Source organism: Rhizobium sp. RM (genome assembly GCF_013390595.1).
Lineage (GTDB): Bacteria > Pseudomonadota > Alphaproteobacteria > Rhizobiales > Rhizobiaceae > Agrobacterium.
In genome coordinates this window covers 282,933-397,579 of record NZ_JACAWV010000002.1, presented here as the reverse complement: position 1 = coordinate 397,579, position 114,647 = coordinate 282,933, and the positions used below count along the sequence as shown (strand labels likewise).

Here is a 114,647-nt window from a genome sequence, read left to right as displayed (position 1 = left end):
ACCGACCAGCGGCGAGGTCTCCATCGCTTCCGCCTCGATCACCTCGCCGGAGCCGCGCTGTACCGCATAGACCGAGCGGATGCGGCCCTTGCGGACATGCTGCAGCACGCGTGAAATCGTCACCGCCCTGGGGTTGATATAGGCATCGAGACCGAGTGACCGCGACACATCATGGAACGAGGTGCTGTTGAGCAGCGCCAGATTCGACTTGCAGCCCAACTGCTTGGCAATGACCGAGGCCAGGATGTTGGTCTGGTCGTTGTTGGTCAACGTAACGATCAGGTCGGCATCCTGAATATCGGCCTGCTGCAAGATTTTCTGATCCAGCGCCGAGCCGTGCATGACAATCGTGCTGCTCAACTGTTCGGACGCGGCGATTGCCTTGTCGCGGTCGGCCTCGATGATCTTGACCCTGGTTTTCGGCTGCAGTTCCTCGATCTTGTGGGCGACATACTGGCCGATATTGCCGGCGCCCGCGATGACGATACGCTGCGCTTCCTGTTCCTCATGGCCAAACAGGCTGAGGGTGCGGCGCGCATGCTGGCGCTGGCAGATGACATAAGCAAGATCGCCGACCCGCAACTGTTCGGAGGAATTGACGACCTTGAGGATGCCGTTGCGATAGATCGCCACCACCGTGGCAATCAGATCGGGAAAGAGGCTGGAAAGTTGCTGCAGCGGCGTGTTGATGACGGGGCAATCTTCCATGCATTCAATCGCCAGCATGGAGATGTTGTCATCGGCAAAACGCACGACATCGGTGGCGCCTGGAAAGGCGATGCGTCTCAGCACCATCTTGCCGACTTCGATTTCCGGCGAAATCGTCACGTCGATCGACATGTTCTCGCGGCTGAAGAGATCGGCATATTCCGGCTTCAGATAACTCTGGTCGCGGATACGGGCGATCTTGGTGGGCACGCTGAACAGCGCATGCGCCACCTCGCAGGCAACGATGTTGATTTCGTCATGCAGCGTCACCGCAATGATCATGTCGGCCTGATCGGCGCCTGCCTTGGCCAGCATGTCGGGATGCGCGCCGTGGCCGACATAACCGCGAACGTCGAGCGTCTCGGTAATCGCGGTAATCAGCGATGCGGCGGTATCGATGACCGAGACTTCATTGTCCTCGCGCGACAATTGCTCGGCAATGCCGTAGCCCACCTGTCCTGCACCGCAAATAATGACCTTCATGACGTCTCTCTGACCGGAAAATGGGGCGTGCGGCGCGATTCACCCGGCGTTTACACGCCGAGCGATTTCAGTTTTCGGTGCAGTGCGGAGCGCTCCATGCCGACAAATTCGGCTGTACGGGAAATATTGCCGCCAAAGCGGTTGATCTGCGCCACCAGATAGTCGCGCTCGAACATTTCGCGCGCTTCACGCAACGGCAGGGTCATGATGTGCTGGTCGCCCTGGGCTGCGATCTTCGGCAGCATGTCGCCGATATCGGCGGGCAGCATGTCGGCCGAGATTGCCGCATCGCCGCCTTCCGGACGGGCGAGGATCATCAGACGTTCGATATTGTTGCGAAGCTGGCGAATGTTGCCCGGCCAGTCATGCGTCTGCAAGACGGCCATCGCGTCGTCGGCGATCTTGCGCGGACGGATACCCGCCTGCTCGGAAATCTGCCGCATGAACATGTCGACCAGGAAAGGAATGTCCTCACGACGTTCCGACAGCGCCGGCACCTTGACCGGTACGACGGCCAGACGGTGATAGAGGTCTTCGCGGAACTGGCCCTCGGCAATCAGGCTTTCGAGATGGTGGGCGGTGGACGAGATGATGCGAACATCGACCTTGACGCGCTTGCCTCCGCCAACGCGATCAAACTGCTGATCGACCAGCACGCGCAGGATCTTGTTCTGCGTTTCACGCGGCATGTCGCCGACTTCATCGAGATAGAGAACGCCGCGATGGGCCTCTTCCAGCGCGCCGACCTTGCGCGGCTGACCCGGCAGGCCTTCGGTGCCGAACAGGGCAATTTCCATGCGATCCGGCGTGATCGTCGCGGCATTCAGGGCCACGAAAGGACCCGTCGCACGCGACGACTTCTTGTGGATCATGCGCGCCACCAGCTCCTTGCCGGAGCCGGATGGTCCAAGAATCATGATGCGGCTGTTGGTGGGGGCGACACGATCGACTGTCTGGCGAAGCTGCGACACGGCAAGCGACGCACCGATCAGCTCACTCGCATCGCCCGTCCGCTTTTTCAGCTCCTGCACCTCGCGCTTCAGCTTAGAGTTTTCGAGCGCGCGTTCGGCGATCAGGATCAGGCGGTCGGCCTTGAACGGCTTTTCAATGAAGTCGAAGGCGCCGCGCTTGATGGCGTTTACGGCCGTTTCGATGTTGCCGTGACCTGAAATCATCACCACGGGAATGTCGGGGTGGCGGCTCTTGATTTCGTCGAGCAGAGCCAGACCATCGAGCTTGGAGCCCTGCATCCAGATATCGAGGAAAATCAGGCGCGGTACGCGCTCGGAAATCGCTGCCAGAGCGCTATCGCTGTCATAGGCCATGCGGGTTTCATGACCTTCGTCAGAGAGAATACCCGCCACGATTTCGCGAATGTCCGCCTCGTCGTCCACGACCAGAATATCAGACGCCATATGCTGCTTCCTTGTTATTTTCGCTGCCGGCCGCCTCAACATAGGGCAGCAGCACTCTGATCATGGCGCCGTGGCCATGATCGAAATCCGACGGGGCATCGTGCAATTCCAGATACCCGCCATGTTCCTCAATGATCTTCTTGACGATGGCCAGACCAAGGCCGGTGCCCTTGTCGCGCATCGTCATATAGGGCTCGAGAATGCGGTGACGGTTTTCGACCGGCAGACCACGACCGTTGTCGATGATATCGGCCACGAAACGCGAATTGGCTTCATCGAAGGAGGCGCGCACCAGAATCTTGCCCGGTCGCTTATCACCCTCGATCGCCTCGATGGCTTCCGTCGCATTCTTGATGAGATTGCCGAAGGCTTGTCCCAGCATGCGGGCATCGAACATGCCCTCCAGCGGCAGATCGCCGAGTTCTGTGGTGAACTTCGTATCGGCGGCGCTGATTTCCCGCAGGAAGGCGGCATCCTTCAGGATGGCACGCAGGTCCGAACGTTCCTTGGTCGGCTTCGGCATACGCGCAAAGGCCGAGAACTCGTCGACCATGCGGCCGATATCGCCGACCTGGCGCACGATGGTGTCCGTACACTGATCGAAGATGGCGCGGTCATTCTCGTCGATCTGCTTGCCAAAGCGGCGCTTGATGCGCTCGGCGGACAGCTGGATCGGCGTCAGCGGGTTCTTGATTTCATGCGCAATGCGACGTGCCACATCCGACCATGCGGTCGAGCGCTGGGCGATGACGAGATCGGTGATGTCATCCAGCGTGATGACGTAGGAATCACCGGAGTCACGCGCATCCTCACGCGTCACCTGCACATTCAGCGTGCGCTCCTTGCCGCGCCGCATGATGTTGATCTGCTTGCGGAAGTCGCCGCGCGACCAGACGCGTGCCTCGGTCACCACCTGCTCGACCTCGGGGGCGATCTCGGAGAGTTGCGCCCCGATCAGCTTGTCGGCTTCCAGCGCCAGGAACTCCTCGGCAGACGGATTGACGATGGTGATATTGCGGTTCTCGTCAACGCCGATGACGGCAGCAGTGACACCCGACAGCACTGCCTCGATAAAGCGGCGGCGGTTGTCGATATCGTCCTTCGCCTCGATGATCTGGCCCTGCTGGCTGCGCAGCTCCGACACCATCTTGTTGAAGGTCCGCGACAGGCGGCCAACGTCGCCGTCGATGGCGCGAACCGGCACCAGCACCTGCATGTTACCAGAGGCAACGCTGTCGGCGGCGCCGATCAACAGGCGGATCGGGCGGACGATACGGTCGGCCACGGCAATGGCCGTCCAGATCGCCGCCAGAAGCACGATCAGCGCAAAGCCGAGATAAAGGATGGCGAAGGCAATCTGCAGCGGTGCGCGGCCCGCTTCCATCGCCTTGTATTCGGCACGGTTTTCTTCCATCAGCCGCATCGCCTGCATGACCTTCGGGTCAACGGCGCGCACGGTGTAAAGGAAGGTGCCGCTGATGCCCTCAAGCTTGATGATGGCGCCAACGAGGTTGGTTATACCCGGCGGAATGAGCGTCGGCTGACCGGCCGCGGCCTTCTGCAGCGCATCCTGCGGGATGGCGGGAAGCGGCTTTTCGGTCTTGATATCGGCCTGGGCAACGGCATCGCCATCATCCTGAACGAGAAACGCGCCAAGCAGGCCACGCCCCTTGGCCTGACGGGTCATCATATCCACGAAGCCGGTGCGGTCGAGATAGAAGAGCGCCCGGTTGCTGTCGAGAACGGTCGCCATCTGCAGGGTCTGGCCCTGAAGATAACCGGCATTCTCCATCATGTAGGCTTCAGCGATGTTGCTGGAGGAATCGACGATCGACTGCGTGCGCAGCGCAAACCAGCGGTCGAGGCCGACATTCAGTGTCAGACTGGCAAAAATCGCCACGAGTACGGCAGGCGTGATCGCCACAATCGAAAACAGAACGACGATGCGCACGTGGAGGCGGGCAGCGGCCCTGCCCTTCTTGCGCGCTTTCAGCAGCCGGTTGATTTCGCGGCCGATGAGATACATCAGGCCGATGACGAACAGCGCGTTGATGATGCCCGATGCGACGACGACATTCGAGGTCGGCGCAATCGGTGTCAGGCCGAGGAGGACGAACAGCGTCAGCGTCGCACAGATCAGCGCAATGCCGGCAAGAACCAAACCCGGCAAGGCAAACGACATTCTGCGATCGGCGACCACCATTCCCGTTGCATCTTCGGCAACGGTTTTTTCCGCGGCGGTTTTCCGCATTCACGTCTCCCAGTTGCCGGCGAAGCCAGCGTCCCATTTCATTGTCTTTGAAAACATCCGTGGGGCGGAGCGAATCTCTCCAGGCCCCCTAGTGTTTTCCAAGCAACATAATGTGGCGAAAATGCAACGGCAATCCTGAGGTTGTCAATATTGTCAGGCAGGACGCGAACTGCGGTAAACCGAAACGCCAAGCTCGCGAATTTTCTTGCGCAGGGTGTTGCGGTTGAGGCCGAGAAGATCGGCTGCCTTGATCTGGTTGCCGCGCGTTGCCGTCAGGGCAGCGAGAATCAGCGGATACTCCATTTCCCGCAGAACACGGTCGTAAAGACCGGGTGGCGGCAGGTTGTCGCCGAAACCGGCGAAATAATCGCGCATGTTTTCTTCGACCGCCTGCGAGATGGTCAGCGAACCGGTGCGAACCGCCATCTTGTCGAGCGGGCTGTCAGGCACATCCGACTGCAATTCCTGCTCGATGATCTCGCGGGTGATGACTTCCTGCGGATAAAGCGCCATCAGGCGGCGGATCAGGTTTTCCAGCTCGCGCACGTTGCCCGGCCAGGCATAGGCCTTCATCACTTCCAGCGCTTCGTTTTCGAAACGCTTGCCTTCCAGGCCTTCCTTTTCACCCTGCTGGATGAAATGGCGGACGAGATCCGGAATGTCTTCGGCACGGTCACGCAGCGGCGGCAGGCGCAGCGGCACGACGTTCAGGCGATAATAAAGGTCTTCACGGAACAGGCCCTGATTAATGGACTGCTTCAGATCCTTGTTGGTGGCGGCAACGATGCGGACATCGGTGCGGATCGGCGTGCGGCCGCCGACGGTGGTGTATTCACCCTGCTGCAGCACGCGCAGCAGTCGGGTCTGCGCATCCATCGGCATATCGCCGATTTCGTCGAGGAACAGCGTGCCGCCCTCGGCCTGCTCGAAGCGGCCGGTCGAACGGTTCTGCGCGCCGGTAAAGGCGCCCTTCTCGTGGCCGAACAGTTCCGACTCGATCAGGTCACGCGGAATGGCCGCCATGTTGATGGCCACGAAGGGGCCGTTGCGGCGCTTGCCGTAATCATGCAGGGCGCGCGCCACCAGCTCCTTGCCGGTACCGGATTCACCTGTGATCATCAGCGTCAGGTCGGTCTGCATCAGACGCGCCAGAACGCGGTAGATTTCCTGCATGGCCGCCGAACGGCCAACCAGCGGCATGCCATCCTGCATGTCGTCGTCCAGCTTGGCAGGCTTGCGCTTCGGTTCAGACAGGGCGCGGCCGATGATGGCGATCAGCTCGGTCAGGTCGAAGGGCTTCGGCAGGTAATCGTAAGCACCCTTTTCCGATGCCTTGATGGCGGTCATGAAGGTGTTCTGGGCGCTCATGACCAGAACCGGAAGCTCCGGACGGGCCTTCTTGATGCGCGGCAGAAGATCGAACGCATTCTCATCCGGCATGACGACATCGGTAATGACGAGATCGCCCTCGCCCGCGGAAACCCAGCGCCAGAGCGTGGCCGCATTGGAGGTGATACGCACATCGTAACCGGCACGGCTAAGCGCCTGGTTCAGCACGGTACGGATGGCCGCATCATCATCGGCGACGAGAATCGTTGCTGTCATGGGTTATTTCCTGTCGTGTTCGGCAAGATGTTGTCGTCCAGCGCCACTTCCGGCGAGACGGGCATCAATACGCGGAAAGTCGTTCTGTGGTTCTGGCTGTCGCATTCGACAATGCCGCCATGCGCGCCGATCAGCTTGGCGACAAGCGCAAGGCCAAGCCCGGAACCATTGGTTTTGGTGGTGATGAAGGGATCGAAGAGGTGCGGCAGCAGGTCAGCCGGAACGCCGGGACCATTGTCATGCACGCAGAATTCGAGCGGCAGAGAAATGCGTTCACGGCTGCCTGCCACCGACAGGCGCATACCGGGACGATACGCGGTGGTCAGCACGATTTCGCCATCCGGCTGGTTGCTCACGGCTTCGGCGGCGTTCTTCACCAGATTGAGGAAGACCTGCACAAGCTGGTCGCGATTGGCATAGACCGGCGGCAGCGACGGATCGTAATTTTCCGAAATCTTGATGTTGCGGGCAAAACCGGCCTTGGCGATGGCTTTGACGTGATCCAGCACCGAATGGATGTTTATCGGCATGCGATCCACGGGACGCTCGTCGGAGAACACCTCCATACGGTCGACCAGCGAGACGATGCGGTCCGTCTCGTCGCAGATCAGCCGTGTCAGGGCGCGATCTTCATCTTCAACCGAGGTTTCCAGAAGCTGGGCTGCGCCGCGAATACCGGACAGCGGGTTCTTGATTTCATGCGCAAGCATGGATGCAAGACCGGTGACGGAGCGGGCTGCGGCGCGATGGGTCAACTGGCGGTCGATCTTGTCGGCCATCGACCGTTCCTGGAAGACGACGACGACAGAGCCCGGCTCGCTGACGACAGGGGCAACATAAAGGTCGACCAGCTTCTCCTGGCCGAGACGCGGCGAACTCAGATCGACGCGATATTCATTGACCGGCGCGCGGCGTTCGCGCACCTGATCGATCAGCGCCAGAAGCGGGCTGCCGAAGGGAATGAAGGTCGAAACGCGATAGCGGGCCAGGTGCGATGCGCTTGCACCGAAAAAGGCTTCCGCCTCCCAGTTGGCGAAAGCGATGAAGCCTTCGGCATCCACCAGGATAACCGGGTTCTGCACCGCGTTAAGAACGGCCATGGCCAGCGCGTTCGTATCGACCGGTGTTGATTTGTCAGCGCTCATGCCGCCTTCCTTGCGGCATTGCTGGCCGCGTCTTCGCAAAGCGCGGCGCGGAGGAGATCCGTCACCTGCGCCGTATCACCCGATGTCATGATCGTAGCCTTGTCCTTGGCGGCAGTCCCGGGCGCGCAGCGATCGAGATACCAGCCCAAATGTTTGCGGGCATGCCGGAAACCGGCTTCCCTTCCGTAGAATTCCAGCATCATGCCGTAATGTTCGACAACGATGTCTGCGATGTCACTGCGCTCTGGCGCCGCATGTCCCGCAAGAACCGCAGGCAGCCAGGGCTGGCCCTGCGCACCGCGCCCGACCATGACAGCATCCGCGCCGGAGCGGGCCAGAATTTCGCGGGCATCTTCCGCCGTTTCCACGTCGCCATTGGCAATCAGCGGAACCGAAATGACGTCGCGAACGGCGCGGATCGCATCCCAATCGGCGCGGCCTTCGTAAAACTGCATGCGGGTGCGGCCGTGGATCGTCACGAGCTGAACGCCCGCCTCTTCGGCACGCCTGGCAATATCAGGTGCATTGAGAGAGTTCTCGTCCCAGCCGAGACGCATCTTCAAGGTGACCGGCACATCCACCGCCCTGACGGTGGCCTCAATGAGCGACAGGGCGTGATCCGGATCACGCATCAAGGCGGAACCGGAATAACCACCGGTGACCTTCTTGGCCGGACAGCCCATGTTGATATCGACGATGCCAGCGCCATTGTCGGCAGCGATTTTTGCCGCTTCCGCCATGAAATGCGCCTCGCGGCCGGCAAGCTGCACCACATGGGGAACCATGCCTGCGTTTTTCAGTCGCGCCCAGGACTCACCCTTGTTGGCGACCAGCTCGCGACTTGCGACCATTTCCGTGACGACGAGGCCGGCGCCGTAACGCCAGGCAAGCTGCCGGAACGGCAAATCCGTGACACCCGACATGGGTGCCAGCACAGCGCGGTTGCGGATTGCAACGGAGCCGATGCTAAACGGGTCTGACAACTCCGGAAGGGGCAATTGATGATCTTTCATGCAGAATGATTGCGTGCATTATTTTTAGCCAGTGTTTATGCTCTTGCCAAGCATTTTTACTGGCCTGCACGTTTTATTTGCCATTGCTTGCCCGCCTCTTTTGCGGACGATGGCAATTTGTGCAAATTGTTGGCGAGGGAAACGTTCCCTCTGGAAACAACATGCGTCCTGTGCGCATGTGGCCGGGCTGGTCTTTCGGGTTTTGGAGCGCTAAAGCCTGACTGTCAACCATCGAGAGTTGCACCAGCAGCATATGTCCAATGCAGGAACGCATGATGAATATCGGTATTGTCATTGTCGCCGCCGGACGCGGTGAAAGAGCAGGCTCGCCAGAGGAAGGGCCAAAGCAATATCGCCCGATTGGCGGCAGACCGGTAATCGAACACACGCTTTCCACCTTTCTCGCCTGGGATCAGTCCGCACCGATTGCCGTTGTCATTCACCCTGACGACGAAGCGCTGTTTGCGCCGATACCCGCAAGGCTCGCCGCCGGTGACCGAATCATCACCCTGCACGGCGGCGCCACACGGCAGCAGTCCGTGCTGGCCGGGCTGGAAGCGCTTGGCGCGACCGGCATTACGCATGTGATGATCCATGATGCGGTACGCCCGTTCATTTCGACCGATATTCTCGATCGCACCGTCACGCTTTTCGAAAACGGCGCGATAAGCGTCCTGCCGGCGCTTGCCGTCACCGACACGCTGAAGCGCGGTGCGCAAGGTCAAGTTGTCGAGACTGTCTCCAGGCAGGGACTTTACGCCGCACAGACACCGCAAAGCTTCCGCTATAGAGATATTGTCGAAGCGCACCGGGCAGCCGCAGCCTCCAACCGCACGGATTTTACCGACGACGCCTCGATTGCCGAATGGGCAGGCCTTCAGGTCACGCTCACCGAAGGGTCAGTCGACAACGTCAAACTTACACTGAAACGGGATATTGCCATGGCCGACGAAAAGCTCTCACACGGTTTGCCGGATGTGCGCACCGGCAATGGGTATGACGTTCACCAGCTCGAAGCCGGCGACGGCGTCACGCTGTGCGGCGTCTTCATCGAGCATGACCAGAGGCTGAAAGGCCATTCGGATGCGGATGTCGCCCTGCATGCGCTGACGGATGCTCTTCTTGCCACCTGCGGCGCCGGCGATATCGGCGACCACTTCCCGCCTTCCGACCCGCAGTGGAAGGGTGCTGCCTCCAGCATCTTTCTCGAGCACGCCGCAAAGGTTGTGCGCGGCAATGGCGGAACGATCATGAACGCGGATGTGTCGCTGATTGCCGAGGCACCTCGGATTGGCCCGCACCGCCAGGCGATGCGCGAAAAGCTCTCTGAAATTCTCGGCATTGCGCTGGAACGCTGCTCGGTGAAGGCCACCACCAACGAGACAATCGGTTTTGTTGGTCGCCGAGAAGGCATTGCCGCCATTGCCACGGCAACCGTCGTTTATACGGGCCGCCCGGCATGAGCCTGTTTCCGGCCGAGATCGAGGCGCTGGCGCGTGAGATCATCGCGGAATTTTCGGCACGGGGTCACATGGTGTCCACCGCCGAAAGCTGCACCGGCGGGCTGATTGCCGGTGCGCTGACCGAGATCGCCGGGTCGTCGGCGGTCGTGGATCGCGGCTTTGTCACCTACACCAATGAGGCCAAGGCAGACATGCTGGGCGTCAGCGGCCAGACGCTTTCCACCTTCGGTGCTGTTTCCAGGGAGACGGCGCTGCAGATGGCGCATGGGGCGCTGTTCCGCTCACGCGCCGAATTTGCCGTCGCCGTGACCGGCATCGCCGGACCGGGCGGCGGCTCGGCGCAAAAGCCGGTTGGTCTCGTGCATCTCGCCGCCAGATGCCGCGACGGCGCAATCCTGCATCGGGAGATGCGTTACGGCGATATCGGCCGAACCGAAATTCGCCTCGCGACCATCAAGACCGCATTGGAAATGCTGATTCTTCTGTCTCAGGCCGGCGCTGAATAGATCTTGTCGGCGCGGGCTTCGAAGGCTTCCGTGAACATGCGGAAGGCACGATCAAACATAGTCCCCATCAACGCACCCAGAATGCGGCTCTTGAATTCGTAATCGATGAAGAAGTGGACGGAGCATCCGCCATCTTCCGAGGGCTCGAAACGCCAGCGATTTTCGAGATAACGGAACGGGCCGTCGATATATTTCACGTCGATGGCGCGCTCGGCAGGGTTGAGAAGCACCTGCGTGGTGAAGGTCTCGCGAATGGCCTTGTAGCCCACCGTCATATCCGCCACCAGAAGCGTCTTGCCATCGCGCTCCTTGCGGGACCGAACCGTCAGCGCCTCACACAAGGGCAGAAACTGCGGATAGCTCTCGATATCGGCGACAAGGGCATACATCCTGTCTGGCGAGTGTTTTACATGGCGATGCGTTTCGAACTGAGGCATGGGCCGCAGTTAATCCTCGATGCGCAGAAGATCAAGAAGCTGGCGGGTCTGTTTTCGACTTTTGATCTGGAATACCGGTACTTGCGGGCCATGAACACCGAAGTTCTGTTCAAAAATCGGCGCGTGCCGCTTTTCGAAATTCCAGATGTACTTGAGAAAATCGAGGTCCAGCCTCTCCGGGCAGCCCTCCGCCATTTCGGGACGCGCCTTGCCATATCCTTTGACGGCGCGGCTGACGGCGCCCCACAGGCAGATCCAACGCGGCATTCTTACCCAAAGCACGATATGTGTGCGTGGCAAGCGCATGTCGAAAGACGATGGATTGCTGCCATCCATCAGCCATGTCTCGTCTGAGATAATGCTCGCTATGATCTGCCGCTGCTCTGGGCGCGAACGCATCTGCCACCCAGGCAACCAGAAGATCTCCTTGTCCATGGAGATGTAGCGCAGGCCGAATGTGCGGGCGAGCTTTTGCGACAAAGTGGATTTACCACCACCCGAACAGCCAACCACCATGATGCGTCTGGCCTGAGAAACGATGGCGGCGGCCTCTTCCACATGCTGGAGATAGTTTGGCATAGCTTGTTTCCTCCCGCAGTTCGGGAGTGCTCGCCTCCCCCATTAAACCCATGCATGCCGTGGAAGCATGGCAGTCTCGGAAAATTGACTATTGCAACGTGCATACAGGGATTGCTATTTAGTCGCGAACGAGACTACACCCATGAGGTGCAAACGCGCCGGAAACACCCGATTTCCACGCCCGTATTCACCTTAAAGTCACAACAAGACATACATGCTTTGAGCTACCGAGTGAGCCGATGGACGACTTTTCCAATATCATCAATCTTCTCGAATCCGCCAAGCAGCTTGCGTCGATGAACGGCATGCCGGTTCTGGCATATCTGATCGACGTCGCCAAGTGCGAAGCGCGTGAGAACAAGCCGGTGTTGCGCAAGCGCAAACGCGGCGAATCGACGGTCAAAAGTGAAGGTTGAACCTTTTTACTTCGCACGCTGGCTCTGTCGGCCAGCGTGTGCGACAATAGCAAAATGAAAATGGCCGCGTCATCATGCGGCCATTTGCTTTTGCACCGGGATATCGGTTCGATGAAAACGCCTGCCGTCGATTTGAGGACCTACACGAAGGAAAGGCCGAGCGAACGCCACGGCTTCGTCCAGATCGTGTTGCCGGTTTTCGGTCAATTGCGCATGGATGTTGCCGGGCGGGAAAACGAACTGTCCTCGGCACGCGGCGTCCTCATTGAAAGCGGCAGGCTGCACACGCAGGAAGCAACCGCCATCAACCGCTCGCTGGTCGTCGATATCGATCAGAGCACCGTCAGCGATAAAATTCTCGAGCGGTTTGCCGCGTCCCCCTATTTCGAGGTTGGTGCGACGACAAGGCAGCTTGTCGGCTGGATGCGCCACAGCATGACAACCGACGGGCTTGAAAGCGAGACCGCCGGCCTGTGGGCGCCGCTTCTGATCGACAGCCTCGTACACGACAAGCCCGCGATCCGGTCCCGCCTCGATGCGCTGCGCGCGATTGTCTCGGTCGATCCGTTCCATCCCTGGACGGTGGAGACGATGGCAAAACATGTCGACATCAGCGACAGCCGCCTGCATGCGCTGTTCATCGAGGAATTCAAGACTTCGCCGCATCAATGGCTCGCCAGCCTGCGTCTGGAAAAGGTCTGCCACCTTTTGCGGGACAGTGCGATGCCGATTGCCGAAATCGCCTTCAAGGCCGGGTTTTCCGACCAGACGGCGCTGACGCGGGCGATGCGCAACACGATGGGGCAGACACCGGCCGCCTATCGCCGCGCCCATCTGAAAGACATGCACTGACGACTTGTACGGCGTGCGTCGCAGGAGTTTTTGTCAAGACAGCCGCCCCGTATCCATGTCAAACCGCCGCAATCTTGAATGCGGAATTGAAATGACATGAACAACAAGACCGGTCTCGGCGTATTTTACGGCATGCTTGCGGGCGCGCTTTGGGGCGGCATCTTCCTCGCCCCGAAACTCATCCCGTCAGGATTTACGCCGCTCCAGCTTTCCACGGCGCGCTACCTCACCTATGGCCTGATCGCTCTCGTTCTGATCGGCCCGAAAATCCGTCGTGTCGCCTCGCGCTTCGGCAAGCAGGAATGGATTGCGCTTGCCTGGCTCAGCCTGATCGGCAACATCGTCTATTACGTCTTCATCTCCACGGCCGTGCAACTGAGCGGCGTCGCCTTTACCTCGATCATCATCGGCTTCCTGCCGGTCGCTGTAACGATCATCGGCAGCCGCGATCATGGGGCGGTGTCGCTGAGGCGCCTGTGGCCTTCGCTGCTCCTCGGCGTCATCGGCATTGTCGGCATCTCCTGGCAATCGCTGAGCGAAGGCCAGGGTCCGCTCGACATCAACAGGATCATCGGCCTCGCCTGCGCGCTTGGCGCGCTGGTGTCCTGGACAGCCTTTGCGGTCGGCAATGCCCGCTGGCTGACGCGCCTGCATGATGTGAGTGCCGACGAATGGAACCTGATGACCGGCGTGGTCACCGGCGCGCTGGCGCTGGTACTGGCCGTTCCCGCCTTCGGTTTTGGCGATACGGCGGCGCACAGCAGTAGTGACTGGCTGCAATTCACTTCCGTCGCCATCGGCCTCGGCATCTCCGCCTCGATCCTCGGCAACGCCTTCTGGAACCGCATGAGCCGCCTTCTGCCGCTGACGATGGTGGGACAGATGATCCTGTTCGAAACCCTGTTCGCCCTGCTCTACGGTTTCCTGTGGGAACAGCGCGGCCCGACACTGGTCGAGACCGCAGCCATCGTTTCCGTGGTGTTGAGCGTGCTGCTCTGCATGCAGGCGCATCGACCGGCCAAGGTGCATGGGTGATTCCGGGGGATGTTCTGCGTTCGGCGGCATGGTCCTGAACGCTCTTCCTGCACTCGACGCTAATTGGTGGGGTCCAGGTCGATCCTTGATCGCTGGAGACCTCTTTTGCGTCGACGACGCGGCGCTCTATTCCGGCTCAAGGCCGGAATGAGAGGAAACCGAGGTTGCCAGTTGGGGAATTCGTTTGGCGCGTGCAACCGGATGCAGCTCAAAACAAAATCGCCAGCGTGGAGACGCTGGCGATGTTTGATGCTTACTCGGCGGCTGCCAGAAGCTTCTTTTCGCGGTTGGCCCGCAGGCGCTCGAAATCGTCGCCGGCGTGATGCGAGGAGCGGGTCAGCGGGCTCGACGACACCATCAGGAAGCCCTTGGTGTAGGCAATGGTCTCGTAGGACTTGAATTCGTCCGGCGTGACGAACTTCTCGACCTTGTGGTGCTTGCGGGTCGGCTGCAGGTACTGGCCGATGGTCAGGAAGTCGACGTCGGCGCTGCGCAGATCGTCCATCAACTGCAGCACTTCGTTGCGCTCTTCGCCAAGGCCAACCATGATGCCTGATTTGGTGAACATGGTCGGGTCCAGTTCCTTCACGCGCTGCAACAGGCGGACGGAGTGGAAATAACGCGCACCGGGGCGAACCGTGAGGTAGTTGCCGGGAACCGTTTCCATGTTGTGGTTGAAGACGTCGGGCTTGGCGGCCACAACGCGTTCCAGCGCACCCGGCTTCTTGAGAAAGTCAGGGGTCAGGATTTCAATCGTGGTGTTCGGCGAGGCGGCGCGAATGGCCCAGATGACCTTCTCGAAGTGTTCGGCGCCACCGTCTTCCAGATCGTCGCGGTCAACAGAGGTGATGACGACGTGAGAAAGGCCCATCTGCTTGACGGCCTTTGCGACGTTTTCCGGCTCGGCCATATCCAGCGGGTTCGGCTTACCGGTGGAGACGTTGCAGAAGGCGCAGGCGCGGGTGCAGATTTCACCCATGATCATGAAGGTCGCGTGCTTCTTGTCCCAGCACTCGCCTATGTTCGGACAGCCGGCTTCTTCGCAGACCGTAACCAGCTTGTGGGAGCGCACGAGCTCACGCGTCTCGTGATAGCCCTTGGAGGTCGGCGCCTTGACACGAATCCACTCGGGCTTGCGCTGAACCTCGGTATCGGGGCGATGCGCCTTTTCCGGGTGACGAACGCGCTTTTCGTCCGAGGATGTCCTGTCGAGAATAGTGACCATAAGAAACCTGCTTCTGTCGCTTACTGCGGCCCTTTAGAACAATTCCAGAAAAAGTGTAAGCATTTTCATCTGGAACTGCATGAAATCTGGATTCTACAGCGTTCGGTTATCGAAAACCTGAACGTTTCTGCCCTGAGCTTTCAGCGCCGGACGAGTTTCGCCAGGAACAGCAACAGGCTTGCGCCAATGAAGGACGTGACGAAATAACCGAGACGGCTATCCTGCACGAACACGTCGAAGGTGCGCAGCACTGCGACCGCAACAACCGAACCGACGATGCCGAGAATGATGTTCATGATGATGCCGAAACGCATATCCATGAGCTTGCCGGCGAGCCATCCCGCCAATCCGCCGATGATGATTGCGGCAATCCAGCCTACACTTTCCATTCCCACGCTCCCTGAAAGACATGTCCAGTCAGACATATGGGATACCCGGCATCGTCAGGCAATGCCGGGCACCGTCGTATGGTATCAGGCGTTCAGCACGCGTCCGTAGGCGTCCAGAACACTTTCCTTCATCATTTCGGAAAGGGTCGGATGCGGGAAGATGGTGTGCATCAGCTCTTCTTCGGTCGTCTCAAGGTTCATCGCAACGACAAAGCCCTGGATGAGTTCGGTGACTTCCGCGCCAACCATGTGCGCGCCGAGCAGTTCGCCGGTCTTCTTGTCGAAGATGGTCTTGACCATGCCCTGATCTTCACCGAGCGCAATCGCCTTGCCGTTGGCTGCGAAGGAATAACGGCCAACGCGGATTTCGCGGCCCTGTTCCTTTGCCTTGGCTTCGGTCAGACCGACGGAAGCGACCTGCGGGTTGCAGTAGGTGCAGCCCGGGATCTTGTTCTTGTCCATCGGGTGAACGTTCGGCAGACCTGCAATCTTTTCAACGCAGATGACGCCTTCGTGCTCGGCCTTGTGGGCCAGCATCGGCGGGCCGGCAACGTCGCCGATCGCGTAGAGGCCGGGAACATTGGTCTTGCCGTAACCATCGATGACGATGCAGCCGCGGTCGGTCTTCACGCCAAGCGCTTCCAGACCGAGATTTTCAATGTTGCCCTGAACGCCGACAGCCGAAATCAGGCGATCCGCCGTGATCTGCTGAACCTTGCCATCCTTGGTCTCGACATGGGCCGTAATCGAGTTCGCGCCCTTGTCGACCTTCGAAACCTTCGCTTCGGTGATGATCTTCAGACCACGCTTTTCAAGCTGCTTGCGGGCGAATGCGGAGATTTCCGCGTCTTCGACCGGCATGACATTGGCCATCAGTTCAACAACCGTCACATCCACGCCCATGGAGCGGTAGAAGGAGGCAAATTCGATGCCGATGGCGCCGGAACCCATGACGACGAGAGACTTTGGCAGGAAGTCCGGCTTCATCGCTTCGAAATAGGTCCAGATCAGCTTGCCATCCGGCTCGATGCCCGGCAGGGCGCGCGGACGTGCGCCTGTTGCGACGATGATGTGCTTGGCGGTGTAGGTGCCCTCACCCAGAACGCCCTTGGGAACCGGGTTCTGCGGCTGGACAACAGGCTTGGACGACTTGCCGACGACGATTTCGTTCGGCTTGGTCAGCTTGGCCTCGCCCCAGATGACGTCGATCTTGTTCTTCTTCATCAGGAAGGCAACGCCGCCGTTGAGACGGGCCGAAACGCCGCGCGACCGCGCCACCACTTCCTTGACGTCAGCCGTGATCGTGCCTTCGAGCTTCAGGCCGTAGTTCTTGGCGTGGCTGGCATTGTCGAGGACTTCAGCGGAGCGAAGCAGCGCCTTGGTGGGAATGCAGCCCCAGTTGAGGCAGATGCCGCCCAGGTGCTCACGCTCGACGATGGCTGTCTTCAGACCCAGTTGAGCGGCGCGAATAGCGGTGACATAACCGCCCGGACCCGAACCGATGATGATGACGTCATATGATTGAGCCATTGTGTTTCCTGCCTTTATCTTTTTGACGGCGGCATCGCGCCGCTGCGTCAATCGAATCTATCTTCAAATTCCAAGCAGCATGCGCACCACGGGCTCCAGCCCGCGTCCCAGCGCACGCGTATTTTCGGCATCCAGGTGGACGCCATCGAGTGGCGTCGTCACGGCGACGGATGCCGCATCAAAGAAAGCGCATCCCTTGTCGTCCGCCAGATCGCGATAAAGCGAACCCATCATCAGCGATTGCTCGATGGCACCCGCATACATGGCGGCAAACATTTCGTTGCCCGTCTCGCAGATCTGCGGCGGAGACACGATCAGGATTTCCGGCTGCTCCTGCTCCTCGAAGGACCACGCATGATGCCGGACGAGACTCACCAGCCTGTCGATGCCCTTGACCGCGCCGACTGCGGAACCGGCGCCGATGCCCCGTTTCAGGTCGTTGGTGCCAAGCATGATGATGACGAGATCGAGCGGCGCATGGCTGTGCAGAATGGTCGGCAGCAGCGTCGCACCGTTGCGGTCGCAATCCGCGAGGTGATCGTCGTAAGCCGTCGTGCGGCCGTTCAATCCTTCGGCGATGACGTTGACATTGTCACCAAGCGCCTTCTGCAGCACGCTCGGCCAACGGTCTTCGAAGGCATGACGGCCAAGGTTTTCGGCGTCATATCCCCACGTCAGGCTGTCGCCGTAGCAAAGAACGGTTTTCATCACATCCGTCTCCCGAACGGGAAGAGCCGAAGGCTGGTGACAGCTTTCGGCTCGACCGTTTTTATCAGACCAGCATGCCCATCGGGTTTTCGATGTAACGCTTGAAGGCACCGATCAGCTCGGCTCCCAGCGCGCCATCGACGCAACGGTGGTCGGTGGAGAGCGTGACCGTCATGACGTTGGCGATCTTGATCTCGCCGTTCTTCACAACTGCCCGCTGCTCGCCCGCGCCGACGGCCAGAATGGTGGCGTGCGGCGGGTTGATGACAGCGGAGAAGCTCTTCACGCCCATCATGCCCATGTTGGACACGGCAGTGGTGCCACCCTGGTACTCTTCAGGCTTCAGCTTGCGTTCCTTGGCGCGCTTGCCGTAGTCCTTCATCTCGTTGGAGATGGTGGACAGCGACTTCTGCTCGGCCTTGCGGATGATCGGCGTGATCAGGCCACCCGGAATGGAAACGGCAACGCCGACATCCGAATGCTTGTGCTTGACCATGGCGCTTTCCGTCCAGGAGACGTTGGCGTCCGGAACATCACGCAGCGCCAGAGCCAGCGCCTTGATGACCATGTCGTTGACCGACAGCTTGTAGACCGGCTTGCCGTCCTTTTCCGGTGCGGCAGCATTGAGCTGGGCGCGCAGGGCAAGGAGCGCATCCAGTTCGCAATCGACGGAGACGTAGAAGTGCGGAACGGTCTGCTTGGACTCGACCAGACGCTTGGCAATGACCTTGCGCATGCCGTCGTGCGGAACGAGTTCGTAAGAACCTTCCTCGAACAGCTTGAGGACGGCCTCGTCCGACTGGCCCTTGGCAAGTGCCGGAGCCGGAGCGCCAGCCGATGCTGCAGCCGCCGCCGGAGCAGCCTTTGCACCACCAGAGGCAACAGCCTTTTCAACGTCGGTCTTGATGACGCGGCCATGTGGTCCCGAACCGGTGACATTACCGAGATCGATGCCAGCTTCCTTGGCCAGGCGGCGTGCCAGCGGCGAGGCGAAGATGCGCTCGCCGGACTTGGCAACCAGTGCCGGCGTGGACGGCGCGGCAGCCTGATCGGCAACCGGCGTTTCAGCCTTGGCAGGCGCAGGCTCGGCCTTGGCGGCTTCCGCCTTCGGGGCTTCCTGCTTGGGTGCTTCCGCCTTTGCAGGGGCGGCATCGCCGCCCTTTGCAGCCGCAGCCACGTCTTCGCCTTCACCAGCCAGGATTGCGATCAGGGCGTTGACCTTGACCCCATCCGTACCGGCGGGAACGACGAGCTTTGCAACCGTACCTTCATCAACGGCTTCCACTTCCATGGTCGCCTTGTCGGTTTCGATTTCCGCGATCACGTCGCCCGGTGCAACCTTGTCACCTTCCTTCACCAGCCACTTGGCGAGGTTGCCCTCTTCCATGGTTGGGGAAAGGGCAGGCATGGTAATGTTGATAGGCATCGAAACGCCTCCCCTTACTTGTAGCAGACGGTTTTGACGGCCTGAACGACTTCATCGACGTTCGGCAGAGCCAGCTTCTCGAGATTTGCCGCGTAAGGCATCGGAACATCCTTGCCGGCAACCGTCAGGATCGGCGCGTCGAGGTAGTCGAATGCAGCGCGCTGGACCTGGTTGGAGATGAAGTCACCGACCGATGACTGCGGGAAACCTTCCTCAACGGTGACCAGACGACCGGTCTTCTTGACCGATTCGATAACCGTGGGCAGGTCCATCGGACGGATGGTGCGCAGGTCGATCAGTTCGGCGTCGATGCCGAGCTTTTCGAGTTCTGCAACAGCCTTGATCGCGTAGGTCATGCCGATGCCGAAGGAAACGATCGTCGCGTCCTTGCCCTTGCGGTGAATGCGTGCCTTGCCGATCGGCAGGACGAAATCATCGAGCTTCGGAACTTCGAACTGCTGGCCGTAGAGAATTTCGTTCTCAAGGAAGATGACCGGGTTCGGATCGCGGATAGCAGCCTTCAGAAGACCCTTGGCGTCAGCAGCCGTATACGGCATGACAACCTTGAGGCCCGGAATATGGCTGTACCAGGCGGCATAGCACTGCGAGTGCTGAGCCGCGACGCGTGCCGCCGCGCCCGAAGGGCCACGGAAGACCATCGGTGCGCCCATCTGACCGCCAGACATATAAAGTGTCTTGGCAGCAGAGTTGACGATCTGGTCGATCGCCTGCATCGCGAAGTTGAAGGTCATGAATTCGACGATAGGCTTGAGGCCCGTCATTGCAGCGCCGACGCCGATACCGGCAAAGCCGTGTTCGGTGATTGGCGTGTCGATCACGCGGGCTGCGCCGAATTCCTGCAGAAGACCCTGGGTAACCTTGTAGGCGCCCTGATATTCGGCAACTTCTTCGCCCATGACGAAGACTTTTTCGTCCGAACGCATTTCTTCGGCCATCGCGTCGCGCAGTGCTTCACGCACCGTCTGCGTCACGAATTCGGTGCCTGCCGGAATATCCGGATCGGCAGCGACTTCGATCTTCGGTGCAGCCGGAACCTTGGCGGCTTCGGTTGCGGCAGCCGGCTCGGAAGCAGCGGCAGCAGGCGCTTCAGCCTTCGGCTCTTCCTTCTTGGCAGGAGCCGAAATGTCGTCGGCGCTTTCGCCTTCCTGAATCAGGATTGCAATTGCGGTGTTGACCTTGACGCCTTCGGTGCCTGCATCGATGAGCAGCTTGCCGATAACGCCTTCATCAACAGCTTCCACTTCCATGGTCGCCTTGTCGGTTTCGATCTCGGCAATCACGTCGCCGGACGTTACCTTGTCGCCTTCCTTTTTAAGCCACTTGGAAAGCGTGCCTTCCTCCATGGTCGGGGAAAGGGCGGGCATAAGAATTTCTACTGGCATTGTTTTCCCTTTCCCGATCAGAGCAGAATGTCGGTGTAAAGCTCGGACGCATCCGGCTCTGGATCGTTCTGGGCGAAGTCGGCGCTGTCGGCAACGATGTCACGGACATCCTTGTCGATTGCCTTGAGTTCCTCTTCGCTTGCCCATCCCTGCTCCAGAAGGCGTGCCTTCACCTGCTCGATTGGGTCGTGTTCGGAGCGCATCTTCTGCACTTCGTCCTTGGAACGGTATTTTGCCGGGTCGGACATGGAGTGACCGCGGTAACGGTAGGTCAGCATTTCAAGAATGATCGGCCCCTTGCCGGAACGGCAATGTTCCAGCGCCTGGTCGGCCGCAGCCTTGACGGCGCGAACGTCCATGCCGTCAACCTGGATACCAGGAATGCCGAAGGACTGGCCGCGCAGCGAGTAGTTCGACTGTGCGGTTGCGCGGGCAGTGGAGGTGCCCATGGCGTAACGGTTGTTTTCGACGATATAGATGATCGGCAGTTTCCACAGAGCAGCCATGTTGAAGCTCTCGTAGACCTGGCCCTGGTTTGCAGCGCCGTCGCCGAAGTAGGTCACCGACACATTGTCGTTGCCGCGATACTTGTTGGCGAATGCGAGACCGGTGCCGAGCGAAACCTGCGCACCAACGATACCGTGGCCACCATAGAAATGCTTCTCTTTCGAGAACATGTGCATGGAGCCGCCCTTGCCCTTGGACAGACCGCCCTTGCGGCCGGTCAGCTCGGCCATGACGCCACGGGCGCTCATGCCACAAGCCAGCATATGGCCGTGGTCGCGATACGCGGTAATGACCTGATCGCCTTCCTTCTGCGACATCTGCATGCCGACAACGACAGCTTCCTGGCCGATGTAAAGGTGACAGAAACCGCCGATAAAGCCCATGCCATAAAGCTGGCCGGCCTTTTCTTCAAAACGACGGATCAGGAGCATTTCGCGATATGCGTGAAGCTCTTCATCCTTCGAGAAGTCCGGGCTGTTCTTGCCGGTAAATTCGGTAGCGGCTTTCGCCGTGGTCTTTCGGCCGGATACGGACGCGGATTTTCGCGGCGCCATTCATCCCTCCCTGAGTTGCCATTAGAATGGGTAGATTGGGCCGTACCATATGCAAGAAAACGCCACGCAGCAATGCTTTAAACGCATGGCACGTATTCACGCTAAATAGCTGTGAACAAATCAAAAAAGCTTAATTAACCTGATTTCGGTTAATCAGAAATATCCGTTCATGATGACGATTTCGTCCGAACGGGACATATTGAGCTGATACCGGGAAATCTCATCGATCATGTCGCGCTCCAGCGAACCGTCGCTCAGCAATTCGACCTGCCGCTCCAGCGCAACCCTCGCTTCCGTCAGCTTTGCAAGCTCGGTTGTGCGGGCCAAACGCTGGCGTTCAAGGCGTTCCGTTGCCTGAAGGCCGAAGTCGCCGTGGATGGAATGATATCCGAAATAGGAAAGAAAAGCGATGGTGATTGCCGGAACAACGAGGCGGCCGAATCGTCTCTTTTTATGATGTCTTGTCCACATGCCGGATAGATGCCTTCAAACGCGTAACGTGAGTCTGAGACTACGGCGGATTGTTTAACTATCCGTTGACCTTAAAAATTCACCGGTTGCAAAGCACAAAAAAAGATCGCGGCGGGCAGCAGGAAAGATCAGCCGACGAATCTCAGGCGATCTGGAACTTGATCGCGCCGACACCGGATCGATTCCGGGTTGACGAGCGGGAAGCGGACACCTTCCCAAAAGGAGCGAAGCGGATGCCACTGCCCCAAAACAAAACAGCCCGCCGGAGGGCGGGCTGTTCTTGAACAAATCGAACGCGAATTAGCCGCGCAGGATGGAGCGACCGGCGTAAGCAGCCTGCGGACCCAGCATTTCTTCAATGCGGATGAGCTGGTTGTACTTTGCGAGCCGGTCAGAGCGCGCCAGCGAACCGGTCTTGATCTGACCGCAGTTGGTAGCAACGGCGAGATCCGCAATGGTGGAATCTTCCGTTTCGCCCGAGCGGTGCGACATGACAGCGGTGTAGCCTGCCTTGTGTGCGGTCTCGACGGCGTCCAGAGTCTCGGACAGCGAACCGATCTGGTTGACCTTGACGAGAATGGAGTTGGCCACGCCCATCTTGATACCGTCGCGCAGACGTGCGGAGTTGGTAACGAACAGGTCGTCGCCAACGAGCTGGCACTTCTTGCCGACGAGATCGGTCAGAACCTTCCAGCCTTCCCAGTCGTCTTCAGCCATGCCGTCTTCGATGGAAATGATCGGGTACTTCGCAACGAGATCGGCGAGGTATTCGGCCTGCTCCTGCGGCGAACGGGTCTTGCCTTCGCCTTCGTAGACGTAGTTGCCGCCCTTGAAGAATTCGGTCGAGGCACAGTCGAGGCCGATGAACATGTCGTCGCCCGGACGGTAGCCGGCCTTTTCGATCGACTTCATGATGAAGTCGAGCGCTGCAGGCGCGCTTTCCAGACCCGGTGCGAAACCGCCCTCGTCACCAACGTTGGTGTTGTGGCCCTGTGCCGCCAGTTCCTTCTTGAGGGTGTGGAACACCTCCGAACCCATGCGCACGGCTTCGCGAATGTTTTCCGCGCCGACCGGCAGGATCATGAATTCCTGGAAGTCGATCGGGTTGTCTGCATGTGCGCCACCGTTGATGATGTTCATCATCGGCACCGGCAGAAGATGCGCGTTGGGGCCGCCAACGTAACGGTAAAGCGGCAGACCGGAGGCTTCAGCAGCAGCCTTGGCAACAGCCAGCGAAACGCCGAGGATGGCGTTTGCGCCGATGCGCGACTTGTTCGGCGTACCGTCGAGCGCGATCATCATCTGATCGATCTGGATCTGGTTTTCGGCATCGAAACCGCCGATGGCGTCAAAGATTTCGGTGTTGACGGCTTCAACAGCCTTTTCCACGCCCTTGCCGAGATAACGCTTGCCGCCATCGCGCAGCTCTACCGCTTCATGCGCGCCAGTCGACGCACCCGACGGAACGGCCGCACGGCCCATGGAACCGTCTTCGAGATAAACATCGACTTCGACGGTCGGATTGCCGCGGCTGTCGAGAATTTCGCGCGCAATGATATCGGTAATGGCAGTCATGGTCTCTCCCTTGGGAATGGAACAGATATTTTCAGTCGCCTGTCTTAGACGATGGCGAAGAAATTACAATGACGGTGCGCCAAATCAGCGCACTGCTTTCTCATAAAAATCACATGCGGCAATTCGCAGGATTTCATCAGGCTTTCGCGATGGAATCGAAAGCCAGAAGCTTTTCGAGAAGCTTCGGCATGTCCTTCAGATGAACCATGTTCGGGCCATCGGAAGGCGCATTGTCGGGGTCTTCATGGGTTTCGATGAAGAGACCGGCGACGCCAACGGCAACGGCCGCACGCGCCAGTGTCTCGACGAATTCACGCTGGCCGCCGGAAGAACCGCCCTGCCCGCCCGGCTGCTGAACCGAGTGCGTGGCATCAAACACCACCGGCGCGCCCAGCGACGCCATGATCGGCAGCGAACGCATGTCCGATACCAGCGTGTTGTAACCGAAGGAGGCGCCGCGCTCGCACAGAAGCACGTTCGGATTGCCGCTGTCGTTCAGCTTGGCGAGAACGTTCTTCATGTCCCAGGGCGCCAGGAACTGGCCCTTCTTGACGTTGATGACGCGACCGGTCTTTGCCGCAGCGACCAGAAGGTCTGTCTGACGGCTGAGGAAGGCCGGAATCTGCAGAATATCGACAACCTTCGCCACTTCGGCGCATTGTTCTTCGGTATGGATATCCGACAGAACCGGGAAACCGAATTCCTTCTTCAGATCGGCAAAAACCTCCATAGCCGTATCCAGACCGATGCCGCGCTTGCCCGAAAGCGAGGTGCGGTTTGCCTTGTCGAAGGAAGATTTATAGACGAGGCCAATACCAAGCTTGTCGCACAGTTCCTTCAGAACGCCGGCAATCATGAAGGCATGATCGCGGCTTTCCATCTGGCAGGGACCGGCAATCAGCGAGAAGCGCTCGGTGTTGCAGAAGGACACCTTGGTGGCGCCGTCTCCGGCGGTGACTTTGAGATTGTTGGTAACGCTCATCATTTTTCCTCGAAGGCGAATGCGACGCCTTGACCGGGTGCTGCGGGTACCATCAGACGGGCACCCTCTCTCATATGGGGAACGCCATTAGCAGCAAGCACCGCTTCTGTCACGGCGATATCTGCCGTTGAAAAAACGATGGTTGCGCCGCGCAGCCCGTTCCTTTCGCCAGTTTCGTCCACACCGGATGCCGATGGCGACATCAGGTCCGAGGCAACATATATATCGACGTTGCCGGCCTCGAACAGAACATCACCATCCGGCGACACCTTGCGATCGACCTGGAAGACAGCCTCGACAAGCGGCGCGGCCGCAGAAGGATCATCCGACACCAGCTGGATTTCGCCGAGACCGATGACACCATTGTCATGGCGCACAAGCGCGGAGCGATCCCCCGGCAGGGCCTTGACCCGCTGGCAGGCGAAGAAAAAGAAATCGGACGCGGTGCCCTCCGCCGCAAAAGCCAGCCGGAAAGACGCTTCGCTTTGCGACCCATCCGGCAACGTCACCGGCCGGGAAAAATCGAAAACATCGCCAGCCGAAATACCGGTTTCGACAAAGCGCTGATGATCGGCCAGAGCATCGTCGGTTTTGGCGACCAGCGCGGAAAAGCCATCGCTGCCATGTGCGTTCCGAAAAGCCTGATCCCTGCCGGTAAAGACATCGCCTGTCTCAACCGACGCCCGATACTTATCCGGGTCAGCAATGGCGAGAGGCTCCAGATAGGTGCCGTCTTCGAAAAAGATGCAGGCGTTTTGCGTGCCGAAAGGATGGAGCGCCAGCGGGGCCAGCGTAAAACCGAGACTGGAAAGCCGTCGTGATGCGGTTTCAATGTTGCCAACGGGCAGGACAAGATGGTCGACATCAACAGGCTTTGCCATGACAAGCTCCCTCTCCGGCAAGATCAGCGCCCGTGTCAGACAGCACGCCGAACCATACCAAAGCACATCAGCAACAATGCTGGCAAATCATGGTAGTAACCGGCACCGGCGGCCGGGAGCAGCAAGACCGCCTGACATGCGAAAACCGCATGTCAGGCGGGGAGCGGATGGAGATGACCTGATGGACATCTCCACCCGTCAAACAACGAAGGGCGGACTAAGCCTGCGCCCTTTTTACCGTGTCAGGATTGTCCTTGACGAACTGCACAAACGGTGCGGCCGATCTCACGGCATCGGCAAACTTGCCGCTGCCCTTCAGTCCGTCCACCTCATCCGGCTTGAAGCCCTGCGTCAGCAGGATGCGATAGACGTGCGTGGCGGTTTCGCCCTGAGCGGAGACCCAGGCGGGCAACGTTGCTTCAAGTGCTTTCTTTTCGCGCTGGTTTCTGTCTGCAACAACGGCGAGGCGCACCAGACTGCCGAGCGGGATCGGGATACCGTTGATGCCGACGTCGGGAATGAAGTTGGCGGCGTGCGGTCCGGCGTTGAGATTGTTGTTCTTCAGGATATATGGGCACTGGTTGTCCCGCGTCGGCTCCTTGTTCTGCGCCTTGCGCTTCTGATTAAGCTCCACGATCAATTTGCAATTGGCGACTGTGGAGTTCAAAAGCAGCCGGTCATATTCGGCGCGCTTTAAAGCTTCCGGAGAATTGGGCGACACGGTCTGGCATCCCGTGGCAACCAGCAGGCCCAGAATCAATGCGAATTTCATGCGTTTCATGCGAAATTTTCCCGCTCACGCGCCATATCTCCCGGCGGAGACACTGGCAGCGATCCATCACGATTTCAGAAAAATGCTTTGAGCGGCAAAGAGCCTTCTGTCCCACAAGACGATCCGGTCATGTCCACATGACCCTCGAAAGCAGGGCCGTAGATATCGTGACACAGCCATTTGGCAACCCAGGGACGTAGGAAGCTGAGAAGATCGTAAAAAAGGTGTAAGCGTTTTCATTCGAAGCCTGCGGGTTGCGGCAATCCCCGGAGATTTATCCTTGTGCCTTTTTCCACCGAGACCCGTTGCGTAAAACACAAAGGGCGCTCGATCCGTTTCTGGAGAGCGCCCTTTGCAGACCCGGACAGCATCGCGCGCGGAAAACCACTGCTGCAAGCCATCGATAACGGGTGATGATCCCTAGATGAGGTGGCGCCCCTCGGTTTTCAAGGGGTGTCGTGATCCAGCACCGTCTTGCTGTATGGTCGCCAGACGATTCTTTTTTTCCGAGTGCCGGCATGGAAACCTCCCTCTACCACCCTGTGAAAGCCTTCCTTGAAAAAGCCGGCTATACGATAAAGGGCGAAATCGGCGGCTGCGACCTTGTCGGACTGAGTGACGATGATCCGCCTGTGGTGGTGGTGTGCGAACTGAAACTCGCCTTCAATCTCGAGCTGATCCTTCAGGCGATCGATCGTGCCGCGATATCCGACGAAGTCTGGATCGCGGCAAAAATGTCTGTCAGTGGCCGAGGGCGCGAGACCGACAAGCGTTACCGCGATCTTTGCCGGCGGCTGGGAATTGGCATGCTTGCCGTCTCCGAAGGCGGTCATGTCAGTGTCATCGTCAGTTCGGTATCGCCGATGCCGCGCACCAACCCGAAACGACGCTCGCGGCTGATGCGCGAACACCAGAAACGCAAGGGTGATCCGGTCCTTGGCGGCAGCACACGCATGCCGCAGATGACAGCCTATCGCCAGCAGGCGCTGGGATGTGCAAAAGCGCTCTCCGAAGGGCCGCTCCGGCTTCGTGACGTGAAATTGAACGCCCCCGATGCCGGCAAGATATTGCAATCGAACGTCTATGGCTGGTTCGAACGGCTTGAGCGGGGCGTCTATGGTTTGACGGAAGCTGGCCGCGAAGCCTTGGTGCGCTGGCCGATGTGAGATTGCGTGACGCGCTTTAGGAGCTGGATCAATCTGCCTGAAACGCTGTTTCGGGGGCCTGGAACACACAACCGGAACAAAACGCGTCACTCATCAAAATAACCGATTGCAGTTTCACGAAATTTTAGGGGATTGCAGAACACATATGGAACATATAGTGTTCGTTCTGTATTTGTTTCGCAACTTTCCGATGCGATTCTCAAGGGTGTTTTCCTCATGCTGACGCGCAAACAACAGGAATTGCTTCTCTTCATTCATGAGCGAATGAAAGAATCCGGCGTGCCGCCGTCCTTCGATGAAATGAAGGATGCACTCGATCTTGCTTCCAAATCCGGTATCCACCGGTTGATTACCGCGCTTGAAGAACGCGGTTTTATTCGCCGGCTACCGAACAGGGCGCGCGCGCTTGAAGTCATCAAGCTGCCCGAGGCCTATTCGCCCGGCCTGAAACCGCAACGCGGCTTCTCGCCAAGCGTTATCGAAGGCAGCCTTGGCAAGCCGAAGGCGCCTGAACCAGCCCCTGCCCCATCGCTGAAACCCGCAAGCAATGATTTTGCCGGTGCGGTCAATGTTCCCGTCATGGGCCGTATCGCGGCCGGTGTGCCGATTTCGGCGATCCAGAACAACACGCATGACGTGGCAGTGCCTGTGGACATGCTGGGTTCTGGCGAACACTACGCGCTGGAGGTCAAGGGCGACTCGATGATCGAGGCCGGTATCTTTGATGGCGATACCGTCATCATTCGCGATGGCAGCACGGCCAATCCGGGCGACATCGTTGTGGCACTGGTGGATGACGAAGAGGCAACGCTGAAACGCTTCCGCCGCAAGGGCGCTTCGATTGCGCTCGAGGCTGCAAACCCGGCCTATGAAACCCGTATCTTCGGACCTGACCGGGTTAAAATCCAGGGGAAGCTGGTTGGCCTTATCCGGCGTTATCACTAACGCCGCATCGATCTGTATCGACGCCTCAACCGCTGGCCATTGGCTGGCGGTTTTGTTTTTGGGCGTCACACAATGGATTGTGTCATTTGCGGCGTTTTGCGCTCTGCCCGTAAAAGGCTGAAACACAGGCACGGTGCGGAACCGGTTCTTGAGCATCGGCTTTATCTAGGCAGGGATCTAAACAATCTTCGGCATGATGGCGAGAGATTGGTCGGGTGCTGAATAGTCTTGCCGAATAAATCGTGAGGCTGCGTTCTTGTCTCACGAGACACCGCCTGCCGGAGCGCTCCCGCGAAAAACGTTGGTCGAGCGATGTTGATCCTTCACAACAGAAGCCAAGCCAGTCCGGTCGGCATCTGTTGGCGCGAGAGAACGAAGAGGAAGCGCGTGGATCAGACGATCTGATTTCGCCTGAACTGGCCTGCTTCGCTGGATGACAGCGTGCCGGTCTGATTGCATGATCCGGTGTAACGGCTCATTTCGAACCGACCCATCATTTCGGCTTATGGGAGCCATGGAATATTTTCGATATTCGAAGCGTGTATCCTGGTCGTAAGAAAGCCAGATCATATCGGGGAGCATGCCATGTACGATCTTTATATCGCCAACAAGAACTACTCGTCCTGGTCGCTGCGACCGTGGGTGTTGATGCGCACGCTGGGCATCGACTTCAACGAAAAGCTCGTGCCGTTCGGGCAGGATGTGCCCTTCACCACCTTTTCGCCCACCGGCAAGGTGCCGTGTCTGGTGGATGGCACGACGACGGTGTGGGAATCGCTTTCGATCGTCGAATATCTGGCAGAACGGCATGATGGCGTCTGGGCCGCTGATGCCATCGCCCGCGCATGGTCGCGGTCGGCGGCCAGCGAAATGCATGCCGGCTTTTTCTCGTTGCGCAATTTCTACCCCATGTGCGTCGGCATCCGCGCCACGCCCAATCCGGACAACAAGGGTCTTGCTGCGGATATTGCCCGGATCGATGCACTGTGGAGCGAAGGGCTCTCCCGCTTTGGTGGCCCGTATCTGGCCGGTGCGGAGTTTACCGCTGTCGACGCCTTCTTCTCACCCGTGGCGTTCCGTTTTCAGTCCTTTGGCGCCGACCTTTCACCGGCGGCAAAAGCCTATCTGGAGCGTCTTCTCGCCCTTCCGGCGATGCGCGACTGGTACGACGCCGGCCTGAAGGAAATCTGGCGCGACGAACCGCATGAACAGGAGATACGCGACGTCTCAACCGTGGTTGCCGATCTGCGCAGCCAGGCTTGAAAAATCGTCATTGGTGCGGCGGCCCTTATGGCGTCGCCGCAACCAGTTCCTCGATCGTTTCAGATGTCTCACGGTCAAACGACCGGGTTTTCCAATTATAGGAGCGGTGTTCGCTCCAGGCGCGGTTCGTGCCCGCCATAGCCGTCGCCAACCGTGCAATCGGCCCGCTTTCATTCTCATGAGACAGCGTAATTTCCACGGAACCGATGCGCCGCAGGACATCGCGGCTGAACAGCACCGCGCCCGAACGGCACTGCTGGAATGAGGTTCGTCTGCTGGTGACGATGATATCGGCGATATCGCAGGCTGCCCCGGTAAGCGACGTATCCTCGAGAACGACGATGCGCTGGCCCTTGGCGCTGCGGGCAGCACACCAGAGACTTCTGTGGCAGGTAAAGCCCTGACCCGCTGCGGCCAGCGCCTTGCCGATATCCTCAATCGCCTTCGCCCTTTGCTCATCGGAAAGGCGCCGGCTCTCCCTCGACGGCTGGGCGCTCTGCGGATTGGTCTCCTCCGTCTTTTTCTCGGTCTTGAGAAAGATCGGTGAGACGGTTTTTTCCGGCAGCAGCAAGGCGCGGGACCATTGGTCATATACAAAGCCGGAAGGTCGTGTCTTGGTCGTCGCCACCGCGCTCTCCCCAACCAGCCCGACCAGCGTTCCATCCTCATAGATCAGCAGATCGGGCCTCGGGCCACGATGTTCGGCCACAGAGAGGCCGAAAGCCAGCAACAGCAAGGGAATGCCAGACAGGGCAAGCCGCGTGCGAAACAGCGAGAGCAGCAGGAACCCTGCCGTGGAAAGCGCCAGAAACCAGCCATGCTGGCGGCCGATTGCGGCACTGCCACCCCATGAGGCGACGCCAGTGGCGATTTCAATCACCATGGCCATGCCATAGCCCATGACCTTCAAGAACGGCGCATCCAGCCCGAAGGGCATCAGCAGCATGCCAATCAGGCCGAAGGGCATGACAATCAGCGACATGACAGGCATGGCGGCGAGGTTTGCTGCAAGTCCATAGGTGGTGACACGATGAAAATGTTCGATGGAATAGACAGCCGTCGACAGGCCGCCGATCAACGACGTTACGACCACGCCGCCGACAATGGCGATGGCCGCTTCACTAACCTTCATCCATGCCGGTTTCTGACCGACGAACAGCCGCTCGCGATCCACCCGCCAACGGCTCCAGAAGGCATAGGCCGAAACCAGCGCGATGGTTGCGGCAAAAGACATCTGGAAACTCGGTCCCATGACTTCCGATGGCGAAAAAGCCAGAATGATGAGGGCCGACAAGGCGACATTGCGCATGCTGAGCGCCGGCTTGTCGAACAGCACGGCGATCAGCAGAACCGACATCATCAGCCAGGCGCGCTCCGCCGAAACGGCAAAGCCGGAGATCAGGTAATAGGCAAGCGTCATCAGCAGCGCCAGGAAGGCAGCGATCTTCTTGACGGGCCAGCGCTGCGCGAAGGCCGGGAACAGGCTGAAACCAATCCGCAGGCCAACGAAGAATATGCCCGATGCCAGCGCCATGTTGAGGCCGGATATGGCAACGATGTGAGCGAGGCCCGAGACACGCAACGCCTCCATCGTATCGGCGGATATGGCGCTTCTTTCATCCGTGATGATGGACGCCGCGAAAGCACCGGCATCTCCGCCGATAACGGAGCGGACACGTTCGGCAATGGCACTTCTTAAAAGATAGAGCCAGGTGCCGGCATCTTTCAGCCAGCTCTGCGGTTTCTCACCGGCATCACCGGCAAGCGACACCGCTTTCGGTGCGCTATAAAAGAAGCCCGTGGCGCCGATGCCTCGAAAATAGGAGGCGAAGGCGAAATCGTTCAGTCCGGGCAGAGCCGGGCCCGAGGGCGGCGAAAGCCGTGCCTTGCCCTCGATGATGCCGCCAACGGCAATCGCTTCTCCCTTGCTGCGGGATAGCACCGAGACCTTTTCCGGCGGTCGGGACAAGGTCGGACCCTCGGTTGCCGATACGGCGATCAGGTAACGCCAGTATCCGCGCGCATCGACCTCCCGGCGCTCGACCGTTCCGGTGATGGTCGTGGTAACCGGCGTATCGAGCATGACGGTTGCGGCACGGCGCGTTTCGAGATCCGCAAGCAGCATGCCGAGCAGCGTAAATGCGCCGAATGCACATATCTTCGCCGTCCAGCCGGCGCGGTGACGAAGCAGAAGCGCCAATGCAGCCGCAACAATGAAAAACAGCGCCACGAAAATGGATGACGGGGACTCAGCAGAGGAAAACCATAAAACCGCGCCAGCGCTGATAAAGACAGGAATGAAAAGAAATTCGGTGGCGAAGGCGCGTTCGTGTTCAACGGAAACCGCGAATTTTCTGGTGATTCTGGCCGTGCGGTCGCGGCGACGAAATGCTGTCGTCACGGCCTCAGCGGTGGCGTCTGTCGAGCGCCTTAACGGCGACAAAATCTCCGCCGTGCCGGGAGCTGAACCCTGCATCGTTTCAGCATATCCGAAATGCTGTTTTTCCCCTTGACTGGTCAATCCGTGCTGCCCCCTGCCGGACTGAAAGGGAGTGTGCAGCTCATCGCTAACGATTGCAATCTTTTGCTTTAACGGGTCGTTCAGAGATATTTAATCGGCTCTTCACCCAACTGCACGAAGGCGCGCAACAGGTTTACTGCAATGCACAATTTGACCTTTGAATAGCTTGGCATTGGCGCAAGGATCATATAGCTAATCATCAGACGCTTAACCGCGGGGCGCTTCCCAGCGCCCCCACCCGCATGTTTTCGGAGGATCAGTATGACGGAAAAAAGCGCTACAGTGACACTTGGCGATAAACAGGTCGAACTCCCGGTACGGGAAGGCACGATCGGACCAAACGTCGTCGATATCGGCACGCTGTACAAACACACAGGGTCTTTCACCTACGACCCGGGTTTCACGTCCACGGCCTCCTGTGAATCCAAGATCACCTACATCGACGGCGACGAAGGCGTTCTGCTTCACCGGGGCTATCCGATCGAGCAGCTCGCCGAACAGGGCGACTTCCTCGAGACCTGCTATCTGCTGCTTTACGGCGAACTGCCGACATCCGCACAGAAGAAGGACTTCGACACCCGCGTAACGCGCCACACCATGGTGCATGAGCAGATGAGCCGATTCTTCACCGGCTACCGTCGTGACGCACACCCGATGGCCGTCATGTGCGGTACCGTTGGCGCGCTCTCGGCCTTCTACCACGACTCGACCGACATCACCGATCCGCATCAGCGCATGGTCGCTTCGCTGCGCATGATCGCCAAGATGCCAACGATCGCTGCCATGGCTTACAAGTACCATATCGGTCAGCCCTTCGTTTACCCGAAGAACGATCTGGATTACGCCTCCAACTTCCTGCACATGTGCTTTGCCGTACCGTGCGAAGAATACAAGGTTGATCCGGTTCTGGCCCGCGCCATGGATCGCATCTTCATCCTGCACGCTGATCACGAGCAGAACGCGTCCACCTCGACGGTTCGTCTTGCCGGTTCTTCGGGTGCAAACCCGTTTGCCTGTATCGCGGCTGGCATTGCCTGCCTCTGGGGCCCGGCACATGGTGGCGCGAACGAAGCTGCGCTCAACATGCTCAACGAAATCGGCTCGGTTGACCGTATTCCTGAGTACATTGCCCGCGCCAAGGACAAGAACGATCCGTTCCGCCTGATGGGCTTTGGTCACCGCGTCTACAAGAACTACGACCCGCGCGCCAAGATCATGCAGAAGACGATGTACGAAGTGCTGGAAGCAACCGGCAACTCCGACGATCCGATCATGCAGGTCGCGCTGGAACTGGAAAAGATCGCTCTGTCTGATCCGTACTTCGTCGAAAAGAAGCTCTACCCGAACGTCGACTTCTACTCCGGCATTACGCTGAAGGCTCTCGGCTTCCCCACGACCATGTTCACCGTTCTGTTCGCTCTGGCCCGTACCGTTGGCTGGATCGCGCAGTGGAACGAAATGATCGAAGATCCGCAGCAGCGCATCGGCCGTCCGCGCCAGCTCTACACGGGCGCCGGCAAGCGCGACTACGTTCCGGTTTCCAAGCGCTAAGCGCTGGCAACCGAGCCATCCAAAAGGCCGACGGGGAAACCCGCCGGCCTTTTTCTTTGCAAAGTCTGCAGAAGGTAAGAACCGGGTTACGGCAACGCTTCCGGGACGATCGGACAGCCTGTTCAGAATCGGCAAGCTTCGCCGCAGCAGGATTTGCTCTCTGCGACATCTGTTCAACCGAAATGCTGAAATGTCAGTGTCTGGCGCCGCGTGCGTTCAGAACATCGAGAAGAATGCGGGCGCCGGTTTCGCCCGGCGGCACGTCGGTACGCAGGCGCTCCTGCACCAGCGCATAGCCTTCCAGCATGGCCTGGCGCTGGATCGTGTCGGAAGACAGGCGCTCTGCCCAGCGCAGCATGGAACCGGCGCGCACGACCTCGTTGAAATATTCCGGCACGACCGCGTAATCAGCAATCAGGTTCGGCAAAGCGCCGGTCCAGGTTTTCACGCGCTTGCTGAGCATGGTGAAAATCCAGTCGGTCTTGTAGACGGAAATGGTGGGAACCGTTGCGAGCGCCAGTTCGAGAATGACGGTGCCGGATGCGGCAATGGCCGCATCGGCCTCGGCGAATGCCTTCCACTTGAAATCTGCGCCGACGCCAATTTCAGGCCGGATGTTGTCCGGCCACGTCGCCGCCAGTTCCCGAATGCGGCTTTCCTGACGCGGCACGGTCGGCAGGACGAAGCGGGTGGGGCCATTGCGTTCCACGAAGGCTTTTGCCGCCTCCTGGAACGGCTCCATCAGCCGCGTGGTCTCGGTCGAGCGTGAGCCGGGCAACAGCAGAATGGTTCGGGGTTCGCCCTTCGCCGGCAAGGCACGCCCTGCCCGCTTTTGCCGCACGGCCAGCAAGTCCGCATCAACGCTGAGGCGATGGCCGACGAAGGTGGTTGGCGGGCCGCCCAGCCGTTTCATGGCTTCCGGTTCGAACGGCAGAAGTGCGAGAACATGATCGACGTAAGAGAGCATCGCGGTGGCGCGATACTCCTTCCAGGCCCAGACGCTGGGGCAGACATAGTTGATGACCGGCAGATCCGGCAATGCCTGACGCACCTTTCTGGCGACGCGATGGGTAAAGTCCGGGCTATCGATAATCAGCAACACGTCGGGTTTTGCCGCGACGATGCCCTCGGCCGTCTGCCTGATTCTGGCGATCAGCTTCGGCAGCTTCTTCAAAACCTGCGTGAAACCCATGATCGACAGTTCGGAATAATCGAAAAACGAGGTGAGACCTTCTGCCTCCAGCCCCTCGCCGCCCACGCCGACCAGTTCGATCGGCCCTCTATACTGGGTCTTCAGAGCGCGGATCAGGTCTGCTCCCAAGAGGTCACCGGACACTTCACCCGCGATCACGGCCACCTTCAGGGTTTCAGCCATCACATCATGTCTCCATCCAGTGACGTATCGATGCCGCAGACGAAGATGCCTTGCGCATCGGCGGCCTGCAACATGGCGTCACGATCCAGCACCAGGGCTCTGCCCGATTCAACCGCGATCCCGGCAAGGCCCGCCCTGGCAGCATTCTGGACCGTCTCTACGCCGATTGTCGGCAGATCGGCCCTGATATCCTGCTGCGGCTTGCAAAGCTTGACGAGAACACCTTTGCGACGCGCGGAAATACGGCCCTCCGCACGCAACGCGGCAACCCGCGCCAGCATGGCATCGGTTCCCTCGACACCTTCGAGCGCCACGATACGCCCGCCAACGGAGACAGCGCCCTGCCCGACATCAAGCGTGCCGAGCGCCAGAGCAGCCTGTGCCGCCTTGCGGATATCACGCAGATCGTCTTCCTGCGGCTTGTGGAGGCCAAAGGGACCGGTGGTGGCCAGAAGACCGGGCGCAATCTCATGGGCGCCAATGACCCGCGCACCCAGCGTTTCGATGATCTTGATGACCATCTGCAGCACGGTGTCGTCACCGCCGGACAAAAGCGTGCGGACGATCGACGGCAGGCGCAGCAGTATTTTTGCCGAAGGGCGAATTTCGCGCCACTCCGGGCGGCGTGCTACGGCGCCAGAGAGAACGACACGGTCTATGCCCTTGTCTTTCAGCAACCGGCCGAGGCCCGCGACATCGCCGACACTGATGACGGCGCTGTCGAAGCCTTGCCAATCAAGGCGGGAATCATCGCGCAGACGGACAACAAACGGGTTTTCCCCCATGTCGCGCGCAGCGCCAGCCACGTACAGCGGCAATTGCCCGCTGCCCGCAATAATGGCGAGGCGTCCGCTGCCCTTCACGGCTTATTTGCCCCGGTTCGGCGAAGAAATCGGCCGATCGGTTGCAGCCAGGATGAAATCGAGAACTTCAAGCGCCTGCGGGCAATCGGCGAAATCCGCACGCTCGATGGCCGCCGCGTTACCACGGATCGCACCTTCGCTTTCGAAGACCTGCTTAAAGATACGGCGAACCTTGTGAATGTCTGCCCGCTCGATACCAGCACGCGTCATGCCGACGACGTTCAGGCCACCGAGAATACCGGGATTGCCATTCAGCATGCCGTAGGGAATGACATCGTAATTGACCGCGGCGAGCCCGCCGATAAACGCCTGGCGACCGATACGGGTGAACTGATGGACGGCGCAGCCGCCACCGAGGATGGCGCGATCGCCGACGGTGACGTGACCAGCCAGCATGACGTTATTTGACAGAACGATGTGGCTGCCGAGGATGCAGTCATGCGCGACATGCGAATTGGCCAGGAACAGGTTGTCGTCGCCAACAACGGTCTTGCCGCCGCCATCCGAGCTACCGGCATTCATGGTGACGCCTTCGCGCATCGTGCAGCGTGCGCCGACCTCCAGCGTCGTTTCTGAGCCGTCGTGGCGAATTGCCTGCGGTGGGCCACCGATAACGGCCATGGGGTAGATGACGGAATCTTCGCCTATGACCGTGTTGCCCGTCACGACAGCATGGTTCAACAGCTTTACACCATTGTGCAACGTCACCTTCGGGCCGACATAGCTGAACGGACCGATGGAAACGTTCTCTCCGATCACAGCGCCGTCTTCGACGACCGCTGTCGGATGAATTGTGGCCGAAGCCGCGATCTTGCTCATTGCTGATCCTCAGGGATCATCATCGCGCCGACATCCGCCTCAGCGACCAGCACGCCATCCACCTTCGCTTCGCAGTGGAACTTCCAGACGTTACCGCGCTGGCGCTGCTTTGCAACGTGAATTTCCAGACGGTCGCCAGGAACGACCGGCTTGCGGAAACGGGCGTTGTCGATGGTCATGAAATAAACGAGGTAACCGCCATCACCCTGGTTGCGCGCACAGATCGCGCCAGCCGTCTGGGCCATGGCTTCAACGATCAGAACGCCAGGCATGATCGGGCGATCCGGGAAATGACCCGTGAAGTGCGGCTCGTTGACCGTGACGTTCTTGATGCCGATTGCCGAATTGTCACCGTTGATCTCGATGATCTTGTCGATGAGCAAAAACGGATAACGATGCGGCAGCAGCTTCATCACTTCAAGAATGTCAGCCGCGCCAAGCGTCGTCGTCGTTTCTTCAGCCATTGTTTTTTTCTCCTGTTTTTTTATCACGTTCTTCGACGCGGGCCAGAATGTCGGCCATGTCGCGCAGGAAATACTTCATCGGACGCGCCGGCGTACCGCCGTAACGCGCGCCAGGCGGCACGTCGGCAACAACGCCGCTCATTGCCGCAATCTGTACGCCATCACCAATGGTGATGTGGCCGTTGATGCCTGCTGCGCCGCCAATCATCACGCCATCGCCGATGCGGGTACTTCCGGCAATGCCGACCTTGCTGACGATGCCGCAATGGCGGCCGATGCGAACGTTGTGGCCAATCTGGACCTGATTGTCGATCTTGGTGCCTTCGCCGATAACGGTATCATCCATCGTGCCACGATCAACCGTGGTGTTGGCGCCGATCTCGACGTTGTCCTGAATGATGACGCGGCCAATCTGAACGATCTTGAGCATGCCACGCGGACCCGGTGCATAACCGAAACCATCCTGGCCAATGCGTGCACCGTTGTGGATGATGACATTGTTGCCAAGCAGTGCCGCAACGATGCTGGCGCCGCCGGCAATCGTGCAATCGCGACCGATCTGCACATTGGCGCCGATGATCGCGCCCGGCCCGATGCGGGTGCCCGCACCAATATGTGCTTCAGCACCGATCACCGCAAACGGCTCGACAACCACGCCGTCTTCCAGACGTGCCGACGGATCGACATGAGCGGACGGCGAAATCGCCGTGTCCATACGACCGAAGGTCGAAGGACGCATGGCGGAAGGATGCAGAAGCGCGCCGGCCTGCGCAAACAGCGTATGCGGCGTCTTCGAGATCAAAGCGGGGATATGGGGCGGTATCGAGCTTGCCAGGGCCGCATCGCAAATGACCGCAGCCGCTTCACAGGTCAGCAATTCCTCGCGGTTCTTGCGGGAAAGTATGTAGCAGAGCTGGTCGGATTTTGCCCGGTAGACGGGCGCCACGGATCGCACGATCCGCTCGCCAGCCGCCTCATCAGACAGTTCCGCCCCAAGACGGTCTGCGATGTCTTTCAATCGCATTCCTTCGTGGGGCGGAAAAAAGCCGTTGTATTCCATCAGACGGAAACTCCAGAACGTTCAAAGTTGCAGTTCTGGACTGCCGATATCAGAAAGTGTTGGACATGCCAAACCGGAAACGCTGTTCCTCGTCGTAGTCTTCCTTCATGAAAGGAACGGCATAGTCGACGCGGATCGGACCGAAGGGCGATGCCCACATGACGCCGATACCAGCGGAAGCACGGATCGAGCTGTCGTCCTGAACGGTCTGGGTCGTGGAGACCTTGTTACCGTACATGGTACCAGCATCAACGAAGCCGGCGAGACGCAGACCGAAGTCTTCCGGAATGCCAGGCATCGGAGCCGTGACTTCAGCAGAAGCTGCGAAGTAGGTCGTGCCGCCGATAGAGTCGTTTCCGATACGCGGACCGATACCGTCGTTCTCGAAGCCGCGAACCTGACGACCACCAAACTTGAACTGATCGAAGACCAGCAGGTTGTCGTTGGTCGGCATCACGTGACCAGCCTGGCCCGTCAGCGAGCCGATGATGTCGTACTCGTCCGAGAAGGTGTGGTAGTAACGCGCCTTGGCGTAGATCTTGTAGTATTCGGAATCGCCACCGAGACCTGCAAACTCGTTGGTGAGCTGCGCCTGCCAGCCTTCGCGTGGCATGTTGCGGTCATCAAGCGTGTTGAAGTTCAGCGTGTTTGCGATGATCGACTGCGTCCAGTCACCGCCACGGATCAGCTCCTGATATGGCTCTGCGAGGTTGGCAGTGTTCTCCCAATCGCCTTCGCCGTCATAGTTGATCTGCTTGTAGGTGTACTTGAACGTCGTGGACAGGTCTTCGGTGATCGGCGCGGTAACGCGCAGCGTGAAGCCCTGTTCGTCGTAATCGTAGTAGTCTTCGCTGCTCGTCTGGCTCTTGAAGAGATCGAAACCGGCTGCAAGGCGATAACCGAGGAAGTAAGGCTCAGTGAAGGACAGCGTGTAGCTGCGCGCATCGTCTTCGCCTGCGCCCGCAGCGATACGGATGTACTGGCCGCGACCGAGGAAGTTCTTTTCTTCCACAGAAGCTTCGAGCAGCACGCCGTCGTTCTGCGAGTAACCAGCACCGATACCGAAGGAGCCGGTCGGCTGATCTTCAACGTCGACAACGATCACGACGCGGTCCGGGGCGCTGCCGCCGGCGGTCGAAACGTTGACCTTGGAGAAGTAGCCAAGCGCTTCAAGACGACGCTTTGCGGAGGTGATGATCGACTGGTTGAAAGCATCGCCTTCGGAGATATCGAATTCGCGACGGATAACGTAGTCGCGTGTGCGGGTATTACCGCGGATTTCGATACGCTCGACGTAAGCGCGTTCGCCCTGGTCGACGATATAGGTAACGCCAACGGTGTTGCCGTTCATGTCACGGTCGCCACGCGGCGTAACGCGGGCGAAGGGGTAACCTTCGGCAGCAACACGCTTGTTGATGGCTTCCATGCTCTGCTGAACTTCCTTGGCGCTGTAGGTGCCGCCCTGGCGGGTTTCTACGAGACCCTGCAGTTCAGTGCCGTCAACGCCCGGAACAGTCGATTCAACCGCAACATTGCCGAAGTTGTAACGCTGACCTTCATCGACCGTTACGGTGATGTTGTATTCGTTCTTGGACTCGTCCAGCACAGCCTCGGACGACACGACGCGGAAGTCGGCGTAGCCACGGTTGTAATAGAACTGGCGCAGCGCCTCTTCGTCGGCGCGCAGCTTGTCCTCGTTGTAAACGTCCTTACGCGTCAGGAACGACAGCATGTTGGACTTCTTGGTGTTGATAACGGCAGCCAGACGGCCGTCGCTGTAAGCGTTGTTACCAACGAAATCGATGCGACCGATCTTGGTGCGCTCACCTTCGTTGATGACGAAAGCGATGTTCACGCGGCCCTGGCCGACGGAAACGGTCTGCGTCGTCACTTCAATGTCGCTACGGCCGATGGCGGCGTAAGCTTCCTTGATGCGGGCAATATCAGCCGTAACGAGCGCCTGGTTGAACGGACCGAGCGGCTGCGTCGACACGATGCCGGAAAGCTTCTCGTCCTTGATCTTGCGGTTGCCGTTGAAAACCACCTGGTTGACCATCTGGTTTTCACTGACGGTCACGACCAGCGTATTGCCGGAAACGCGCATGGCGACATTCGAGAAGTAGCCGGTGGCGTAAAGACGCTTCACCGACTCGTCGATGTCAGAATTGGAAAAGTTGCGTCCGGGCGCGATGGTGAGATTGGAGCGTACGGAATCTGCGCCGGATCTTTCGGCACCCCGAACATCAATTCTGCTGACGACAGCGGCATTCGCAACCCCCGCAGAAGCAAGCACCCCCAGGCCTACAACCGAAGAAACACCAGCAGACAGCGCAACCGCCGACACCGCGTTCAAAAATCTTGAACCAGCCTTCATTTCAATTCTTACCTTTTTACGTTGTCCCTCAGCGGGCGGAACCCGACTCCGGCCATCTGCGTCGTTTTACCTGCTTTTCCTCTACAAGCAAGCGCGAACGTTAATTTCTGTTTACTTCGTGACCTAGAGTGGCTCATTCGCCACTTTGGCATAAAAACAAGGTAAACAAGCCGCTAACAAAATCGATAAAACACCCCATTCAACCGATCAAGCTGCTGATATCATTCCAAGTTGCGAATACCATCAGACTGAAGATCATGGCAAGTCCGATACGGAAAGCAACTTCCTGCGCGCCCGCACCGAGCGGCCTGCCCCTGATCGCCTCGATTGCATAGAACACCAGATGCCCGCCGTCCAGAACCGGGACAGGCATGAGATTGAGAAGACCGATCGATACCGAAAGCACGGCTGCAAGCTGTATCACGGCGGAAATGCCAAGCGTCGCCATCTGGCCAGACGCCTGCGCAACCCGCACCGGACCACCGAGCTGATCGGCATTCATGCGGCCAGTCACCAGATTTCCGATGTAATTGAACGTTCCCGTGATGACGTGGCCGGTTTCCTGCACGCCTTCAATCAAGGCCTCGGTCGGCGTGAAGGTAATGTGTCTGAAGTTGCCGCTGTTCTGATCGGTGACGATACCGATGATACCCATTTCCAGTTTGTTGCCGAACTGGTCGGTGGTTTCAGTGCGGGTCGGAACCATCGGCAGACGAAGCTCCTCGCCTGCCCGCTCGACCGTCACGACGATCTGCGTGCCCGGACGGATGCCGACGTAACGGCGCACATCCTCAAAGGTCTTCACTTTTTCATTATCGATGGCGACAAGCCGGTCTCCGGCCAGAACGCCTGCGGCCGCAGCCGCACTGTTTTCGCGCACCTCGGCCACAACCGGGTCAGCGATGACGCGGCCGTAGATCCCGAACAGAAAGGCAAAGATCAGGATCGCCAGAATGAAGTTGGCGATTGGGCCCGCCGCAACAGTGGCCGCTCTTTTCCACAGCTTTGCGCCCGACAGGGTCTGGGCGCGCTCTTCAAGCGACATGTGGGAAAGGCCGGAACTATCCGGTTTGCTGGATGCATCCTCATCGCCGAAGAATCGCACGTAACCGCCGAGCGGGATCGCGGAAATCTTCCAGCGCGTGCCGCGCTTGTCGGTGAAACCGATCAGTTCAGGTCCGAATCCGATGGAAAAGGCGGTGGAGCGAATGCCGCACCAGCGCCCAACCAGATAATGGCCCATCTCATGCACGAAAACGAGCAGCGAGAGAACGAGGATGAATGGAATGATATAACCGGTCAAAAACCCGGTGGCAGCCATTACTGTGCTCATAACTCAGCCTCTTACTCCAATGACCCGCCGCACTTCAAAAACCTGGCAACAGGCCGCCGCGTGAACCGGGCGCATCGCCGGTAACCGCCGCATGCACGAAAGCAATGACGAACACGGTAAAGCAGGCAAAAACAAGACCGTCAACCCGGTCCATAAAACCGCCGTGACCGGGAATGAGGTGACTGGAATCCTTCACCTGAAAACGCCGCTTCACGAAGGATTCGAAAAGGTCGCCGATCTGGCTGAAAACGGACAGCACCAGAGCAAGCCCGAGAATGACGAAGCCGATCCGGCCATGATAGACCATGGACACGCCCGCCCCGCCAATCAGCGCAGCAACCGTGCCGCCGATGGCACCGGACCAGGTCTTGCCGGGCGAAATGGACGGCGCAAGCTTTGGCCCGCCAATGGCACGACCGACAAAATAGGCCAGGATATCCGTCGACCAGACAACGGCGAAGATGAAGATGATCGAAACGAAGCCATCGAGATCGTCGCTGCGGATGGCGGCAAGCGAAATCGCGCTCAGCCCCGCATAGACAATGCCACCAACCAGCCACCAGTTTTGGCCGCGCAGAATCGGAAACAGCGCCGCTGTGAGGGCAAAACCGGAAAGAAGCGGCAGATCGAGCGATGTCTCGCCGAAAATCGTGTTGCCGGCGATCACAGCGACCGAGAACCAGCCCCAGGCATTGCCCGTCGGGTTTGTTTCAGACAGCCTCGTGATCGAGGACCACTCATAATAGATGAGGATCGCCAGAAGGCCCGCGACGATACGGAACAGAATGCCGCCGTACCACGTCGCAGTGAGGATGACCGCCGCCATGACGATCGCGGAGACGATCCGCAAACGGAGTTCAGGGCTCATCAGGCGCCTGCCACAGCAACCTGATCGGCCAAGCCGCCGAAACGGCGATCACGCGTCGCATATTGCTCGATTGCAGAATAGAAATGCTGGCGGTCGAAATCCGGCCAGTAGTCTGGAACGAAGAGGAACTCCGAATAGGCAGCCTGCCAGAGCAGGAAGTTCGACAGACGCTCCTCACCGCTGGTGCGGATGATGAGATCCGGGTCTGGGATGCCGGCCGTGTCGAGCCGTCCCGAAATCATCTCCGGCGTGATCGAGGCTGCATCGAGCTTGCCCTGGGCAACATCCTGCGCAAGCGAGGCCGCCGCACGGGCAATCTCGTCGCGGCTTCCGTAGTTGAATGCGATAACAAGCGTCAGCTTGGTGTTATCACGCGTCATGTGCTCGGCTTCCTCGAGAAGCGAGCGAATGTCGTTTTTCAAAGTCTCGCGATCACCGATGATGCGGACACGCACGTTTTCACGGTGCAGCTCAGCTAGGTCGCGACGGATGAAGGCTTTCAGCAGGCCCATCAGATCCGTGACCTCGGACTCCGGCCGACGCCAGTTTTCCGACGAGAAGGCAAACAGCGTCAGATAGGAAATGCCGCAGTCACCGGCAGCGCGCACCGTTTCACGAACGGCTTCTACGCCGCGGCGATGACCCATGATTCGCGGAAGACCGCGCTGCTTTGCCCAACGCCCGTTACCATCCATGATGATGGCGACGTGCTCGGGAACTGAGGAACGTATCGTCGTCGTCGGCATATCGATCCAATATTGGCAGCGCGGAATTAAAACGAATAAAATACAGTGTCTGTCGCCCTGGCGATCAGACCTGCATGATTTCCTTTTCCTTCTCGCCAAGCAAGCGGTCAATTTCCGAAATCGTGTCGTCGGTCATTTTCTGAACTTTTTCCGACTGTCCACGGCTTTCGTCCTGACCGATGTCGCCATCCTTTTCGGCTTTTTTCAGACCATCCATGCCATCGCGGCGAACGTGGCGAATCGCGACCTTGGCCTTTTCGGAATATTCGTGGGCAACCTTGACCAGCGATTTGCGGCGCTCTTCGTTGAGTTCAGGCAGCGGAATACGCAGGTTCTGACCGTCAACGATCGGGTTGAGACCGAGGTTGGATTCGCGGATGGCGCGGTCGACGGCGCTGACCATCGACTTGTCCCAGATGTTGACGCCGAGCATGCGCGGCTCCGGAACGGTGATGTTGGCCACCTGGTTCAGCGGCACGCGCGAGCCGTAGGCGTCAATCGTGACAGGGTCGAGAATGTTGGCCGATGCGCGGCCGGTGCGCAGCGATGCGATATCGCTCTTGAATGCATTGATGGCACCATCCATACGGCGCTTGATATCGGTGAGGTCAACACCACTCATTTGATACTCCATCTCTGTCGGCCATCGCGGCCGTATTCCGCACGGGGCGGCATCGTTCGTTTGCGATTACTTGTCGTGCACGATGGTCTTACGGCCGCCGCCGGTCAATATCTGTGCGAAGCCACCCTTCTCGTGAATCGAGAAAACGATGATCGGAATGTGGTTTTCGCGTGCAAGGGCCACGGCTGCGACGTCCATGACCGCCAGCCCCTTGCCGAGAACCTCGCTGTGGGTCAACTCGTCGAAACGGGTTGCCGTCGGGTCCTTCTTGGGGTCGGCCGAATAGATGCCATCGACCTGCGTTCCCTTGAAGATCGCTTCAGCGCCCAATTCGGCAGCACGCAGGGCGGCTGCGGAGTCGGTCGTGAAGAACGGGTTGCCCGTGCCACCGGCGAAAATCACCACGCGGCCCTGGGCCAGATGGTGCAGAGCCGCGCGCTGCGAGAAGCTTTCGCAGATTTCAGGCATGGCGATGGCCGAGAGAACGACCGTGTCGATGCTGAGCTTTCGAAGTGACGTTGCAAGCGCCAGCGCATTGATGACGGTTGCCAGCATACCCATGTGGTCGCCGGTCACGCGGTCGCCACCCTTGGAGGCAACGGCAACGCCGCGGAAAATATTGCCACCGCCGACGACGACGCCGACTTCGACATTCATTGCTCTTGCTTCAGCGATATCGGAGGCAATCCGGTCGGCGACCGCAACATCGATACCAAAACCCTGGTCACCCATAAGGGCTTCACCGGAAGCCTTGAGCAGGACGCGTTTATAGATCGGCTTGGAAGACATCATGACTCCTCGGAAATGTAACCGAAACGCGGATACACGAAGGGCACCGCGTTGTCACGCGATGCCCTCCCGTTTCCCCAAGATTGGGTAAATATAATCAGCCCTTGGCGACTGCGGCGACTTCTGCCGCGAAATCGCTTTCTTCCTTCTCGACGCCTTCGCCGAGCAGCAGGCGAACCATGCCGGTGACTTCGATCGCTGCGCCGGCTTCCTTTTCGGCTTCCTTGACAGCAGCGCCGACCGTCAGGTCAGGGTTGATAACGAAAGCCTGCGACAGAAGAGCAACTTCTTCGAAGAACTTGCGCATACGGCCGTCAACCATCTTTTCGATGATTGCTTCCGGCTTGCCGGATTCACGAGCCTGTTCGATGAAGACGTTGCGCTCGCGCTCAGCAACAGCAGCGTCAACTTCTTCAGCGCGAATCGCCAGCGGGTTGGTTGCAGCGATGTGCATGGCAACCTGACGGCCGATCGAGGTCAGAACAGCCTTGTCGCCAACCGACTTCAGGGCAACCAGAACGCCCAGCTTGCCGATGCCGTCGCCAGCAGCGTTGTGGATGTAGGTTGCAACAACGCCGTGCTCAACTTCGAGCGCAGCCGAACGGCGCAGCGTCATGTTTTCGCCGATGGTGGCGATTGCGTCCTTGATGCTGTCCGAAACGGACTTGCCGGTTGCCGGGTAGGTGGCAGCAGCAATCGCGTCAACAGTGCCGTCGGTCGTCAGAGCAACGGCAGCAACGCCGCGAACGATGTCCTGGAAGGCATCGTTACGAGCAACGAAGTCGGTTTCCGAGTTGATTTCGACGACAACAGCCTTGTGACCGGCAGATGCGATACCGACGAGACCTTCGGCAGCCGTGCGGCCAGACTTCTTGTCAGCCTTGGCAATACCCTTGGCGCGCAGCCAGTCGATTGCTGCTTCCATGTCGCCATTGGTCTCAGCAAGAGCCTTCTTGCAGTCCATCATACCTGCGCCAGACTTCTCGCGCAGTTCCTTAACCATTGCGGCTGTGATTTCGGTCATTGTTTGCCTCTTGTCTGTTCAATCGGTCAGCAGGCTGGAAATCGCCATGCCGATGTTTGGGTGACGAATTTACCCTAAAGTGTGACAGGGTGATGAATGAGCACCCCGGACGTTTCAATCACATCAGGACGCCGATCAACCGGCGGAGCGATTTGAAACGAACAAGGCCGTCAACCCGGAACGGTCTTTGACGGCCTTGCAGATCATGATCGATGAGGCGGCGTGAAATTCGCCGCCCGACAGACCCTTATCAGGCGCCAGCCTCGTCTTCGAGCGCAGGCTCGATCGGAGCTTCTTCCGAAGCGCCGATGTCACGGCCGGAAGAGCCCTGCTGACGTGCGATGCCGTCGATGGCAGCGCGAGCAATCAGGTCGCAGTACAGCGAGATTGCGCGCGAAGCGTCGTCGTTGCCGGGGATCGGATAATCGATTGCATCCGGATCGCAGTTCGAGTCGATGATCGCAACGACCGGAATGCCAAGACGCTTGGCTTCTTCGATCGCGATCTTTTCCTTGTTGGTGTCGATGATGAACATCAGGTCCGGAACGCCGCCCATATCGCGGATACCGCCGAGAGCCTTTTCAAGCTTTTCGCGCTCGCGCTCGAGGTTCAGGCGCTCTTTCTTGGAGTAGCCGGAAGCTTCCGAGTTCAGGATTTCGTCAACCTTGCGAAGACGCTGGATCGAGTTCGAAATCGTCTTCCAGTTCGTCATCATGCCGCCGAGCCAGCGGGAGTTGACGTAGTACTGAGCCGAACGCTTTGCGCTGTCGGCGATGATTTCGGACGCCTGGCGCTTGGTGCCAACGAACAGAACGCGGCCGCCACGGGCAACGGTGTCGGACACGACCTGAAGGGCGCGCGACAGCATCGGAACCGTCTGAGCGAGGTCGATGATGTGGATGTTGTTACGGTCGCCGAAGATGTACGGCTTCATCTTCGGGTTCCAGCGGTGCGTCTGGTGGCCGAAGTGAACACCAGCTTCGAGAAGCTGACGCATAGAAAAATCGGGCAATGCCATGCCTTGTTACTCCTTTTCCGGTTTAACCCCCGCGAAGCGAACAGCATCGACTTTCATCGACACCACCGGGCGGAACGATCCGGATTTCTCCCGGAACATCCCAAGCTTCGCGTGTGGAATGGTGAGGCGCATACAGTCGCCTGCGACAAAATGCAAGCTTTTATGCGAAAAAATCTGCCTGACGAGGCCGGTTTCAGCGAACCGGCTTGTTTTCGCAGGTTTCGGGCGTGAGGATATCGAGCTTCGCAAGCTTTCCGCTCAGCACGAAGTCACCGTAATCCATGGTCAGGTCGCGGGTGATTCCGTTTTCGTAGAGCTTGAACGACATGCGGTAGATCGGCAGAGAATCCGTACCGGTCTTGTCGTTGTAATAAGCGATGGTGACAGGCCAGAAGGACGCCTTGGCGAAATCGCCCGCCTTGCCGGCTTCCGCGTCCCCATCCTTCGGCGTCTGCGACTTGCCGACCAGGGTCGAGGTAATCAGGCTTTCGTCACCATCATCGGAGCCGTCGAAAATCCGGGATTCGAAAATCCGCTTTCCCTGTTTGGCGTTCTCGATGACCTGGAACATGTGTTCGGTCGGGAATTCGGAGGCGACGAGATCGATCTGGCGCGCATCGGGCCGGGTGATGTCGACCTTCACACCGGCATCGCTGTCGCTGGCAGCGCCCTGCACTTCCTTGTCCAGCTTGTCGTCGGTGTAGGATTTCGTCTCGAAGGTGAACTTCTTGGAGGCCGGGTCCTCAAACGTCGTGGTCTGCTGATCCGTCAGGCGAACGGCGTCGCCGGTATTGATCTGCGTGACGAAACGGAAGTCTGTCTTGTAGCCCTGACAGGCGGAACCGGTGAACTCATAGACCATGCGGCCCGTCATGCCCTCAATGCCGGAGCGATCCGATGCATCCTTCAGCTCCAGATCGTAGACGGCCCGATGGGCAATCAGATTGGGGAGCTGGGCGGGCAAAGCATTGGCAGCGTTCGACAAGCAGGACAAGAGCCCCGTAGTGGCAACGAAACCAAGCTTCCTGACAAACATGCATTATCTCCTGTTGGACTCGCCACTCATATTGTACAAGCAACCGCCCGGCTTTGGGATCACATCTCCTGAATGCCGGATTCTTGAAGGATTTACAACAAAACCGGAGACGAAAATGTCGGACGTCATCGAAGGCCGCCTCAAGGAACTTGGCTTTACGCTTCCCGTCGCCGCCGCACCTGCGGCAAACTACGTTCCGTTCACCATCAGCGGCAATCTGCTTTACGTATCGGGTCAATTGCCGATTGAATCCGGCAAGATTGCGGTCACGGGCCTCGTTGGACGCGATGTTGATGTTCCCGCAGCCCAGCGCGCGGCCGAACTTTGCGCCGTCAACATCCTCGCGCAGGTCAAGGCAGCCTTGAATGGCGATCTTTCGAAAATCCGCCGCATCCTCAAGCTCAATGGCTTCGTTGCCTCCATTCCCGAGTTCACCGAGCAGCATCTGGTGATCAACGGTGCGTCCAACCTTCTCGCCAATGTTCTCGGCGATGCCGGCAAACATGCGCGCGCCGCCGTCGGCATGGCCTGCCTGCCCTTCAATGCCTCTGTCGAAATCGACGCGATCGTGGAAATAGACGTATGACGCTGAAACTTTCCTGGCTGATTGCTCAGCCTGTTGCCCATCGCGGCTATCATGACATGAACCATGCGGTCTGGGAAAACTCGCTTTCGGCGTTTTCCCGCGCCATCGAAGCCGGATTTGCTATCGAATGCGACGTTCAACTTGGTGCCGACAGCGTACCGGTCGTGTTCCACGACCATGAGATGACTCGCCTGACCGGCATCAAGGGTGACATCCGCGAGCGGACGTCCGGCGAACTGTCGCTGCTGTCGATCGGCCAGACCAAGGACAAGATCCCGACGCTCAAGCAGCTTCTGGCACTCTGTGCCGGCAAGGTGCCGCTGGTGATCGAGCTGAAGGGCCGCGAGGGTGAAGGCGTCGATGACGGTTTTGCCGAGGCGGTGCTGGAAGACCTGGAAGGTTACAAGGGCCATGTGGCGCTGATGAGCTTCGACCATCATCTCCTGAAGGATCTGAAGGCCGCCGGTTCCCCCTGGCCACTTGGCCTCACGGCCGAAGGCGACAAGCCGGAAGACTTCTTCAAGCATGACGAAGCCATGCATATCGGCCTCGACTTCATCTCCTACCATTGGGGCCACCTGCCCAACAGCTTTATCGAAGCCCAAAGAAAACTCGGCGTTCCGGTGATTACCTGGACGGTAAGGGATGAAAATGCCCGTGCGATTACCTATAAATATGCTGACCAGATGACATTCGAAGGTTTCGACCCGAGAGAGAACCCGTCCGCTACGGCATGACAGAAAACTACTCCATCCGCGTTGCGCAATCCTTCACGGATATCGATCCGGATCGCTGGAAGCAGCTTTCCGGTACTTCGCGCAACGCGGAAGGAAAGTCCTATAATCCATTTATTTCCCACGCCTTTTTATCATCCATCGAAGAGTCCGGATCGGCAACGGCCAAGACCGGCTGGCAGGGACACCACCTGCTGCTGGAAAATGAAAAAGGCGATCTGCTTGGTGCAGTACCGGCCTATCTGAAGAACCACAGCAAGGGCGAATATGTTTTCGACCACGGCTGGGCGGACGCTTTTGAACGGGCCGGTGGACATTATTATCCCAAGCTGCAGTGCTCTATCCCCTTTACCCCGGCGACCGGTCCGCGCCTTCTGACCGCGCAGACATCCGACAATGACGGCGTCAAACTGCTTCTTGCTTCCGGTATCGGACAGGTAACGGAAAAGGTCGGCCTGTCATCGGCCCATGTCACCTTCGCAACGTATGACGACATTGCAGCCCTCACCTCGCAGGACTTTCTGCACCGGACCGACCAGCAGTTCCATTTTCTCAACAATGGCTACCGCGATCACGACGATTTTCTCGATGCGCTTTCGTCCCGCAAACGCAAGGGACTGAAAAAGGAGCGCCGCGCCGCGCTCGAAAACGGCATCAGCATCGACTGGCTGACCGGCAGCGATCTGACGGAAGACATCTGGGATCAGTTTTTTACCTTCTACATGGATACGGGCGGCCGCAAATGGGGCCGACCCTATCTAACGCGGACATTCTATTCGCTGATCGGCGAGCGTATGGCAGACGATATTCTGCTCGTCATGGCAAAGCGTGACGGACGCTATATCGCAGGCGCCATCAACTTCATCGGTTCGGACGCGCTTTATGGCCGGCACTGGGGCTGCATCGAGGATCATCCCTTTCTGCATTTCGAGGTCTGTTACCATCAGGCCATCGATTTTGCCCTGTCGAAAGGCTTGCAGCGAGTTGAGGCGGGCGCGCAGGGCGAACACAAGCTGGCGCGTGGTTATGTGCCTGTCACCACGCATTCTGCGCATTACATCGTCCATCCGGGGCTGCGCCGCGCCATTGACGACTATCTGGAACGGGAACGTCAGGAAGTTGAAAACATTGGCGACTACCTCGAAGACCACACGCCCTTCCGCAAGGGCGAAAGACAAGAACCGGATGAATAATCCGTTTTCGATATCACCACATGAGGAGAGACTGCTGATGACCGCCAGCACCTATGACGACAACAACATCTTCGCCAAGATCCTGCGCGGCGAAATCCCGAGCGTGAAGCTCTATGAGGACGAGCATACGCTGGCCTTCATGGATGTGATGCCGCAGGCGCCGGGTCACCTCCTGGTCATTCCCAAAAGCGGTTCGCGCAACCTCTTGGATGCCGATCCGAACGTGCTGGCCCGCACCATTGCCGTGGTGCAGAAGCTTGCCGTCGCCGCCAAGGAAGCCTTCGATGCCGACGGCGTCTACGTTGCGCAGTTCAATGAGCCGGCTGCCGGGCAGACGGTGTTCCACCTGCATTTCCACGTCATTCCGCGCGTCGAAGGCCAGCCGCTGAAGCCGCATTCCGGCGCGATGGCCGACAGCGACGTGCTGAAGGCACATGCAGAAAAGATCAAGGCAGCCCTGGCTTCCTGACAATCACAGCAACGACCCCGGAGACAACCGGGGTCCTGCTCGTGAATACGCGGCTGATGGCGTAGATCAGGTCCGGCCTTCACGCCGGGTTGCGATAAGCGTTGCGTTCCGGGAAAGGCCAAGCGTTGAGAAGCGCCATATCCGGGCGGTAGATTTCCACCTTCAGCGGGTAGCAGGCAGCCGCATCGCTTGAGTGGCTGGCGCTGCAATCGCCACCGGGGCAGGCGGAGAGACCGCCGAGCAGATCCATCTCGGCAAAAAATTCCAGATAATCGCCCGGCCGAACGGGGCTTGCCTTCATGAAATACTGGTGTGTGTCGCGGGTGAAGCCCGTGCACATGAAGACGTTGAGAACGTCGTGCACATGCGGTTCGGCCTCTGCAAACGACAGGCCCCTGGACGATGCCAGCGCATTGGTGAGGTTCGAATGGCAGCAATGGTGGTAATCACCGCCGCTGAGCAGGCGATTGGTGTAGGGATCGCAGCGCGTGCCGATCACATCATGCAGTCCGCCGCCATCCTCATCCCAACCGTACCATGCTAGGCTATCACCGGTGATCGTTGCCATCGGGCGCAATGACGGCAGGTTGCTCCACAGCCGGTCGCCGATGGAGACATGGGTGGCATGAAGGGCGCGGGTCTTGCCGCTGAAAAAACGCTCGGTCAGATCGTGCGCGTTCCAGAGATTGAGGTCGCCAACCTGTGGACCATCAATGCTGATAATGCGGAAGAAATGCCCCTTAGGCACCTGAAAGGTGTGGCCATCACGTGGTGGTACAATCACCTCATCCACCTTCTGCATCGTTTCCCTGGCCTTTACGAGACTGGAAAGGTCAGGTGCCTCAAGCGTTCCATTCGGATAAACAACAACTGTACGGCGGGCGCGCCGCTCAGCGGCATCAGCGGGTTCGGTCATGGCGATGTGCGACATATAAATCCTCGAAACAAAGGGCGGTGGCGAAAGCGAAACTGCCCTGATCAAGACGGCCTGACAAGACGGGTTTTTCTTGCCCTGAGCACAAGTGTGACTTAGTCGTTGGAGACCATGAAACTACCTCCGCTCCCTGCCCTTCGCGCCTTTGAGGCTGCTGCCCGCCACGAAAGTTTCGCAGGCGCTGCGGCTGAACTGGGCATGAGTGCCGCCGCCATCAGCCAGCATGTCCGTACACTGGAGCAATGGCTGGGCGAACCGCTGTTTGAACGGCAGGCGCGCGGTGTTCGATTGACCGCGGCAGGACACGAGTTTGGAGCCACGGTCTCCGCAAGCCTGCGGCAGGTTGCGGCATCTGCCGAAGAGATCCGCGGACGCAAACAGCGCGCAGTCGTGCGGCTGGCCAGCCTGCCTTCCGTGGTGGCATATTTTCTGACGCCTCGCCTTCCCCGTTTCCGCACGCTTCATCCTGATATCCAGGTTTCAATCAGCTATTCGACGACGGGCATATCCGCGCCGGCCGATCTGACCATCGTGCACGGCAGACGACCGACGGAGAGCGCAGTGGCGCTGTTCAGTGCCGCAACCAGGCCAACCTGCGCGCCCGCCTATCGAGAAAACTTCGGACCGATCGAGGATATTGCGATGCTCTCGACGGCGGAACTTCTGCATGACGAGACCGAGGCTGCCTGGCAGGACTGGTTCGCAGCGACGGGAACACGCAGCCCCCAAAACACGGGACCGATCTTTGCCGATTTCAATCTGCTTCTGACAGCCTTGAAAGCCGGACAGGGTGTTGGACTATGCCCGACCGAGTTGATGCGCGACGAGATAACGAGCGGTCGTCTGAGCGTGCTGTTCGATCAGGCGTCTGATCAGGACAAATATTACTGGCTGGTGGCGCCAGAGACCCTGACGGCCCCAGCAAAACGGCTGTTCGGCTGGCTCGTTCAGGAGGCACAGGACCAGCTGGACGGTTATTTGGTTGCCAGAGCCTGAGACTGGGAAAGAGGTGCCCTGCGCGCCTTTTCCCGCTCCGCCATGCGGTTCAGCAGCCACGCCGAAACCGGGCAGATGATGGCAAACACCAGTAAACCACCAGCAATGTCCACAAGGTGGTGACCACCCTGTACCAGAACGGCCGGCAGCATCAGGGCATTCAACGGCCAGATCACCGCTCTGAACGCCCAATGGCGCGGCACGAACCAGACAGACATCGCCGCCATGACGATGTGGAACGACGGAAAGCCGATCAGGCCGAGCGTGTCTTTCGGCGTGAGATAGACCACACCCTCATAGGCGAGACGAACCAGTTCCCGACCGTAACCTGCATCAACCGCCAGAGGGATGACCTGCGTCACCCATTGAGGAAATGTCTGATATGCGGAGGGGCCCAAAGTCGGGAAAAATATCCAGAAGATGATACAGGTGAGTGCACCCAGCACACCGGTCACGAGGAAGTGGTGAAGCGAAGCACGCCTGCCGGTAAAGCCGAGCGTGATAACGATCAGCAAAAGCTGCGGCAAGGATGTCGCGTAAACGGCATAGAGAATCTTGGCGACCAACGGATGGGTCGCAGACCAGGTCACCACATCGGGCCAGCTATAACCGAGCGCCTCATCGATTCGGAAAAGCAGGGGATCAACAATTGCAAAACGGACCGGCAGGAACATGTAGTTAAAGACAGAAGCGGCAAGCGTGAACAGGACGAACAGACCGGCTGAGGTCAGCGCGGCGGCTATGTGCAAATCGCGGCCGCTGTTGCGATAGAACTGACCGAGTATGAAAACGCCACCGCCGAGCAGCCCGCAGACCAGGTATCCGGCATAGTCGATACGAATGCCTTTCAGCGTGATCAACGTCGCGTCGATCACAAACAGCGCAACGATGATGGACAGAACAAACCGTTCCGCAGGGAAGAGTTTCATGATCAAGCCCCTGTTCGAATGACCACAGTCTAGAACAGGGGGTTTAAAATTCGGATAAGCCTTATCCTGAAAGCCCCACGGGAACGATCCCATCTGGAACAGCGGCGGTTTGATGAGATCGGGCATCCATCCAGTTCAGGAGCCATGCCGACAGCGGGCAGACAATGGCGAAGGCGGCAAGTCCGCCGAAGATATCCGAGAGATGATGGCCACCCTGGACCAGAACGGCAGGCAGCATCAGCACGTTCAGTGTCCAGATAACCGCCATGAAAAGCCAATGCCGGGGCACGAACCAGACCGACATTGCCGCCATGAAGATGTGAAACGATGGGAAGCCGATGAGACCGAGGACATCCGCAGGTGTCAGATAGCTCACGCCCTCCTGCCCGAGCCGCATCAACTCACGGCCATAGGCAGGATTGACCGCCATAGGGATGGCTTCGGACACCCATAAAGGCAGTTCGTGATAAGCCTTGGCACCGTAGGTCGGGAAGACGATCCAGAACAGGATGCTTGCCAGCGCCCCCAAGACACCTGTGACAAGGAAATGGTGCAGCATACGGTCCTTGCCGGTGAAGCCGAGCATGATGACGATCAGGAGAAGCTGTATCAGCGACGTTCCATAGACCACGAAAAGGCCAGTACCGATCCATGGGTAGGTCGCCGCCCAGGTGACGACATCCGGCCAGCTATAACCGAATGCGGCATCGATGCGCATGAGCAGCGGATCGATGGCCGGAAAGTGAACCGGCAGGAACATGTAGTTGAAAACGGATGCCACCAGAGTGAACAGAATGAACAATCCCGCCGAAATCAACGCCGTTGCGATACGCAGATCGCGTCCGGTTTTTCGATAAAACTGGCCGAGTATAAAAATGCCACCGCCAAGCAACACGCAAACAAGATATCCGGCGAAATCGAAATTGATATCTTTGACGACAATCAAAATGGCATCAATCAGAAACAAAGACAAAATGATGTTCAGAACAAAACGTTCCGCGGCAAATAATTTCATACTGAAAATTCCTGGCTAAAACAGCCGAAAGCTAGAGCCGGGAATTTAATATTCAGATAAAGTCAGGCACCAAAACCCAGTATAAACAGCCCCGCAGCCAGAAAAATAACGGGGGCTGCCACACCGACCAGAACGCGTTGACCGGCGGCAAGGAAGGTGGCGAAGCCGAGAGCGGCGGCGCCAACCCTTAGCCAGACAGGCGACGCCTCAAGCGAGCCGGTTGGAAAAACAATCAGCTTGGCTGTGACGGCCATGACGAGGGCAGTGGCGACCGCCCTCACCCACGACAAAGCCTCCGAATCCTCCTTCAGCCGGTTGCCGGCGAGAACGCCGAGCCAGCGCCAGAGATCGGTTGCCAGCCATCCGGCAATGGCGATGAAGACGTAAGGCGCCCACCATTGATCGGTCATCACGGCTCCCCCTCCGGCGAGGCAGGCACGATCTTGCGGCGAAAGAGAAAGCGATCGACCAGATAGGCGAAGGTGCCACCACCAATACCGGCATAGAGAATATCGAACTCCGGTGTGATGACCGCGAATAAGGGCCCGGCAATGATGCCCACCACAAAGGCGACCTTGACGACGGAGTGGCGGGCCGAGGCCCAGATGGAAGCGATGAAATAGACCGGCGTCAGGAAGAACAGTACGCCAGCCACCAGAGGCGGAAAGGCCGCGACAACGCCGTAGCAAAGACCGACGATCAGCGTGTTGACGAGGGTGAGCGTCATGCCGAAGCCTGCAAACCAGGCGGCACGGCCTTCACGCGGCACGTTCGAGAGATTTTGCGTGGCAAAAACCCAGGCGGTGATGGCGACGAAATGCGACAGGAACAGCAACAGCCAGGTCGGGGTTTTCGCGCCGCGCATTTCCGGAACGATCGAGGCCACCATCGGCATCATTCTGACCGATGAGAGCGTCACCGCCAGAAAGCAGGCGGCGAGATTGGCGCCGCCGACCATGGAGCCGATCAGGATCATCTTGGCCGGCAAAGCCCAGATCATCAGCGTCATGAACACGGCCTCGCCCCTGTTGACACCCGATTCCAGCGCAAAGGCGCTGAAGCCGACAAAGGACGTCATGAGGATGAAGGACGGCAGGGAAAAAATGCCCCTCATGCCCCGGAGGAACCAGTGACCGAGGGAAACCTGATCGCTTTCGGATTGCATGGCCATGAAGATACGCTTCCTTGCTCGTTCTGCCGAGGGAGATTTCCGGCGGGACAGAGGCGGTTGGCCAAGGGCATAACCGAAGGGACGGCCGGAAACAATCGTCTTTGGCCAAGGGCACGGACGGAGCCGTGTGAAAGCCGCCCGATCGGCAACGCCCAGACTTATGTCAGGCAGCAGCTTCGCAGAAACGAAAATGCCGGGCATTGAGCCCGGCATCGTCTTGTCGATCAAGCGATCAATATCACTTCTTTTTCGGAACCTTCGCAACCGCGTTCGCCTTGCGGCGCGGACTTTGAGTGTCTTCCGACTTGTCCGCATCGAGCGTCAGCACATCGGCCTGTTCGGCCTTGGCCGCCTTGGAGGCAGACTTGGACTTGCCCTTCGCCGTTTTGGCCGGCGACTTGGCAGCCTTCAGTTCCGCTTCCGGCTTTGGCTTGACGGGTGCCGTTTCCGGCAACACCTCGAGGATCAAGCCATCGGTTCCGTCTTCCTTCTTGCCAACGGTGACGCTGACGACACCGCCCTTCTTCAGCTTGCCGAAGAGGATTTCGTTGGCGAGCGGCTTCTTGATGTTTTCCTGGATCACGCGGGACAATGGACGGGCGCCCATCTTCTCGTCGTAACCCTTTTCCGCCAGCCAGGACACGGCATCTTCGTGCAGGTCGAACGTAACGTTCCGTTCGGAAAGCTGCGTTTCGAGCTGCATGACGAACTTCTGCACGACCTTGTGGATGACAGCGGTCGGCAGCGGCGAGAACGGAATGATCGCATCCAGACGGTTGCGGAATTCCGGTGTGAACAGGCGGTTGATCGCCTCCTCATCCTCACCCGTGCGGCGAGACGAACCGAAGCCAATGGCCGACTTCTGCATTTCGGACGCGCCCGCATTGGTCGTCATGATCAGGATGACGTTGCGGAAGTCGATCTTCTTGCCGTTATGGTCGGTCAGCGAGCCGTGATCCATGACCTGCAACAGAATGTTGTAGATATCCGGATGCGCCTTCTCGATTTCGTCGAGCAGAACAACGGAGTGCGGATGCTGATCGACGCCATCGGTCAACAGACCGCCCTGGTCGAAGCCGACGTAACCGGGAGGTGCACCGAGCAGGCGCGAAACCGTGTGCCGCTCCATGTATTCCGACATGTCGAAGCGCAGCATTTCCACGCCAAGCGACGAGGCAAGCTGCTTGGCGACTTCCGTCTTGCCGACACCGGTGGGACCGGAGAAGACGTAGGAGCCAATTGGCTTGTTCGGTTCGCGAAGACCGGCGCGCGCCAGCTTGATGGCTGTCGACAGCGCCTCGATGGCGGTGTCCTGACCATAAACGACCGAACGCAGTTCCTGCTCGAGATTGGCAAGCACCATCTCGTCGTCCTTGGAAACCGTTTTCGGCGGGATGCGGGCCATGGTGGCGATCGTCGCTTCGATTTCCCGTTCGGTAATCAGCTTGCGACGCTTGGAAGCCGGAAGCAGCATCTGTGCGGCACCGGTTTCATCGATCACGTCGATGGCCTTGTCTGGCAGCTTGCGGTCGGAGATATACCGTGCCGAAAGCTCGACTGCCGCCTTGATCGCCTCATTGGAATATCTGAGGTGATGGTAGTCCTCGAAATAGGGCTTCAGGCCCTTCATGATCTCGATGGCATCATCGATGGACGGCTCGTTGACGTCGATCTTCTGGAAACGACGCACCAGCGCGCGGTCCTTTTCGAAGAACTGGCGATATTCCTTGTAGGTGGTCGAACCGATGCAACGGATCGCACCCGACGACAGCGCCGGCTTCAGCAGGTTCGAAGCATCCATGGCCCCACCGGACGTGGCGCCTGCACCGATAACGGTGTGAATTTCGTCGATGAACAGAACCGCACCCGGAAACTCTTCGAGTTCCTTGACGACCTGCTTCAGACGTTCTTCGAAATCACCGCGATAGCGGGTGCCAGCCAGAAGCGTGCCCATGTCGAGCGAGAAGATCGTGTCGTTCTTCAGCGCTTCGGGAACCTTGCCTTCAACGATACGCTTGGCCAGACCTTCGGCAATTGCCGTTTTACCGACGCCGGGATCACCCACGTAAAGCGGGTTGTTCTTGGAACGGCGGCACAGGATCTGGATGGTGCGGTTGACCTCTTCATGGCGACCGATCAGCGGATCGATCTTGCCGTTGCGGGCCTTTTCATTGAGGTTGACGCAGTAAGCCTTGAGGGCATCCTGCTGCTTCTTGGAAGAAGGACCTTCTTCTTCCTGATTGTTGTTGCGGGTGGCCTTGTTTTCGCCTTCGGTTTCCTCGGTGCCGCGCGGGGTGCGCGTCTGCGACGTGCCCGGGCGTTTGCCGATACCGTGCGAAATGTAGTTGACCGCGTCGTAACGGGTCATTTCCTGCTCCTGCAGGAAGTAGGCAGCGTGGCTTTCGCGCTCGGCGAAGATGGCGACGAGCACGTTGGCGCCGGTCACTTCCTCACGGCCGGAAGACTGGACATGAATGACCGCCCGCTGAATGACCCGCTGGAAGCCGGAAGTCGGCTTGGAGTCTTCATCGTAACCGGTCACCAGATTGGCAAGCTCATTATCGACGTAGTCGCTGACGGTCTTGCGCAGCGCATCGAGATTTACATTGCAAGCGGCCATAACGGCGGCTGCGTCCGCATCATCGATCAGCGCCAGAAGAAGATGTTCAAGCGTCGCATATTCGTGGTGACGCTCATTTGCAAAGGTCAGTGCCTGGTGCAGCGCCTTCTCGAGACTTGGGGAAAAAGTTGGCACGTTGCGATCCTCATTTCTTTTCCATGACGCACTGCAGCGGATGCTGGTGCTGTCGGGCGAAATCCATGACCTGGCTTACTTTCGTCTCTGCGACCTCATATGTAAACACTCCGCATTCCCCCACCCCATGCTGATGGACATGCAGCATGATGCGGGTTGCTGCTTCGCGATCCTTCTGGAAAAAACGCTCCAGAATGTGAATGACGAATTCCATTGGAGTATAGTCGTCATTCAGCAAAAGAACACGGTACAGATTTGGTCTTTTCGTCTTAGGTTTAACGCGGGTGATAACGGACGTTCCACGGTTGGAACCGTCGCCCTCCCCTTCGCCTTCGCCCTGCATATAGATCGGCTTAGCGATCATCTTTCATCATTCTCCAAACTGTTCTCAAACCGTCGGCTCATGCCAGGAGGGAGAACTTCGCCTCTCCATATCTAGGTCGTTCATCGGTGATTTTAAGCCCCTTGCGAAACACTGCAATCACTATTGCGTTTGCGAAGAGGCAAACTTCAGGAAATTTGCAGATGACGGCGAAGGGCTGCCGCATTCGTACGCCGTCGCACCTGCCCGCTCATGCGGCGCACCTGAAAAATGCCCGCGAAAACGAAAAAGGGGCCGACTGAGCGGCCCCATCGTCAAGCATTGCCACCAGGAGATTCGCATCAGTCCTTGTTGTCGAGCATTTCCCGCACCGCAACGGCGAGTTGCTTCAACGAGAAGGGCTTCGGCAGGAATCCGAACTTGGCGTCGGCCGGCAGGTTCTTGGCAAAGGCATCTTCCGCGTAACCCGAAACGAAGATGAATTTCAGATCGGGGTGAGACTTGCGCAATTCGCGCAGCAGCGACGGGCCATCCATTTCCGGCATCACCACGTCGGAGACGACGATGTCCACCTTGCCGCCCAGCTCCTCCATCACATCAAGCGCTTCGGTGCCCGAACCTGCCTCATGGACAGTATAACCACGCGTTTCCAGCATGCGCTTTCCACCGCGCCGCACCGCTTCCTCGTCTTCAACGAGAAGAACGACTGCAGACTTGCCAGTCAGATCGAGAGGCTCTTCCTTGGCCGCTTCCACCGCTGCAACAGGTGCGACCACGGCCTCGGATGCCAGTGCGCCCGGCTGAACCGCTTCGACGACATGGCGCGGCAGCAGGATGCGGAACGCAGTTCCCTTGCCCACTTCCGATTCCGGATAGATGTAACCGCCGGACTGCTTGACGATGCCGTAGACCATCGACAGGCCGAGGCCGGTGCCCTTGCCCACTTCCTTGGTCGTGAAGAACGGCTCGAAAATCTTGTCCATGATTTCGGGCGGAATGCCGGTACCATTATCGGCGACTTCAACCATGACCATGTCTTCTGCCGGAATATCCGGACGCGCGAGTGCGGCCGCTTCCTGCGCCTCGACGTTGCGGGTTCGAATGGTGATCTTGCCGCCATTCGGCATCGCGTCACGCGCGTTGACGCAGAGGTTGATAAGCACCTGCTCAAACTGCGACAGGTCGGTCTTCACCGGCCAGAGATCACGACCGTAATCGACTTCCAGCTTGACGTTGGTACCCGAGATCAATCGATCGACCAGCATGCGCAGATCGCCGATCACATCGGTGAGATTGAGAACCGCCGGACGCATGGTCTGCTTGCGCGAGAAGGCCAGGAGCTGGCGCACCAGAACCGCGGCGCGGTTGGCGTTGCGCTTGATTTCCATCAGGTCGGCAAAGCTCGGATCGGCCGGACGCGCCTGCAGCAGCAGGTGGTCTGACGACAGCAGGATCGCCGTCAGAACGTTGTTGAAGTCGTGCGCAATACCGCCTGCCAGCGTGCCGACCGCATTCATTTTCTGCGTCTGTGCCATCTGTGTCTCGAGCGCCTTCTGCTCAGTCACTTCGATGGCGTAGACGATGGCAATTTCTTCCGGCGCTTCATCGTCCTGGTCGATCACCGCATTGACGTAGAAACGGAAATGGCGCCCCTCGTCGGTCGGATGGCGGGAATCGAACGGCGCGATATCGCCCTGGCGATCCCTCGCCTCGGCCAGCGCATCCTTGAGGCGTGTCTTCTCGGTATCATTGATGACCGTTTCGAACGCGATGCCGCGATCGATGTCGTCACGGCCGACAACGCCCGAGAACATCTTGAGGAATGGCGCATTGATCCGAAGAATGCGGCCTTCACCGTCCAGCGAGGCAATCGCCATCGGCGTGTTGTTGAAGAAACGCGTGAAGCGCATCGCCGAAGACGATTCGGCGTCTTCATGACCCTTCGGACGCATCAGAACGATGGTTCGGCTTTCACCCGGCGCACCATCCTGAGCTGTCACCTGATGCACGAGACGGGCCGGCATGCTCTGGCCGTTGACGCGGCGCATGTCGAGATCGAGGATTTCAGTGCGCTTGGCGTTGTTCTGTGGCTGGACCGATTCGATCAGAGCCATGCCTTCGCCCGCGACGATATCCGAAACGGTCATGGAGCCCGGTGAGAACTGCGCAAGATCGATGCCCAGCCATTCCGACAGCGTGGCATTCAGATAGACGATTTCGCCCTTGCGGCCAGCGGAGAAGAAACCGGCCGGCGCATGGTCGAGATAATCGATGGCGTTCTGCAGTTCACGGAAGAACCGTTCCTGGTCTTCGCGCTCGGGGGTGATATCGGCGATCTGGAAGACATGCAGGTCTTCGTCACCGGCATCCTTGAGGACGCGGCCCTTCAGGCGATACCAGTGCGGTCCGCCATTGGTGGCGTTTTCGCTCAACGGCTTCAGTAGGCGGAACTCCTCGTAACCGTCGCGCCCTTCCCGCAGAAGATTGATCAGGCGGTAAAGCGCCTCGGTCGATTCCCGGCTGCGCGACAGCAGGGTTTCCAGGCTCTGAATGTCGCTCGCCTTGGTCGTGCCGGTCATGCGGCAATAGGTGGCGTTGGCATAGACCATCCGGCCCTTGGCATCGGTAATCAGCGTTCCATCCGGATGAGCGGAGAGGAAACGGCGGGCCAGACCATCGGAGCGCGACTGCGGCATGACCTCGATAAAGCCGATGATCGACGAGACGAGGAAGAATATCCCCATCATGGCCAGCACGCCGAGAATGCCGAGCACGATCTCGTTTTCCAGCGAATCCTTGAAATAGACGAAGGCGGCGGCGGCGGCGACCAGCACCAGCGCAAGCAACAGGATGCGCAGAACCGTGCCGGACCGGGCACGCCTGTCCACCAAAGGAAGGTCGTTGTCGCTTGGCTGGCGCACCCGTGTCATTTTTGGCCTCGCAATCGTGCAGGTCGTCGTCATCAGAAAGGCCCGGTTCCTTTACGGAATCGGGCAGAAAGACTGTCTTGTAGCAACTCGCTCAAACATCAAAAAGCTCTGCTGCGACACAAAGACTTAAAAACGCACAGCCAAAGCGCCTCGGAGCAAAGAATTTCGCGATTTTTACCGGATGGAACCGGATAAAGCTTCAAGGCTTTTTGCAAATGTGGGGACATGGGCGGATAAAACTTGTAACGAACCCAAAAAAATCGTCTTTTCCTGCTAACGCACGGTAAAACAAAGAAACACGGCATTTTTTGCCCGAGAAAATCTAAAGGGAAGATCTCCATGATGGACGATTTTATCGGCACCTATGGAAACAATCTGATCGTCGCCGTCGTCGGCGTCGGTGTTGCATTGCTTCTTCTGGCAATCGCGCTGTGGATCATTCGTAGACGCAGCGGTTCGGCGCCGTTCATTCGCGGCGGTCGAAACCGCCAGCCGCGCCTGCAGGTGCTTGATGCGACCGCGGTCGATGCGCGTCGCAGGCTGGTGCTGGTGCGCCGTGACAATGTCGAGCATCTGGTCATGATTGGCGGACCGACGGACATCGTCATCGAAAGCGGTATCGGAGCGATCCCGATCGTCAAGGAAGTGCGCGAGCCCGAAGAACTGCCGCTGAAATCGCTGCCTCGCCAGGAAAACGAGACGAAAGCGCAGGAGAATGCGATCCAGCAGGAACGCCGCGAAGCTCTGCCGCAGCAGTCTTCGGTACCATCCCCGGCACCCTCCATTGCTGCTGCACCGATTCTCCAGACCGAAGAACCGGCCAAACGCCCATTGAGGGCAGAGCCTGCAGCACCTGTTGCCCGCGCGCCCGCCGCGGCAACGCCGCAGCCGCCACGCCCGGCGCCTGTTCCGCGCGATGTACCGCCTGCTCCGCGTCCTGCGCCACCGCTTGTCGCGCGCGAGATTCCGCGCCCTGCTCCGCAGCAAGCCCCGCAACCGGCTCCTGCCGCAACCTCTGCGGCTGCGCCAGCACCCGTTTCGTCTCCGGTCTCATCGGCACCGGTAACGGCCGCTGCCCGGCCTGCACCGGAAGTGGCGACACCTGTTCGCCCGCCCGTCGCCGTTCAGGCCGCCGCCGCCCTGCCGCTCGCAGCCGCGGTGATCGATACGCCTGCGCAGAGCGCTGAGCCGAAGCAGGTGGATGCACCTGTCGTTTCGATCGCGCCGCAGCCAGTGGTCACGGTCGAGACGGAAGCGCCACACCCAGCCGCACTGTTTACAGCGCGTGAAGCGGTTATCGACCAGTCCAGCGCTGCCGATTTTCTCGATGCGGCGCGCGAGCGCGTGCTTCCGACACTGACGCAGTCGGCCCCCTCGGTGGACAGGCCGGACGCCGTCGTCGTTGCCTCCGATGCCGAGCCGAAGTTTTCCGACGACCTTGCCAGCGACTTCGAGAGCTTTCTCGAGGCGGAAATTGCCAAGGGCCAGGATGCGGCAGCAACCGCGTCCAATGACGCCACTCCAGCACCGAAAGCACCTGTAAAGGCCGAGATCGTCGAGCCGCCGATGACGGGTGCCACGCCTGACAAGGACATGCAGAAGGAAATGGCGCGTATCTTCGGTGAGCTTTCCGTCACCCGTGATCGCTGAGGCATGCCGAAACGCATTGCTGCCTGCAGCATGAAGGAAACAAAAAGGGCGCGGACCGAAATCCGCGCCCTCTTTTCTGTGATGTCTGGTTGGCCTTAACCGGAGGCCCGCGACTTACTCATCGCGGTAGACCTTCTCACGACGCTCGTGACGCTCCTGCGCCTCGATCGACAGAGTTGCGATCGGTCGCGCATCCAGACGTTTCAGTCCGATGGGCTCGCCGGTTTCTTCGCAATATCCGTAAGTGCCGTCGTCAATGCGCTGGAGCGCGGCATCGATCTTGGAAATCAGCTTGCGCTGACGGTCACGGGCACGAAGTTCGATTGCCCGGTCTGTTTCGGAAGACGCCCTGTCCGCAAGATCCGGATGATTGGCGCTTTCCTCCGCGAGATGGCCTAGCGTCTCGCGCGCTTCTCTCAGGATGTCGTTCTTCCATGCAATCAGCTTCGCTCGAAAGTACGCCCGCTGATTGACGTTCATGAACTCATCGGATTCCGAGAGTACATAGCTGCTAAGATCGATCTTCTCACTCAACGCGATTCTCCTCGAAGAACATCTCAATGTGGCGGTGTATACTCCAATGATATAGATCGATTCAAGTCTACAGATCAGTTTTCAGGCATTTTTAAAACTGACACAAAAATCATCTAAATGACTAATTTTTATCCTTTATTGCGTTTCGCCCAGATCTCTTCTTCACGCACATTTACGCGACTTGCTGAAAGGTGAAGGGACTTGCGGGCTGACAACTCTATCTTGTAGCATGGCAGTCGCTCCTTTCTGGTTTCGAATGCTGGTCCATGCTTCAGATCGATTCTCCGCCGTACCGCATCTATCTTCTGCGCCACGCAAAGGCCGCCTGGGCGGCTCCGGGCGAACGCGACTTCGACCGCAGATTGAATGAATCCGGTTTTGCCGAAGCGGAAATCGTCGCCGATATTGCCGCCGACAAGGGCTATGATCCGGACATCCTGCTATCTTCCACGGCAGAGCGTTGCCGGCAGACGACAGAGGCTTGGCAAAGAGCTTTCAACGAAGAGATCAGCATCTCCTTTGTCGACGAGATGTATGAGGCGCAGGTCGATATTTACCTCGCCCTGATAGCCGCCCAGAAAGAGGCGAAATCGGTGATGCTGGTCGGCCATAATCCAACGATGGAGGCCACGCTTGAAGCGCTGATCGGCGAGGATCTTCTGCACGCCGCTCTGCCTTCCGGCTTTCCGACAGCCGGTCTTGCGGTCCTGGATTTCATTGAGGACGCTTATAACGGAAAAGGCCGCTGGCGGCTTGTCGACTTCGTTTCGCCAGGAAAGTAGCGGCGGCGCCTTTACGGCGAGCCAAGCGGCCGGGGCATGGAAATGACGTGAAAATCCGTTATTCCGCTTCTTTTTTGGGCACGAAAATTTCCTATATTGTTGGCGTAACTATCGAAACCAGACGGGAAACCGCCATTGCCGCCTTCATTTACGTCCCTGACTGACAGCGCGCTCGTCGCTTTGGACAATCTGGCCGACCGTGCAAGCACCCTCACCCACCCGACCTTGAGGCTTGGTGTGACCGGTCTTTCAAGAGCCGGCAAGACGGTGTTCATCTCTTCACTGGTCCATAATCTGCTGAATGGCGGCCGCCTGCCGCTGTTCGAAGCGATGCGGTCCGGCCGCGTTTCCAATGCGCGGCTGGAGCCGCAGCCCGACGACGCCATTCCGCGCTTTCAGTATGAAGATCACATTCAGGCGCTGGTGCGCGACCGGCTGTGGCCCGACTCGACCCGCGCGATCTCCGAACTGCGCATTACGCTCGATTACCAGAGCGCAAGCGGCTGGGGCCGCTGGTTTTCTCCCGGCAAACTTTCCATCGACATCGTCGATTATCCCGGTGAATGGCTGCTGGACCTGCCGTTGCTTTCGCAGGACTACAAAAGTTTCAGCGACAGTACAGTGGCGCTGGCCAAGACCGGGGTGCGTGCCGAACTGGCGCGTGAATGGCTGGCGATCGCCTCTTCGCTCGATCTCAACGCACCGGCCGACGAAATGACGGCGCGGCGGCTTGCGGAAAGCTTTTCGGCCTATCTCAAGGCCTGCAAGTCCGACGAACGCTCGCTTTCCACCCTGCCACCCGGCCGCTTCCTGATGCCCGGCGATCTGGAGGGATCACCGGCACTTACCTTTGCACCGCTGCCGGGCCTGACAGATGAAAAGGCTGCGAAGGGTTCGCTGCGCGCCATGATGGAGCGGCGTTACGACGCCTATAAATCGATTGTCGTCAAACCGTTCTTCCGCGAGCACTTTGCCCGGCTCGACCGGCAGATCGTGCTGATCGACACGCTGCAGGCCGTCAATCGCGGTCCCGAGGCGGTGCAGGATCTGGAACGGGCGCTCGGCGACGTGCTGGCCTGCTTCCGGCCCGGCACCAACAGCCTGTTGTCGTCCCTGCTGGGCAGGCGCATCGACAAGGTGCTGATTGCCGCCACCAAGGCCGACCACCTGCACCACGAAAGCCACGACCGGCTGGAGCGACTGACGCGCCGCCTTGTGGACCGAGCGATCACCACCATCGGCATGAGCGGCGCCGGCATCGAGGTGATGGCGCTTGCCTCGGTGCGCGCCACCAAGGAAGCGAGTGTGCGCCAGGACGGCCATAATCTGCCCGTGATCGTCGGCACGCCAATTGCCGGAGAAACGATCAACGGCGAAACCTTCGACGGCAATCGCAAGACGGCCATTTTCCCCGGCGACCTGCCCGATGATCCCGAACCGCTGTTTCGCAGCATCGATGTGGAGGGTGACAAGGCAACGCTGCCGGATGTCAACGTGGTGCGGTTTCGCCCACCCGCAGTCGACGAACCCGGTAGCGGCGGCCTCCGGCTTTCCGTACCGCATATCCGGCTCGACCGCGCCATGCAGTTCCTTTTCGGAGACAAGCTCGCATGAAGCTTCCTACCCCCAGCGATCAAAAGACACGTCGCCCCGCGGCCTTCACGCTTGAACCTGAAAGCACGGAAAAGCCAACCGCCACGCAGAAGCGCGCACCGCAGAGCTTTGCCAGCGAAGTGACGATGACGCCGGACGAAGACGACCCATTCGTGATCCCGGATGACGTCGATGCCACCGCCTTGCCCGTCGCCACACCGAAAAAGACGCGCTTTTCCTTCGGAAAACTCGCACTCGGCGCGCTCGGCGTGCTGTTCTCGCTCGCCTTCGGTCTTTGGGCGGACCAGCTTGTCCGCGACCTCTTCACCCGCTCCGACTGGCTGGGTTATACGGCAAGCGCCGCGCTGATCCTTGCCGTTTTTGCCGTTCTGGTTCTCGTCGGACGGGAGGTCTTCGGCATCATGCGGCTGAATGCCGTGCAGGCGCTGAAGGCCGATGCCGAAGCGGCGAGCCTGGAGCGCAGCCCGACTGCGGCCCGTGCCATTGTCGCGCGGCTCAATGCCGTGCTGTCGCATCGCGCCGAAACGGCCAAGGGACGTGCAGCGCTGAAGGAAACAGACAATGACGTGATCGACGGCCCGCATCTGATCGATCTTGCCGAGCGCGAACTGCTCATTCCGCTCGACCGGCAGGCGCGTGCGTTGATCCTCAATGCATCGAAACGGGTCTCGGTGGTAACGGCCGTCAGCCCGCGTGCCATCGTCGATCTGTCCTATGTGCTGTTCGAGGTGACGCGTCTGGTGCGCGCCATGGCCGAACTTTACGGCGGCCGTCCCGGCACGCTTGGCATGTTGCGGCTGTTGCGCGACGTTGTCGCCCATCTTGCCGTAACGGGCTCGATTGCCGTTGGTGACGGGCTTGCCCAGCAGGTGCTGGGCCACGGCCTTGCTTCCAAGCTTTCGGCCCGTCTTGGCGAGGGTGTGATCAACGGCCTTATGACGGCACGAATCGGCATTGCCGCGATGGATCTTTGCCGCCCCCTGCCGTTCAGGGCCGTCAAACGTCCTGGCATCGGTGATTTCGTGTCCGATCTGACCCCTGACCTAACTGGCGGAAAAACCCGCGAAAACGCCTGATTTCAGGGGCATCTACCGGTTCAAAAGGTTACGGAGTTTGCGCTGTTTCGAGGCCAAATAAACCGTTCATTAACCATTCCGCCAGTAGATTGCCCCTTATCGAACAAGGCTTCTTCGCCGGGGAAAGTATCATGTATTCGCGCTTCTTTTCGCTTTTGGGCGGACTTGCCGCCGCTATGTCCTTCAGCGGTGGCCTGGGAATTTCCGACGTTCAGGCCGCCTCGCGCGACCGTGACGACGTGTTCTTCCGTTCCGTTGCCGGAAGCTGGAAGGGACCGGGCGAAATTGTCGCCGGCAAGTACAAGGGCACGAAATTCACCTGCGACCTGACCGGCGAACCGCTGGAAGACAAGCAGACTGGCATCAAGCTTGGCGGCACTTGCCGCGTGGGCGTGTTCAGCCAGCCGATGTCCGCCGTTATCGCCCAGAAGGGTAGCAGCTACGAGGGCAAGTTCCTTGATGGCGCCGAAGGCAAGGGCCTGGACATCATTTCGGGACAGGTCAGCGGCGACAAGGTGGTTGTCGGCATCAACCGCGCAAAGCTCAATGGCGCCATGGTTGCCCGCGTTTCCAGCGACAACTCCATGAACATCACGATTTCGGTCAAGGTTGCCGACCAGATGGTTCCGGTTATCGGCCTGACGCTGGCACGCGATGTGGATCAGATGGCTGTCGGGTCGATCAAGCCGTAAGCGAAAACCAGGCTTTATCCGATTTTCAAAGCGGGAGTGTCCACCACTCCCGCTTTTCGTTTGCCTTGACGATACCGGCCGTATCGACAGCCTCCAGCCAATCGCTCACCCTGCGGCCCTTGACCAACAGGTCGGGGGCGATATCGGCAAGCGGCATCAGGACGAAAGCGCGCTCGGTCATGCGCGGATGCGGCACCTCGATGGTTTCCGCAACGTAAGGTGCATTACCATAGGTCAGCACGTCGATATCGATGGTGCGCGGACCCCAGCGCTCGATCCTGACCCGCTTCATGCTTTTTTCGATGTCGAGGCAGGTCTGCAGCAGCGCCTCCGGCGACAAGGACGTCTCGATCCTGGCGCAGCAATTGAAAAAATCCGCCTGATCGGTCTTGCCCCATGGTGGCGTGCGATAGAGCGCGGAAACCACCAGCAGCCGGCAATCGTCGCGCGCATCGAGATCGTGCAGCGCCTGCGCCATCGCAGCCTTGGGATCACCGATATTGCCGCCAAGCCCGAGCGTGGCGACTGTCATCTGCCTTGCCTCAGGCATGATGCTCGACACTCACTTGCGCGTAATCGAGAATTCCCGGAACCGGCGCCGACGGCTTGCGCACCGTGATGCGTACCCAGACGATCTGCGGATAACGTTCGCGCAGCGCCTTGGCGATATCGTTTGCCAGTGCCTCGATCAGGTAACGGCGCTGTCCGACGACGCTTTTTTCGATGACCGAGAAAGCAACGCCGTAATCGACAGTGTTTTCAATCGAGTCGGTTTCCAGTGCATCACCGGCCTCGACCTCCATCTCGGCATCGACGAAGAAGCGCTGACCCAGCACCTCCTCCTGCTCCAGCAGACCATGACGGGCAAAGAACGAACAGTTTTTCAGTACGATGGTGTAGCGGCTCATGTGTCAGCCTTCCCTTCAAGCCTTCGATACGCGGGCGAACACCGCATCGGCAATCGCCAGCGTGTCGCGTGTCATGGCAACATTGTGGACGCGGAAGACAGAAGCTCCCGCCATTCTGAGGATCGCCGTTGTCGCCGCCGTACCAATATCGCGATCGGTGGCGACGTCCCTGCCCGTCAACGACCCGACGAAACGCTTGCGCGACGTTCCGGCCAGGATCGGCAGGCCGAACGGATCGAGTTCACCAAACCGCGCCATCAGTTCCACGTTTTCATCCGTGTCCTTGGCAAAACCGAAACCGGGATCGAGAACGATGGCGCCGCGGGCGACACCTGCCTTTGAGGCGATCTCAAGCGAAATGCCGAGGAACGCAAACTGATCCTCGATGACGTCATCGAGCCTTTGCCGTTCGCGACCGGTGTGCATGATGCAGACACCTGCGCCAGTCGCGGCCACAACAGCGGCCATGTCAGCGTCCTTCTGCAGACCGAAGACATCGTTGACGATGTGGGCACCTGCCTCAATGGCCCGCTTTGCCGTCGAGGCGCGGTATGTATCGACCGAGATCAGAACGTCGCTTTCGCGCACCAGTTTTTCGATCACCGGCAAGATCCGGTCCTGCTCTTCGCTCTCCGTGACATCAGCCGCACCGGGACGTGTCGATTCTCCGCCGATATCGATGATATCAGCGCCTTCTTCCACACATTTGATGGCGTGAGACAACGCCTGATCGGCGGCAAGATAGCGGCCGCCATCGGAAAACGAGTCGGGTGTGGCATTGACGATGGCCATAATACGGCCACGTCCATCAAGTTTCAGGGAGCGGCCATGGGCCGCTTGCCACACATTGCTGCTGGCTGTTATCACGTAACACGAGCCTTTCAGGAATAACGGAGTGTTATGCAAAGTCTTATAAGTTCCGCTCCGCCTATGCAGCAAACGATTTTCGAATTCAACCGGAAGGCCGGGTAATGACCAGACCAACACGCGCCCTTTGCGCCATTCTTGCCGGCGCATTGGCCGTTTCTTTGCCGACAGCGGCATTTCCGGAAACGGTTCTGCGCAAAAGCTATTCCTATTTCTCGATTGGCGGCAAAACGGCTGGTGATCTGGACAAGGAGCTTTCAGCGCGTGGCCCACTGACGAAAGCGACAGGCGCGCGTCATCCGGGTGCGACGGAAATCAAGTTCGGCGGCGACGTGACCTATGTCGAACGAAACGGACTTTGCAGCGTGGGTACGGCCAAGGTGTTGCTGAACACGCGCATCCTGCTGCCGCAATGGAAGAACCGCCGCCGTACAACGGCTGAGCTTGCCTTCATCTGGGACACCCTGCTTGCCGACATCAAACGGCATGAGGAACGGCACGCGGAAATCGCTCGAACCTATGCCCGTTCGCTCGAACGCCAGTTGAAGGCGATGCGGCCGCAGTCATCCTGCGACAAGCTGCAGGAAATGGCCGGAAAGATCACCCAGACCGTCATGGAAGAGCATGACAAGGACCAGTACCGGTTCGATGTGGTGGAATCGAAGAACTTCGATGCGCGCATGACGCGGCTTCTGAAGCATCGCCTGGAGCAAGGCCAGAACCGCCGGTAACGGAAGCCGGCGAACAACACGCCATCAACACATAAAAATCAGAGATTTAACGTCGCATTCTGGCGCCTGCGCCATAGGCGACGTTACGTTACGTCATGCCCGATTTTACCGGTAACTTCTCACCGTGGCGCGCGCAAATAGACTCATTGTAGCCTGCTTCCAGAATACGAAATTCAGGAAGAAGCCGAACAAAACCATCGGCATAAGACATCCGACAGCAGTTCTCCCGGTGCGCGCTTGAGGGCTCGCAGGTGTTTCCTCCCTCGCCTGCATGCTGCGTACCCACCTTGCCCCGCTCTCCTCCCAAATCAGGCGAGCGGGGTTCTTTGTGCGCAAAGCGGAATAATCAGATATCAGCCCTGGCGCTCAGGCACATGAACGACGAGACCATCGAGCTCGTCGTTCATCTTGATCTGACAGGAAAGACGCGACGTCGGACGCACATCGAACGCGAAGTCGAGCATGTCCTCTTCCATCGGCTCCGGGCCGCCGACGCGTTCGGTCCACGCATCATCGACATAGACATGACAGGTCGCACAGGCACAGGCACCGCCACATTCGGCATCGATACCGGGAATGGAGTTGCGCACGGCATTCTCCATGACGGTGGAACCGTTGCTTACATCAAGTTCATGGGACGTGCCGTCGAAGGCGACGATGGTCAGTTTGGTCATGTCGGAGATCCAGGTCGTGTTCTGTGACTGAGGTGTGTTCTAAGAATTGTTCTAAACACATAGAAAGGCCGGCTCCGCTTGGCAACCCGCAGAAGCGGTACCAAGCCCGGCCGGCCTGACAAAATCGACCAATCCTGGCTTAGCGGCAGAGCTTGAGAACGAAATTTTCCGCTTCGACGATGGCTGCCACGAGCTTTGCCATGGCGGCGCCATCGCCTGCATTGTCTTCGAGCTTAGCAGCGGCGGCGGAAACGGCGAATGCGCCAACCGCATCGGCGGCACCCTTCAACCGGTGTGCGATGGCCTTGACGGCGGTCGCATCAGCGCCATTCAGCTCGTGCAATGCCGAGCGGGCGCTGCGGCTGAAAAGCTGCAGGACTTCAATTTCCAGTTCCTTGTCACCCATCGTCTGACGGGCAAGATGAACAAAATCGATCGGCTTTGTGCTGGCGGAAGCCGCGCCACCGGAATTATCCGGAGCTTCGAAAGCAATACTGACCGCTGCCATGTCTCAATTCCTTGTTTCTGTCTCGCCGTTTCTTGTTTTGCGTCACATCTGTGCCGGATTTACGCATGTATGGCGGTGCTATCGGCTTAAATTACGGCGCGGCATTGGTGAAAATCTTTCGCTATGGTTAATTTATGCTAAACTTATATGAAACAAGGCATTCGGCGCGGGACCGAGGTTTAAATACTGTTAAAAAGCCGACACTTCGCCCTCTCTGCAAATCCGCATTAATTGTTTCGAAGACGCAAATGTGTCACTACGGTACTGCCGTTCCGACCAGGCTTTCGCTCAAGCTTTGTTATTACGGCACAGTGATGTAATTTCGCCCGAAAGCTGGGTCACCAGCATCCGGGAATGTGTAATGAGCGGAATCGATTCCCTTTCTCAGGGGCTTTTCCGCTGGCAGATGGCGGCAATTCGTTTGCGGGCGGCAAACGGGTTCTACGGCATGAAGCCGGGCGTATGTGTAACGAGGCGTAACCGCATGGCGAACAACAAGATTAGCGACTCCGTCGACGAGACTGCATTTCAGGCGTTGGAAGACGCCCTGCAACTCGGCGCCTTTGAAGACACGCCGGAGCAGCGAAAATCTACAACGCCGAAGCAGCCGGAGGCCAGATTGAAGGAAGCCAGCAGACAGCAGCGTTCCGCACCCGAACCGGCGCGCGCTGCGGCCGAACAGGCGCCAAAATCCCCCAATCTGGAAGCGGCCAATGACGGCTCCAAACGCAGCCCGGCGATGATTTTGAAATCGCTGGAAGGCGGCTCGATTGGTGGTGCGCTGCGCAACGCGGCGATCATGTCGGTCATCTGGGCGATCGGCGGCCTCGGCATCGCGCATCTGTTCTACGGCAACGCGCTGTGGAACATCGCATCGATTGCCGATCTCGCTGCTATCCCCGGCCTGATGGCGATCATTGTCGGCATCATCGTTCCGGTCATGCTGTTCTTCGCCTTCGCCATCATGATGGCGCGCGCCCGTGACCTTCGCAATGCCGCACGCTCCATGGCGGAAGTCGCCCTGCGTCTGGCAGAGCCGGAAACCGTTGCCTCCGACCGCATCATGTCGGTCGGTCAGGCGGTTCGCCGCGAAGTTTCGGCCATGAATGACGGCATCGAGCGCACCATTGCCCGTGCCACCGAACTCGAAACCCTCGTCCACTCCGAAGTCAACGCACTTGAGCGCAGCTACGCCGACAACGAATTGCGCGTTCGCAGCCTCGTGCAGGAACTGACGGCGGAACGCGACGCCATCGTCAATCACGCCGAACGTATCCGCTCGTCCATCGTTGGCGCGCAGGAGCAGATCAAGGAAGAACTGTCGATCGTCGGCGAAGAGCTGTCGATGCGCCTTGCCACCACCGGCGAGGCTTTCGCTTCGATGATCGACACGCGCTCGGCGGCACTCCTCGAAAAATCGCGCGCTTCGACAGAAGCGATGGGCAGCCTGATTGCCGCTAAGACGGAAAACCTACTGCAGGCTCTGAATACCTCCGGCTCGGCGCTTTCCAACGAATTCGACATGCGCCTGCACAATCTTTCCTCGACGCTCGACGAGCGCGGTGAAATGTTGCTGGAGCGCTTTGCAATCCACGCTTCCACCCTCGATAGCGGTGCCGAAAGCCTGAACAGCGCGCTTGAAGAGCGCACCCGTCAGCTCAACGACACCCTGTCGACGCGCACGCTGGAACTGAACCGCAATATCGACCGCGGCCAGCAGATCATTGGCGGCTCGCTCGACACCGTTCTCGACAAGCTCAGCGCGACGCTGGAAGAAAAGGGTCTGTCCTTCCGTCAGAACCTGCAGAGCACGGCCGACGACGCGATCATGGATCTCGACCTGCGTTCGGGTCTGTTCGAAGAACGCCTGCAGGCGACCGTCGGCCTGGTCAACTCCGCCTTCGACGAGCGTGTTGCCGAATTTGCAAGTGCCTTCGATCAGCGTGCCGGCAGCCTCGACAGCAAGCTGATGGAGAGCCTGGCTCGCATCAACGAAACCGTTGCAGGCGGCTCGGAAGCCTTCGACACCATGCTGAACGGCAGCATCGAGCGCCTTGGCTCGACAATGACCGATCAGTCGCTGGCACTGGCGACGGCACTTGGAACCGGCCAGGAAATGCTCGAAAGCGCGCTTGACGATCGCACCCGCGCGTTTAGCGATGCTCTTGGTCGTCGCACCGCCGAAATCACCGGCGCATTTGCCGATACGCATGAAAAGATCGACAGCGTGCTTGCAGAGCGCAGCAATGCCCTGTTCGGCGCGCTTTCTGCCAGCCAGAACCGCTTCGATGAGGCGCTTGCCAGCCGTTCGCAGGCCATCACCAGCTCCGTCTCCGGTACGGCCGAACATCTGGCCGCGCTGCTCGACGAGAGAGCTGCAGCAATCAACAACGTGGTTGCCGACGTTGAACGTCGCCTGACGGAAACGCTCGAAACCCGCGCAGCAGCCATCACCGGCGCTGTTACCGGCATCGAAGACCGCATCGCCGACACCCTGGAAAGCCGCACGGCAGCCCTCAACGAAGTTGTTTCGGGCGCGGAAAACCGTATCGCCGATACGCTCGATGGTCGCACCGCGGCGCTCTCCAGCGCGATCTCCGGCGTCGAAGAGCGCATTGCAGACACGATGGACAGCCGTACGCTGTCGCTCGACATGACCTTTGCCAATGTCGAAGAACGTCTGTCGGAAACCCTCGATAACCGCACCTCTGCGCTGGCAGGTATCGTTGAAGGCGCCGAAGGCAAGATTGCCGACGCGCTCGATAGCCGCACGGCTGCCCTCACCTCGGTCGTCTCGGGCGCTGAAGAACGCATCGCCGATGTGCTCGACAGCCGCACCATGGCCATCGACATGGCTTTCTCGGGTGCCGAAGAAAAGATTACCGAAGCACTCGACAGCCGCACGGCAGCCCTCACCTCGGTCGTTTCGGGCGCTGAAGAACGCATCGCCGATGTGCTCGACAGCCGTTCCATGGCTATCGACATTGCTTTCTCGGGTGCCGAGGAGAAGATTACCGAAGCACTCGACAGCCGCACGGCATCGCTGCAGACCATCGTTTCGGGCGCGGAAGAGCGTATCACCGATGTGCTCGACAGCCGTTCCATGGCCCTCGACATGGCCTTCTCCGGTGCTGAGGAAAAGATCACCGAAGCACTCGACAGCCGCACGGCATCGCTCCGGAACATCGTATCGGGTGCGGAAGAGCGCATTACCGATGTGCTCGACAGCCGCGCAATGGCGCTCGACATGACCTTCTCGGGTGTCGAAGACAAGATCGCCAATGTCATTGAAGGCCGTACCGCTGCTCTCAACGACGTCGTCTCCGGTGTCGAAGACCGTATCGCATCGGCACTCGACAGCCGCACCGCAGCCCTCAGCGGCGTTGTCTCGAATGCCGAAGAGCGCATCGCCGAAACGCTCGACAGCCGCACCATGGCCCTCGACATGACCTTCTCGGGCGTCGAGGAAAAGATTGCCGACGTCATCGAAGGCCGCACCGCCGCCCTCAACAACGTCGTTTCCGGCGTTGAAGATCGGATCGCATCGGCACTCGACAGCCGCACCGCAGCACTCAGCGGTATTGTTTCGAATGCCGAAGAGCGTATCGCCGATGTGCTGGACAGCCGCTCCATGGCGCTCGATATGACCTTCTCGGGCGTCGAGGAAAAGATTGCCGACGTCATCGAAGGCCGCACCGCCGCCCTCAACAACGTCGTTTCCGGTGTCGAAGACCGTATTGCATCGGCACTCGACAGCCGCACGGCAGCACTCAGCGGCATCGTCTCGAATGCCGAAGAGCGTATCGCCGATGTGCTCGACAGCCGCTCCATGGCACTCGACATGGCAATTTCGGGTGCGGAAGAGCGCATCGCCGAAACTCTCGATGCCAAGTCCGCTTCGCTTTCGCTGGCGGCTTCCGGTGTCGGCCAGCGCCTGGAGGCAACCGCCTTCACGCTTGAGAATGCCCTCGCCGGCGGTCACGAACGTCTTGAAACCATGCTGGGTTCGCAGGCCGAGCGCATTGCCGGCACGCTGGAACGCAACAGCGGCCTGATCGAAGACAGCGTTGCCGGTGCAGCCCACCGCATCGAAACCGCTGTTGAAGGTGGCAGCAGCCGCTTCTCGCAGACCGTTGAAGAAGGCGTTTCGCGCCTGGAGACGAGCCTGTCGCAGTCGCAGGCCGATATCGCCACCACCCTCGACCAGCGCCATGCCGATATTGCCGCGACGCTGAATTCCGCGTCGACGCAGATGAGCGACCTGCTCTCCGAACAGGCCATGATGATCGGCACGACGGTCGCTTCCAGCGCCAGCATGCTCGAACTCTCGCTCGAAACGCAGCAGGACAATCTGCAGAAAGCCATCGACGGAAGCGCTGCAAGCCTCGAAGAACGCCTTCGCAACGGTGCCGGTGCCATTGCCGGCAAGATCAGCGACGCCGCACGTGAAATCGGCGGTGCGACGGACCAGCTTTCCACCCGCATCGAAACCTCGCTCGGCAACATCACCAACCGTCTGGACGAGACCGGCACACGCATCGAGGTCAGCCTCGACACGCTGCAGGAGCGCGTTCACGGTGACCTCGGCAATGTCAACACTGCCATCGACGATGCGAGCCGTCGTTTCGCCGAAACGCTTGATGACAAGACTGCAGCCTTTGCCCGCAGCAGCGAAGACGCGGCACAGCGCATCACCGGCCTGCTCGACGAGCAGTCGGCACGCGTTGCCGATACCTTCGAAAGCCGCACCAGCCGTCTGGCGGAAACCTTCGACAGCGGTTCGGCCAAGATCGATGAACGCCTTGGTACCATGGACCGGGCGCTGACGATCGGTCTCGAAAACGTCAACCGTACCATCGAAGGCAAGGCTACCGATCTGGCACTCAGCCTGCGCGGCGCCGTTATCTCCGCCACCGAAAGCATTGGCGAAGAAGCCACACGCTCCACCGCACTGCTAGCCAAGACCGGTTCCGACTATGTCGAGCAGGTTCAGGCGCAGAACGAAGCCTTCACCAAGGCCATCGAAGAGCGCTCCGGCGAGATCGTCAACCGCATCTCGGATGCGCAGACCCGCCTTTCGGGCCAGGCTGCCGCCGTTGCCCAGACCTTCTCGGAAGCCGGCAACATCATCGTCAACAAGGTAGCCGAGGCGGAAGCTGTCGTACGCTCGCAGGTTGGCGTGATTTCCGAAACCCTGACCAATGTGGAATCGGCTCTCGATGCACGCGGCGAATCCATCCGCTCCGCACTCGACAACCGCACCCGCGAACTCAACTCGATGCTGGCCAGCCGGTCTGCCGAACTGTCGCGCCTTATTGAAGAAAAGGCCAAGCCGGTTGTGGACGAATACGCCACCATCGGTCGCGAAGCCGCCGAAAAGATCGTCTCCGCCGCACAGCAGAGCGCCGATCTTCTGACGCAGAGCAACAGCGGCATGGTCGGCATGGTCGAACAAGCCATCAGCGACTACGCCACTGCCGGTAACGAAGCAGCCAGCAAGCTCGTCGCAGCAACGCGTCAGAGCACCGACATGCTGTCCGAAACCCACACCGCCATGGCCGACGCCGTGGAACAGGGTATCGACAAGTATGGCCGTGTCGGCAGCGATGCCGCCAACAAGCTGGTTGCCGCCACCCGCCAGAGCACGGACATGCTGTCTCAGACGCACAACGGCATGGCGGAAATCGTCGAGCAGTCGGCAGCGAAGTTCAACTCCGCCGTCGAACGCGCCGCTCAGGAATTCAGCGCCGCAGATCAGGCTCTGAATTCGACCGCGACGCATTTCTCGGAAGCTGCTTCCCAGGCCGCCGATATGGTGTCCAGCTCCAGCCGTCTGCTGGAAGGAAAGATCGACCGTCTGTCGAACATTTCCGGTCAGACGCTGGCACAGGTCGCCGGTATCGTTGGACGTTTCGAAGAACACTCCAAGGTTCTGAGCCAGGCATCCGAACTGCTGAACGCGGCACAGTCGAGCCTCGTCGGTACGCTGGAAGAACGTCAGGATGCCCTGCGCAGCCTCTCGGTCGGCCTGCTCAAGCGCTCGGAAGAAATCGAAAACTCCATGCGCGGTGTTGTCAGCGTGGTGGAAGACACCCTCACCGCCGCCGAAGAACGCTCGCAGAATGTTGCAGGCAACCTGCGTGACAATCTGCAGTCCTCGTTCTCCGATATCGGCCGTTCACTGGACGAAACCGAACAGCGGGCCCGTTCGGCTGCACAGACCATGCGGGGCGCCCTGCTCTCCGCCGGTCAGGATGCCACCCGCTCGATCGAGAGCACGCTGGCCGATGCGCAGAAATACTCCGACGAGCTGGTCAACCGCCTGCGCGGTGGCGTGGAATCGTCGCTCTCGGAAGTCGACACCCTGCTGGGCAGCGCCTCCGAAAAGTCGAATGCCGCAGCCGCCAATATGCGTGATACGCTGCGTCAGGCCGTGGAAGAGGCCGTTGCTCGCTTTGCCGGTGCCACGGACGAAATCCGCCGCTCCAGCCACGATATCCGCCGCGAACTCGACTCGACCCGCGCCGAACTGAAGCGTGGTGCCTTCGACCTGCCAGAAGAGGCCAAGGAAAGCGCCGCCGCCATGCGTCGCGCCGTCTCCGAACAGATCAAGGCGCTGCAGGACATTTCGCAGCTCGTCGGTCGCTCGACGCAGCAGATGGAAGTTTCCGAACCTGTTGCCCGTGCGATTGCGGCAACTCAGCCTGTCGAACGTCGCGTTGAAGCGCGTCAGCAGCCTGCGGCCCCTGCGCCAGCACCGGCCCCGGTTGCTCCAGCACCTGCACCCGTTCAGCAGCGTGTCGCACAGCAGCCAGCCGCACCGGCGCCTGCCCTGCGTGGCAACCTGCCGATCGAAAACCGCCAGCCCGTTGCGCCTGCACCGGCAGGACGTCGTGAAGAAGGTGGTGGCTGGATCAGCGATCTGCTGCGTGGCGCATCGCGTGACGGTCAGGAAGCGCCTGCCGCAGCCGCACCGCGCGCTGCTGCAGAACAGCCGACCCGCGCTGCTGACACCCGCAACCCGCGTCATATGGTGGAATCGCTGAACTCGCTTTCGGTCGATATCGCCCGCGCCATCGATCACGATGCCTCGGTCGAACTGTGGCGCCGTTACCAGCGCGGCGAGCGCGACGTATTTACGCGTCGTCTCTACACGCTGAAGGGCCAGCAGACGTTTGACGAGATCAAGCGCAAGTATGATCGCGAGCAGGAATTCCGCACCGCGGTTGACCGTTACATCGCCGATTTCGAGAAGCTGCTGGCCGACGTGGCCCGCACGGATCGCGACCGCACCGTAACGCAGTCCTACCTCACATCGGATACCGGCAAGGTCTATACGATGCTTGCCCATGCGGCGGGTCGGTTCAACTGATCCGACGCTACGCTGGACAAATAAAAACCCCGGTCGAAAGACCGGGGTTTTCTTTTGGCGCTACAAATGGGTCTGGCGTGTGCTGCCCGGCCCTTCCGCGTCAGAGTTCGAACACACCCGATGCCACGCGGACAGCATTGCCGCCGATGCGGGCGCGGGCGACTTCGCCGTCCTTGATGTCCATACGCAGATGGATGTGCGACGGGCGACCCATTTCCACACCCTGCTCTATCAGCAGCGGATACTGGCCGTCGGACAGGCCATCGAAATAATGAATGGCGCCGGACATTGCCGCCACGGCAGAGCCCGTTGCCGGATCTTCGGGAATGCCCATTTCCGGCGAGAACATGCGGGCATGAAACTTTGCGGCGTGGTTGATGCCACCGCGACAATAGATGAACGCCGCAGCGAGGCGTCCTTCGACCAGCGGGGCCGTTCTCAGCCACAGGCTGGCGTCAAACTCCATTTCCTGTACGGCAGCCAGATTGTGCAGCGGTACCAGCAGGAAGGCCACGCCAGCGGTCCAAACCGATGGCACGTGGTTTTCGAAGCCGATATGACCTTCACTGACGCCGAGCGCGTCGGCAAGCCTGGTGTTGTCGAGCGGCAGGTCGACGCGCGAGGATTTGCGCGGCAGGTCGAATTCGGCGAAACTTGCCGCACCCTCACGGATTTTCACCGCGCAGCGGACCGGTCCGACCTTTTCCTCCAGCACGCTGACCATGTCGAGATCACCGCCGCCCGCATGCTGGCGCTCGGCAATTGCCACCGCCGATCCGACTGTCGGATGCCCGGCAAAGGGCAACTCGCCAAACGGCGTGAAGATGCGCAGCGATGCGGCATGGGCGGGATTGGACGACGGATTGACGAATACCGTTTCGGACAGGTTCATTTCCCTGGCAATGGCCTGCATGGTCGCATCGTCGAGACTTTCGCCGCCATACATGACAGCCAGAGGATTTCCGGCCATCTTTGTTTCGGTAAAGACATCATAGATTGAGTAGTTCAGAACCACGCTTTGCCTCCTGCCAGACGTCAATTCATGTCGGCGCATGTTGGTGTCGAGCAACCTGCCCCAGACGAAAGCGCATCGCAACCCTCGGCACGCAGGTAAAAACAACAAGCTGTGGACCGGATCTGGTGCAGAGACCCTCGCAGAACCGATCTCGGTCAAAATAGCTTGTCGCGACATAAGCTCTTCATGTACCAAGGAAAATATACCTGCGAAGGATCGGCGGATTTTCGTCGACGATTCGCCTGCAGACCGGAAGATTGCGAGTTGCCTCAACAAGTTACCCACATTTTCGCGTGTCATCTCTGTCCCGCGACATTGTCAAGGAAAGCGAATGTCGCGTCCTAGCTCTTCATTGTCCTTTGTCGCTGCGAAAACCGAGGACGCCGAGGCCGCGCTCGAGGAGCTGACGGCACTTTATGGCAATATGCCGTTTGAAGAGGCCGAAGTCGTCGTGGCTCTTGGCGGCGACGGCTTCATGCTGCAGGTGCTGAACGAAACCATGAACTCGGGAAAACGTGTCTATGGCATGAACCGTGGTTCCGTCGGCTTCCTGATGAACGACTACAAGATCGAGGGATTGCGCGAACGCATTGCCGTGGCAACCGGCAATGATTTTCATCCGCTGCGCATGACCACCACGGATTCCGATGGCGACGAGTTTACCGCGCTTGCGATGAACGAAGTGAGCCTGTTCCGCCAGTCCCACCAGGCCGCCAAGCTGCGCGTCGAGGTGGATGGCAAGGTGCGGCTGGAAGAGCTGATCTGCGACGGCATGATGGTCGCGACACCGGCCGGCTCCACCGCCTATAATTTTTCCGCGCATGGACCGATCCTGCCGCTGGAATCGCCGCTTCTGGCGCTCACGCCTGTCAGCGCTTTCCGCCCACGCCGCTGGCGCGGTGCGCTTTTACCGAATAAGGTGACGGTCGACATTCATGTTCTCGAACGCGACAAGCGCCCCGTCAATGCCGTTGCGGACCATACGGAAGTCAAATCCGTAACCCATGTCAGGATCGCCCAATCGCAGGACAGGACAGCACGGATTTTATCCGACCCGGATCGTTCATGGTCCGACCGCATTCTTGCCGAGCAATTCACCAACTGACGAAGACCCGCATGCACCCGAAATTGACGCTCCTTGCCACATTGTTTCTGGCCGCCAGCACGCTTTGCGCGCCTGCGCAGACGCAGGAGATCGATGCGCTGCCGGTTTCCACGATCTTCGTGACGAGCAGCGGTCTCTGGGAAGACGCCAACCCGCCTGCAGCCCCTGCACAGAACGGCGCTGACGCCCAGAGAACGCCGCCGAGCGCGCCGACACGCGGCTACTATAAGGTGATTGCGCTGCGACAAGGCGACGGAACCGCCAAAATCTATCTGCAGCGCATTGCCTTTACGGCCAATGGCCCGCACCTCGTCGAGACGGTCGAGCTGGAAGAATTCAACCAGATGAAGTCTTACGTGACGGATATTCGACCCGAAAGTTCCAACGGTGCACCGACCGCGCCGGGGCTGTTCGTAACGGTCTACCTCAAGACCGATCCGATGGCCAAGGAATCGGAAAGCTGGACGATCCTCATCGATGAACTCGGTGAAATGAAAATTGAGCGCGCCTCGAACTGAGACCGGAAGACCGGATGTAATCCGCTTCGCTCTACAGGCCCAGTTCGTTCGGTCCTGACAAGACCGCGCCGAAATGATGTTTCCAGAGCTTTTCGCCGAGCCCACCGCTCCGATCCAGGCTGGAACCAACCGTCAGCCACGGCAGCAGGGTCGGGGTGAGACCGGCATCGAACAGTGCAAAACCGGCGGCGAGCACGCAGGTATCGGCCTGAATACCGCACACGAGCACGCGCTCCACGTTCAGCGAGCGAAGATAATCGATCGCCTCTTTCGGCGGCGCATAGCCGTATTTGATGAACACCCGGTCTGCCGGCACCAGGCTCTCATCGTCCCTGCCCGGTTTCCAGCCCAGTTGCCGTTCGAAGGGCGTGATGGTCTCATCATGGCGTTCGACGCTCGCCGCACTCGGCATGGTCTTCGCCAGTCGGGCAATCTCCGTGACCAGCGCGGCCGGTGGATTGAAGCTTGGCTGAACATCGACGATGTATAGAGCCTGTCTCACGCATTCCTCCAAACAAAAAGCCCCCCGCAGTTTTCTGCGAAGGGCGAATTCTACAACACTGGTCTGCCAGCCTTCATCAATCGATGTCGGCGACATCCACGCCCGCGCCACCGCTGATGCGATGGGCAAGAGCCGCTTCCATGAACTCGTTCAGATCGCCGTCCAGAACGTTGCCAGGTGCCGTGCTTTCCACACCGGTACGCAGGTCCTTGACCAACTGGTAAGGCTGCAGAACGTAGGAGCGGATCTGGTGACCCCAGCCGATATCCGTCTTGGATGCAGCCTGCGCATTGGCGGCATCTTCGCGCTTCTGAAGCTCAACCTCATAAAGACGCGAGCGCAGCATTTCCCACGCCTTGGCGCGGTTCTTGTGCTGGGAGCGTTCCTGCTGGCATGCGACCGCGATACCGGTCGGAATGTGCGTGATACGAACAGCCGAGTCGGTGGTGTTAACGTGCTGACCGCCCGCACCCGAGGAACGGTAGGTATCGATGCGGCAATCGCTTTCATTGATGTCGATCTGGATCGAATCATCGACCACCGGATAGACCCAGATGGACGAGAACGACGTATGACGACGGGCGTTGCTGTCGTAAGGCGAAATACGGACGAGACGATGTACGCCCGATTCGGTCTTCAGCCAGCCGAAGGCATTGTGACCCTTGACAAGGATCGTCGCCGACTTAATGCCCGCTTCTTCGCCGTCATGAACTTCCAGAACCTCGACCTTGAAGCCTTCGCGTTCCGCCCAGCGCGTATACATGCGCAGCAGGATATTGGCCCAGTCCTGGCTTTCGGTACCGCCGGCGCCGGAGTGCACTTCGAGATAGGTATCGTTACCGTCGGCTTCGCCCGACAGCATGGCTTCCACCTGACGGCGGTTGGCCTCGTTCTTCAGTGCCTTCAGTGCGTCTTCGGCGTCCTTGACGATTTCGTCGTCGCCTTCCATCTCGCCGAGTTCGATCAGCTCGATGTTGTCGCTCAACTGACGCTCAAGCGCCTTCACGCCGCTGATGCTGTCATCAAGCTGCTGGCGTTCACGCATCAGCTTCTGGGCTTCTGCGGCATCGTTCCAGAGGGTCGGGTCCTCTGCCTTGTTATTCAACCAGTCCAGTCGTCTTATCGCCTGGTCCCAGTCAAAGATGCCTCCTCAGCAGGCTTATGGCCTGCTTGATTTCGTCGACTACGTTCACAATTTCATTGCGCATTTCGCTGGTTCTTCACCTTGTTTGAAACTGGCTGCTCAAATAAATGCGAGGGGCGCGGATGTAAAGACCGCGCCCCTTACGAACTCCTAGATGACGGATCAATAAAGGCCGCCGCCACCGCCGGTGATGGCCTGCTGGGCCTGTGGCGAGGTCTTCAGAATATCTTCCTGAGACATATAGCCGTCCATGCCGCCAATGACCGAGAAGCTGTCAGCCGGACCCGTGCCAGGCTTGAAGGCTTCCATGATCGTGTCAGGTTCACCTTCCATGGCTGCCATACCGGTCTTGCGGTTGACGGCGATGAATTTCATGCCCTCCGGCACGATGAACTGGCTCGGCTCCGTGTGCTTGGCAAAATCAGCCACGAACTCACCGAAGATCGGCGCCGACAAGGAACCACCGGTGCCACCGCGACCGAGCGGGGCCGGAGAATCGAAGCCGATATAGAGGCCCGCAACCATGTTCGGCGTGTAACCGACGAACCAGGCGTCCTTTTCATCGTTGGTCGTGCCGGTCTTGCCTGCAACGGGGCGGTCATTCACCGGGATCTTGCCCGCAGCCGTACCGCGACGAACAACGCCTTCCAGCATCGACGTCGTCTGGTAAGCGGTCATCGGATCGAGAACCTGCTCGCGGTTGTCAACGATGACGGGCTCGTCCTGGTTCTGCCAGCTCGTCGCATTGCAGCCTTCACAAGCGCGCTCTTCATGACGGAAGATCGTCTTGCCGTAACGGTCCTGAATGCGGTCGATCAGCGTCGGCTTGATCTGCTTGCCGCCATTGGCGATGACCGAATAGGCCGACACCATGCGCATGACAGTGGTTTCACCCGAACCCAGCGACATGGCCAGAAGCGGCGGCATCTTGTCGTAGATGCCGAAACGTTCGGCATATTCGGCGACGACGTTCATGCCCATGTCCTGTGCCAGACGCACGGTCATGAGGTTACGCGACTTTTCAATGCCGAGGCGCAGCGTCGAAGGACCAGCCGAACCGCCGCCGTAGTTCTGCGGCTTCCAGACCTGACCGCCGGAGACGACTTCGATCGGCGCATCGAGAATAACGGATGCAGGCGTGTAGCCGTTGTCGAGCGCCGCCGCGTAGATGAACGGCTTGAAGGACGAACCCGGCTGGCGCATGGCCTGCGTCGAACGGTTGAACTCCGACTGGCCGTAGGAGAAGCCGCCAACCATGGCCAGAACACGGCCGGTATGCGGGTCCATCACCACCATGCCACCCTGCACTTTCGGTGGCTGGCGCAGACGGTATTCGCTGCCCGTGGCATTCAGCGGCTGGGCATAGATGACATCGCCGGGTGCGAGAACGCCGACCGGCGATTTCGCCGTCGAGCGCTTGCCATTGGCGTCGCGATAAGCCCAGCGCATGTTTTCAGGAGCGATGTGGCCGCGTGTGCGCTTGTCGCCGCTTTCGTCCTCGGCGTCAGGATCAGCCTGAACGCCGATGGTCAGACCGTCTGCGGCGACTGCCAGAACCACACCGACCTTCCACTCGGGAACGTCGCGCAGGCCCTTGATCTTGGCGAGAGCCGCGCTCCAGTCACCGGTCGTATCGATCTGCTCGATCGGGCCGCGGTAACCACGACGCTCGTCATATTCAACGAGGCCATCCTGAAGCGCCTTGCGGGCTTCAAGCTGAACCTGTGGATCGAAAGAGGTGCGAACCGAAAGGCCGCCTTCGAGGAGAGCCTTTTCGCCGTATTTTTCAACGATCTGACGACGGACTTCCTCGGCAAAATAGTCGGAGGCGAAGATATGGGCGCCACCGCGACGCACGTTGACACCGAGCGGCTGCTTCTTGGCATCGGTGGCGTCGGCAACGGTGATGTAGCCGTTTTCGGCCATGCGGTCGATCACCCAGTCGCGGCGCTCAAGGGCAGCCTTTTCACGACGGAAGGGATGATAGTTGGCAGGGCCCTTCGGCAGAGAAGCGAGATAGGCCGTTTCGGCAATCGTCAGTTCGGTAACCGACTTGTTGAAGTAGGTCAGTGCCGCGCCGGCGATACCGTAGGAATTCAGACCGAAGAAAATCTCGTTGAGATAAAGCTCGAGAATCTTGTCCTTCGAGTAGGTCTGCTCGATGCGGAAGGACAGGATCGCTTCCTTGATCTTGCGGTCGAAGGTCTGGTCGTTGGTGAGAAGGAAGTTCTTGGCGACCTGCTGGGTGATCGTCGATGCGCCGACTGGGCGACGGCCGGAACCGAGGTTCTGGACGTTGACGAGGATCGCGCGGCCAAGACCCCAGACGTCGATGCCGGGATGGTTGTAGAAATTCTTGTCTTCGGCGGAGAGGAACGCCGCCTTCACACGATCCGGGATCGCCTGGATCGGTAGGAAGAGACGCTTTTCATGCGCATATTCCGCCATCAGCGCACCGTTACCGGCGTGCACGCGGGTCGTTACCGGCGGCTCGTAGGTGCTCAGTACGGCATAGTCCGGCAGGTCTTGCGACACGCCGCGCAAATAAATTGCACCGGCGGCGGCGGCGCACAGAAACAGCACGCAGGCCAAGCCGAAGAAATATCCAATAAGTCTGATCATACCAAGCTACCGATAATTCGAATCGTAACCATCAACGCCCATCGATATCGGGACGTATCCTTGCATATCGGGTGCCGTTTTGCACACCATACCTTCAATGACAAGCCGAATGCGCTGCATTCGCCGATATGTTACCACACGATCGACAAAGGCCGCGTCCCGACCATCGCCGAATCCGACCTCCGAGTAACGCGTCGATTGTGAGTAAAATAGGGCTCCCGCCTGTTTTACCCTGTGTAGAACCCATGGTTTTGTTGCACTATGGCGATGATACAACGGATTGCAGGCACTCGCAAAATTTCGTCAGCCGCCGTTTGCCATCGCCTTTTCACGATAACGACCGACGGCTTTTGCCAGCGTATCGGCAACCTTCTTGCGCCATTCGGTGTCGAGCAGCAGCTTCTCGTCCTCGGGATTGGACAGAAATCCGAGTTCCAGCAGAACCGACGGCACGTCATGGGCACGCAGGACCATGAAACCGGCGTAACGATGCGGGTTGTTGATGAGACCCACCTGCCCCTCGAAGGAGGAAACGATATTTTCCGCCAGCGTCACCGAAAACGCCTGGGTTTCGCGACGGGTGAAATCGAGAAGGATATCCGCAACCTCGGGCGGCTCGCTCGAGGCGGCCACACCGGCGATCTGATCGGACTTGTTTTCGCGTTCCGCCAGTTCCTGCGCCATGCGGTCGGAGGCGCGGTCGGACAAGGTATAGACGGTGGCGCCGCGAATACCCTTCTGCTTCAGCGTGTCGGCATGAACCGAAATGAAGAGATTGGCATTGTTCTGCCGGGCCAGCGTCACGCGTTCGGAAAGCGCCAGAAACGTATCGGAATCACGGGTGAGGAACGCCTTCACACCGGGTTCGCGGTTCAGGCGCTCTGCCAGCTCGCGGGCGAAAGCCAGCGTGATGATCTTTTCTTCCGTTCCGGTTGTGCTGCCGGATGCGCCGGCATCGATACCGCCATGACCGGCATCGACGGCAATCACGAAGTCATTGGTGCGCGATGTCTTGTCATCGGGGGTAATGGAGGCCGTGGAAACCGGCGCAGGCGTCTGCCATTGCTGCGTCTTCAGCAGTTCGGCGAATTTCGCCTTGGTCGTGATCTCAGTATCCAGAACGAAACGATAGGAGTTTCCATCTTCGCCGGGCTTTGCCTCGGCCACGGCCACCTTGACCGGTTTCTTCGCCGTCAGGACGATACGGGCGTTGCCCTCGCCCATGCTGCCGAAGCGGATATCCGAAAACAGCCCGGTCGCGGCAAGATCGGATGCCGGGAAGGCAAAGTTCACGGCGGGGAAATCGACGACGATACGCGTCGGCGAGTCGAGATAGTGAATATCGAACTCCGGCTCTTCGGCGAAATCGAGAACAATACGCGTGCGCGCCTCGTCTCCGATGATGCGGGCCTGATGCGCGACCAGCGGTCCATTGGCCGATGCAGCGCGGAGCCCTGGAATCGATACGACGAAAGACAACGCGACGACGCACGCCAGACGTGCGATTCGCGCGCCAAACGCTCTTGTCTCACCCGAAAAGGCTGATCCTCGATAGAAAATCATGGTCTTCTAAAAAAATCCGTATTTCAGTCATTTGCACGAACAACGCCGCGTTGACGCCGGTTTGTGGCTATTTCAGCCCCGACGCATATGCCTTTGCGCCATTTGGCACCAAAATCGCAGGCGTTGATGAACCAATTCTTAACCCGCCAATTCCACCAACAATATGGCATATTTAGCCAGCCTATTGCTATTATGACAGAGAAAACATACAACACGAGAGAGGGTTAAAAGTGTTGACGGGATAGACGCCCGCCGGCTGCCAATCGACTTAGAAGCTGGCGCCGCAAAAGCGGGTAATCATCTGCCGTTGTTACATTTATCCTGAAACTGGATCAATTCCGGAACTGTCCGGAAACGTACCCGGTGGCGTTGCCACCGCCGCTCTGAGGAGAGCAAATTCATCGGACCCCAAGGGGTCTATATATTATTGTCGTTCCGCCTGGCCCAAGATGTCGCAGCAGTTTTCATATGAACCGGATACCAGGAGCAGGCCCAGCGCCTCGCCGTCGGTCCGGATGCTGCCAGTTTACGGAGGTCAGGCTGGAGACTTCATTTCCGGCACATCCTTGCACTCATATGAAAGGCCCGTCCTCCCGGCGGGCCTGTTCTCGTATAATACAAGGCTGCGCCGAGGAGCACAGCTTACATGGCAGACAAAATGCTTATCGACGCCTCCCATGAAGAGGAGACGCGCGTTGTAGTCGTCCGTGGAAACCGGATTGAGGAATTCGATTTCGAATCGGAACACAAGAAGCAGATTCGCGGCAACATTTACCTTGCCAAGGTAACCCGCGTTGAACCTTCGCTTCAGGCGGCCTTCGTCGACTACGGCGGGAACCGTCATGGCTTTCTCGCTTTTGCGGAAATTCACCCTGACTATTACCAGATCCCGCTTGCCGACCGTCAGGCACTGCTGAAGGCCGAAGCCGAAGATCATCGCCGCAGCGACGATTTCGAATCGGCTGACGCACCGGAACCGGGCGCACCTGCCATCGATCTGTCGCAGGTAGACCAGCCGGATGTCGGCATTGTGGCGAGCGAAGAAACAGCGGTTGCCGTTTCAAGCGAAGAACCGGTTGCCGAAGTCACCGAAACGGAGGCGGAAGCCGTCGCTGTTGAAGCGGTCGCAGAAGACGCCGTTGTCGAAGAAGAAAAGCCGAAGAAGCGCACCCGCCGTCCCCGCGCCAAGAAGAAGGTCGCGGAAGACGAAGCAGCGGCTGAAGCCGTAGAGGGCTCTTCCGAAGATGATGGCAGCACCGGTGGCGAAATGGCCGCCATGGTGGATGCCGACACGATTTCCGAAGAAGTCGAAGGTCTTCGTCGCGATAACAACGACGACGACGATGACGACGACGATCACCACGAAAAGGAAGTGATCGAATCCGTTGGCGCCGAAGACGCCATGGAAGAAGTTCCGGATCGCGTTTCGCGCAAGCCGCGCAAGCAGTACCGCATTCAGGAAGTCATCAAGCGTCGCCAGATTCTTCTGGTGCAGGTTGCCAAGGAAGAACGCGGCAACAAGGGCGCGGCACTGACCACCTACCTGTCGCTGGCAGGACGTTATTCCGTTCTGATGCCGAACACGGCACGGGGCGGCGGTATTTCCCGCAAGATCACCCAGCCGGCCGACCGCAAGCGCCTGAAGGAAATCGCACGCGATCTTGAGGTGCCGCAGGGCATGGGCGTGATCCTGCGTACCGCTGGTGCCAACCGTACCCGCGTCGAGATCAAGCGCGACTTCGAATATCTGATGCGCCTGTGGGAAAACGTCCGCACGCTGACGCTGAACTCCACGGCCCCCTGCCTCGTTTACGAGGAAGGTTCGCTCATCAAGCGCTCGATCCGCGATCTCTACAACAAGGATATCGGCGAGATCATCGTTTCGGGTGAAGACGGCTATCGTGAAGCGAAAGACTTCATGAAGATGCTGATGCCGAGCCACGCCAAGGTGGTTCAGCCTTACCGCGACATTCACCCGATCTTCTCGCGCTCGGGCATCGAAGCCCAGCTCGACCGCATGCTGCAGCCGCAGGTCACGCTGAAGTCGGGCGGTTATCTCATCATCAACCAGACGGAAGCTCTGGTTTCGATCGACGTGAACTCCGGCCGTTCGACCCGCGAACATTCGATTGAAGAAACCGCGCTGACGACCAACCTTGAAGCCGCTGAAGAAGTTGCCCGCCAGCTTCGCCTGCGCGACCTTGCCGGTCTTGTCGTCATCGACTTCATCGACATGGAAGAAAAGCGCAACAACCGCTCTGTCGAAAAGAAGCTCAAGGATTGCCTGAAGAACGACCGCGCCCGCATCCAGGTCGGCCGCATCTCGCATTTCGGCCTTCTGGAAATGTCGCGCCAGCGTATTCGCGCATCGGTTCTGGAATCGACCACCCAGGTCTGCTCGCATTGCGGCGGCACGGGCCACGTTCGCTCGGAATCGTCCATCGCGCTGCACGTACTGCGTGGCGTCGAGGAATATCTGCTGCGCAACACGACGCACAACATCACCGTTCGCACCACGCCTGAGACAGCGCTCTACCTGCTCAACCACAAGCGTGGCACGATTGTCGATTATGAAGGCCGCTTCGGCGTCTCGATCATCATCGCAGCCGATGCCAGCGTTGGTGCACAGCACTTCGCAATCGACCGTGGCGAAGCCGTCGAAAATCCGGTGAAGATCGAAAGCCTGCTGCAGGCCCTGCCCGACTTCGCCGAAGAAGAAGACGATATCGTCATCGAGATCGAAGAGGACGAGGACGAAGAAGAAATCGTCAAGGCTCAGGGCGCTGAAGCCCGCCAGCCGCAGGGCGAAAATGGCGAAGATGGCAAGCGCAAGCGCAAGCGTCGTCGTCGTCGTCGCGGCAAGGGCGGCCAGAACGGCCAGGGCGGTGACAATCAGGCCGAAGGCTCCGAAGACGGTGCTGGCGATGAGTCCGATGCCGACGAAGACAATAGCGTGGACGCCGATGAGGATGCCGTTGCAGAAGGCGATGCCGCTGCTTCCGATGAAGACGGCAAGCGCAAGCGTCGTCGTCGCGGCAAGCGTGGCGGCCGTCGCAACCGTGCGGAAGACGAAGCTCTTGATGCCGATGGCGAACAGCAGGCCGACGGCGAAGCAGAAAGCGACGAGGCGGAAGCTCCGGTTGCCGCTGCCGAAGACGTCGCAGTTGTCGAGGTTGTCGAGGTTGTCGAAGCCGTTGCAGAACCGGTAGCCGAAGAAGCGCCGAAGAAGCCACGCCGTACCCGCAAGGCCAAGGCGAAGGTCGAGGACGAACCGAAGGCTGTTGAGGTCGAAACGGTCGAGCCTGTGATCGTCGAGCAGACCGTTGCCGAAGTGGCAATCGAGGAAGCCGGCGAAGCCTCGGCAGACCTTGGCGCTGAAACGGTTGCACCGGAAACGGAAGCCGAAGCCGAAGGCAAGACTGCCCGTGCCAACCGTGGTGAGAACGTCTCCACGTCCGAGCCAGTCGTGACCTCTTCCGGCAATGACGGCGATGAGCCGAAGCCGCGCAAGGGCGGCTGGTGGCAGCGCCGCGGTTTCTTCTGAGACCAAGCGAATAGACACTGAAAAACGCCCGCAACGAACATTGCGGGCGTTTTCTTTTGTGCAGAGATGTGTGGTTCAGGCGAACGGTGCCGGTCTGGCCGTCAGTTGTTCTTGTGCATCGCACGGCTGTCGGACGGTGCATGGTCTCTTTCGTTCAAACCGTAATCGCGCATGACGCTGGCGACCCGCAGCCGGTAATTGGCAAAGACACCTGAACGCCCCGCGGACTGAGCGGCCCTGTGGCCGCTGCGGTTGCGCCATGCCTTCACTGCCGCCTCGTCGCGGAAGAAGGACAGAGACAGCATCTTGTCGGGATTAACGATGCTCTGGAACCGTTCGACGGAGATGAAACCGTCGATCACCTCAAGATCGGCGCGCAGCGCGGATGCGATATCCAGATAATGCTGCCGCTCGCCTTCCGCCGGCCAGACTTCGAAGATGACAGCGATCATCTCCCGCCCACCCCATGCGGCGCGGAGGCGAGTTGCAGAAACAACCGGTCTTCGCGGCGAATGAACTGTTCGCGCCTCGCAAACTCGTAATTTTCGCGACCGAGCGGATCGGCGGCCAGACGGGCGCGATAGGTCTCGTAGGCGGCAAGGTTGTCGATGTTGTAAACGCCATAGGCAACGGTGCTCGATCCCTCCTTCGGGGCATAATAACCGATCAGATCTGCACCACAGCGCGGAATGGCCTCCCCCCAGTTACGGGCATACTGGTTGAAGGCGTCGACTTTGAACGGGTCGATTTCATAACGAATGAAACAGGTCAGCATGGCACTCTCCTTTGATGCGACATGCTCCTGTTTACGCCATTGCTGCGCGTCGATGCTTCGGCTATGATCGAAGTATGAAGGATGGACCGATGATCGCCAATGTTGCCGCACTGATCGGCGACCCTGCCCGCGCCAACATTCTGACCGCGCTGATGGATGGGCGTGCGCTGACGGCAAGCGAGCTTGCGCAGACGGCCGGAGTCACACTGCAAACCGCCAGCGGCCATCTGTCGAAACTCTCCGACGCGCATCTTCTCAAAGCCGAAAAACAGGGACGCCACCGTTACTTCCGGCTCTCCGACGAAGATGTTGCGCAGGTTCTGGAGGCCTTGATGGGCCTTGCCCAGCGCACCGGGGCGGTGCGGGTGCGGACCGGCCCGAAAGACAAGGCGCTGCGCGAAGCGCGCGTCTGCTATGATCATCTGGCTGGCGAAAGCGGTGTCACGCTGCTCAACGCCATCATCGCGCAAGGTTTTGTCACCGATGGCGATGACCCTGCCCTGACCGACAAGGGACGCCATTTTTTTGAAGACTTCGGCATCGATCTTACGACGCTGGAGAAAAGCCGCCGTCCCATCTGCCTGCAGTGCCTGGACTGGAGCGAACGTCGCCATCACCTCGGCGGCGGACTTGGTGCATCGTTGCTGTCAACCATGCAAAGCCGCGACTGGATACGACGCGGACAAGGCCGTGTGCTGACCTTCACCACCAAGGGCGAGAAGGCTTTCCGCAGCACCTTTCAATGCGATGCTGCGGAATAGAAGGGTCTAGGCTACGTCAGCCCTGTTTCAGCCAGCCGGCAATGCGACCGACAGCTTCGGCGATATCCGACACCGATCCCGCATAGGAAATGCGGAGTGCCCGGTGGCCTTCTTCCGGATCGAAATCCATGCCGGGCGTTGCCGCCACGTCGATTTCAGCCAGCATGCGCTTTGCAAAATCCATGCTGTCATTGGAATAACGGCTGGTGTCCACATATGCATAAAAGGCCCCGTCCATCGGAGATGCCAGCGGCAGGCCGATTTCCGGCAGGCGCGTCATCAGGAAATCGCGGTTGGTGCGGTAGCTTTCCTTGTAGACATCCAGCTCAGCCTCGGCCGAAAACGCGGCCGCAGCCGCAAGCTGCGACAGTTCCGGCGCGGAAATGTAGAGGCTTTGCGCAAGACATTCGACCGGGCGAACGAGTTTTTCCGGCAGCACCATCCAGCCGATACGCCAGCCGGTCATGCAATAATATTTGGAGAACGAGTTGATGACGACGGCGTTGTCGGTAATTTCGAGCGCGCTGGTCTCATCCCCGACAAAGGTCAGGCCGTGATAGATCTCGTCCGAGATGAAGGCGATGTCGCGGCTGTCGCAATAGGCAGACAGGCGTTTGAGCGCCTCGCGTCCCGTTACCGTGCCGGTGGGGTTGGCCGGGCTTGCCAGCAAAACGCCCTTCAGCGTGCAGCCCGCCTTGGTTTCGGCGCGCTCCAGGCTTGCAGGTGTCAGCGTGTAGCCGGTTTCGGCGGTGACTGGCACCTCCACGACATTGAGGCCGAGGGCCTTCAGAATGTTGCGGTAGGCAGGATAACCGGGTCTTGCGATCGCGACATGGTCGCCCGCATCGAAAAGGCCGAGAAAGGCGAGATTGAAGGCGGCCGAAGATCCTGTGGTCACCGCAATACGGGCGGGATCGACCGAGACCTGATGGCGGCGCTGATAGTGGCCGGCGATCGCTTCACGCAGATCACGCAGGCCAAGCGCGTCGGTGTAACCGATGCGGCCATGTTTCAGCGCGGTCTCGGCGGCAGCGAGTGCGGCCTTTGGCGCGGGGTGAGACGGCTGGCCGACGGCCATCGAAATTACCGGACGGCCTGCCTGCTTGCGCCGGTTCGCTTCCGCCAGAATGTCCATGGCATGGAAGGGTTCAACCGCGCTTCGCTTCGACATCGTTATCAATGGCGTCTTCTTTCCTGAAATGTTTTTCGAGACTTGCCGCAAAATCGCAGTCTTCACAATGATGCGATCATAATGAGGACAACTATTTTTGCCGTATGATATTTGGCTTAAGGTAAGGTAAGTGCCAGAGTGATATTCCAGTGGCACTGCCCACACACATGACGAGGACCGATATGGCGCACCTTCTCCGTTCAACCGTTTTCGCCAGCATCACGGCCCTTTCGACCGTTTTTGCCTTCCAGCCTGCGCACGCGCTTGACGCGCAGCAGAAGAAGGAGATGGGCGAATTCATCAAGCAATACCTGATCGAGAACCCGGAGATCATGCTTGAGGTGCAGGATGCGCTGGAGCGCAAGCAATATGCGGCGCGCAACGCCAAGGCATCCGAAGCGGTGGCCGACAACCAGAAAGCCATTTTCGAATCGAAATACGATCTGGCGCTCGGCAATCCCGAAGGCGATGTCACACTGGTCGAGTTCTTCGACTACAATTGCGGCTACTGCAAACGCGCCATGAGCGACATGGACAACATTCTCAAGTCCGACAACAAAGTGCGTGTCGTTCTGAAGGAATTTCCGATTCTCGGACCAGAATCGGTCGCCGCCCACCGGGTTTCGAATGCCGTGAAACTTCTCTCGCCGGAAAAATATCCGGAGTTCCAGCGCACCCTGCTTGGCGCGCGCGGCCGCGCCAATGAAGAAAGCGCGATGGAAGTTGCGACCTCTCTCGGCCTGAAGGAAGCGGATATCCGCAAGTCCATGGAAGAGAACCCCAACGATGCGCAGGTGCAGGAAGCCTACCAGCTCGCCAACAATCTCGGCATCACCGGAACGCCGTCCTATATCGTCGGCACGGAAGCCGTGTTCGGCGCTGTTGGTGCCGCACCGCTGAAAGAGAAGATCGCCAATATGCGCACCTGCGGTAAGGCCACCTGCTCCTGATTTCTCAAAAGCCCCTGCATAAACCCTGAAGTTGCCGGACAACCCGGTGCTTTACGGTGTTCAGGGGCTTTTCCTTCGAAGCTGTGCAGTCTATAGGTGTCGCTGATTTTCTTGTGGAACCACGAATGAGCAACACGATCTTCGTCCTGAACGGACCCAATCTCAACATGTTGGGAAAGCGGGAGCCGGGTATTTACGGCGGCAAAACGCTGAAGGACATCGAAAACGACTGCATCAAGGCCGGCGAAGAACTCGGATTTTCCGTCGAATGCCATCAGTCCAACCATGAGGGCGCGCTGGTCGATCTGCTGCATGAAGCAGGCGACCGTGCAGTCGGCGTGGTCATCAATCCCGGTGCTTATGGCCATACGTCGATTGCTTTGCACGATGCCATTCGCGCCATCTCCGTTCCCGTGGTGGAAGTTCATATTTCCAACATCCACGCCCGCGAGGAATTCCGTCACAAGTCGATGATTGCCCCCGCAGCCAAGGGAATGGTCTGCGGTTTCGGGCCATACGGCTACATCATGGCGCTCAACGCGCTGAAGAATATCACGGCATAAAAAGAAACAATCAGAATAGGGTTTGTCATGTCTGAAAAGAAAAACGGTATCGACAAGGAACTGATCCGCGAACTCGCGAACATCCTCAACGACACCGACCTTTCCGAGATCGAAGTCGAGCAGGACGACCTGCGCATTCGCGTTTCCCGTTCTGCCCCGCCTGCAACGGTCTACGCTGCACCACCAGTCGCCTACGCTCCGGCAGCACCGGTTGCCGCACCTGCGGCTGTTGCTGCGCCTGCCGCACCGGCAGCAGCGGCTGCGGCCCCTGCCCGCAACCCGGCCAACACCGTAACCTCGCCGATGGTCGGTACGGTTTACCTGTCGCCTGCTCCGGGCGCTCGCCCGTTCATCGAAGTCGGCGCCACCGTCAAGGAAGGCCAGACGCTTCTCATCGTTGAAGCCATGAAGACCATGAACCAGATTCCGGCAACGAAGTCCGGCAAGGTCGTGGAAATCATCGTCAACGACGCACAGCCCGTGGAGTATGGTGAAGCCCTCGTGGTCATCGAATAAAGGCGGTCCACAATGGTTTCGAAGATCCTCATAGCCAACCGCGGCGAAATCGCCCTTCGCGTGCTGCGCGCTGCGAAGGAACTTGGCATCTCGACCGTTGCCGTGCACTCCACGGCCGATGCGGACGCCATGCATGTTCGCCTGGCCGACGAAAGCGTGTGCATTGGCCCGCCGCCGTCGCGTGACAGCTACCTCAACATCCACCAGATCGTCGCAGCCTGCGAGATCACCGGTGCTGATGCGGTTCACCCCGGCTACGGCTTCCTGTCGGAAAACGCCAAGTTTGCCGATATTCTCGATGCGCACGGCATTACCTTCATCGGGCCGACTGCCGAGCACATCCGCATCATGGGCGACAAGATCACCGCCAAGCAGACGGCCATGGAACTCGGCATTCCCGTTGTTCCCGGTTCCGATGGCGAAGTGAAGCCTGAAAACGCGCTGGAAATTGCCAGACAGATCGGTTTCCCGGTTCTGATCAAGGCGACCGCCGGCGGCGGTGGACGCGGTATGAAGGTCGCCAAGACCGAAGCCGATCTCGACGAAGCCGTGAACACGGCCCGTTCCGAAGCGGCTGCCGCTTTCGGCAACGACGCCGTTTACATGGAAAAGTATCTCGGCAAGCCGCGCCACATCGAAGTGCAGGTTTTCGGCGATGGTGAAGGCAATGCAATTCACCTTGGCGAACGCGATTGCTCGTTGCAGCGTCGTCACCAGAAGGTTCTGGAAGAGGCGAACTCTCCGGCCCTGACGGTCGAACAGCGCATGGAAATCGGCGAGATCTGCGCGAGCGCCATGCGCAAGCTGAAGTATCGCGGTGCAGGCACGATCGAGTTCCTTTACGAAAACGGCGAGTTCTATTTCATCGAAATGAACACCCGTCTTCAGGTGGAGCATCCGGTCACTGAAGCCATCACCGGCATGGATCTCGTGCAGGAGCAGATTCGCGTCGCTTCCGGCCAGGGCCTTTCGGTGACGCAGGCCGATATCGAATTCCATGGCCACGCCATCGAATGCCGTATCAACGCCGAAGATCCGCGCACCTTCGTTCCGTCTCCGGGCACCCTCACCTATTTCCATACGCCCGGCGGTCTCGGCGTGCGCGTGGACTCGGGTGCCTATCAGGGCTACAAGATCCCGCCTTATTACGACAGCATGATCGGTAAGCTGATCGTTCACGGTCGCGACCGTGACGAATGCATCCGTCGTCTGCGCCGCGCGCTGGACGAGTTTGTCGTGGACGGTATCAAGACGACCCTGCCGCTGTTCCAGGATCTTCTGCAGAACGAAGACATCCTGAAGGGTGAATACGACATCCACTGGCTGGAAAAATATCTGGCCGGTGACGCACACTAAGAATGGCACGGCGCGGCAGAAATAACGATCTCAACGTCGATATTCTGCTGCGCGCCTATTCCGTCGGCCTGTTTCCCATGGCCGATTCGGCGGATGACCCAGAGCTGTTCTGGGTCGAGCCGGAGCTGCGGGGCGTCATCCCGCTCGATACGTTCCACGTTTCCAAAAGTCTCGGCAAGGCCATCCGCAAACGTCCGTTCGACATCCGTTTCGATACGGATTTCGAAGGCGTGATGGCGGGCTGTGCGGCCGAAGCGCCTGACAGGCCAAGCACCTGGATCAACCAGACGATCCGCAATCTTTACACGGAACTGCACCAGATCGGCCATGCCCACAGCGTTGAAGCGTGGGAAGGCGATACTCTTGTCGGCGGCCTTTATGGGGTCTCCCTCGGCTCGGCATTTTTTGGAGAGAGCATGTTCTCACGGCGCACCAACGCGTCGAAAATCTGCCTCGTCCATCTGGTCGCACGCCTGCGCGCACAGGGTTTCACCCTGCTCGACACACAATTTACCACCGACCATCTGAAGACGTTCGGCGCCATTGACGTTCCCAAGGCTGAATACGTGAAGATGCTCGAGGCTGCCGTGAACCGGCCAAGCCTGCCATTCTGAATTTTCAGAGTTTCCGTTAGGTCAGTTGCTTGCCGTAGAGGGAGCAGGCACTTCCGAGTCCTGCTTGCAACCGGTCAGCCAAACGTCATAGATCGGATGTTCAACGGCGTTGAGGCCGGGGCTATCGGCAAACATCCAGCCGGTGAAGATGCGGCGGATCTTGCGATCAAGGGTGATTTCGTCGACCTCGATGAAGGCATCGATCTTCTGGGCTTCCGTCTGATCGCGGGAATAGCAGACCTTCGGTGTGACCTGCAGCGCGCCGAACTGGACGGTTTCATCAATATAGACGTCGAAGGATGTGATGCGGCCGGTGATCTTGTCGATTCCGGAGAAAACCGCCACCTTGTTTTCCAGGCGTGCCGCCGGTGCGGGCGACACGAGAACTGCCGTAGATGCAATTGCCAGCAGCGATATTGCCAGCGCACGCAAAGAACGAACCCGCGTGTTTTTGCTCATACGACCTGTCTCCAAAAATTCTTCCTGAGTCGTCTCTTCGACCGGATCACGCCAATGCTCTAAGGGCGGAATGTGGCGAAAGCGGGTGAGGACGAGGTTTCAAAGGCGGCATCCACAAGCATGCCGCCCGAAACGAAAAATCAGTTGCCGGGGGTCCAGGCGTCGTAGTCGCCGGTCACGCGCGGACGTTCACCTGCAACGACAAGCGAACCCTGCGGGCGGTAAGCCTGGGAAGAACCAGTCAGGTTCGGCTGGTGCGGCTTCTGCCACTCACGCGCAACATAGTTTTCCTGGCTTGGCGGGGTATCGGTGCGGTAGTGCATCCAGCCGTGCCAGCCCGGAGGAATGGCGGAAGCTTCTGCGTAACCGTTGTAGATCACCCAACGACGCGGCATGCCCCAGGAGGTGGTGCCACCTTCGTAATAGGTGTTGCCCAACTCGTCCTGCCCTACCTTCTTTCCGAAACGCCAGGTGTGAAACCGTGTTCCGATCGTCTGGCCATTCCACCAGGTGAAGATTTGCGTCAGGAGAGTCTTCATAATGCGTTCCTCAGGCTTATAGGTGCTGCGGTTTTTACGCCTGCACCGCCAAAAGCTTATGCCGTCATGTGCGTGGATTGTCCAGCATTTCCCGCCTGGCAAACACTATTTCAGCTTCATTCTGAAGCCGAACTGGCGCTTTTCAAAACCGAGCCGCTCATAAAAGCGATGTGCATCGAGACGCTTCATATTCGAGGTGAGCTGAACCGCGTTGAGGCCACGGTTTTTCGCGTCCTCGATGCAGTGGCGGATCATCGCAGCACCAATGCCGCGCCCGCGCCGGTCAGGGCGCGTATGCACGGCCTCGATCATCATCGACACGGCCCCTCGCCCGACCATCTTGGTCAGGATCGCGGTCATGAAGGTTGCGACGACCTCGCCGTCCAGTTCAGCGACGTAGAGCGTTTCACTGGGCGATGCTTCTATCGCCCTGAACGCCGTCACGTAGTCGGCCAGAGCGGATTCGTCGGACGTGTCGCCGTGTCCGCCAAGCTCGTCCGCCGCATAGATTGCCACGAGTGCGGGAATGTCATCTTCCCGCGCCTGGCGGATTGCGAGATTATCGAGCGCAGCACTCATTTCGGCAGGCTCTTTTCCATGACGATGCCGGGAAGACCCTCGACGCCGGCCATGCGTTCGATTCGGTCCACCTCGACAAAACCGACGCCTTGGTAAAACGCGATTGCAGCCGTGTTCTTCGGCTCGACTTCAAGGCGCATGATTTCAGCCGATGGGAAGCAGGTTTCGAGTTCGGCGAACAGATCGCGCCCGATTCCCTGGCGCTGGAATTCGGGAGCGACGTAAAGCTGGTAGAGCAGCGCCGTCTTGGTCATCTTGCTGGACATGGCGGCATAGCCCATGCCGGCGATGCGTTTGCCGTCATCGGCCACCAGAAACTCGCCGCCCTTCTTGTGAACGCGGTCCTTCATCGCCTGTGGCGAATGCCAGCTTTCCATCATCTTCACGACGTTTTCCGCGCCGTAGATATCGTCGTAGGTGGCGTGCCAGGTTTTGTCGAGCAGCGCCCGTACCGGCTCGATATCGCGCTCGCTGGCTGTCCGAATGAAAAACACCATCGTGTTCCTTTGCTCCAAATGAAAAAGGCCGGGTACCGTTTCCGGCCCCGGCCCGGCACCGCCTCAGCGATGCTTATTCCTCAATGCCGAGCTTGGCCTTGACCAGCGCCTGAACGGCCTGCGGGTTGGCCTTGCCGCCAGTCGACTTCATGACCTGACCGACGAACCAGCCGGCCAGCGTCGGCTTCGCCTTGACCTTCTCGACCTGATCCGGGTTGGCGGCAATGATCTCATCGACAGCCTTTTCGATGGCGCCGGTGTCGGTCACCTGCTTCATGCCACGGCTTTCAACGATCTCCGCCGGGTTGCCGCCTTCGTTCCAGACGATTTCGAATAGATCCTTGGCGATCTTGCCGGAAATGGTTTCGGCCTTGATGAGGTCGATGATGCCACCGAGCTGTTCCGGCGAAACCGGGGTCGTCTCGATGTCCTTGCCGAACTTGTTGAGCGCGCCGAGAAGGTCGTTGATGACCCAGTTGGCGGCAGCCTTCGGATCGCGACCGGCAGCAACAGCCTCGTAATAGTCGGCAATCGCCTTTTCGGAGACCAGGATCGATGCGTCGTAAACCGACAGACCGAGGTCGGCGACGAAACGTGCCTTCTTGTCGTCAGGCAGTTCCGGCAGGTCGACCTTCAGGGCTTCCACGAAAGCATCGTCGAATTCCAGTGGCAGCAGGTCCGGATCGGGGAAATAACGGTAGTCGTGCGCGTCTTCCTTGGATCGCATCGACCGCGTTTCGCCTTTGCCCGGATCGAACAGGCGGGTTTCCTGGTCGATGACGCCGCCGTCTTCGAGAATGGCGATCTGGCGACGTGCTTCGTATTCGATCGCCTGACCGACGAAACGGATCGAGTTGACGTTCTTGATTTCGCAGCGCGTGCCGAATGCACCGCCGGGCTTGCGCACGGAAACGTTGACGTCGGCGCGCATGGAGCCTTCGTCCATGTTGCCGTCGCAGGTTCCGAGGTAACGGACGATGGAGCGCAGCTTGGTCAGATAGGCCTTCGCCTCATCCGACGAGCGCATGTCCGGCTTGGACACGATTTCCATCAGCGCAACGCCCGAACGGTTCAGGTCCACGAAGGACATGGTCGGATGCTGGTCGTGCATGGACTTGCCGGCATCCTGCTCCAGATGCAGGCGCTCGATACCGATTTCGATATCCTCGAAATTGCCCTGACGATCTGGACCGAGCGAAATGGTAATGGTGCCTTCACCGACGATCGGGTCCTTGAACTGCGAAATCTGGTAGCCCTGCGGCAGATCCGGATAGAAGTAGTTCTTGCGGTCGAAGATCGAACGGTTGTTGATCTGCGCCTTCAGACCGAGACCGGTGCGAACCGCCTGCTTGACGCATTCCTCGTTGATGACGGGCAGCATGCCGGGCATGGCCGCATCAACCAGCGACACGTTGGAGTTCGGCGCATTGCCGAAGGTCGTGGACGCGCCGGAGAAAAGCTTGGAATTGGACAGAACCTGCGCATGCACCTCCATGCCGATGACGATCTCCCAATCGCCGGTTGCGCCGGGGATAAAGCGTTTCGGGTCTGGGGTGCGCACGTCTACAAGGGTCATCTGAAGCTCACGGAATACGTTTTTCTGTGCGTGGGGTAAAACAAATAGGCCGCATACGCAAGGCTTCTCACGGTATGCATAAAGGTGCACGGCTTATTGCCATGACGATAGGGATTGAATAGCCTCCCTCAAACTCCGCCAAACCCCTCGATATCAAAATCCGGCCTGTTCCAAGAGGACTGACATGACAACGCTTCCCCTGTTTCGCGGCCTGCTTCTGGCGGCGGCTTTTCCCGCCTTTTGCGCTGCGGCCGATGGCGTACCGGTAAAGGACCAGGTCGCGCTGATGAGCGAGGCAAAAGCCCGCCACGAGACCGGAATTGCCCGCAAGACACGGGAAGTCGACGCCCGTCCTGCGCTTGCCGGTGAAATCATCATCACGACGATCAAGGGTGAAGGCGTGGAGACGCGTTCAAAGCCGGCTGAAAATGGCGACTGGGTGGTTCGCAACCGCTGCCCGGAAACCGGTAACGAGGAAATTCTCGTCAAAGCCGCCAAATTTCCGCAGCGTTACGGCGAACCCCTGTCTCAACCGGATGAAAAAGGCTACCGCACCTTCAGGCCACTGGGCGGTGACATGACCTATTTCATCGTCAGCGACAAGATCGGCGCCTTCAACTTCACCGCCCCATGGGGTGAGACGATGGTTGCCAAGCCGGGAGATGCGATCGTTCAGGTTCCTTCGGACGAGAAGGACACCTACCGCATCGCCGCCAGTTCCTTCAAATGCACCTATGAGATAACCACCCCGGCAAAATGACCCTGGAGCCATCTCCTCAGAAGCCCGGCCCATAGGTACCGCTTTCGATCTCGACAAACTGCTTGTGCAGGCCGACCGATTGTACGTCGCGATCAAGCTTGGGCGCATAGGACACCGAAAGCCAGCTGATGCTGTAACCGTGGTGACGGAAGAAGGCGACGGCCGGTTCATTCTGCGCATGGGTCTCAAGCCGTGCGCTTTCAAACCCCTTCTCGGCGATCTGTTTCTCAATCTCGCCCAGCAACAGGCTGCCAATGCCGCGGCGCTGAAAATCGGGATCGATCCAGAAATCGCTGATCGTATCGTCAAAGCGTTCACGCGATGCCCAGCCCGCAACGACCCCGCCGGTCTCGGCAACGATGATGCTCAACCAGGACGAACCGGTGAAATTGGCAAAAGCGCTGCTGGCGTTTTCATACAGCGCGGTCGTGATGCCGATAGCGGCAGTTGCCTGCTGCCAGGCGCGCAAGCCGATTTCCGCCAGCACTGCCGCCTCTTCCTCACGCGCATTGCGAATGACGATCAATCCGCGCCCTCCATTGTCCACCGAAGTAAAGCATTGGCCGAACGATTCGGCCAGCGCAACCTTGAGACGCAATATCGCCTGAAATGATCCTTCGACAGAGTAGAGACGCAGCGCAGGATGGAAATTGTGCCAGACTTGACCGCGTTCATCTCGCGGTTTAACCAGAAGGCGCAAACAAGGAGCTTTTATGTTCGCTCAATCGGAGTCCCGGTAAAGGCCCTGCCCGCAAGTCTCTTGCGCGCCGGGCCAAAATGAAACCGAGCCGGATGCCTGTGGCACCCGGATTTGTTTTCACGCGTCCAAAAGACGCCGACCGGATTTCCGAAAATGGACATTTCCCGCGCCGAACAGCGCATCCTTCACCTGCTCGCACAAGGCGGCAGCATCGAACTCGTTCGTGACATCAATCGCAAAGTTGAAAAGCTTTCGCTCTATACACGCGACGGCTGGATTTTCAGTGGCCTCGACCTCGAAACCTTTCGCAAACTGAAGCGCAAGAAGGCGATCGCCTCTTCAGGCGGCAGACCTTATCGCATCACCACGCGTGGGCTCGTTCTCGTTCGAGGCGAACTGGACAACCGATAAAAAGAAATCGCCGGGCTGCAGCGACTGCAGCCCGGCGAACACATCAGAATAGATGTCTGGTAAAACTTACCACCACTTGGCGGGCGTGAACTTGCCTGCGGCCTGTTCGATGGCGTGCGCCGTCTTGAACAGGGTTTCTTCTTCGAACGGCTTGCCGATCAACTGCAGGCCAAGCGGCAGACCCTTGCCGTCGAGACCGGCCGGGACCGACAGGCCCGGAAGGCCGGCCATGTTGACGGTGATGGTGAAGACGTCCTGCAGGTACATCTTGACCGGATCGGATGCGAGTTCCTCATCGCCGACAGCAAATGCGGATGATGGCGTGATCGGTGCGAGAATCGCATCAACGCCAGCGTGGAACGCATCTTCGAAGTCGCGCTTGATAAGGGTGCGAACCTTCTGCGCCTTGAGGTAATAGGCATCGTAATAACCGGCCGACAGCACGTAGGTGCCAACCATGATACGGCGCTGAACTTCCTTGCCGAAGCCGGCAGCGCGGCTCTTTTCATACATATCGGCAATGTCCTTGCCATCGACGCGCAGGCCGTAGCGAACGCCGTCGTAACGGGCAAGGTTGGACGAGGCTTCAGCCGGTGCCACGATGTAATAGGCCGGCAGCGCGTATTTGGTGTGCGGCAGGGAAATATCGACGACTTCAGCGCCCGCATCCTTCAGCCACTGAACGCCCTGCGCCCAGAGCTTTTCGATTTCTTCCGGCATGCCATCGACGCGGTATTCCTTGGGAATGCCGATCTTCAGACCCTTGAGCGACTGACCGATAGCCTTTTCATAATCAGGAACGGGCAGATTGACGGAGGTCGCGTCCTTGGAATCAACGCTTGCCATCGACTTCAACAGGATCGCAGCGTCACGCACGTCACGGGCGATCGGGCCGGCCTGATCGAGCGAGGAGGCGTAAGCGACGATGCCGAAGCGCGAGCAGCGGCCGTAGGTCGGCTTGATGCCGACGGTGCCGGTGAAAGCGGCTGGCTGGCGGATCGAGCCGCCAGTATCGGTTGCGGTCGCGCCGGCGCACAGATGCGCGGCAACGGCAGCGGCCGAACCACCCGAAGAACCGCCCGGCACGAGCTTCTGCTCGGAGCCGTTGGCGCGCCACGGGTTGATGGCCGGGCCATACCAGGAGCTTTCGTTGGAAGAGCCCATGGCGAACTCGTCCATGTTGAGTTTGCCGAGCATGACCGCGCCCTGATCCCAGAGGTTCTGGGTCACGGTGGATTCGTATTTCGGCTTGAAGCCATCGAGAATGTGCGAGCAGGCCTGGGTGTGGACGTCGCGGGTCGCAAACAGGTCCTTGACGCCGAGCGGAATACCTTCGAGGTCACCGGACTTGCCGGCAGCGATGCGCTCGTCCGACGCCTTTGCCATTTCGCGGGCCTTTTCCGGCGTCAGCGCGACATAGGCATTCAGCGCGCCGTTGGCGGCATCGATGGCCTTCAGATAGGCGTCCGTCAACTCAAGGGCGGAAAACTCTTTCGCCTTCAGCTTCTCGCGGGCTTCAGCGATGGTAAGGCTCGTCAGTTCGGTCATGGTCGGCAACGGCTTTCGAAAATCTCGGAAAAATCGGGCGAAGGAACGGCGGTCGGTTTATTCGACCACTTTCGGAACCATAAAGAAGTTCCGGTCAGTCGCGGGCGCATTGGCAACGATATCGTCGGCCTTGTCGCCATCGGTCACAGCGTCGGCGCGTTTCTTCATTTCCACCGGGGTGACGGAGGTCATCGGCTCGACGCCGTCGACATTCACTTCCGAAAGCTGCTCCACGAAACCGAGAATACCATTCAACTGGCCGAGCATCTTCTCAGCCTCTTCTTCGTTGACGGCAATACGGGCAAGGCGCGCAACGCGCTTCACGGTGGCGAGATCGACGGACATGGTTCTACTCCGGTAGGAATTTTCCTACCCGCTATAATCAGCATGTCCGCCGTTCGCAACGGTAGAAAGCATGTCGGGTAAAACTCTGACGCGGTTTTACGGTGCCGACATGCTTAAAAACGCGATATCAGAAGGACAGGGTCTCGCCTGGCTTGGGGGTGTGAACGCGGGTCTGCTCGCCGTCCATACCATCCACGAACTTCTCCGGCGTCTGATCGATGATCGGGAACGAACCGTAGTGGCAGGGGATGGCATGCTCGAACTTGAAGAAGCGCTGGCAGGCCAGAGCAGCCACCGCGCCACCCATCGTGAAGCGGTCGCCGATCGGCACGAGGCCGATGTCTGGCGCATGCAGTTCGTTGATAAGCTTCATGTCGGAGAAGATATCGGTGTCGCCCATGTGGTAGACCGTCGGGCCGTCTTCGAAGTGCAGCATCAGGCCGTTGGCATTGCCGAGCGAATGGGAAACGCCGTCTTCGGTGATCTGCGCCGAGGAATGAAGCGCGTTGGTGAAGGTCGCGGAAAATCCGTCGAAATGTACTGTACCGCCGGTGTTGCCCATTTCGAGTTTCGAAACGCCCTTGGAGCCGAGCCATGCAGCAAGGTCTGCATTGGCGAGAACCGTTGCGCCTGTTTCATTGGCAAGCTGGATCGTGTCACCCACGTGGTCGCCGTGACCGTGGGTCAGGAGAATGTGGGTGATACCGCCAGCGGCGCCCTTGGCGTCCAGCCCGGCAAAGGATGGATTTCCGGTGAAGAACGGGTCGACAAGGATTTTCGCCTTTGCGGTTTCAATGCGGAAGGCGGCGTGACCGAGCCAGGTGACTTTCATGGAAGTTCTCCTTTGTATTAACGGTATACTGTGACATAGGACGGGCCGGATAACCGGTTACCCCAGCAAGGCGTAGAGATTTTCAGTTCCACAACGCTTTGCAGATTTCTTGCTTTCGCATGTCGTTATCGCAAAACCGCCTGACGTATTTTTGCGCGACATGCTTTTGAATTGGATTGCGAACATGGCCGCAGATGATGACGAATATGTGTATGACGAAGCGAGCGGCGAATGGCGCCCGGCCTCTGAAATAGCAGCAGAAGCGGCAAAGGCAAACGCAGTCTATGACGCGGCGGGAAACCTCCTGGCCGATGGCGATTCTGTTACACTTATCAAGGATCTGAAGGTCAAGGGCGCAAACACGACGCTGAAGCAGGGAACGGTTATCAAGTCGATACGACTGACAGATAATCCCGAAGAGATCGATTGCAAGCACGATGCCGTCAAAGGGCTGGTGCTGCGCACCGAATTTGTTCGCAAGCGGTAAGAGAAAACGCATGGCAACGCTGACAATCGAAGAACTTGCGGGTTTTCTGCAGCCGGGACAGGCCATTGCCGGACTGGACCTTGGCACGAAAACCATCGGCCTTGCCATGTCCGACCTGTCGCGGCGCTTTGCCACGCCGCGCCCCGTGATCAAGCGGGTGAAATTCACGCAGGATGCCGAGGTGCTGCTGTCCTTTGCCGAAAAAGAAAAGGTCGCAGCCTTCGTGATCGGTCTGCCGATGAATATGGATGGCTCATCCGGTCCGCGCGTGCAGGCCACGCGTGCCTTCGTTCGCTCGATGAGCGACAAGACCGCCCTGCCCTTCATCTACTGGGACGAGCGGCTTTCGACGGTTGCGGCGGAACGGGCGCTTCTGGAAATGGACGTGTCACGCGCCAAGCGGGCCGAACGCATCGATTCGGCTGCGGCAAGCTTCATTCTTCAGGGTGCGCTGGACAGGCTTTCGGCGCTGGCGCGCTCCACAGACTGACGGCCCTGCCACCAGGCGATGATTTTCTTTCTTTTGCGGAAGGCGACGATTGCCAGCACGATCAGGCTGTCGACAGCAATGGCGCGTGCCACCATCGGCGGCAGGCTTTCCGGCGGCAATCCGAGAATGTTGCCGTAGACCTGGAAGACGAGATCATGCGTCTGGCGGGTCAGCATGTAGAAGCCGAAACTCATGTCGTAATAGGAAAGCCAGTACCAGCCGGCCAGCAGAGCGACGGGACCGGCCCAGAGGATAAGAAACCACTTCATGCCATCTGCTCCCGTACGAAAAACGTCTCGGGAATGCCAGCAAGCACCGCCCAGCGCGCGAACGCCATAAGGCATAGGTTCAGCGCTGGCACGTCGATATCCAACGGCAGCATGGCAAAAAACGTCATCATGACGCTCAAAGCTATCCAGCGGCTCACTTGCGGCTCCCTCTGCGCAGTCATTGCGCATGGTTAACGAATTATTAACACAGTGAACCGGCAGCCGCCGCCAGGCAAACAAAAGCTGCCAACATGGTTAACAAACGGGATGCGGATGTGGATAACCCCCGACGTCACCCGCAAGAGACATCGGTGCCACGCATAGAAAAACCGCTGCGAAAGACGCAAGCGGCCAGATGGGGGAATATGAAGATCAGGCCTTGCGGCTATCAGCCGTAGACGCCACGCACCAGCCTCTTGACGGCGGTTGCGACCTTTTCCCAATCCTTGGCGGATTTGAGCGGGACGCCAGCGAACTGGCCGCTGGCGGCGGAGGAGATAACGAGATGCTGGATCGCCGCAAACAACACGGCGTTGACGGCTGCGGTATCGACGCCTTTGGGCGCCTCCAGCGAACCGCGCATACGCTCCAGCCACTTCGCCAGAGACTTTGCACGCGCTTCGGAAAGCTGGCGCACCTGCGGCGAGTTTTCGGACACTTCCCAGGCGATGATCTTGCAGACGAGCGGGTCGGCGCGCAGCGCATCCATGAAATAAAGCGCCAGCTTCTCCATGAGGTCGCCATAGGTCAGCAGGAACATGCCGCCGGTATCTTCAGGGATGCGATCCTTGACCCATGAGCCGAGGTCTTCACCGATTGCTTCGATCAGGCCTTCAAGACCCCGGAAATAGCGGTAGATGAGCTGCTTGTCGCAACCGGCCCGGCGCGCAATGGCATTGATGCCGAAATTCTGGAAGCCCTCTTCCGCCAGAATGGACTTGGCGGCATTGAAGATGGCCTTCTCGGTGGCGGCGCGATCCTTGATGCGCTTTTCCGGTTTTACGTCCGAAATCATCTCTGCGGCGGCGCTCGCAAGCATAGTGTCTACCCGTCCTTCCCGGAAGCTGAACCACCGGGTTAACAAAGCATGAAGGGAAGAACAACGCACGAGGCGCGGCAAGGCCAAGGTTCCTGTGGATGACGGCCAAACTGCGCACCTGCGTTTCTTTTTTGAGAGACGCTTGACCTAAACTGCACTTGAGCTTGCAGCATGTGGCAACCGAAAGGACAGCCATGACGACGATATTGACGGATCAGGACCTGAGCGGCGGCGACATCATGCCGATCGCGATAGAGGCGGTTGAGGCCGCCATGCGAAAAAAAGCGCTCGGCGAACTGGTTGCCCCACCCAGACACCATGTCGCCTTTCCCGGCAAAGGCGATCTTGTCTTTACCGTTGGCGGCCTTGTCGGGGATGATGCGATAGCGGGTTTTCGCGTCTACGATACCTTTGCCGGCAACGAACATTCGCAGATCGTTGCCGTCTGGTCAGCCGACACAGCCCGGCTGGAAGGGCTCGTTCTGGGAGAAAAGCTCGGTGCGATCCGAACCGGTGCAATCGGTGGCGTCGCCATTCGCCACCTCAGCTCCGAAAATGCCAGAACGGTCGGCATCATCGGCAGCGGCCTTCAGGCGCGGACCCAACTTGCTGCGGCAGCGGCCGTGCGACGCCTTTCGCATGTGCGCGTTTTCAGCCGGGACAAAGCGAACAGACATGCCTTCGCAACAGAAATGCAGCGTCAACTGGATATCGACATCCAGCCTGCGGAGACGGTCGAGGATGCAGTCGCAGACGCCGATATCGTCATCTGCGCGACCAGCAGCAAGACACCCGTCATCCATGCGCGATCATTGAAACCCGGCGTCCATATCAACACGGTTGGGCCGAAGACCGTCAATGCACACGAACTGGGCAAAGACGTCGCCGCTGCGGCGAGCCTGATCGCAACAGATTCGCCCGACCAGATTCGCGCCTACGCATCGCCGTTTTTTCTTGTCGGCACGCCGGACGAACAACGCATCAGGGATCTCGCAGAGATCGTTGCGGGACAGCAGACCGGCCGTCGGTCACCGGACGAGATAACGCTGTTCTGCTCGACCGGCCTTGCCGGTACGGATGTCGCGGTGGCTGCGGCGCTGTTGCGCAGGAAGGCGTAACGTCCTCGCAGGCCAATAGAAGCGCTATTCGAGCGCCATACCAAACCAGACGGTGCCGGGCGTTTCGTGGCTTTCGAGACGCTTGAAACCGCGGGTTTCCCAGAAGCGCATGCCGGTTTCGTTGCGCTCGCTGGCACCGAGATGGATGCCACCGACGCCATTTTGTCTTGCCATGTCGAGCCAGCGGGACAAAAGCCGGGTGCCACCGCCCTTGCCTTGCGTGCGCGGCAGAAGGTTCATGTGGATGTGCGCGGCAAAAGGCTCGGTCAGCCAGGTCGGCGTGCGGCGCGGGTGATGAATGTAGTGGGCGCGGCGCTGATCGGCGTTCCAGCTTTCCGGATCGCCTTCAGGATCGGGATAAAGCGCGCGCAGGTGCGGCCACCACTCCTGTTCCAGCCGTTCTTCGTGCAGCGCCGTATCGAGCGCCCCGACGATATAACCGCAGACACCCTCGTCATCCTCGGCGACAAAGACAGCGTCCGGCCACAGATGCAGATAGGGAACCGCGTAGATATGGCCGACCATGCGCCCGTCGCGGTAAAGCTGCGTCGCATCCTGGCCGGCATCACCGGTTGCCAGGCTGATGGCGTAAAGGGCGTCCTCGTCTTCGGGTCGTGCAGAGCGAAAGATCAGCATGGTGTTTCAAGCCCCATGACCGCGCCCATAAGCACGGCATGCGAAAGACAAATCGGACAGATAAATACGCCACCACTGCTGTTCAAATCCCACCCCTCCCACAGGATCGCGTGTGCCTGATCTTCCCAATCGCCACCTTATGTCGCTGGCGGATAGAGAAGATCGATAATGTATGTCGGATCGAAGCGCGAATCGAGCATGCCATAGGTGTGCCTCCAGCCGCCGGCCAGACGCGTTTCGAGGAATGCGTCGGCGATCTTGCCGGCACCGAGGCGGCAAAGCTCTGCGGCAGCGGCCGCAAGCGCAAACTGTTCGACCAAAAGACGGGCTGCACCCTCGTCGCGCTCGGCAAGCGCAATGGCCGCACGCAGAACATCCGTGGTCTTCTTACCCGAAGGGCCGAGATCGCGTTCCAGCGTCTGGAAGACGAGATCGAAGAGATCCTTGCCGCGCTGAAGGACACGCAGCACATCCAGCGCCATGACGTTGCCGGAGCCTTCCCATATGGCGTTGACGGGAGCTTCCCGGTAATGGCGGGCAATCGGCCGTTCTTCAACGTAACCGTTGCCGCCGAGGCATTCCATGGCCTCGTAGATCAGCGCCGGTGCGATCTTGCAGCACCAGTATTTGACGATCGGCGTCATGACGCGGGCATAAGCCGCTTCCGCAGGATTGTTGCGGGCTGCGTCGAAGGCCGTGGCCAGCCGGAACGAAAGGGCCGTTGCCGCCGCCGCATCAAGCGCCATATCCGCAAGTACGCGGGTCATGATCGGCTGGCTGACCAGCATCTTGCCGAAGACAGAACGGCCGCGGGCATAGTGCACGGCTTCGGCCAGCGAGGCGCGCATCATGCCGGCAGAGGCGAGCGCGCAATCGAGGCGCGTCAGCGTGACCATATCGAGAATGGTGCGAACACCGGCACCGGGATCACCCAGCAGATAGCCGAAGGCATCGGTGAATTCGACTTCGGCAGAGGCGTTGGAGCGATTGCCAAGCTTGTCCTTGAGGCGCTGGAAATGCAGGCCATTGGCCGAGCCGTCCTCAAGGTAACGCGGCACCAGGAAGCAGCCCATGCCATCGCCCATCTGCGCCAGCATGACGAAACCGTCACTCATCGGCGCGGAGAGGAACCATTTGTGACCGGACAGGCGATAGATGCCCTCGCCCACCCGTTCAGCCGTCGTACGGTTGGCGCGCACATCCGTGCCGCCCTGTTTTTCCGTCATGCCCATGCCGATGGTCACGGCGGTTTTCTGCAATGCCGGCTTCTGCGACGAATCGTATTTGCGCGACAGGATTTTCGGCGCCCACTCCTTCTGCACGCGCGGCGAGGTCATGATTGCGGCAACGGATGCGCTGGTCATGGTCAACGGGCACAGATGCCCGGCCTCAAGCTGCGAGGTCAGATAGAACTTGGTGGCGCGTGCCTTGTGTTCGTTGCCGCGCGTATCCGGCGAATTTTCCCAGGCGGCGGAATGCAGGCCAGACGACATGGAGCGGCGCATCAGCGCGTGCCAGGCCGGATGAAACTCCACCTGATCCAGCCGTTCGCCGCGCGGGCCGTGGGTGTTGAGTTTCGGCACGCCCTGGTTGGCCATGCGCGCCAGTTCCTGCGCCTCATGCGAGGTAACGTAACGGCCAAGCTGGTCGAACTCATCCCGCACGTTTCGCGACAGCCCCGACGTCAGATCAACGATCAGCGGATCTGAGCGATAAGCATTGATGCCGGTCCAGAGGCTTGGCTGGTTCAATTCGGCGAGCGATTCATCGGTCCGGGAATTCTGGGTCATCAAGTGCTTCTAGCTGCTTTTAATTTGAATTGCATAGTGGGTGATATTGCATAATTTTGCCCACAGGAAGCGATTGAACGGATTAAACGCCCGGTTTTGGCATTTTTCGGACGCTGCTCTCAGAGAATGCCGAACACGTTTCCGGCAAGTCCAAGTGACAGCACAAGCAAAAAGCACGACGCCGTGCCGCGAACCAGACGCGGTGACGACTGGCCGGCATGGCGAATGAGAAAGGCACCGGCACAAAGCCAGGCCAACGCAGCAAACGCCACCAGCAGCGAAAACAGCAGAATATACGACCAGACCTCGGCAACCCGCGCCTGCGGCAAAAGCACGAGACCGACGATCAGCGCCTTTGGATTGAGGCATGTCGTGACGAACACGCGGCGAACCGAGATGGCCTCGCCAATCGGCGCGGACGGCGGCAGGCTCCAGAGCCGAACCGCCAGAAAGGCCACCCAGACCGCCGCGCAAAGCTTGATGGCAGAGGCAAGCCCGGCATGCGCCTCGAGAAAACGCGAGACGAGCAGAACAAGCGACAGGATGACGAGAAGATAACCGGCAATTTCGCCAAGCATCAGCGGCAGGGAGGCTTTGACGCCGCGACCGGCACCGGAAAGCGCCAGAAGCGTGTTGGTCGGGCCTGGCGTCAACAAAAGCGCAAGAGCCGCCAAAGCAAAGACCGAATAGGAAGACATGGCATAATTCCGATGATCTGCGCGCAAAGCCCTGATTGGCTGCGACTACCACTGGAGAGTGCCTTACGCCACAAAGACGCGCCTTGATACAAAGCAAGCGGGGAAACATCGCCATGTTTTCATTTCACAGGGTCGCGGACGCTTGCCCCTCGCCCAAGCAGTCTCTATAGAGCGCAGGACCGAATTCCGCGGCGCTCCACAGGCGTGTAGACAGCGAATGGGAGCGCACGGACCAGCATTCGGGCGTTCCGGGCATTTTCACGGGAAAATGCGACGCCCATCAGGAGGCAAACCGCATGGTCTTCTTCCCCCACCGCCATCTCCTCGGCATCAAGGGGCTTTCCCACCAGGACATCACCCTTCTTCTCGACAAAGCCGACGAGGCGGTGAAAATCAGCCGTCAGCGCGAGAAGAAAACCTCGACATTGCGTGGCCTGACGCAGATCAACCTGTTCTTCGAAGCTTCGACGCGCACACAGTCCTCTTTCGAGCTGGCTGGAAAACGCCTCGGTGCCGACGTGATGAACATGTCGGTCGGCAACTCCTCCGTCAAAAAGGGCGAGACGCTGATCGACACGGCCATGACACTGAACGCCATGCGCCCCGACGTGCTGGTGGTGCGCCACTCATCCGCCGGTGCCGCAGCGCTTCTGGCGCAGAAGGTGGCCTGCTCAGTGGTCAATGCCGGTGACGGCCAGCATGAACATCCGACCCAGGCCCTGCTCGACGCGCTGACCATTCGCCGTGCCAAGGGCGAGCTGTCTGGCATCACGGTTGCGATCTGCGGCGACGTGCTGCATTCGCGCGTTGCCCGCTCCAACATCATTCTGCTGAACCAGATGGGAGCGCGGGTACGCGTCGTCGCGCCTGCGACGCTGCTTCCTTCCGGCATTCGCGACATGAGCGTGGAAGTTTACCACGACATGAAAGAAGGCCTGAAAGATGCCGACGTGGTGATGATGCTGCGCCTGCAGCGCGAGCGCATGTCCGGTTCCTTCGTGCCTTCGGTGCGCGAATACTTCCATTATTACGGCCTCGACGCGGAAAAGCTGAAAGCAGCCAAGGAAGACGCCCTCGTGATGCATCCCGGACCGATGAACCGTGGCGTGGAAATCGCATCCGAAGTGGCCGACGGTCCGCAGAGCGTGATTGAAAGCCAGGTTGAAATGGGGGTTGCCGTTCGTATGGCGGTGATGGAAACCCTGCTTGTCTCGCAAAACCAGGGTGAGCGCGCATGAGTGCAGTTATTGTTCTGAACAATCTCCGCATCATCGACCCTTCCCGCAATCTCGATGAAACCGGCAGCATCGTCATCGGCTCAGACGGAACGATCCTTGCCGCTGGCAAGGACGCCCGCAATCAGGGCGCGCCAGAAGGCGCGACCGTGCGCGACTGCAAGGGTCTGCTTGCTGTTCCCGGCCTGGTCGATGCCCGCGTCTTCGTTGGCGAACCCGGTGCCGAACATCGCGAAACGATCGAATCCGCCTCACGCGCGGCAGCGGCCGGCGGTGTGACCAGCATGATCGTCATGCCGGATACCGATCC

Annotated in this window: 109 protein-coding genes (2 of these 109 cut by a window edge); 37 read left to right on the top strand and 72 right to left on the bottom strand. The window is 59.2% G+C overall.

Annotated elements, in window-relative coordinates; all coding sequences use genetic code 11:
* From trkA to dusB, 6 genes are all read right to left on the bottom strand, one after another.
* On the bottom strand, positions 1-1,191 hold the 5' portion of the coding sequence (gene trkA, locus HWX89_RS02010) for a Trk system potassium transporter TrkA (RefSeq protein WP_138795441.1). 186 nt of this gene lie to the left of the window's left edge; only the first 1,191 of its 1,377 coding nucleotides appear in the window; its start codon is at positions 1,189-1,191; its stop codon lies off the left edge, out of view.
* Positions 1,192-1,241: 50 nt separating this feature from the next.
* Entirely contained in the window at positions 1,242-2,606 is a 1,365-nt protein-coding gene (ntrX, locus tag HWX89_RS02005; RefSeq protein WP_138795442.1) for a nitrogen assimilation response regulator NtrX, read from the bottom strand.
* On the bottom strand, positions 2,596-4,857 hold the full coding sequence (locus HWX89_RS02000) for a sensor histidine kinase NtrY-like (RefSeq protein WP_138795443.1): 2,262 nt from the start codon (positions 4,855-4,857) through the stop codon (positions 2,596-2,598). Before HWX89_RS02000 ends, ntrX begins: the two co-directional genes overlap by 11 nt.
* Positions 4,858-5,010: 153 nt before the next feature.
* The gene (gene ntrC, locus HWX89_RS01995) at positions 5,011-6,462 is read right to left on the bottom strand and encodes a nitrogen regulation protein NR(I) (RefSeq protein ID WP_138795444.1); all 1,452 of its coding nucleotides are present in this window, start codon (positions 6,460-6,462) and stop codon (positions 5,011-5,013) included.
* Positions 6,459-7,607, bottom strand: coding sequence for a two-component system sensor histidine kinase NtrB (locus HWX89_RS01990; protein WP_138795445.1), 1,149 nt, complete (start codon positions 7,605-7,607; stop codon positions 6,459-6,461). The genes ntrC and HWX89_RS01990 overlap by 4 nt, the downstream gene beginning before the upstream one ends.
* Positions 7,604-8,620, bottom strand: coding sequence for a tRNA dihydrouridine synthase DusB (gene dusB / locus HWX89_RS01985; protein WP_138795446.1), 1,017 nt, complete (start codon positions 8,618-8,620; stop codon positions 7,604-7,606). Before dusB ends, HWX89_RS01990 begins: the two co-directional genes overlap by 4 nt.
* 275 nt (positions 8,621-8,895) lie before the next feature.
* On the opposite strand from dusB, the gene HWX89_RS01980 reads away from it, so the two are divergent.
* Positions 8,896-10,083 carry a bifunctional 2-C-methyl-D-erythritol 4-phosphate cytidylyltransferase/2-C-methyl-D-erythritol 2,4-cyclodiphosphate synthase gene (locus tag HWX89_RS01980; RefSeq protein WP_138795447.1) on the top strand — a complete coding sequence of 396 codons (1,188 nt, stop codon included), beginning with the start codon at positions 8,896-8,898 and terminating at the stop codon, positions 10,081-10,083.
* Positions 10,080-10,589, top strand: coding sequence for a CinA family protein (locus HWX89_RS01975; RefSeq protein WP_138795448.1), 510 nt, complete (start codon positions 10,080-10,082; stop codon positions 10,587-10,589). Before HWX89_RS01980 ends, HWX89_RS01975 begins: the two co-directional genes overlap by 4 nt.
* Here the strand turns inward: HWX89_RS01975 and HWX89_RS01970 are convergent.
* Together HWX89_RS01970 and HWX89_RS01965 are read right to left on the bottom strand one after the other, a co-directional pair.
* Positions 10,571-11,026, bottom strand: a complete 456-nt coding sequence (locus tag HWX89_RS01970) for a type II toxin-antitoxin system RatA family toxin (protein WP_138795449.1) — start codon at positions 11,024-11,026, stop codon at positions 10,571-10,573. The two genes, HWX89_RS01975 and HWX89_RS01970, sit on opposite strands and share 19 nt — an antisense overlap.
* A gap of 9 nt (positions 11,027-11,035) precedes the next feature.
* Positions 11,036-11,605 (bottom strand): P-loop NTPase family protein, encoded by a 570-nt coding sequence (locus HWX89_RS01965; RefSeq protein ID WP_138795450.1) that lies wholly within the window; start codon positions 11,603-11,605, stop codon positions 11,036-11,038.
* 239 nt (positions 11,606-11,844) lie between these two features.
* On the opposite strand from HWX89_RS01965, the gene HWX89_RS01960 reads away from it, so the two are divergent.
* The 3 genes from HWX89_RS01960 to HWX89_RS01950 all read left to right on the top strand — a co-directional run bounded on the left by HWX89_RS01960 (position 11,845) and on the right by HWX89_RS01950 (position 13,908).
* Positions 11,845-12,021 (top strand): hypothetical protein, encoded by a 177-nt coding sequence (locus HWX89_RS01960; protein WP_178340584.1) that lies wholly within the window; start codon positions 11,845-11,847, stop codon positions 12,019-12,021.
* Positions 12,022-12,132: 111 nt separating this feature from the next.
* Positions 12,133-12,873: an AraC family transcriptional regulator gene (locus HWX89_RS01955; protein WP_138795451.1), complete on the top strand. Its 741-nt coding sequence runs from the start codon at positions 12,133-12,135 to the stop codon at positions 12,871-12,873.
* A gap of 96 nt (positions 12,874-12,969) precedes the next feature.
* Complete coding sequence (locus tag HWX89_RS01950) at positions 12,970-13,908, top strand: DMT family transporter (protein WP_138795452.1); 939 nt, start codon at positions 12,970-12,972, stop codon at positions 13,906-13,908.
* A gap of 253 nt (positions 13,909-14,161) precedes the next feature.
* Here the strand turns inward: HWX89_RS01950 and lipA are convergent, their stop codons facing one another.
* The 12 genes from lipA to HWX89_RS01890 all read right to left on the bottom strand — a co-directional run bounded on the left by lipA (position 14,162) and on the right by HWX89_RS01890 (position 26,340).
* Positions 14,162-15,133, bottom strand: coding sequence for a lipoyl synthase (gene lipA, locus HWX89_RS01945; RefSeq protein WP_138795453.1), 972 nt, complete (start codon positions 15,131-15,133; stop codon positions 14,162-14,164).
* A 140-nt stretch (positions 15,134-15,273) separates the two neighbouring features.
* Entirely contained in the window at positions 15,274-15,522 is a 249-nt protein-coding gene (locus HWX89_RS01940) for a GlsB/YeaQ/YmgE family stress response membrane protein (protein ID WP_138795454.1), read from the bottom strand.
* 84 nt (positions 15,523-15,606) lie between these two features.
* The gene (gene lpdA / locus HWX89_RS01935; RefSeq protein WP_138795455.1) at positions 15,607-17,052 is read right to left on the bottom strand and encodes a dihydrolipoyl dehydrogenase; all 1,446 of its coding nucleotides are present in this window, start codon (positions 17,050-17,052) and stop codon (positions 15,607-15,609) included.
* Positions 17,053-17,115: 63 nt separating this feature from the next.
* Positions 17,116-17,760, bottom strand: a complete 645-nt coding sequence (locus HWX89_RS01930) for an SGNH/GDSL hydrolase family protein (RefSeq protein ID WP_138795456.1) — start codon at positions 17,758-17,760, stop codon at positions 17,116-17,118.
* Positions 17,761-17,824: 64 nt separating this feature from the next.
* A complete protein-coding gene (locus HWX89_RS01925; protein WP_138795457.1) occupies positions 17,825-19,186 on the bottom strand; it encodes a pyruvate dehydrogenase complex dihydrolipoamide acetyltransferase in 1,362 nt (453 codons plus the stop codon).
* Positions 19,187-19,200: 14 nt separating this feature from the next.
* The gene (locus HWX89_RS01920; protein ID WP_138795458.1) at positions 19,201-20,589 is read right to left on the bottom strand and encodes a pyruvate dehydrogenase complex E1 component subunit beta; all 1,389 of its coding nucleotides are present in this window, start codon (positions 20,587-20,589) and stop codon (positions 19,201-19,203) included.
* Positions 20,590-20,606: 17 nt separating this feature from the next.
* A complete protein-coding gene (gene pdhA / locus HWX89_RS01915; RefSeq protein WP_138795459.1) occupies positions 20,607-21,650 on the bottom strand; it encodes a pyruvate dehydrogenase (acetyl-transferring) E1 component subunit alpha in 1,044 nt (347 codons plus the stop codon).
* A gap of 153 nt (positions 21,651-21,803) precedes the next feature.
* A complete protein-coding gene (locus HWX89_RS01910) occupies positions 21,804-22,121 on the bottom strand; it encodes an FtsB family cell division protein (protein WP_138795460.1) in 318 nt (105 codons plus the stop codon).
* A gap of 300 nt (positions 22,122-22,421) precedes the next feature.
* Positions 22,422-23,696 carry a phosphopyruvate hydratase gene (gene eno, locus HWX89_RS01905; protein WP_138795461.1) on the bottom strand — a complete coding sequence of 425 codons (1,275 nt, stop codon included), beginning with the start codon at positions 23,694-23,696 and terminating at the stop codon, positions 22,422-22,424.
* Between the two features lie 136 nt (positions 23,697-23,832).
* Entirely contained in the window at positions 23,833-24,678 is an 846-nt protein-coding gene (gene kdsA / locus HWX89_RS01900) for a 3-deoxy-8-phosphooctulonate synthase (protein ID WP_138795462.1), read from the bottom strand.
* The gene (locus tag HWX89_RS01895) at positions 24,678-25,559 is read right to left on the bottom strand and encodes a VOC family protein (RefSeq protein WP_138795463.1); all 882 of its coding nucleotides are present in this window, start codon (positions 25,557-25,559) and stop codon (positions 24,678-24,680) included. The genes kdsA and HWX89_RS01895 overlap by 1 nt, the downstream gene beginning before the upstream one ends.
* 217 nt (positions 25,560-25,776) lie before the next feature.
* A complete protein-coding gene (locus HWX89_RS01890; RefSeq protein ID WP_138795464.1) occupies positions 25,777-26,340 on the bottom strand; it encodes a hypothetical protein in 564 nt (187 codons plus the stop codon).
* 509 nt (positions 26,341-26,849) lie between these two features.
* Here HWX89_RS01890 and HWX89_RS01885 point away from each other — a divergent pair.
* The 3 genes from HWX89_RS01885 to HWX89_RS01875 all read left to right on the top strand — a co-directional run bounded on the left by HWX89_RS01885 (position 26,850) and on the right by HWX89_RS01875 (position 29,705).
* On the top strand, positions 26,850-27,497 hold the full coding sequence (locus HWX89_RS01885; protein WP_138795465.1) for a DUF2161 domain-containing phosphodiesterase: 648 nt from the start codon (positions 26,850-26,852) through the stop codon (positions 27,495-27,497).
* Positions 27,498-27,713: 216 nt separating this feature from the next.
* Positions 27,714-28,442, top strand: a complete 729-nt coding sequence (gene lexA, locus HWX89_RS01880) for a transcriptional repressor LexA (RefSeq protein ID WP_138795466.1) — start codon at positions 27,714-27,716, stop codon at positions 28,440-28,442.
* A gap of 585 nt (positions 28,443-29,027) precedes the next feature.
* On the top strand, positions 29,028-29,705 hold the full coding sequence (locus HWX89_RS01875; RefSeq protein ID WP_138795467.1) for a glutathione S-transferase family protein: 678 nt from the start codon (positions 29,028-29,030) through the stop codon (positions 29,703-29,705).
* Between the two features lie 25 nt (positions 29,706-29,730).
* Here HWX89_RS01875 and HWX89_RS01870 read toward each other — a convergent pair whose 3' ends face one another.
* Positions 29,731-32,181 carry a ComEC/Rec2 family competence protein gene (locus HWX89_RS01870; protein ID WP_138795468.1) on the bottom strand — a complete coding sequence of 817 codons (2,451 nt, stop codon included), beginning with the start codon at positions 32,179-32,181 and terminating at the stop codon, positions 29,731-29,733.
* A gap of 306 nt (positions 32,182-32,487) precedes the next feature.
* Here HWX89_RS01870 and gltA point away from each other — a divergent pair, with 306 nt between their 5' ends.
* Complete coding sequence (gltA, locus tag HWX89_RS01865) at positions 32,488-33,777, top strand: citrate synthase (RefSeq protein ID WP_138795469.1); 1,290 nt, start codon at positions 32,488-32,490, stop codon at positions 33,775-33,777.
* 193 nt (positions 33,778-33,970) lie between these two features.
* Here the strand turns inward: gltA and lpxB are convergent, their stop codons facing one another.
* The 14 genes from lpxB to HWX89_RS01795 all read right to left on the bottom strand — a co-directional run bounded on the left by lpxB (position 33,971) and on the right by HWX89_RS01795 (position 48,168).
* Positions 33,971-35,152: a lipid-A-disaccharide synthase gene (gene lpxB, locus HWX89_RS01860; RefSeq protein ID WP_138795470.1), complete on the bottom strand. Its 1,182-nt coding sequence runs from the start codon at positions 35,150-35,152 to the stop codon at positions 33,971-33,973.
* Positions 35,152-36,015 carry an LpxI family protein gene (locus HWX89_RS01855; protein WP_178340583.1) on the bottom strand — a complete coding sequence of 288 codons (864 nt, stop codon included), beginning with the start codon at positions 36,013-36,015 and terminating at the stop codon, positions 35,152-35,154. Before HWX89_RS01855 ends, lpxB begins: the two co-directional genes overlap by 1 nt.
* Before the next feature lie 3 nt (positions 36,016-36,018).
* Complete coding sequence (gene lpxA / locus HWX89_RS01850; protein WP_138795471.1) at positions 36,019-36,834, bottom strand: acyl-ACP--UDP-N-acetylglucosamine O-acyltransferase; 816 nt, start codon at positions 36,832-36,834, stop codon at positions 36,019-36,021.
* Positions 36,831-37,298, bottom strand: coding sequence for a 3-hydroxyacyl-ACP dehydratase FabZ (gene fabZ, locus HWX89_RS01845; RefSeq protein WP_138795472.1), 468 nt, complete (start codon positions 37,296-37,298; stop codon positions 36,831-36,833). Before fabZ ends, lpxA begins: the two co-directional genes overlap by 4 nt.
* Complete coding sequence (lpxD, locus tag HWX89_RS01840) at positions 37,291-38,358, bottom strand: UDP-3-O-(3-hydroxymyristoyl)glucosamine N-acyltransferase (protein ID WP_138795473.1); 1,068 nt, start codon at positions 38,356-38,358, stop codon at positions 37,291-37,293. Before lpxD ends, fabZ begins: the two co-directional genes overlap by 8 nt.
* A 49-nt stretch (positions 38,359-38,407) precedes the next feature.
* A complete protein-coding gene (bamA, locus tag HWX89_RS01835) occupies positions 38,408-40,732 on the bottom strand; it encodes an outer membrane protein assembly factor BamA (protein WP_138795474.1) in 2,325 nt (774 codons plus the stop codon).
* 199 nt (positions 40,733-40,931) lie between these two features.
* On the bottom strand, positions 40,932-42,053 hold the full coding sequence (gene rseP, locus HWX89_RS01830) for an RIP metalloprotease RseP (protein ID WP_178340593.1): 1,122 nt from the start codon (positions 42,051-42,053) through the stop codon (positions 40,932-40,934).
* 46 nt (positions 42,054-42,099) lie between these two features.
* Positions 42,100-42,933, bottom strand: coding sequence for a phosphatidate cytidylyltransferase (locus HWX89_RS01825; protein WP_138795476.1), 834 nt, complete (start codon positions 42,931-42,933; stop codon positions 42,100-42,102).
* Positions 42,933-43,679, bottom strand: a complete 747-nt coding sequence (locus HWX89_RS01820) for an isoprenyl transferase (RefSeq protein ID WP_138795477.1) — start codon at positions 43,677-43,679, stop codon at positions 42,933-42,935. The genes HWX89_RS01825 and HWX89_RS01820 overlap by 1 nt, the downstream gene beginning before the upstream one ends.
* 64 nt (positions 43,680-43,743) lie before the next feature.
* The gene (gene frr / locus HWX89_RS01815) at positions 43,744-44,301 is read right to left on the bottom strand and encodes a ribosome recycling factor (RefSeq protein ID WP_138795478.1); all 558 of its coding nucleotides are present in this window, start codon (positions 44,299-44,301) and stop codon (positions 43,744-43,746) included.
* A gap of 66 nt (positions 44,302-44,367) precedes the next feature.
* On the bottom strand, positions 44,368-45,090 hold the full coding sequence (pyrH, locus tag HWX89_RS01810) for a UMP kinase (protein WP_138795792.1): 723 nt from the start codon (positions 45,088-45,090) through the stop codon (positions 44,368-44,370).
* 97 nt (positions 45,091-45,187) lie between these two features.
* Entirely contained in the window at positions 45,188-46,114 is a 927-nt protein-coding gene (gene tsf / locus HWX89_RS01805) for a translation elongation factor Ts (protein WP_138795479.1), read from the bottom strand.
* 250 nt (positions 46,115-46,364) lie between these two features.
* Positions 46,365-47,132: a 30S ribosomal protein S2 gene (gene rpsB, locus HWX89_RS01800; RefSeq protein ID WP_138795480.1), complete on the bottom strand. Its 768-nt coding sequence runs from the start codon at positions 47,130-47,132 to the stop codon at positions 46,365-46,367.
* A 193-nt stretch (positions 47,133-47,325) separates the two neighbouring features.
* Positions 47,326-48,168, bottom strand: a complete 843-nt coding sequence (locus tag HWX89_RS01795) for a cell envelope integrity EipB family protein (protein ID WP_138795481.1) — start codon at positions 48,166-48,168, stop codon at positions 47,326-47,328.
* A gap of 115 nt (positions 48,169-48,283) precedes the next feature.
* On the opposite strand from HWX89_RS01795, the gene HWX89_RS01790 reads away from it, so the two are divergent.
* From HWX89_RS01790 to HWX89_RS01775, 4 genes are read left to right on the top strand one after another with little or no spacing between them, the layout of a single operon-like run.
* Positions 48,284-48,754: a RidA family protein gene (locus HWX89_RS01790; protein ID WP_138795482.1), complete on the top strand. Its 471-nt coding sequence runs from the start codon at positions 48,284-48,286 to the stop codon at positions 48,752-48,754.
* Entirely contained in the window at positions 48,751-49,491 is a 741-nt protein-coding gene (locus tag HWX89_RS01785; RefSeq protein ID WP_178340582.1) for a glycerophosphodiester phosphodiesterase, read from the top strand. The genes HWX89_RS01790 and HWX89_RS01785 overlap by 4 nt, the downstream gene beginning before the upstream one ends.
* Positions 49,488-50,681 carry a GNAT family N-acetyltransferase gene (locus tag HWX89_RS01780; protein ID WP_138795483.1) on the top strand — a complete coding sequence of 398 codons (1,194 nt, stop codon included), beginning with the start codon at positions 49,488-49,490 and terminating at the stop codon, positions 50,679-50,681. The genes HWX89_RS01785 and HWX89_RS01780 overlap by 4 nt, the downstream gene beginning before the upstream one ends.
* A gap of 37 nt (positions 50,682-50,718) precedes the next feature.
* Positions 50,719-51,150: an HIT family protein gene (locus HWX89_RS01775; protein WP_138795484.1), complete on the top strand. Its 432-nt coding sequence runs from the start codon at positions 50,719-50,721 to the stop codon at positions 51,148-51,150.
* Between the two features lie 79 nt (positions 51,151-51,229).
* Here the strand turns inward: HWX89_RS01775 and HWX89_RS01770 are convergent, their stop codons facing one another.
* Positions 51,230-52,081, bottom strand: coding sequence for an urea carboxylase-associated family protein (locus HWX89_RS01770; RefSeq protein ID WP_138795485.1), 852 nt, complete (start codon positions 52,079-52,081; stop codon positions 51,230-51,232).
* 114 nt (positions 52,082-52,195) lie between these two features.
* On the opposite strand from HWX89_RS01770, the gene HWX89_RS01765 reads away from it, so the two are divergent.
* Positions 52,196-53,080 carry a LysR family transcriptional regulator gene (locus tag HWX89_RS01765; protein ID WP_138795486.1) on the top strand — a complete coding sequence of 295 codons (885 nt, stop codon included), beginning with the start codon at positions 52,196-52,198 and terminating at the stop codon, positions 53,078-53,080.
* Here HWX89_RS01765 and HWX89_RS01760 read toward each other — a convergent pair.
* The 7 genes from HWX89_RS01760 to cckA all read right to left on the bottom strand — a co-directional run bounded on the left by HWX89_RS01760 (position 53,059) and on the right by cckA (position 62,202).
* Complete coding sequence (locus HWX89_RS01760) at positions 53,059-54,009, bottom strand: phosphatase PAP2 family protein (protein WP_138795487.1); 951 nt, start codon at positions 54,007-54,009, stop codon at positions 53,059-53,061. The two genes, HWX89_RS01765 and HWX89_RS01760, sit on opposite strands and share 22 nt — an antisense overlap.
* A gap of 61 nt (positions 54,010-54,070) precedes the next feature.
* Positions 54,071-55,024, bottom strand: a complete 954-nt coding sequence (locus tag HWX89_RS01755; RefSeq protein ID WP_138795488.1) for a phosphatase PAP2 family protein — start codon at positions 55,022-55,024, stop codon at positions 54,071-54,073.
* 62 nt (positions 55,025-55,086) lie between these two features.
* Complete coding sequence (locus HWX89_RS01750) at positions 55,087-55,437, bottom strand: AzlD domain-containing protein (protein ID WP_178340581.1); 351 nt, start codon at positions 55,435-55,437, stop codon at positions 55,087-55,089.
* A complete protein-coding gene (locus HWX89_RS01745) occupies positions 55,434-56,189 on the bottom strand; it encodes an AzlC family ABC transporter permease (RefSeq protein ID WP_138795794.1) in 756 nt (251 codons plus the stop codon). Before HWX89_RS01745 ends, HWX89_RS01750 begins: the two co-directional genes overlap by 4 nt.
* A gap of 244 nt (positions 56,190-56,433) precedes the next feature.
* Positions 56,434-58,950 (bottom strand): ATP-dependent Clp protease ATP-binding subunit ClpA, encoded by a 2,517-nt coding sequence (gene clpA / locus HWX89_RS01740; protein WP_138795490.1) that lies wholly within the window; start codon positions 58,948-58,950, stop codon positions 56,434-56,436.
* A 10-nt stretch (positions 58,951-58,960) separates the two neighbouring features.
* Positions 58,961-59,314: an ATP-dependent Clp protease adapter ClpS gene (clpS, locus tag HWX89_RS01735; RefSeq protein ID WP_138795491.1), complete on the bottom strand. Its 354-nt coding sequence runs from the start codon at positions 59,312-59,314 to the stop codon at positions 58,961-58,963.
* Between the two features lie 299 nt (positions 59,315-59,613).
* Positions 59,614-62,202 carry a cell cycle histidine kinase CckA gene (gene cckA / locus HWX89_RS01730; protein ID WP_138795795.1) on the bottom strand — a complete coding sequence of 863 codons (2,589 nt, stop codon included), beginning with the start codon at positions 62,200-62,202 and terminating at the stop codon, positions 59,614-59,616.
* 339 nt (positions 62,203-62,541) lie between these two features.
* On the opposite strand from cckA, the gene HWX89_RS01725 reads away from it, so the two are divergent.
* Entirely contained in the window at positions 62,542-63,852 is a 1,311-nt protein-coding gene (locus HWX89_RS01725; RefSeq protein ID WP_138795492.1) for a flagellar biosynthetic protein FliO, read from the top strand.
* 114 nt (positions 63,853-63,966) lie between these two features.
* Here the strand turns inward: HWX89_RS01725 and dksA are convergent, their stop codons facing one another.
* A complete protein-coding gene (dksA, locus tag HWX89_RS01720; RefSeq protein ID WP_138795493.1) occupies positions 63,967-64,386 on the bottom strand; it encodes an RNA polymerase-binding protein DksA in 420 nt (139 codons plus the stop codon).
* 266 nt (positions 64,387-64,652) lie between these two features.
* Between dksA and HWX89_RS01715 the strand changes: the two genes are divergently transcribed.
* From HWX89_RS01715 to HWX89_RS01700, 4 genes are all read left to right on the top strand, one after another.
* Positions 64,653-65,168, top strand: a complete 516-nt coding sequence (locus HWX89_RS01715) for a SixA phosphatase family protein (RefSeq protein WP_138795494.1) — start codon at positions 64,653-64,655, stop codon at positions 65,166-65,168.
* Between the two features lie 135 nt (positions 65,169-65,303).
* Positions 65,304-66,782, top strand: coding sequence for a YcjX family GTP-binding protein (locus tag HWX89_RS01710; RefSeq protein ID WP_138795495.1), 1,479 nt, complete (start codon positions 65,304-65,306; stop codon positions 66,780-66,782).
* A complete protein-coding gene (locus HWX89_RS01705) occupies positions 66,779-67,858 on the top strand; it encodes a YcjF family protein (protein WP_138795496.1) in 1,080 nt (359 codons plus the stop codon). Before HWX89_RS01710 ends, HWX89_RS01705 begins: the two co-directional genes overlap by 4 nt.
* Positions 67,859-67,989: 131 nt before the next feature.
* Entirely contained in the window at positions 67,990-68,550 is a 561-nt protein-coding gene (locus tag HWX89_RS01700) for a hypothetical protein (RefSeq protein WP_138795497.1), read from the top strand.
* Positions 68,551-68,575: 25 nt separating this feature from the next.
* On the opposite strand, the gene folK is transcribed toward HWX89_RS01700, so the two are convergent.
* From folK to folP, 3 genes are read right to left on the bottom strand one after another with little or no spacing between them, the layout of a single operon-like run.
* Entirely contained in the window at positions 68,576-69,100 is a 525-nt protein-coding gene (gene folK, locus HWX89_RS01695; RefSeq protein WP_286086195.1) for a 2-amino-4-hydroxy-6-hydroxymethyldihydropteridine diphosphokinase, read from the bottom strand.
* Positions 69,093-69,458 (bottom strand): dihydroneopterin aldolase, encoded by a 366-nt coding sequence (gene folB, locus HWX89_RS01690; RefSeq protein ID WP_138795499.1) that lies wholly within the window; start codon positions 69,456-69,458, stop codon positions 69,093-69,095. Before folB ends, folK begins: the two co-directional genes overlap by 8 nt.
* A gap of 15 nt (positions 69,459-69,473) precedes the next feature.
* Positions 69,474-70,325, bottom strand: a complete 852-nt coding sequence (gene folP, locus HWX89_RS01685; RefSeq protein ID WP_502707566.1) for a dihydropteroate synthase — start codon at positions 70,323-70,325, stop codon at positions 69,474-69,476.
* A gap of 104 nt (positions 70,326-70,429) precedes the next feature.
* Here folP and HWX89_RS01680 point away from each other — a divergent pair, with 104 nt between their 5' ends.
* Positions 70,430-71,056, top strand: a complete 627-nt coding sequence (locus HWX89_RS01680; protein ID WP_138795500.1) for a DUF922 domain-containing Zn-dependent protease — start codon at positions 70,430-70,432, stop codon at positions 71,054-71,056.
* Positions 71,057-71,409: 353 nt separating this feature from the next.
* Here the strand turns inward: HWX89_RS01680 and HWX89_RS01675 are convergent, their stop codons facing one another.
* Positions 71,410-71,730, bottom strand: a complete 321-nt coding sequence (locus HWX89_RS01675; protein ID WP_138795501.1) for a 2Fe-2S iron-sulfur cluster-binding protein — start codon at positions 71,728-71,730, stop codon at positions 71,410-71,412.
* 139 nt (positions 71,731-71,869) lie between these two features.
* Positions 71,870-72,238, bottom strand: coding sequence for an Hpt domain-containing protein (locus HWX89_RS01670; protein WP_138795502.1), 369 nt, complete (start codon positions 72,236-72,238; stop codon positions 71,870-71,872).
* A 484-nt stretch (positions 72,239-72,722) separates the two neighbouring features.
* Between HWX89_RS01670 and HWX89_RS01665 the strand changes: the two genes are divergently transcribed.
* Positions 72,723-79,610 carry an apolipoprotein A-IV repeat region-like domain-containing protein gene (locus HWX89_RS01665; RefSeq protein ID WP_178340592.1) on the top strand — a complete coding sequence of 2,296 codons (6,888 nt, stop codon included), beginning with the start codon at positions 72,723-72,725 and terminating at the stop codon, positions 79,608-79,610.
* A gap of 100 nt (positions 79,611-79,710) precedes the next feature.
* Here the strand turns inward: HWX89_RS01665 and HWX89_RS01660 are convergent, their stop codons facing one another.
* The gene (locus tag HWX89_RS01660) at positions 79,711-80,625 is read right to left on the bottom strand and encodes a PhzF family phenazine biosynthesis protein (protein WP_138795503.1); all 915 of its coding nucleotides are present in this window, start codon (positions 80,623-80,625) and stop codon (positions 79,711-79,713) included.
* A 331-nt stretch (positions 80,626-80,956) separates the two neighbouring features.
* Here HWX89_RS01660 and HWX89_RS01655 point away from each other — a divergent pair, with 331 nt between their 5' ends.
* Entirely contained in the window at positions 80,957-81,730 is a 774-nt protein-coding gene (locus HWX89_RS01655; RefSeq protein ID WP_138795504.1) for an NAD kinase, read from the top strand.
* 11 nt (positions 81,731-81,741) lie between these two features.
* Entirely contained in the window at positions 81,742-82,248 is a 507-nt protein-coding gene (locus HWX89_RS01650; protein ID WP_138795505.1) for a hypothetical protein, read from the top strand.
* Positions 82,249-82,279: 31 nt separating this feature from the next.
* On the opposite strand, the gene HWX89_RS01645 is transcribed toward HWX89_RS01650, so the two are convergent.
* The 4 genes from HWX89_RS01645 to HWX89_RS01630 form a co-directional block, all read right to left on the bottom strand.
* Positions 82,280-82,750: an isochorismatase family protein gene (locus HWX89_RS01645; protein ID WP_138795506.1), complete on the bottom strand. Its 471-nt coding sequence runs from the start codon at positions 82,748-82,750 to the stop codon at positions 82,280-82,282.
* Positions 82,751-82,826: 76 nt separating this feature from the next.
* A protein-coding gene (gene prfB, locus HWX89_RS01640) for a peptide chain release factor 2 (RefSeq protein ID WP_178340580.1) occupies positions 82,827-83,958 on the bottom strand; the annotation gives its coding sequence in 2 pieces (ribosomal slippage) (positions 82,827-83,888 and positions 83,890-83,958; 1,131 coding nt in all).
* A 98-nt stretch (positions 83,959-84,056) separates the two neighbouring features.
* Positions 84,057-86,516 carry a penicillin-binding protein 1A gene (locus HWX89_RS01635; RefSeq protein WP_138795508.1) on the bottom strand — a complete coding sequence of 820 codons (2,460 nt, stop codon included), beginning with the start codon at positions 86,514-86,516 and terminating at the stop codon, positions 84,057-84,059.
* Positions 86,517-86,819: 303 nt separating this feature from the next.
* Positions 86,820-88,079, bottom strand: coding sequence for an N-acetylmuramoyl-L-alanine amidase (locus tag HWX89_RS01630; RefSeq protein WP_138795509.1), 1,260 nt, complete (start codon positions 88,077-88,079; stop codon positions 86,820-86,822).
* Positions 88,080-88,725: 646 nt separating this feature from the next.
* Between HWX89_RS01630 and HWX89_RS01625 the strand changes: the two genes are divergently transcribed.
* On the top strand, positions 88,726-91,623 hold the full coding sequence (locus HWX89_RS01625; RefSeq protein ID WP_138795510.1) for an Rne/Rng family ribonuclease: 2,898 nt from the start codon (positions 88,726-88,728) through the stop codon (positions 91,621-91,623).
* Positions 91,624-91,724: 101 nt separating this feature from the next.
* Here HWX89_RS01625 and HWX89_RS01620 read toward each other — a convergent pair whose 3' ends face one another.
* Together HWX89_RS01620 and HWX89_RS01615 are read right to left on the bottom strand one after the other, a co-directional pair.
* Positions 91,725-92,075 carry an antibiotic biosynthesis monooxygenase family protein gene (locus HWX89_RS01620; RefSeq protein ID WP_138795511.1) on the bottom strand — a complete coding sequence of 117 codons (351 nt, stop codon included), beginning with the start codon at positions 92,073-92,075 and terminating at the stop codon, positions 91,725-91,727.
* Complete coding sequence (locus HWX89_RS01615) at positions 92,072-92,398, bottom strand: NIPSNAP family protein (RefSeq protein WP_138795512.1); 327 nt, start codon at positions 92,396-92,398, stop codon at positions 92,072-92,074. Before HWX89_RS01615 ends, HWX89_RS01620 begins: the two co-directional genes overlap by 4 nt.
* Positions 92,399-92,472: 74 nt before the next feature.
* Between HWX89_RS01615 and HWX89_RS01610 the strand changes: the two genes are divergently transcribed.
* Positions 92,473-93,159, top strand: coding sequence for an ArsR/SmtB family transcription factor (locus tag HWX89_RS01610; protein WP_138795513.1), 687 nt, complete (start codon positions 92,473-92,475; stop codon positions 93,157-93,159).
* A 16-nt stretch (positions 93,160-93,175) separates the two neighbouring features.
* Here HWX89_RS01610 and HWX89_RS01605 read toward each other — a convergent pair whose 3' ends face one another.
* Positions 93,176-94,339, bottom strand: a complete 1,164-nt coding sequence (locus HWX89_RS01605) for a pyridoxal phosphate-dependent aminotransferase (RefSeq protein WP_178340579.1) — start codon at positions 94,337-94,339, stop codon at positions 93,176-93,178.
* Between the two features lie 173 nt (positions 94,340-94,512).
* On the opposite strand from HWX89_RS01605, the gene HWX89_RS01600 reads away from it, so the two are divergent.
* The 5 genes from HWX89_RS01600 to aat all read left to right on the top strand — a co-directional run bounded on the left by HWX89_RS01600 (position 94,513) and on the right by aat (position 98,329).
* A complete protein-coding gene (locus HWX89_RS01600; protein ID WP_138795515.1) occupies positions 94,513-95,280 on the top strand; it encodes a DsbA family protein in 768 nt (255 codons plus the stop codon).
* Between the two features lie 125 nt (positions 95,281-95,405).
* The gene (aroQ, locus tag HWX89_RS01595; protein WP_138795516.1) at positions 95,406-95,843 is read left to right on the top strand and encodes a type II 3-dehydroquinate dehydratase; all 438 of its coding nucleotides are present in this window, start codon (positions 95,406-95,408) and stop codon (positions 95,841-95,843) included.
* A 27-nt stretch (positions 95,844-95,870) separates the two neighbouring features.
* Positions 95,871-96,359 (top strand): acetyl-CoA carboxylase biotin carboxyl carrier protein, encoded by a 489-nt coding sequence (accB, locus tag HWX89_RS01590; protein WP_138795517.1) that lies wholly within the window; start codon positions 95,871-95,873, stop codon positions 96,357-96,359.
* 12 nt (positions 96,360-96,371) lie between these two features.
* Complete coding sequence (gene accC / locus HWX89_RS01585) at positions 96,372-97,715, top strand: acetyl-CoA carboxylase biotin carboxylase subunit (protein ID WP_138795518.1); 1,344 nt, start codon at positions 96,372-96,374, stop codon at positions 97,713-97,715.
* Positions 97,716-97,717: 2 nt separating this feature from the next.
* A complete protein-coding gene (aat, locus tag HWX89_RS01580) occupies positions 97,718-98,329 on the top strand; it encodes a leucyl/phenylalanyl-tRNA--protein transferase (RefSeq protein WP_138795519.1) in 612 nt (203 codons plus the stop codon).
* Positions 98,330-98,350: 21 nt separating this feature from the next.
* Here aat and HWX89_RS01575 read toward each other — a convergent pair whose 3' ends face one another.
* The 5 genes from HWX89_RS01575 to gatB form a co-directional block, all read right to left on the bottom strand.
* Positions 98,351-98,788 (bottom strand): DUF2155 domain-containing protein, encoded by a 438-nt coding sequence (locus HWX89_RS01575; protein ID WP_138795520.1) that lies wholly within the window; start codon positions 98,786-98,788, stop codon positions 98,351-98,353.
* Positions 98,789-98,928: 140 nt separating this feature from the next.
* A complete protein-coding gene (locus HWX89_RS01570; protein WP_138795521.1) occupies positions 98,929-99,327 on the bottom strand; it encodes an NADH:ubiquinone oxidoreductase subunit NDUFA12 in 399 nt (132 codons plus the stop codon).
* A 105-nt stretch (positions 99,328-99,432) separates the two neighbouring features.
* A complete protein-coding gene (locus HWX89_RS01565) occupies positions 99,433-99,906 on the bottom strand; it encodes a GNAT family N-acetyltransferase (protein ID WP_138795522.1) in 474 nt (157 codons plus the stop codon).
* Complete coding sequence (locus HWX89_RS01560; RefSeq protein WP_138795798.1) at positions 99,903-100,400, bottom strand: GNAT family N-acetyltransferase; 498 nt, start codon at positions 100,398-100,400, stop codon at positions 99,903-99,905. Before HWX89_RS01560 ends, HWX89_RS01565 begins: the two co-directional genes overlap by 4 nt.
* 76 nt (positions 100,401-100,476) lie before the next feature.
* Positions 100,477-101,979 (bottom strand): Asp-tRNA(Asn)/Glu-tRNA(Gln) amidotransferase subunit GatB, encoded by a 1,503-nt coding sequence (gene gatB / locus HWX89_RS01555; RefSeq protein WP_138795523.1) that lies wholly within the window; start codon positions 101,977-101,979, stop codon positions 100,477-100,479.
* A gap of 184 nt (positions 101,980-102,163) precedes the next feature.
* Between gatB and HWX89_RS01550 the strand changes: the two genes are divergently transcribed.
* Positions 102,164-102,739, top strand: a complete 576-nt coding sequence (locus tag HWX89_RS01550; protein ID WP_138795524.1) for a hypothetical protein — start codon at positions 102,164-102,166, stop codon at positions 102,737-102,739.
* Between the two features lie 16 nt (positions 102,740-102,755).
* Here the strand turns inward: HWX89_RS01550 and HWX89_RS01545 are convergent, their stop codons facing one another.
* Positions 102,756-103,265: a GNAT family N-acetyltransferase gene (locus HWX89_RS01545; protein ID WP_138795525.1), complete on the bottom strand. Its 510-nt coding sequence runs from the start codon at positions 103,263-103,265 to the stop codon at positions 102,756-102,758.
* A gap of 327 nt (positions 103,266-103,592) precedes the next feature.
* On the opposite strand from HWX89_RS01545, the gene HWX89_RS01540 reads away from it, so the two are divergent.
* Positions 103,593-103,850: a YjhX family toxin gene (locus HWX89_RS01540; RefSeq protein ID WP_138795526.1), complete on the top strand. Its 258-nt coding sequence runs from the start codon at positions 103,593-103,595 to the stop codon at positions 103,848-103,850.
* Between the two features lie 66 nt (positions 103,851-103,916).
* Here HWX89_RS01540 and gatA read toward each other — a convergent pair whose 3' ends face one another.
* The 3 genes from gatA to HWX89_RS01525 form a co-directional block, all read right to left on the bottom strand.
* Positions 103,917-105,398 (bottom strand): Asp-tRNA(Asn)/Glu-tRNA(Gln) amidotransferase subunit GatA, encoded by a 1,482-nt coding sequence (gene gatA / locus HWX89_RS01535; RefSeq protein ID WP_138795527.1) that lies wholly within the window; start codon positions 105,396-105,398, stop codon positions 103,917-103,919.
* A 57-nt stretch (positions 105,399-105,455) separates the two neighbouring features.
* Complete coding sequence (gene gatC, locus HWX89_RS01530) at positions 105,456-105,743, bottom strand: Asp-tRNA(Asn)/Glu-tRNA(Gln) amidotransferase subunit GatC (protein WP_138795528.1); 288 nt, start codon at positions 105,741-105,743, stop codon at positions 105,456-105,458.
* A gap of 127 nt (positions 105,744-105,870) precedes the next feature.
* The gene (locus tag HWX89_RS01525; protein ID WP_138795529.1) at positions 105,871-106,575 is read right to left on the bottom strand and encodes a metal-dependent hydrolase; all 705 of its coding nucleotides are present in this window, start codon (positions 106,573-106,575) and stop codon (positions 105,871-105,873) included.
* Between the two features lie 184 nt (positions 106,576-106,759).
* Between HWX89_RS01525 and HWX89_RS01520 the strand changes: the two genes are divergently transcribed.
* On the top strand, positions 106,760-107,062 hold the full coding sequence (locus HWX89_RS01520; protein WP_138795530.1) for an alkylphosphonate utilization protein: 303 nt from the start codon (positions 106,760-106,762) through the stop codon (positions 107,060-107,062).
* A gap of 10 nt (positions 107,063-107,072) precedes the next feature.
* Entirely contained in the window at positions 107,073-107,552 is a 480-nt protein-coding gene (gene ruvX, locus HWX89_RS01515; protein WP_138795531.1) for a Holliday junction resolvase RuvX, read from the top strand.
* Here ruvX and HWX89_RS01510 read toward each other — a convergent pair.
* From HWX89_RS01510 to HWX89_RS01500, 3 genes are all read right to left on the bottom strand, one after another.
* Entirely contained in the window at positions 107,504-107,821 is a 318-nt protein-coding gene (locus tag HWX89_RS01510) for a DUF6105 family protein (RefSeq protein ID WP_138795532.1), read from the bottom strand. The two genes, ruvX and HWX89_RS01510, sit on opposite strands and share 49 nt — an antisense overlap.
* The gene (locus HWX89_RS01505; RefSeq protein ID WP_178340559.1) at positions 107,818-107,979 is read right to left on the bottom strand and encodes a hypothetical protein; all 162 of its coding nucleotides are present in this window, start codon (positions 107,977-107,979) and stop codon (positions 107,818-107,820) included. Before HWX89_RS01505 ends, HWX89_RS01510 begins: the two co-directional genes overlap by 4 nt.
* Before the next feature lie 230 nt (positions 107,980-108,209).
* Positions 108,210-108,860, bottom strand: coding sequence for a TetR/AcrR family transcriptional regulator (locus HWX89_RS01500; protein WP_138795533.1), 651 nt, complete (start codon positions 108,858-108,860; stop codon positions 108,210-108,212).
* A gap of 194 nt (positions 108,861-109,054) precedes the next feature.
* On the opposite strand from HWX89_RS01500, the gene HWX89_RS01495 reads away from it, so the two are divergent.
* Positions 109,055-109,978, top strand: coding sequence for an ornithine cyclodeaminase family protein (locus tag HWX89_RS01495; protein ID WP_138795534.1), 924 nt, complete (start codon positions 109,055-109,057; stop codon positions 109,976-109,978).
* A gap of 24 nt (positions 109,979-110,002) precedes the next feature.
* On the opposite strand, the gene HWX89_RS01490 is transcribed toward HWX89_RS01495, so the two are convergent.
* From HWX89_RS01490 to HWX89_RS01480, 3 genes are all read right to left on the bottom strand, one after another.
* Positions 110,003-110,614, bottom strand: coding sequence for a GNAT family N-acetyltransferase (locus HWX89_RS01490; RefSeq protein WP_138795535.1), 612 nt, complete (start codon positions 110,612-110,614; stop codon positions 110,003-110,005).
* A 137-nt stretch (positions 110,615-110,751) separates the two neighbouring features.
* On the bottom strand, positions 110,752-112,404 hold the full coding sequence (locus HWX89_RS01485) for an acyl-CoA dehydrogenase family protein (protein ID WP_138795536.1): 1,653 nt from the start codon (positions 112,402-112,404) through the stop codon (positions 110,752-110,754).
* A 119-nt stretch (positions 112,405-112,523) separates the two neighbouring features.
* Positions 112,524-113,102: a LysE family translocator gene (locus tag HWX89_RS01480; protein ID WP_246705071.1), complete on the bottom strand. Its 579-nt coding sequence runs from the start codon at positions 113,100-113,102 to the stop codon at positions 112,524-112,526.
* Between the two features lie 296 nt (positions 113,103-113,398).
* On the opposite strand from HWX89_RS01480, the gene HWX89_RS01475 reads away from it, so the two are divergent.
* Both HWX89_RS01475 and HWX89_RS01470 read left to right on the top strand, forming a co-directional pair.
* A complete protein-coding gene (locus tag HWX89_RS01475; RefSeq protein WP_138795537.1) occupies positions 113,399-114,340 on the top strand; it encodes an aspartate carbamoyltransferase catalytic subunit in 942 nt (313 codons plus the stop codon).
* Positions 114,337-114,647 carry the start of a dihydroorotase gene (locus HWX89_RS01470; protein WP_138795538.1) on the top strand. The gene runs 979 nt beyond the window's last position, so the window shows 311 of its 1,290 coding nt (coding positions 1-311); its start codon is at positions 114,337-114,339; the stop codon falls past the right edge of the window. The genes HWX89_RS01475 and HWX89_RS01470 overlap by 4 nt, the downstream gene beginning before the upstream one ends.

Bases quoted from the DNA above. Each gene is read 5' to 3' on its own strand.
- HWX89_RS01490 (WP_138795535.1), bottom strand. From the start codon at position 110,614: ATGCTGATCTTTCGCTCTGCACGACCCGAAGACGAGGACGCCCTTTAC.
- HWX89_RS01480 (WP_246705071.1), bottom strand. From the start codon at position 113,102: ATGTCTTCCTATTCGGTCTTTGCTTTGGCGGCTCTTGCGCTTTTGTTG.
- lpxB (WP_138795470.1), bottom strand. From the start codon at position 35,152: ATGGCTGAAACCCTGAAGGTGGCCGTGATCGCGGGTGAAGTGTCCGGT.
- HWX89_RS01620 (WP_138795511.1), bottom strand. From the start codon at position 92,075: ATGATCGCTGTCATCTTCGAAGTCTGGCCGGCGGAAGGCGAGCGGCAG.
- rseP (WP_178340593.1), bottom strand. From the start codon at position 42,053: ATGGCTGCCACCGGGTTTTTGACCGGTTATATCATTCCATTCATCCTC.
- HWX89_RS01575 (WP_138795520.1), bottom strand. From the start codon at position 98,788: ATGAGCAAAAACACGCGGGTTCGTTCTTTGCGTGCGCTGGCAATATCG.
- HWX89_RS01790 (WP_138795482.1), top strand. From the start codon at position 48,284: ATGTCGGACGTCATCGAAGGCCGCCTCAAGGAACTTGGCTTTACGCTT.
- HWX89_RS01550 (WP_138795524.1), top strand. From the start codon at position 102,164: ATGACAACGCTTCCCCTGTTTCGCGGCCTGCTTCTGGCGGCGGCTTTT.
- gatC (WP_138795528.1), bottom strand. From the start codon at position 105,743: ATGTCCGTCGATCTCGCCACCGTGAAGCGCGTTGCGCGCCTTGCCCGT.
- kdsA (WP_138795462.1), bottom strand. From the start codon at position 24,678: ATGAGCGTTACCAACAATCTCAAAGTCACCGCCGGAGACGGCGCCACC.
- HWX89_RS01650 (WP_138795505.1), top strand. From the start codon at position 81,742: ATGCACCCGAAATTGACGCTCCTTGCCACATTGTTTCTGGCCGCCAGC.
- HWX89_RS01525 (WP_138795529.1), bottom strand. From the start codon at position 106,575: ATGAAAGTCACCTGGCTCGGTCACGCCGCCTTCCGCATTGAAACCGCA.
- HWX89_RS01775 (WP_138795484.1), top strand. From the start codon at position 50,719: ATGACCGCCAGCACCTATGACGACAACAACATCTTCGCCAAGATCCTG.
- gatB (WP_138795523.1), bottom strand. From the start codon at position 101,979: ATGACCCTTGTAGACGTGCGCACCCCAGACCCGAAACGCTTTATCCCC.
- eno (WP_138795461.1), bottom strand. From the start codon at position 23,696: ATGACTGCCATTACCGATATCATTGCGCGCGAAATTCTCGACAGCCGC.
- HWX89_RS01820 (WP_138795477.1), bottom strand. From the start codon at position 43,679: ATGCCGACGACGACGATACGTTCCTCAGTTCCCGAGCACGTCGCCATC.
- HWX89_RS01890 (WP_138795464.1), bottom strand. From the start codon at position 26,340: ATGAAACGCATGAAATTCGCATTGATTCTGGGCCTGCTGGTTGCCACG.
- lexA (WP_138795466.1), top strand. From the start codon at position 27,714: ATGCTGACGCGCAAACAACAGGAATTGCTTCTCTTCATTCATGAGCGA.
- HWX89_RS01725 (WP_138795492.1), top strand. From the start codon at position 62,542: ATGATGGACGATTTTATCGGCACCTATGGAAACAATCTGATCGTCGCC.
- HWX89_RS01475 (WP_138795537.1), top strand. From the start codon at position 113,399: ATGGTCTTCTTCCCCCACCGCCATCTCCTCGGCATCAAGGGGCTTTCC.
- frr (WP_138795478.1), bottom strand. From the start codon at position 44,301: ATGAGTGGTGTTGACCTCACCGATATCAAGCGCCGTATGGATGGTGCC.
- HWX89_RS01955 (WP_138795451.1), top strand. From the start codon at position 12,133: ATGAAAACGCCTGCCGTCGATTTGAGGACCTACACGAAGGAAAGGCCG.
- accC (WP_138795518.1), top strand. From the start codon at position 96,372: ATGGTTTCGAAGATCCTCATAGCCAACCGCGGCGAAATCGCCCTTCGC.
- rpsB (WP_138795480.1), bottom strand. From the start codon at position 47,132: ATGGCATTGCCCGATTTTTCTATGCGTCAGCTTCTCGAAGCTGGTGTT.
- HWX89_RS01950 (WP_138795452.1), top strand. From the start codon at position 12,970: ATGAACAACAAGACCGGTCTCGGCGTATTTTACGGCATGCTTGCGGGC.
- HWX89_RS01785 (WP_178340582.1), top strand. From the start codon at position 48,751: ATGACGCTGAAACTTTCCTGGCTGATTGCTCAGCCTGTTGCCCATCGC.
- HWX89_RS01665 (WP_178340592.1), top strand. From the start codon at position 72,723: ATGGCGAACAACAAGATTAGCGACTCCGTCGACGAGACTGCATTTCAG.
- HWX89_RS01875 (WP_138795467.1), top strand. From the start codon at position 29,028: ATGTACGATCTTTATATCGCCAACAAGAACTACTCGTCCTGGTCGCTG.
- lpdA (WP_138795455.1), bottom strand. From the start codon at position 17,052: ATGGCTCAATCATATGACGTCATCATCATCGGTTCGGGTCCGGGCGGT.
- HWX89_RS01925 (WP_138795457.1), bottom strand. From the start codon at position 19,186: ATGCCTATCAACATTACCATGCCTGCCCTTTCCCCAACCATGGAAGAG.
- HWX89_RS01975 (WP_138795448.1), top strand. From the start codon at position 10,080: ATGAGCCTGTTTCCGGCCGAGATCGAGGCGCTGGCGCGTGAGATCATC.
- HWX89_RS01700 (WP_138795497.1), top strand. From the start codon at position 67,990: ATGTATTCGCGCTTCTTTTCGCTTTTGGGCGGACTTGCCGCCGCTATG.
- lpxD (WP_138795473.1), bottom strand. From the start codon at position 38,358: ATGGAATACAACGGCTTTTTTCCGCCCCACGAAGGAATGCGATTGAAA.
- HWX89_RS01910 (WP_138795460.1), bottom strand. From the start codon at position 22,121: ATGTGGACAAGACATCATAAAAAGAGACGATTCGGCCGCCTCGTTGTT.
- HWX89_RS01635 (WP_138795508.1), bottom strand. From the start codon at position 86,516: ATGATCAGACTTATTGGATATTTCTTCGGCTTGGCCTGCGTGCTGTTT.
- dusB (WP_138795446.1), bottom strand. From the start codon at position 8,620: ATGAAAGATCATCAATTGCCCCTTCCGGAGTTGTCAGACCCGTTTAGC.
- HWX89_RS01680 (WP_138795500.1), top strand. From the start codon at position 70,430: ATGACCAGACCAACACGCGCCCTTTGCGCCATTCTTGCCGGCGCATTG.
- HWX89_RS01795 (WP_138795481.1), bottom strand. From the start codon at position 48,168: ATGTTTGTCAGGAAGCTTGGTTTCGTTGCCACTACGGGGCTCTTGTCC.
- HWX89_RS02000 (WP_138795443.1), bottom strand. From the start codon at position 4,857: ATGCGGAAAACCGCCGCGGAAAAAACCGTTGCCGAAGATGCAACGGGA.
- aroQ (WP_138795516.1), top strand. From the start codon at position 95,406: ATGAGCAACACGATCTTCGTCCTGAACGGACCCAATCTCAACATGTTG.
- HWX89_RS01940 (WP_138795454.1), bottom strand. From the start codon at position 15,522: ATGGAAAGTGTAGGCTGGATTGCCGCAATCATCATCGGCGGATTGGCG.
- folK (WP_286086195.1), bottom strand. From the start codon at position 69,100: ATGCCTGAGGCAAGGCAGATGACAGTCGCCACGCTCGGGCTTGGCGGC.
- HWX89_RS01920 (WP_138795458.1), bottom strand. From the start codon at position 20,589: ATGCCAGTAGAAATTCTTATGCCCGCCCTTTCCCCGACCATGGAGGAA.
- lipA (WP_138795453.1), bottom strand. From the start codon at position 15,133: ATGGTCACTATTCTCGACAGGACATCCTCGGACGAAAAGCGCGTTCGT.
- fabZ (WP_138795472.1), bottom strand. From the start codon at position 37,298: ATGGCTGAAGAAACGACGACGACGCTTGGCGCGGCTGACATTCTTGAA.
- bamA (WP_138795474.1), bottom strand. From the start codon at position 40,732: ATGAAGGCTGGTTCAAGATTTTTGAACGCGGTGTCGGCGGTTGCGCTG.
- HWX89_RS01870 (WP_138795468.1), bottom strand. From the start codon at position 32,181: ATGCAGGGTTCAGCTCCCGGCACGGCGGAGATTTTGTCGCCGTTAAGG.
- HWX89_RS01745 (WP_138795794.1), bottom strand. From the start codon at position 56,189: ATGCAATCCGAAAGCGATCAGGTTTCCCTCGGTCACTGGTTCCTCCGG.
- accB (WP_138795517.1), top strand. From the start codon at position 95,871: ATGTCTGAAAAGAAAAACGGTATCGACAAGGAACTGATCCGCGAACTC.
- HWX89_RS01755 (WP_138795488.1), bottom strand. From the start codon at position 55,024: ATGAAATTATTTGCCGCGGAACGTTTTGTTCTGAACATCATTTTGTCT.
- HWX89_RS01760 (WP_138795487.1), bottom strand. From the start codon at position 54,009: ATGAAACTCTTCCCTGCGGAACGGTTTGTTCTGTCCATCATCGTTGCG.
- HWX89_RS01570 (WP_138795521.1), bottom strand. From the start codon at position 99,327: ATGAAGACTCTCCTGACGCAAATCTTCACCTGGTGGAATGGCCAGACG.
- HWX89_RS01885 (WP_138795465.1), top strand. From the start codon at position 26,850: ATGGAAACCTCCCTCTACCACCCTGTGAAAGCCTTCCTTGAAAAAGCC.
- HWX89_RS01655 (WP_138795504.1), top strand. From the start codon at position 80,957: ATGTCGCGTCCTAGCTCTTCATTGTCCTTTGTCGCTGCGAAAACCGAG.
- HWX89_RS01600 (WP_138795515.1), top strand. From the start codon at position 94,513: ATGGCGCACCTTCTCCGTTCAACCGTTTTCGCCAGCATCACGGCCCTT.
- HWX89_RS01960 (WP_178340584.1), top strand. From the start codon at position 11,845: ATGGACGACTTTTCCAATATCATCAATCTTCTCGAATCCGCCAAGCAG.
- pdhA (WP_138795459.1), bottom strand. From the start codon at position 21,650: ATGGCGCCGCGAAAATCCGCGTCCGTATCCGGCCGAAAGACCACGGCG.
- gatA (WP_138795527.1), bottom strand. From the start codon at position 105,398: ATGACCGAACTGACGAGCCTTACCATCGCTGAAGCCCGCGAGAAGCTG.
- HWX89_RS01520 (WP_138795530.1), top strand. From the start codon at position 106,760: ATGGCCGCAGATGATGACGAATATGTGTATGACGAAGCGAGCGGCGAA.
- clpS (WP_138795491.1), bottom strand. From the start codon at position 59,314: ATGATCGCTAAGCCGATCTATATGCAGGGCGAAGGCGAAGGGGAGGGC.
- HWX89_RS01780 (WP_138795483.1), top strand. From the start codon at position 49,488: ATGACAGAAAACTACTCCATCCGCGTTGCGCAATCCTTCACGGATATC.
- HWX89_RS01670 (WP_138795502.1), bottom strand. From the start codon at position 72,238: ATGGCAGCGGTCAGTATTGCTTTCGAAGCTCCGGATAATTCCGGTGGC.
- HWX89_RS01565 (WP_138795522.1), bottom strand. From the start codon at position 99,906: ATGAGTGCTGCGCTCGATAATCTCGCAATCCGCCAGGCGCGGGAAGAT.
- lpxA (WP_138795471.1), bottom strand. From the start codon at position 36,834: ATGAGCAAGATCGCGGCTTCGGCCACAATTCATCCGACAGCGGTCGTC.
- HWX89_RS01625 (WP_138795510.1), top strand. From the start codon at position 88,726: ATGGCAGACAAAATGCTTATCGACGCCTCCCATGAAGAGGAGACGCGC.
- ruvX (WP_138795531.1), top strand. From the start codon at position 107,073: ATGGCAACGCTGACAATCGAAGAACTTGCGGGTTTTCTGCAGCCGGGA.
- folB (WP_138795499.1), bottom strand. From the start codon at position 69,458: ATGAGCCGCTACACCATCGTACTGAAAAACTGTTCGTTCTTTGCCCGT.
- cckA (WP_138795795.1), bottom strand. From the start codon at position 62,202: ATGACACGGGTGCGCCAGCCAAGCGACAACGACCTTCCTTTGGTGGAC.
- HWX89_RS01705 (WP_138795496.1), top strand. From the start codon at position 66,779: ATGAAGCTTCCTACCCCCAGCGATCAAAAGACACGTCGCCCCGCGGCC.
- HWX89_RS01930 (WP_138795456.1), bottom strand. From the start codon at position 17,760: ATGAAAACCGTTCTTTGCTACGGCGACAGCCTGACGTGGGGATATGAC.
- pyrH (WP_138795792.1), bottom strand. From the start codon at position 45,090: ATGTCTTCCAAGCCGATCTATAAACGCGTCCTGCTCAAGGCTTCCGGT.
- aat (WP_138795519.1), top strand. From the start codon at position 97,718: ATGGCACGGCGCGGCAGAAATAACGATCTCAACGTCGATATTCTGCTG.
- HWX89_RS01980 (WP_138795447.1), top strand. From the start codon at position 8,896: ATGAATATCGGTATTGTCATTGTCGCCGCCGGACGCGGTGAAAGAGCA.
- HWX89_RS01770 (WP_138795485.1), bottom strand. From the start codon at position 52,081: ATGTCGCACATCGCCATGACCGAACCCGCTGATGCCGCTGAGCGGCGC.
- HWX89_RS01610 (WP_138795513.1), top strand. From the start codon at position 92,473: ATGAAGGATGGACCGATGATCGCCAATGTTGCCGCACTGATCGGCGAC.
- HWX89_RS01765 (WP_138795486.1), top strand. From the start codon at position 52,196: ATGAAACTACCTCCGCTCCCTGCCCTTCGCGCCTTTGAGGCTGCTGCC.
- gltA (WP_138795469.1), top strand. From the start codon at position 32,488: ATGACGGAAAAAAGCGCTACAGTGACACTTGGCGATAAACAGGTCGAA.
- HWX89_RS01715 (WP_138795494.1), top strand. From the start codon at position 64,653: ATGCTTCAGATCGATTCTCCGCCGTACCGCATCTATCTTCTGCGCCAC.
- HWX89_RS01965 (WP_138795450.1), bottom strand. From the start codon at position 11,605: ATGCCAAACTATCTCCAGCATGTGGAAGAGGCCGCCGCCATCGTTTCT.
- HWX89_RS01895 (WP_138795463.1), bottom strand. From the start codon at position 25,559: ATGGCAAAGCCTGTTGATGTCGACCATCTTGTCCTGCCCGTTGGCAAC.
- tsf (WP_138795479.1), bottom strand. From the start codon at position 46,114: ATGACCGAAATCACAGCCGCAATGGTTAAGGAACTGCGCGAGAAGTCT.
- HWX89_RS01500 (WP_138795533.1), bottom strand. From the start codon at position 108,860: ATGCTTGCGAGCGCCGCCGCAGAGATGATTTCGGACGTAAAACCGGAA.
- ntrC (WP_138795444.1), bottom strand. From the start codon at position 6,462: ATGACAGCAACGATTCTCGTCGCCGATGATGATGCGGCCATCCGTACC.
- HWX89_RS01825 (WP_138795476.1), bottom strand. From the start codon at position 42,933: ATGAGCCCTGAACTCCGTTTGCGGATCGTCTCCGCGATCGTCATGGCG.
- HWX89_RS01675 (WP_138795501.1), bottom strand. From the start codon at position 71,730: ATGACCAAACTGACCATCGTCGCCTTCGACGGCACGTCCCATGAACTT.
- HWX89_RS01485 (WP_138795536.1), bottom strand. From the start codon at position 112,404: ATGACCCAGAATTCCCGGACCGATGAATCGCTCGCCGAATTGAACCAG.
- HWX89_RS01495 (WP_138795534.1), top strand. From the start codon at position 109,055: ATGACGACGATATTGACGGATCAGGACCTGAGCGGCGGCGACATCATG.
- ntrX (WP_138795442.1), bottom strand. From the start codon at position 2,606: ATGGCGTCTGATATTCTGGTCGTGGACGACGAGGCGGACATTCGCGAA.
- HWX89_RS01615 (WP_138795512.1), bottom strand. From the start codon at position 92,398: ATGCTGACCTGTTTCATTCGTTATGAAATCGACCCGTTCAAAGTCGAC.
- HWX89_RS01970 (WP_138795449.1), bottom strand. From the start codon at position 11,026: ATGCCTCAGTTCGAAACGCATCGCCATGTAAAACACTCGCCAGACAGG.
- HWX89_RS01990 (WP_138795445.1), bottom strand. From the start codon at position 7,607: ATGAGCGCTGACAAATCAACACCGGTCGATACGAACGCGCTGGCCATG.
- HWX89_RS01540 (WP_138795526.1), top strand. From the start codon at position 103,593: ATGGACATTTCCCGCGCCGAACAGCGCATCCTTCACCTGCTCGCACAA.
- HWX89_RS01630 (WP_138795509.1), bottom strand. From the start codon at position 88,079: ATGATTTTCTATCGAGGATCAGCCTTTTCGGGTGAGACAAGAGCGTTT.
- HWX89_RS01510 (WP_138795532.1), bottom strand. From the start codon at position 107,821: ATGAAGTGGTTTCTTATCCTCTGGGCCGGTCCCGTCGCTCTGCTGGCC.